This window comes from Pantoea leporis (genome assembly GCF_028048155.1).
Lineage (GTDB): Bacteria > Pseudomonadota > Gammaproteobacteria > Enterobacterales > Enterobacteriaceae > Pantoea > Pantoea leporis.
In genome coordinates this window covers 633,308-748,086 of sequence record NZ_JALMEU010000001.1, presented here as the reverse complement: position 1 = coordinate 748,086, position 114,779 = coordinate 633,308, and the positions used below count along the sequence as shown (strand labels likewise).

The following is a 114,779-nucleotide window of genomic DNA, read 5'->3' as shown; positions in this document are numbered from 1 at the left end:
GTCACATACGGCGTATGGCCATCGTTACCGTCCACCGAATCTTTAAAGCGCAGATGATTTAGTGTGTAGCCGGCGATGGTGCTAAAACGCGACGTCAGCTGATTACGCGCCTCAAGTTCAATGCCCTGCGAATGCACTTTGCCCGACGGCGTGTAAGTGCCGTCCAGCACGTTACGGTTGGCGACATCGTCCTGGGTCAAATCGTACACCGCGATTGAGTACATATCGCGCGTGCCCAGCGGCTGATATTTCACGCCCGCTTCATACTGCTCTGACGTAGTCGGTTTTAGCTGATTGCCGAAAGGATCGGTTAACGAAGCCGGCGTTATTGCCTGGCTCCAGCTGACATAAGGCGAGATGCCGTTCTCGAAGGCATATAGCAGCGCAGCGCGGCCGCTGATGTGATCGTCCTGACGACGGCTGGTGCCGTTTTCCGACACGATGCGATCGTAGCGTCCCGACAAATCCAGATGCCAGCGATCGAGCTGCAACTCATCCTGCAGATACAAACCGGTTTGATAGTAGCGGCGCGTCTGCGATGTCCAGTCGAAGTCTGGCATGATGCCCACTTCTTCGCCGTTCCACGCATTCAGCGCGCTGGCGGCACCGCTGGCTTTGGTGATGTCGTTTTTATAGCGATGGTATTCCGCGCCCAGCGTCACGCGATGCTGAACCGCGCCGGTAGCGAAATCAGCCTGCAAGCGGTTGTCGTTGGCCCACGCGCTCAGCGATGAACGCTCACCGGAGTAGTAGCGGTTCAGCAGGTCTGGATTCGTTGCGTTCCAGCCAATCTGATAAACCTGATCGAGCTCGGTATTGGAGTGGCTGTAGCTGCCGGTGGAGTACACCGACCACACATCGTTGAAGCGATGCGAGAAGTCATAGCTGTAAATCTGTTCGCGACGTTTGAACTGATCGAGCGCAGTGTCACCTTCATAGAAACTGTCACTCAATTTGCGGCCATTATGGCTGTAGAGCGTGCCTTCCGCCGGTACCGAGCCGTGATAGCCGCCGGACGGATCTTTCTGCAGGTAGGCGCGCAGCACTAAGTTGGTATCTTCACTTGGCTGCCACATCAGCTGTGGCGAAATCGCATATTTCTCTTCGCGGGTGTGATCGTATTGGGTATCGCTGTTGCGCGTAATGCCGGTTACGCGAAATGCCCACTGATCGTTGATGGCGTTGGTGTAATCAAAGGCGGCGTTATTGGTGGCGTTGGTGCCGGTCGCCAGGCGGAAGTGGCCCTCTTCAGCAAACTGCGGGCGCTTGCTCACCATATTCACCAATCCGCCCGGCACCGTTTGGCCGTAGAGCGCGGAGGAGGGACCTTTAATCACATCGATGCGGTCGAGGAACCAGTTATCCACCTGCAGGATGTTGAAGCTGCCGCCGTCACTCATCACGCGCAGGCCATCGAGGAAGGTGTTATCGACATCGCCGCCGTGGAAACCACGCAGCGCGATGGTGTCATAACGCGTGGCCGCGCCGCCAAAGTTGCTGAAGACGCCCGGCGTGTAACCTAGCGCCTGATTGAGATCCTGCGCGCCCTGATCTTCCATCTGCTGACGCGTGACTACCGAGATCGACTGCGGGGTAGTGATCAGCGGCTGATCGCTTTTGCTGGCACCGCTGCTGCGCGTGGCGAGATAGCCCTGCGTCGGTGAGGTGGCGCTCTCTTGCGGTTGCGCTGTCACGACAATCGACTCTTCAGCGAAGCTTGCCGCGGGTAAAGCCAGCGCAAGCGCGCACAGTACGCGGCCACGTTTAAGGGTAAACAACGAGGTCATGAGAGGTTCCTGTTATTTTAATGGGAATAGCTATCGATATCAGATTGAGAATTATTATCTTTTGTCGCGGATGTTTCAAGATGTGAGTTTGTTGCTAGAGGAATGTGAGGAAAATGCACAGATGACAGGCACGAGCCGTAGCGGCGCGATTTATCGCGCATTTCATTGGGTGCACCTTGCCCAGATTCTGAGCGCGCAGTAAACCGCGCCGCTACGGTAATGTGCGGTTGCCGGGCTGTTTCGCCCGGCAGGATAGAGGTGATTACTTCGCGCTACTTAAGACCGGCATATTCGGGATATCGCCAGCATTATTACAGGTTTTGTCTTTCGGGCAGTACTTATCCAGCAGCTTCAGCGTCACACCGTTGGTCCAGCCAAAGCCGTCCTGCAGCGGATATTCACCGCCGCCACCGCCGCCCAGCTGCGCGCCTTCAACCACGTATTTCTCGACCAGCTTATGTTCCTTGTCGTAGGTCGCCTGCACGTTCTGCAGGAAGCGCTGACCAATCTGTTGCGCCAACTTCGGCTGCTTGTAATGCTCCAGACCTTCCACCGCCACCCATTGCAGCGGCGCCCAACCGTTTGGTGCATCCCATTGCTGGCCGTTATTCACCGTGGTGGTCACCAGTCCGCCGGGTTTCAGCAGCTGTTTTTCAACTGCGGAAGCGGTGCGTTCAGCTTGCTTATCGCTCGCGAGCTGCATATAGAGCGGGAATAGCGTCGCAGCGGTCAGCTGTGAATGCACCTGCTTCTTCTGGAAATCGTAATCGGCGTACCAGCCTTTTTTGTCATCCCAAAGGTAGCGATTGATCGCCGCCTGACGTTTCTCAGCATCCGCCGCGAACTGTTTGGCTTTGTCATCCTGCTTATCCAGTTTGGCGGCTTTGGACAGTGTCTGTTCGAGGTGGAAAATCAGGCTGTTAAGATCAACCGGTGCCAGCTGCGTGGTACGGATGGACGCCAGATTGTGCGCATCGGTGAACCAGCGCGAACTGAAATCCCAGCCCGAAGCCGCGCCCGCACGTAAGTCGCGATAAACCTGCTGTTTATTGCGTTCCGGCGCTTTATTCGCGGTGTTGACGTCATCCAGCCAGGATTCGGTACGCGGCGCATCGCGATCGTCCCAGTAACGGTTAAGCAGCGTGCCGTCGCTGAGTTTAATCACGCGTTTGCTGGCCTGGCCGGCCGCCACTTTGTCGCTGTCCGCCATCCAGTAATCGTACTCTTTCTGCAGCTGCGGCAGATATTGGCGATAGACGTCGTCGCCTTTGTGCGTTGCCAGCAGGTCAACCATCAAGCTGAAGAACGGCGGCTGCGAGCGGCTGAGATAGTAGCTGCGGTTGCCGTTGGGAATATGGCCATATTTGTCCAGCTCGGTGGCGAAGTTATCCACCATATCCTGCACGCGATCCCAGTGCCCGCTCTCCGCCAGGCCAAGCATGGTGAAGTAGCTGTCCCAGTAATACACTTCGCGGAAGCGTCCGCCAGGCACCACGTAAGGTTTGGGCAGCGGCAGCAGCGAATCGTACTGACTGGCACTTTGCGCGGTACGCGTCAGCACCGGCCATAAACCGTTGATGTGCTCACGCAGGCTTTGCCCGGCGGGCGGCACATATTTGTCACCCTCTTTTGGCAGCGTGAAGTTGCTGTCGACAAAATGCTTGAGATCGAAGTTGCGCTGGTTTTTTTGCATCTGCCAGTCGGCCAGAATCGACGAGGGATTGGATTTCGGCACCGCATCGGCGAAGGTTTTCTGATCCGGATAAAATTTAGCCTGCTGTACCGCATTGAACAACGGTCCCAGGCGCACATCCGGTGGCTGCGGTTGGTTGCTGAGCATGCGGTTTTGATCGTCGGCGTGTGCGGCGGTGGCACCGGCCAGCAACGCGGCGCTAAGTAAAAAGGTCAGACGCGCGGGCGTGAATACGGCATTTTTTATCATCGGTTTTTCTCCTTGTCCGAAAAGGTGGTGTGCTAACGCATTGACCACCCGAACAACTTTAGTCGTAATCGCGCCGCTTAGCCTCGCACAGCGGTGGAAATGTGAAGCGCCCGGAATTAATCACGTGAGAAATTGCCTCAAGGCTAAGGTTTTTGCTTGCCCTGTACGGCTATTTGCCTGAGGCTGAAGCAAAAAAAGGAGAGTCGTATGGAGATAATCTGGTATCACCCGTCGCTGGCGCCGCAAGGCTGGCTGGAGGGTTTGCGTCAGCGTTTACCGGAGGCGCGCGTGCGTGACTGGCAGCCGGGCGATAACGCACCGGCCGATTATGCGGTGGTGCGTTCTCCGCCGGTCGAGATGCTGGCGGGGCGTCAGCTGAAAGGCGTATTTGCCATGGGCGCGGGCGTCGACGAAATCCTCAAACAGCTGCGTGACAATCCACAGATGCTGGCCGACACTGTGCCGTTATTCCGCCTGGAAGATACCGGCATGGCGCGCCAGATGCAGGAGTACGCCAACTGGTGCGTGCTGGGCTGGTTCCGCCGTTTCGCCGACTATCGTGAACTGCAGCAGCAGGCTTGCTGGCAGGAGCTGGACGGTTTCGATCGCGAAAACTTCACCATTGGCGTGCTCGGCGCGGGCGTATTAGGCCGTAGCGTGCTGGAGAGTTTGCGTCAGTGGGGCTTTCCGTTACGCAGCTGGAGCCGTTCGCCGAAGCAGATCGACGGTGTGCAAAGCTTCCATGGCCGCGAACAGCTCAATGCTTTCCTGGCGGGCACGCAGGTGCTAATCGATCTGCTGCCGACCACGCAGGAAACCACCAACCTGATTGATAGCCAGCTGCTTAACGCATTGCCGCACGGCGCCTGCTTCATCAACCTTGCGCGCGGTGCGCATGTGGTAGAAGCCGATCTGCTGGCGGCGCTCAACAGCGGTCAGCTGGCCGCCGCCGCGCTGGATGTGTTCCAGCGCGAGCCGCTGCCGCAGGATCATCCGTTGTGGTCTCATCCGCATGTCACAATCACGCCACATACTGCGGCGATTACCTTGCCAGGCGAGGCGATGGATTACATTGCGGATGCCATACTTGCTCTGGAGCAAGGTCAACAGCCGGGTGGTTTGGTCGATCGCCAGCGCGGTTATTAATTCCCATTGGGTCAGGAGATGAAGATGTATCCCGTTGATTTACATATGCACACCGTTGCCAGCACGCACGCTTATAGCACGCTGCATGATTATGTGGCGCAGGCGAAACAGAACGGCCTGAAGCTGTTCGCGATTACCGATCACGGCCCGGATATGGCCGATGCGCCGCACTATTGGCACTTCGTCAACATGCGCATTTGGCCGCGCGTGATTGATGGCGTTGGCGTGCTGCGCGGTATCGAAGCCAACATCAAAAATCAGCAGGGCGAGATCGATTGCAGCGGCCCGATGCTGGATGCGCTGGATCTGATTGTCGCGGGCTTCCACGAACCGGTTTATGCACCGCGTGATAAAGCACATCACACTGAAGCGATGATTGCGGCGATGGCGGGCGGTTTGGTGCATATCATTTCGCATCCGGGCAACCCGAAGTTCCCGATAGATATTCGCGCAATTGCCGAAGCCGCCGCGCATTACGATGTGGCGCTGGAGATCAACAACTCCTCCTTTACCCATTCGCGTCCGGGCAGCGAATCGAACTGTCGCGCCATTGCCGAAGCGGTGCGTGATGCTGGTGGACGTCTGGCGTTTGGCTCCGATTCGCATACCGCGTTTACGCTGGGCAATTTCGAACACTGCCTGCGCATCACCAGCGAAGTGGATTTTCCCGAAGATCGCGTGTTAAATGTCACGCCGCGTCGCCTGCTCGACTTTCTCGCGTTGCGCACCGGCAAAACGATTCCCGAATTTGCTGATTTTTAACTTTTTTACCTCAAGGAATTCTGTTGCATGAATGAGTTTTCCATACTCTGCCGCGTCATCGGCTCGCTGTTTAATCGCCAGCCGCAGGATCCGCTGCTGGTGCCGCTGTTCACTCTGCTGCGTGAAGGTAAACTGCAACAGCAGTGGCCGCTGGAGCAGGACGAACTGTTGACGCGCCTGCAGCAGAATAGCGATCCGCAGGCGCTGGCCGCTGACTACAATGCGCTGTTTGTCGGCAGCGAGTGCAGCGTGCCGCCGTACGCATCACAGTGGCCAAACGGTGTTGCTGAAGCAGACGTGCGTGCGTTTCTCAGCGCGCGCGGCATGCCGCTGAGCGAAGCGCCTGCCGATCACTTTGGCGTGCTGCTGCTGGCGGCATCCTGGCTGGAAGATCAGTCGGCAGAGGATGAATCTGCCGCGCAGCTGGCGCTGTTTGATGAGTATCTGCTGCCGTGGTGCGGCGCGTTCCTCGGCAAAGTGGAAGCGCATGCCACCACGGCATTTTACCGCACGCTGGCGGTGCTGAGCCGTGAGGCGATGCAGGCGATGTACGACGAACTGAACGAAGAGCAGGGCGACGAGGCGTAATCGTTACCAGCTTGCTGCGCTGCTGCCGAGCTTCACGCCTGGCGTTGCGCAGATCATTGGCGTGCCGGGCAAATACGCTGCGGCGCGCAATCTCTCTGCAATTCCCCACTGATTGATCTCTATCGCGCTCAGCGCGTCATCGTGCTGCGCGTGTATACCGTTTTGCGCATTCTGCGGCGCGGCACCGAACTGCTGCAACAGCCGCGCGGTGCGTGCCAGCGATAAGCGCGCCTGCCAGCCAATGCCGTTGGTCAAGCGCTTACGCAAACCTTCCAGCACCGCGGCGGCCATCAGATAACCGGTGGCGTGATCGAGCCCCTGCACCGGCAGCGGCGTCGGTTGATTATTGCCGCTCCAGCGCATGCCTTGTTCGGCGATGCCGCAGCCCATCTGTACCAGACTGTCGAAGCCGCGCCGGTTGCGCCATGGCCCGCTCCAGCCCCACGCATTGAGGCTGACATCCACCAGGCCCGGCGCGAGTTGGCGGCGCGTATCGGCATCCAGCCCGAGTTTTTCCAGCGCATCAGCGCGATAACCGTGTACCAGCACATCGCTGTGCTGCAACAGCTGGCGCAGCTGCTCGCGCCCGGCGCGGGATTTGATATCAAGCCGCGCACAGCGTTTGCCGCAGGTGATCTCCTCTTCCAGCGAGGGTTCGTGCCAGTCGGGCGGATCGATGCGCAGCACCTGCGCGCCGAGGCTGGCGAGAAAACGTGTCGCCACCGGTCCGGCAATGATGCGCGTGAGATCCAGTACGCGCACGCCGAGCAACGGCCGCGCGGGCGACAGTGACCAGGCGGGCGGCGAGGCGGCGTCGGTGGCCTGTTGGGCAATCAGCGCTTCCTGCTGCACGGCGCTGCCTTGCGGATGCTGCAGCCATTGCGCTTCGCTGCGCATCTGCGCGGCGCAGCCGCCGGCATCAATCACCGCCTGTTCCAGCGCGGCGGCGGGCCAGCGGGCCACCGCATCGGCCAGCGCGGCACGATCGGCATGCTGGCCGAGCACGCACTCCATCGCCGCACGATGATGAGCCGCGTTGGTGTGCAGGCGGATCCAGCCGTCAGCGCTGGCGTAATCACCAGCGAATTCATCCCACAGCGCAGCAGGCGGTCGATTGAGCGGGATCAGGCTGTGCTGAAACCAGCGCGAGGCGAGACGGACATTAACGCTGACCGGCGCGGATTGGCCGAGCAGATCGCTTAGCGCCTGGCTGGCGAGGCCGATGCTGGTGGCCGCCAATTCGCTGACGGCGAAGGCAGAGGAAAAAGTGTCGGGCTGGAGAAAAGTCGGCGAGGGAAGCGGGTCTGCGCCTCGCAATCCCTGCCACATTTGCTGCCACAGTGCGGCAGCACGTTGAGAATCCATGTTGAGTCTCCGGAAAACGCGCGAGACTCAAGCATAGCAGAGCGGATTAACGGCGGCGCAAGCGCGGAAAACGCGCATGCATCCGCAGGTTACGCAGGTTGATCACCGCAATCGCGGTGCCCAGCACCACCAGTGACGCACCGAGGATCTTGAAGCTGTTCATGCTGTCACCCAAGACGAAAACGCCCATCAACACCGCCAGCACCGGCGTCAGCAGCGAATAGGGCATGATCAGGTTGACGTTGTATTTCTTCAGCAGCGCGTACCACAGCGTATAGGCGACAATCGACGAGGCGAGCGCGCTATACAGAATGCCAAACCAGCCGCGCCAGCCGGCGTGGCTCAGCGCGTAAAACTGATGGGATTCGGTCAGCCACGAAGCAGCACCGACAATCGGCACCGCAAGGAAGGAGATCCAGCCGGTGAGCGTCAGCGGTTGTATCGGCGGCGATTTTTTCACAATCATATTGCTGATCGCCCAGCCAAACGCGCTGCACAACAGAATACACAGCACCCACCAGGCCGGAATGGTCGGGCTGCCCGACAGCACCGCCACGCCGCTCAGCGAAATGGCGATACCAAACAGCTGCACCAGCCGCAATTTCTCCTTGAGAATCACCATCGCCAGCAGCATGGCAATCGGCGTACCGAGCTGAACCACGATGGCGCCGGTGCCGGCATCGGTGTAGCGCATGCCGACAAACAGCAGCGAGAAGTGCATAAAACCGAAGGTGAATGCCAGCGTCAACAGCCACGGCAATTGTGCGCGCGTGATGCGGCAGAATGGCACCAGCACAATCGCTACCACCACAAAGCGCATCCAGGTGAGAAACAGCGGCGGAAGTTCCAGTAATCCCCACTTCACCGCCACGTTGTTGAAAGCCCAGATGGAAACCACCATCAGAACCATAAAAAAATGCCGCACTGCCACGAGGTCTTCCTTCACGCTGTACAAAGATGATCACCGGCTAATGATGGCATGAAGGCGCGCACTTCGGGCATGTCGGGCGAAATTTTTTTCGCTTAAGCATTAGCTTATGCAGGAAAAAAATAAGACATGTCGCTGATTTACTGTCAAAGTGGATGTCCGAAAGGCGACCATAACGAGGACCGTATTCGGCATGACACACACCCGCGCTTTACCTCTTGCTCTGATTCAACTCGAAGTCCCGCCGCCGCAGGTTGTGGCGCAAATTGGTGAACAACCCCGCTGGTTTATCGACGCGCTGCAACTGCAGCCCGATGACTATGTGATTGTGCGTCCGCATCTGGGCGATGATTTACCGGCCTTTGACTGCGTCAGTGGCGCGATCCTCAGCGGTTCTTGGGCGATGGTCACCGATCACGCTGACTGGAGCGAACGCACCGCCGCCTGGATTCGTGGCGCGCTGGAGGCGCAGCTGCCGCTGCTGGGCGTCTGTTACGGGCATCAACTGATGGCGTATGCGCTGGGTGGCAAAGTGGGTGATAACCCGCAGGGCTGGGAGCGTGGACTGAAACCGCTGACGCGCAATGCGCAGGGGCACAACGATCCCTGGCTGGCCGATCTACCGGGCGAGTTTCAGGCGTGGTTGTCACATCGGCAATCGGTGTTAACGCCGCCGCAGCATGCGCAGGTGCTGGCGAGCTCGGCGCAGGATGGTTGTCAGATTTTGCGTTATTCACCGCAGGCGCTGTCGGTGCAGTTCCATCCGGAATTTACCCGCGAGATTATGACCGCCTGTTTATCGGCGGGCGTCAGTGACGATGGCACGGTTCTTTCAGGCGAAGATTGGTCGCGCGAACTGTTGCGCAGCTTCTGGCTACAAACGCGGCCGCAGCCGCGCGCGCAGGCTCAGGGCGCGTAGTTGCGCGTGCAGCGATAAACCCACGCGGGTGGCATATTTTTCAGCACCCGCTGGCGTTCCCAGGTGAAGTAGCGTGACAAATTTGGCTGGGTGAACGAGGTGTATTGAAACTGCACGAATACGCCGCGTGGACCCAGCGCATCATGCACCGCACTGAGGATGTTATCGCGCGTGGCGGGCGGTAATGACAGCAGCGGCAGGCCAGAAAAAATCACATCATATTCTCCGGCGAGATATTCCGCCGAACAGGCGCGTACCTGCATGCGCGCATCAGGCAATCCACGCAGGCTTTTCACCAGTTCAGGGCTGATTTCGAACACATCAAGCTGTGCTTGCGGTGACATGCGCGCCAGCACGTGGCGCGTGAGCACGCCATCTCCGGCGCCCAGTTCGGCGATACGCAGGCTGTTATCCCAGTTCACCGCATCGCACATGGTGCGGCAGAGCGCGGCGGAAGAGGGCGTGATGCTGCCCATTTTGCGCGGGTTGCGGATAAATTGCTGAACAAAGTTCGCTTTGGCACGCATTAACGTCAGGGCTGAAGCCAACATCTGTTTCTCCTGGTTAGTATCCTGCTTCATATTGACCACATATTTCGCCCATGTTCCGCTTTTTGCGGCATAAGCGGGAAAACTCGGAATTATCTGTAGCGGCCTACGCACGCCACATTTCCCTCGGTGCGGTCACAGTTTCCCCTTTTACGATCTGACAGGCTGGCGTGGATCGCCCAATGTTAATAACAGGTTTCATAGTTGTTAATCGCCACTCTGTCCCGCAAGGAGAAACACCATGCGTTACGCTGCTCCGGGAGAACAAGGTTCTCTCATTACTCTGCAATCGCGTTATGGCAACTTTATCAACGGCGAATTTGTTGCACCGGTGAACGGTAACTACTTCGTCAACACTTCACCGATCAATGCTTCTACCATTGGCGAATTTCCCCGTTCGGACCGCGCCGATATTGATAACGCCGTGGCTGCCGCCCAGGCCGCTGCCGATGCGTGGGGCAAAACCTCGCCGCAGGCACGCTCGCTGGTGCTGCTGAAAATTGCCGATCGGCTGGAAGAGAATCTGGAATATATCGCGGTCAACGAAACCTGGGATAACGGTAAGCCGGTGCGTGAAACGCTGGCGGCGGATCTGCCGCTGGCGGTCGATCACTTCCGCTATTTCGCTGGCTGCGTGCGTGCGCAGGAAGGCACCGCCGCTGAAATCGATGAGTTCACCGCCGCCTATCACTTCCACGAACCGCTGGGCGTGGTCGGGCAAATCATTCCGTGGAACTTCCCGCTGCTGATGGCGGCATGGAAACTGGCGCCGGCGCTTGGCGCAGGTAACTGTGTGGTGTTGAAACCGGCCGAGCAAACGCCGCTGTCGATTACGCTGTTTATGGACGTGATCAAAGATCTGCTGCCGCCGGGTGTGATCAACGTGGTACACGGCTACGGTAAAGAGGCAGGCGAAGCGCTGGCATCCCATCCGGGCATCGCCAAAATCGCCTTCACCGGATCCACTGCCACTGGCGGCCATATTCTGGAGCTGGCAGCGAAAAGCCTGATCCCGTCCACCGTTGAATTGGGCGGCAAGTCACCGAACATCTTCTTTGAAGACATCATGGATGCCGAAGAGAGTTTCATTGAGAAAGCGGCAGAAGGCGTGGTGCTGGGCTTCCTTAATCAGGGTGAAGTTTGTACCTGTCCGTCGCGCGCGCTGGTGCAGGAATCGATCTTTGAGCCGTTTATGGCGGCGGTGATGAAGCGCATCAAAACCATTAAACGAGGCGATCCGCTGGATACCGAAACCATGATTGGCGCGCAGGCGTCGCAGCAGCAGTTCGACAAAATCCTCTCTTATCTGGAAATTGCGCAGCAAGAGGGCGCGCAGGTGCTGCACGGCGGCGGCGTAGAGAAAGTGGGCGAAGAGTTTGCCAGCGGCTACTACATCCAGCCGACACTGCTCAAAGGGAATAACAGCATGCGCGTGTTCCAGGAGGAGATATTTGGCCCGGTGGTTGGTGTGCTGACCTTCAAAGATGAAGCGGAAGCGCTGGCAATCGCCAATGATTCGATTTACGGACTGGGCGCGGGCGTCTGGACCCGCGACATCAATCGCGCCTATCGCATGGGCCGCGCCATCAAAGCCGGTCGCGTGTGGACTAACTGTTATCACCTCTATCCGGCGCACGCGGCGTTTGGCGGCTATAAGAAATCGGGTATTGGTCGCGAAACCCACAAAATGATGCTCGATCATTATCAGCAAACGAAAAACCTGCTGGTGAGCTACAGCACGCAACCGCTGGGTTTCTTCTGATTGAAAACGGCGGCGGGGCAATCTCGCTGCCTTTTCATCTCTTCGTCATCTTGCCGCTGCAGGATATTCACTTCGCCAGAATTTTCTGATCATAGTGGCATCTTTAAGCCAGGTCTTGTGTGTTTAAAGGAGGCGATTGGGCAGAATAGCCCACCTATTTTCAAGGAGATTTCATGAACACGTTGTATAACTACCTGGAACAGCATGATGAGATGCTGGACGGTGTGGAGCAAAATATTATTACCGTTAACCTGCCTGGGCGTCAGGCGGTGTATGTGATTGGCCAGAACGATGCTGACCTGCTGCTGGAAGTAAAAGCGCGCGAAATCGCCACGGCACAGCGCATGGAAACATTGCGTCAACTGGAGAGCCAATTCCGTTTTTAACCTTTCTGTTTTGCCTCATTCGATGATCAATTCGTCAGAAATATCGCAATAAAAAAGCCGCTATCACAAGATAACGGCTTTTTTGTGGTGCGATGCGCAGATTACTTCACGCAGGCGGCACAGTTATTGTGAATCTGCTGGAAGAAGTCGTTTCCTTTGTCATCCACCAAAATGAATGCCGGGAAGTTTTCCACTTCAATCTTCCAGATCGCTTCCATGCCGAGTTCGGCATACTCCACGCATTCCAGACTCTTAATGCTCTGCTGTGCCAGCACCGCAGCCGGGCCGCCGATGCTGCCCAGGTAGAAGCCGCCGTGTTTTTGACACGCATCGGTAACCTGTTTGCTACGGTTGCCCTTCGCCAGCATCACCATGCTGCCGCCATTGGCCTGCAGCAGATTAACGTAGGAATCCATACGACCTGCAGTGGTTGGGCCGAGTGAACCAGAGGCATAACCTTCTGGCGTCTTCGCTGGACCCGCGTAATAGACCGGATGGTCCTTGATGTACTGCGGCAGGCCTTCGCCGTTATCGATGCGCTCTTTCAACTTGGCGTGCGCAATGTCGCGCGCCACGATAATGGTGCCGTTAAGCGACAAGCGGGTTGAGACCGGATAAGCCGACAGCAGCGCCAGAATTTCGCTCATCGGCTGGTTAAGATCGACATGCACCACTTCGCCTTCACCCTGCTGACGCAGCGCTTCCGGAATATAGCGGCCTGGATTGTCTTCCAACTTCTCAATCCAGATGCCTTCACGGTTGATCTTGGCCTTGATATTTCGGTCTGCGGAACATGACACGCCCATACCCACCGGGCAGGATGCGCCGTGACGCGGCAGACGCACCACGCGGATATCATGCGCAAAATATTTACCGCCGAACTGCGCCCCGAGGCCCAGCTCCTGCGAGGCTTTCAGCAGTTCTTCTTCCAGCTGAATGTCGCGGAACGCCTGACCATGCTCGTTGCCTTCAGTCGGCAGCGAATCGTAATAGTGGGTTGAGGCCAGCTTGACGGTTTTCAGCGTGGCTTCGGCTGAAGTCCCGCCAATCACAAACGCGATATGGTACGGCGGACAGGCCGCGGTACCCAGCGACATCATTTTATCGATCAGGTAGTTCTTCAATTTGGCGGGCGTAATCAGCGCTTTGGTTTCCTGATACAGATAGGTTTTGTTGGCGGAACCGCCACCTTTAGCGATGCACAGGAATTTGTATTCGTCGCCATCAACGCTGTAGAGGTCGATCTGCGCCGGCAGGTTGGTGCCGGTATTCACCTCTTTATACATATCCAGCGCGGCATTCTGTGAATAGCGCAGGTTATCTTCAATAAAGGTGTTGTAAACGCCTTGCGACAGCGCGGCTTCATCGCCGCCACCGGTCCAGACACGCTGGCCTTTTTTGCCCATGATGATGGCGGTGCCAGTATCCTGACAGGTTGGCAGCACGCCTTTGGCGGCAATTTCGGAGTTGCGCAGGAACTGCAGGGCGACGTATTTGTCGTTCTTGCTGGCTTCATCGTCGGCAAGAATGGACGCGACCTGCGCCTGATGCGAGGCGCGCAGCATGAAGGAAGCATCGTGGAATGCCTGCTTCGCCAGCAGCGTCAGCGCTTTGGGATCGACTTTCAGGACTTCTTCGCCATCGAAGTTGGCCACCGAGACGTAATCGCGGCTCAGCAGATAGTATTCGGTATCATCTTTGGCGAGAGGAAAGGGATCCTGATAATAGAAGGGTTTGTTCGACATGTTGGCTCACTTAGCTTCGTGTGGCCCGCCAGCATGACGGGCGACAAATTAGGCAGTTTGTTATTCGATTTTCTCTCGCCAGCCCTCCGCAGGGGCTGACTGGCGAGTATCATAACATTTTCACGGTAATGCGCGGCTCCGTTTTTAACATCGAAGCAACATCATCAGAACATCATCACCATCCATGGATAGGCGACAACCATCAGAAGAACCAGGAACAGCGCGCCGAAGATGGTGCCCAGGCGCCAGTAATCTTTAGTTGGCAGATAGCCGCTACCGTAATAAATCGGGCTTGGGCCGGTGCCGTACGGGGTGATAATGCCCATCACACCCAGAGAAACACACATCATCAGGCAGAACACCGGCATGTTGATGCCCGGAATGGATGCGGCGATGGTCAGCATCGCGGGCAGCAGCGCGGTGGTGTGCGCGGTGGTACTGGCGAACAGGTAATGCAGCAGGTAGAAGGCGACCAGAAGGACGACGGCAGAAACCTGCGGGTCATAGCCTTGCAACAGCATTGCGCCTTCTTTACCCAGCCACGCGATGAAGCCAACGCGCGCTAAACCATCCGCCAGCGCGACCAGCGTGGCGAACCAGGCGAAGGTGTTCCAGGCGGCTTTATTGCTGGTGATGTCATTCCAGTTGAGTACGCCGGTCCACAGCATCAGCACGATGACTAACAGTGCGGCCATTGCGGGCTCAATCCAGGCGGTGGCGAAGATCCACATCATCAGCGCCGCAACCACGAAGCCCAGCAGCAGGATTTCGTTACGTTTCAGTTTACCGAGTTTGGCCAGCTCAGCGGTGGCCCAGCGCGGTACTTCATCGTTCACTTTCACTTCTGGCGGATAAAGCCAGTAAGCCAGCAGCGGCATGGTGAGAATCAGCAGCACGCCCAGCGGCAGGAAGGCAAGGAACCACATGCCCCATGAGATATCAAAGCCCACCACGCTTTTTACCAGCGCCAGCGCCAGCAGGTTTGGTGCCAGCGCAGAAAGGAACATTGAACTGGTGATACAAGCGGCGGTGATCGCCACCCACATCAGGTATGAACCAATCTTACGTGCGCTAGGATCGTTCGGTTTTGAACCATAGAGCGGCGGCAGGTTTGCAATAATGGGATAGATGGTACCGCCGCTGCGCGCGGTGTTGGATGGCGTAAACGGCGCCAGCAACAGGTCAGCGAAGGTAATGGCGTAACCCAGCGTCAGGCTACGACGGCCCAGATATTTCACCAGAATCAGCGCCAGGCGGCGACCGAACTGGGTTTTATCGTAGCCTGCGGCGAACATGAAGGCACCGAAGATCAGCCAGACCGTGGAGTTGCCGAAGCCACTCACCGCCCATTTGAACGACTGCGCCGCGGTTTTGAACTTGGGATCCGCCAGTTCTGCCGGGCTAAACAGCACCCACTGGCTGAACAGCGCAATCACCACCACGCCGGTTAACCCGATAACGGCACCCGGCAGCGGCTCGAAAATCAGTCCCACAATAACCCCGACAAAAATGGCGAAGAAGTGCCAGGCGTAAGGTTCCAATCCCGCAGGAGTCGGTACCAGCAGCAACAGCACAGCCACAATAATTGGCAGGCACAACATTATCAGGCGGTTCTTTTTTTTCCCTGGTGCCGCGGGAGGCGCGGTGAGGGATTCACTCTGGGTTGTTTGTGTGTTCATAGTTTTGTCTGCAAGTTATGGAGAATGCGGATATACGCCCCGAACCAAGCTGGTTTTTTTAGTTACAAAACCCTTTTAACAGATTAGTCGTGACATTTAAAACTGAGTCTTAATAAATCGCCATTTACAAAATTCGATGCGCGAATTATCTAATGGATGCGCTTATGATGCGATTAATTAAAATATCTATTTTGATCTAGATCAATAAAGTTTATTGGTGATTTTTTTGCTTTAAACCTGTGCGCCTTAATTAACGAACCATTAGGTGAAAATTAACTGTGTGAGATGAATAAAACGGCACAAATCAAGCAAAAAACAGAGAAAGGAGACGATTTATCTTTATGATAAGACTAGATTTGTTTTAAATGTAAGGAAAAAGTTGATTTTTGTCAAGTCTTGGTTAAAACTTAGCGGAGCGCAGCTTTTAGCAATAAGCCTCAAATATTATTTTCATGCGTAAAACTTATATAACTAACGAATAAGGTTATGTAAGTAAATAAAATGCTATATTTACGCCATGAAATCGGACCACTCAAATAATTATAAAATTCTCCGAACCGCCAAAGAATTGAATACCAAGTTTCTTAATTCTGGAGTTGCTCATCATGAATACGCTCACCCCGATTCTTAATCCGCTTACGTTACCGAAAGGTGCGGTGCTTAAAAACCGACTGGTTATGGCACCGATGACCACATGTACCGGTTATTACGATGGCGGTGTTACCAGTGACCTTGTCGAATATTATCGCGTGCGCGCCGGCAGCATCGGTACCGTGATTGTCGAGTGCTGCTTTATTGATAACCGTGGCCCTGCGTTTCCAGGCGCGCTCGGTATCGACAGCGACAACAAAATCCCAGGCCTTGCGAAAATCGCCCACGCCATCAAGTCGCAAGGCTCCAAAGCGATTCTGCAGATTTATCACGGCGGCCGTATGGTTGAACCGGCGCTGATCGGCGGTAAAACCCCGGTCGCGCCGAGCGCCATCGCTGCACCGCGTGACGGTGCCACTCAACCTCAGGCGCTGACTGCAGAAGAAGTGGAGGTGATGATCACCAAGTTTGGTGATGCGGTGAACCGCGCGATCAAAGCCGGCTTCGACGGCGTGGAGATTCACGGCGCCAACACCTATCTTATCCAGCAGTTCTACTCGCCAAACTCCAACCAGCGCGACGACAAATGGGGCGGCAGTCGCGATAATCGCGCGCGTTTCCCACTGGAAGTGCTGGAAATCACCCACAAAATGGCTGACCGCTTCGCTGCGGCAGACTTCATCATCGGCTATCGCTTCTCACCGGAAGAACTGGAAGTGCCGGGCATCCGCTGGGATGACACGCTCTATCTGCTGGAGAAACTGGCAGAACGCGGTCTCGATTACGTGCACTTCTCGGTTGGTCAGCTGCTGCGTCCATCGATTGTTGATACTCAGGACCCAACGCCACTGATCACCAAATATCTGGCACAGCGCTCGCCTAACCTGGCGAAAGTGCCGGTAATCGGCGTCGGCGGCGTCGTCAATAAAGAAGATGCCGAGAATGCGCTGGAGCACGGTTTCGACTTGGTGGCGGTGGGCAAAGCCTGTATCGCCTATCCGGACTGGACCGATCGCGTCATCAAGAATCAGCACATGGAGCTGTATATCGACAGCACCAAGCGCGAAGAGTTGACTATCCCGGAACCGCTGTGGCGCTTCTCGCTGGTGGATGCGATGATCCGCGACGTCAGCGATACCGGCCGTAAATACAAAGCGGGCGTTTATCAGGCGAAAGTCGAAGCCGAAGCGCTGAAGCTGAAAATCAACGTTACCCTCGACACCGACCGTATCACCGACATCTCGCTGGTGCCGGATCCGAGCCTCGACGTCGACTTCACCAGCACCTTCGAAAGTCTGCGTGAACGCATTCTGGTGGCGAACAGCCCGCACGTTGACGCCATCACTGGCGCCACCACGCAGAGTGAAGCGCTGAAAAAAGCGGTATCGCGTGCCATGACCACCTCAAGCAAAGAGTATGTGATTGAAGAGGGCGGTAACCCGAACGCACCGGTGAATTACGATGTGGTGGTAGTGGGCACCGGCGGTGCCGGTCTGGCGGCGGCGATTCAGGCGCATGACGATGGCGCACGCGTGGTGATCATCGAGAAGATGCCCACCATCGGCGGTAACACCATCAAAGCCTCGGTCGGGATGAACGCGGCGGAAACCCGTTATCAGAAGTTGAAAGGCATTGAAGACAGCAAAGAGCTGTTCTATGAAGAGACGCTGAAAGGCGGCAAATTCAAAAACAATCCGGTGCTGCTGCGCGAATTTGTTGAGCAGGCGCCCGAAGCGATTGAGTGGCTGGCCGCCAAAGACATCGAGCTGTGCGACATCACCATCACCGGCGGCATGAGCATCGATCGTACGCACCGTCCGGAAGATCGTTCGGCTGTTGGCGGCTTCCTGATCAGCGGGCTGGTGAAAAACGTTAATCTGCGCAATATCGAAGTGTTGCTGGAAACCTCAGTGGCCGAAATTTTAGTGGAAAACGGTGCGGTCACCGGCGTGAAAGTGGTGGATGAGTATAACGACAGCCGCATTATTAACGCCAAAAGCGTGATTGTGGCGACCGGCGGCTTCAGTGCCAACCGCGAAATGGTGGTGAAATATCGCCCTGAGCTGGACGGTTTCGTCACCACCAACCATAAAGGCGCCACCGGCAGCGGCATCGCCATGCTGCAACACATCGGTGCGGATACCGTGGATATGGGTGAAATCCAGATTCACCCAACGGTTGAGCAAACTACGTCGTACCTGATTTCCGAAGCAATGCGCGGCGGCGGGGCGATTCTGGTGAGCCAGGCAGGCAAGCGTTTCTACAATGAAATGGAAACCCGTGACAAAGTGTCCGCTGAGATCATCGCGCTGCCTGAGAAGAGTGCGTGGATTGTGTTTGACGAGCAGGTACGCGCCAATAACAAAGCGGCTGACGAATACATCGCTAAAGGCTTTGTCATCAGCGCGCCAACGCCACACGAGCTGGCGGTGAAACTCAACATGGATCAGGAAGCGCTGCAAACCACGCTCGGTCGTTACAACGAGTTCGTGGCGAAGCAGGATGACGAAGACTTTGGTCGTAAAACCGCGCTGCGTCACCCGCTGAATAAAGGTCCGTACTTTGCGATTCGTATCGCACCGGGCGTGCATCACACCATGGGCGGCGTGACCATCAACACCGATACCGCGGTGCTGGATGCGCAGAAAGAGGTGATTCCAGGCGCATGGGCGGCCGGTGAAGTGGTCGGCGGCATCCACGGCGCCAACCGCATCGGCGGCAACGCGGTGGCCGATATCATCATCTTCGGTATCAAAGCCGGTCACAACGCGGCTAAACTGGCGTTAGGACACTAAGCTGTAAAGATGCCCGCCTTGTGCGGGCATCGTTTTCTTTAGAGGCATGCAATGACCGCTGGCGTCTTTTCTTACTCTGCCGTTCTGATGGGTTCGCCCATTCTGCTCAAATTGTTTGATGACAATCCCACGCTTGCCCGCCACGTATTTCAACTGATTAAACAGCAGGAAAACCTGTTCACCGTTAACCGCGCTGAATCCGAAGTGATGTCGATCAACCATGCCGCAGGCCACCATCCGGTGATCGTCAGCGAAGCGGTGTTTACGTTAATTAGCGTGGCACACGCTGTGAGTTTGCTGCCGGACAGCGCCTTCAATTTCACCATTGGGCCGATTGTGAAGCGCTGGAAAATCGGTTTTCAGGGGCGTGCGGTGCCGCCTGCGCCAGAAATCGCATCCCTGCTAAAGCTGACCGATCCGCATCAGGTGGTGCTCAATCCACATGATCGCTCAGTGTTTTTGCAACAGCCAGGCATGGAGATCGATCTCGGCGCCATCGCCAAAGGCTACATCGCCGATCGCGTGCAGGCGTTTTTACGCCAGCAGGGCGTGCAGCAGGCGCTGATCAATCTGGGCGGCAATGTGCAAACGCTGGGTTCGCCGCCGCACGAGCCGCAGTGTTGGGGCATTGGCCTGAAAAAGCCGTTTGGTCGTGATGATGAGCTGTTAGGCGTGCTGCAGGTGCAGGGCAAATCGGTGGTGACGTCGGGGATTTATGAGCGCTACTTCGAACTGGATGGCCGCTGCTGGCATCATATTTTTGATCCGCAAACCGGCTATCCGCTTGATAACGAACTGCTGAGCGTGACGGTGATTTCCGATCGCTCGATTGATGGCGATATCTACACCACGCTGCTCTTTGGCATGGGCGTGGAGCAAGGGCTGGCTTATCTCGCTGACCAGCCCGACATCGACGCGGTGTTTGTCACGCGCGATCGGCAGATCATCTGCTCCTCGCCGCAGCACTTTCACTTCCAGCAGCTCGATGTCGACTGGCAGCTACGTTACTGACAATATTGCTGCAGCAGCGAATGGTATTCCGGCTGCAGGCGATAGCGGTACACCGGACGGCCGGTCGCGCCATAGTGAATGCTGGTGAACAGAATATTAATCTGCGCCAGCCAAATCAGGTATTTACGACACGACACGCGCGAGATGTTCACTTCAGCCGCCAGTTCGTCAGTCGAGAATTCATGCCCCGGATGCGCATCAATCCACTGACACAGCGTGCGCAGCGTTTGCGGCGTTAAGCCTTTTGGCAGGCGCTTATTGTCGTGCTGCGTCGCCGGGCTGCCGTGAATCAGCAGATCCACATCCGCTTGCTGATAATAATGCTGATTGTCCATCAGCGATTTCTTCTGCCGCCAGCCGGTCAGCGCCTCTTCAAAACGTGGGAACTGGAACGGTTTGATCAGGTAATCCACCACGCCGTAGTGCAGCGAGGTTTTGATATTCTCCGCATCGGCCGCCGACGAAATGATGATCACTTCCACCGCGCTCTGCGCCGTGCGCAGCTCCGGCAACAGATCGAGGCCATTCTCCTGCTGCATATAGATATCCAGCAGCACCAGATCGACCGCAGTATCGCTATTGAACAGGATCTCTTTCGCCTGCTTCAAGGTTGAGGCGGTGCCACAACAGTGAAAGCCCTGAATTTGGCCGATATACGCGCGATTAAGCTCGGCGACCATGGCGTCATCATCGACCACTAACACATTGATCATGCGGATTGGTTTCCTCCATCCCAGGGAAGTTGGACTAAAAATTGGGTAAACACGCCGGGTTCTGACTCCACACTCACGCTGCCACCGATATTTTCAGTTTGCTGCTGCAGCAGAAACAGCCCGACACCGCGGTTTTCACCTTTGGTGGAGAAGCCTTTTTCGAAAATGGTGCTGAGATGATCGGCTTCAATGCCCGGACCATCATCACTCACTTCACAGGTCAGCCAACCGTTTTGGTAGTGCAGCATCACGTGAATCTCGCCTTCTACCTGCTCGTTCATTGCATCCAGCGCGTTCTCAATCAGATTGCCGATCACCGTAATCAGCGCCGCCATCTGCTGCTCATTGCCGCTGTCGGGCAGGAAGCTGGCATCGCTGATGGTCAGGCGATGGCCGCAATCCGATGCGCGGTTGATTTTGCTCAGCAAGAAACCAGCAATCACCGGCGACTTAATCTTATCGAGCAGGAAACCGATCTCCGTCTGGTAATTATTGGCGGTTTTGAGAATGTAGCTTTCCACCTGCGTGTAGTTTTTCATGTGCAGCAGGCCGAGGATCACATGCAGCTTGTTCATAAATTCGTGCGAGCGCTCACGCAGCGCATCGACGTAGTTTACCATGCCCGTCAGACGCTGCATCAGTTGACTGATTTCCGTCTTGTCCCTGAAGGTGCAGACCGCGCCGATAATCCGTCCCTGCGTGCGCACCGGCACGGTATTGCTTAGCAACACGCGGCCATTCACATTCAACTCTTCATCACGCCGCGCCCGCCCGCTGTGCAGCACATCCCGCAGATGATCGTTAATCACCGAGGCATCGTAGATGCGGTCGCCGCTGATGGTGCCCATCGAATCGTTTAGCAGCGATCGCGCCGCCTGATTCACCAGCGTCACCTGCGCCTGATCGTCCATCGCCACCACGCCTTCTTTTAGCGAGTTGAGAATCGCCTGACGCTGTTCAAACAGAGTAGAAATTTCGTAGGGTTCGAGGCCAAACAGGATGCGTTTCAGCACGCGCACCAGCACCAGGGTGCCGATGGCGCCCGCAAAGGTGCCAATCAGGATAGTCCACAAGATGCTCCAGCGGCTTTGGTTAATCTGATCGGTAACGGCGCTGAGTGAAATGCCCACTACCACGACACCAATCTGCTTATGCTGCGCATTATATACCGGCGTATAGACGCGCATTGCCCGGCCCAGAACACCTTGATTGACGGAGACGTTTTCATGACCGCGTATCGCGGGCTCAATATCAGTGCCAATAAAGTGCTGGCCGATGAGTTCAGGATTCAGGTGCGAATAGCGGATGGTATCCATATTGGTCACCACCACAAACAGCAGGTTATTGCTCTCCTGCACGGCTTTAGCAATGGGTTGGATGCTGGTGGCATTTGGCGGCAATATCAGCGCGTGCTGAATCTCAGGAAATTTGGCCAGCGTGCGCGCCACCGCCATGGCTTTGTCCTCCAGCTGCGCGCGGGTCGCTGCGCCAATCTGGAAGAAATAGAACATATGCACGCTGAGCAGCACCAGCACAATCACTGCGCTGAGCATCAGGGTGACCAGCGTATTAAGCTTCATCGGCTGCTTGCGCGCCGCGGTTCCTTGCTGTGAAGAAGACATGATCGCTCTCGGAGGAGAAGAGGGCACATATTATGACGGATAAACAGAAGAAGGTCGCGCACCATGTAAGGCCGCCATTCGTGGCGGCCTCAACATTGGCGGTACTGAATTAACTCGATTTAACGCGATTCGCAAAGCTCTTACGCAGCTTTTGCAGTTTCGGTGGGATTACCGCCATGCAGTAGCCGTTGCGCTGACCCGCGCCTTGCCAATAATCCTGATGATAACCTTCTGCCGCATACCACTCTTTCAGCGGCTCGATGGTGGTCACTACCGGATCGCTCAGATTCTCCTGCGCGCGCGCAATCGCGGCAATCGCTTCGGCTTCCTGCTCAGCATTCGCCGGGAAAATCGCAGAGCGATATTGGGTGCCAACATCGTTGCCCTGGCGGTTCAGCGTAGTGGGATCGTGGGTGGCAAAGCTGATATCCAGCAGATCGCCGTACTTCACCTGCTCTGGATCGAAACCGATGCGAATCGCTTCTGCGTGGCCGGTCGCACCGCTGCACACCTGCTCGTAGGTTGGATTCGGGCGTGCGCCGCCGGTATATCCACTCTCGACTGACTCCACGCCAATCACATCTTTAAACACTGCTTCAGTACACCAGAAACAGCCACCTGCGATCACCGCATATTCGGTTGCCATTATATCTACTCCTGTCAGGGCGAAAGAATTAAAGTGGGGGCAAGCCCATATCAATTCAAGCAGTTAAATTAACATTTCAGGCTTAAAGTCGCCGCGCTTGTCGAGCCGCAAATTGCTCATCACGCTGAAGCGTCCTTCGCCGGTGTAGTGCAGCGTCGGCGGAAACTCCGGCGTTTCAGCTACATGCGCTTTAACGATCTCAAAGATAAAGAAGTTGTAGTTATCTACCATGGAATCGTCATACAGCTGGCACTCAAAGCTGGCAAAGCAATCGCCGATTAACGGCGCATTGACCACGCTTGCCGGTTCGGGTGTCAGATTGAAGGCATCAAACTTATCGAGACGATCGCCGTGGCTGTTACCGATCGCCACTACGCTGTCCACCAGATTGGCCGACGGCACGTTAATCACGCACTGGCCGCTCTGGCGAATCAGTTCATGGCTGTAATTGCCGCCGGCAATCATGCAGCCAACCAGCGACGGCGAGAACTCCAGAATGGTGTGCCAGCCGAGCGTCATGATGTCGCGATGATCCTCAAACTGAGAACTCAGCAGCACCACCGGACCCGGCTCCAGATACTTCCGCGCTTTGCTCACCGGAAAGTCGATTTTATGCATCGGGATTCTCCTGTTGTAGGTACAGACACATTAAGTGTAGATGCCAGCCTTTACCGAGCCGAAAAATCGCGGCATGTTATCGGCTACCTCTTACCAACAGGCCAATAATATGAACAACATCCTGTGTCAGACCCTTAACCTTCGCTATCCGATCATTCAGGCGCCGATGGCGGGCGTCTCGACGCCGGAACTGGCGGCGGCGGTGAGCACCAGCGGGGCGCTGGGTTCGATCAGCGTGGGCGCTTCAACGCCGCAACAGGCGGATAGCATGATCCGCAAAACGCTCGCCCTGACAGCCGCGCCCATCAACGTCAACGTCTTCTGCCACGCGCCGGTGCAGCGCAATCCTCAGCAAGAACAGGCGTGGATCGCTCGTTTCAAGCCGGTGTTTGCTCGCTATGAAGCGACACCGCCCGATGCGCTGTCAGAGATTTATCAAACGTTCGTGGATAACCACGCGATGCTGGAGGTCCTGCTGGACACCGCGCCCGCCGCAGTAAGTTTCCACTTTGGCTTGCCGTCCGCCGCTGTTGTGCAGCGCTTGAAACGTCGCGGCATTATCACACTGGCGAGCGCCACCAGCGTTGCTGAAGCAGGTGCCATCGAAGCCGCTGACATCGATTTTATTGTGGCGCAGGGTATTGAGGCGGGCGGGCATCGCGGGATATTCCATCCAGAAAATGACGATCAGCAGCTCAGCACCTTTACGCTGGTGCAGGCGATTCGCCGGGCGTCGCGGCTGCCGGTGATTGCCGCCGGCGGCGTGATGGATGGCGCGGGCATGGCTGTCATGCTCAAGCTGGGCGCGGCGGGTGTGCAACTGGGTACGGCGTTTATCCTGTGCCCGGAATCCGCCGCCAACGCGGCATATCGTCAGGCGCTGAAAAGCGCGCAGGCCAACAGCACCGAGATGATTGCCGCCATTTCTGGCCGATCGGCAAGATGTCTCACCAACGATTTTTGCCAGCTGGCGCGCGAGTTCGCGCAGGATGCCATTCCCCCTTATCCACTCACCTACGCGCTGGGCAAAGCGCTCGCTGCCGCAGCCGCCGCCAAAGGCGCGCATGGCTTTGGCGCGCAGTGGGCCGGACAGGGCGCCGCGCTGGCGCGGGAAATGCCGGCGGCAGAATTAATTAACACGCTGGTGGCGGAGTGGCAGGCGGCGTAACGCAGCTTTTCTGCTGCGACCATCTCTAGGGTTGAGGAGACGATGATGACAAATCCAGCCGGGATAAATCCCGGAGAACAGGTCGTTTTATACGACGGCGTATGCAAACTGTGCAACGCGTGGGTGATGTTTCTCCTGCGTCACCGCATTCCACGCCATGTACGTTTTGCGGCGGTTCAGAGTGAGCAGGGGAAAGCGCTATTACGTTTTGTCGGTCTGCCAGATGAAGATATTCGCACCATCGTCCTGATTGATGGGCAAAATCATTGGCTCCGTGCGCAGGCAATTTTCCGCATCATGCACTATATGCCGTGGCCGTGGCGCGTTTTGTCTGTCGTGAGGTTTATGCCTGACGTTATCAGCAATTATTGTTACGACCGCATCGCGCTAAATCGCTATCGGCTTTTTGGTCGCTACAACGAGCATTACCCCATTAAATCCGATTATCACGGACGATTTTTAGACCAGTAAAAATCGTCCGTTAATCCTCGAAGCGGTACGCTTGCTGCGAAATGGTTTTAGCCATCATCGATTTAATCCATTCCGTAGGTTCCCGTTTACCGCTGCGTTTGTGTGAATAGATTTTCACGGTGAACCTTGGCGCGGGAAACGGCAGCCTGAATGAGGTCACATCGGCGGCCTGTTTAATTTTACTGGCAACGAAAGACGGGATCGCCATCAGCAATTCACTTTCCGCGATAATAAAGGGCGCACTCAGCATTGACGGCGTTCTGATGGCGATGCGGCGTTTAAGGCCAATGCGCGCAAGATGGGAATCCAGTAATCCCTGCTTTTCATTCCACGGCGTAACCACCAGATGCCCGGCGGCAAGATAGTCGTCAAGATTCAGACTGCTGCGTCGCGCATTGGCAATCACCATAAATTCATCACTGAATAAATCGGTCTCGTCGAGATCGGGATGATGCATGCTATCCGGCTCGCTAAAACTCAGCGCCATATCAATTTCACCCGCCAGTAATTCAATCAGCGCCGGATTATGCGGCAAATGGCAGAGTTCAAAACTCAGGTTGGGTGCCGTATCAGTCAGCGCATGCATCAGCCGCGGAAAGACACAAAAAGCGGTGTAATCCGTTACCGCAATTCTAAAACAGTCATCACTGGTCAGCGGATCAAAAGGCTGCAGCGGGCTGAGATGCCGATTTAATCCGGTTAGCGTTTCGGCAATATAGGGCGCCAGCTGGCAGGCATAGACGCTGGGACACATTTTGTGGCCTTCGCGGTAGAACAGCGGATCTTTAAAAAACTCACGTAATCGGGACAGCGCGTGACTTAACGCGGAAGTACTCAAACTGAGCTCAATCGCCGCCAGCCTGACCGAACGATGTCTGAAAACTGCGTCGAAAACGGGGAGGAGATTCAAGTCCAGTCGACGCAGCACATGATGCATGAAATTCACCTATCATTGATTTTATTGCACTTATTTCATCGAACAATACCCATTATGCTGGGCAGCATCAATCTGATTAAATAAGAAAATAATGCATGAAGATGACTATTCGGCCAGCCAATCCTGAAGACGCGGACGCCATTTACGACATGATTGCTGAGTTGTCGGTTTATGAACATGGATTACAGCAGTCACCAACTACCGTGGAAGAGATCAGATCGACGCTATTCAATCCCGAAAGCCATAGCGAGGCGTTGATGTGCGAGATTGATGGCATAACCGCCGGGTATGCAGTGATTACCCGCAGCTACTCGGCGTGGCTGGGGCGTCGCGGACTCTATATGGAAGACTTGTACTTCTCGCCCAATTTTCGCGGCCTCGGTGCAGGCAAAGCGCTGCTGCAGTATGTCGCGCAGCACGCGGTCAATCATCAGTGCAACCGCATTGAGTGGAGTGCGTTAGATTGGGATCAGTCGGCCAGAGAGTTCTATCTCAGTATTGATGCGCTGCCGTTAAATGAGTGGGTGCGTTATCGGCTCGACGGGGCGGCATTAGAGAAATTTGCTGCCGCCACGCCGCAATAGTTCTCCGCCCAAAAAGTGCCTCGGTCCGCTTCAGTGCGTGTTTTGAAAAGGGCTGATTAGCTCCCGGCGCTGGCGCGTCTGCTGCGACATAAGGGCTATTCGCAGCGCTGAGGCTTTTACGTTGGGCCAGGAGCTTCACGCATGGATGCGTGAAGCAGTTCGGGGCCGGCCAGGACGGCCGATCCCCGAACGGTCCGTCGGCACAACGTGGAAGCCGAAGGCACCGCGCTAGCGGCGCGAGGACGGCCCGTGACGCAGCAGATGTGTCAGAGCCCGCACGATTAATGCAGCCCTTAAGCCAAACTCTTTCATAACTGACAAGTATTAGGCCAAACCGGCCGATTAATGTTATTCCCGTTAAAGCGATTGCAGGAACGTCAGCAGATCGGCGTTGAGCTGATCGGTATGCGTCACCGCAAAGCCGTGCGGTGCGTTGTCATACACTTTCAGCTGCGCGCCGGCGATCATTTCGGCGGCGACTTTCCCGGTGGTTTCGAACGGCACGACCTGGTCGTTGCTGCCGTGAATCACCAGTGTCGGCACGTCGATTTTTGCCATATCAGGACGGAAGTCGGTTTCCGAGAACGCGGTAACACAATCAATCGTCCCTTTTAGTGACGCCAGCAGCGCAATATTCAACGTCTGCGTCAGCGCGCCTTCTGAAACCGTTTGACCGGCGTTGGTGCCGTAAAACGGTGTGGCAAAATCACTGATGAACTGCGCGCGATCTTTACGTAAGCCCTGACGAATGCCTTCAAACACCGACAAATCGACGCCTGCTGGATAATCATCGGCCTTGCCGAAGATCGGTGTCACCGCGCCCAACAGCACTAAGCTATCCACGCGCGCTGTGCCGTAATTGTTGATGTAGCGCGCCACATCGCCGCCACCCATTGAGAAGCCCACCAGCGTCACGTTTTGCAGATCCAGATGGCTAATCAGGTCGTTAATATCCGATGCAAAAGTATCGTAGTTGTAGCCTTCCCACGGTTGATCGGAACGGCCAAAGCCGCGGCGATCAAAAGCGATAACGCGGTAGCCTTTCTCCGCCAGGAAATTCAACTGGCTGTCCCACATATCCCCGTCGAGCGGCCAGCCGTGACTGAATAGCACCGGCTTGCCGGTACCCCAATCTTTGAAATAGATCTGCGTACCATCCTGCGTCTTAAATGTGCTCATGTTTCGGCCTTATTAATGTCGATGAATGAAAGCGCCTTATTCAGGCGCCACGAGATAACGAACTTCCGGAGCTGCAGTGCCTTGATGGAATCCCAGCACGCGGTTCTGAATCTTTTGATCGTTCATGGTGTAGCGCTCGCGCTGACGCAGATGCTCCATCCATGAGCCAACCACAAAGGTCTCGACAAACATGTCGGGTTGCAGCATGTCCTCATACAGAGACCAGTTCAGCGCGCCGCCACGCCGTCTGACGCGACGCATATCCTGCATGCACACCGCAAAGGCATGCGCATCACTGCGGTTGATCTGATAATGATAGCTGACCATCACCGGCCCGCGATCGTGACGAATCTCCAGCTCGGGCAAGGGATCGCTGACCGTGCTGAGGTCGAGGTTCAGATCCGGATCCTGATCCAGCCGCCAGCGCAGCACCGTCAGGCTCGCCAGCAGCATGCCGACAGTGGCGACAGTCAGTGACAATGGAATGCTGAATGTCGATGCCAGCTGTCCCCAAATGGCGCTGCCTAACGTCATCGAGCCAAAAAACACCGTCAGATAGACCGCCAGCGCCCGGGCTTTCACCCATTTGGCGGCACTGCGCTGCGCGCCAAGATTGAGGGTGGAAAGCACGGCAATCCACGCAAAGCCGGTAAAGAACTCGAACGCATTCAGCAACCAGAGGTGACGAATAAACGCCAGCGCCAGCAGAGTGATGGCAAACATCAGGCTCGCCAGCACCATCAGCTGATCGGGATTAAAGCGTTTGCGCATACGCGGCAACAGCAGCGCGCCGCAAATCGCGCCGATGCCGATGCAACCCAGCATAATGCCGTAGCCGCCGGGCCCAAGGCCCAGTTCGCGTCGAGCCACCAGCGGTAACAGCGCCCAACCGGCACTGCCAAACACAAAGAAAGCGATGGTGCGCACCAGCACATTGCGCAGTACCGGCGCAGCATGCACATAGCGCACGCCGGCACGCACCGCCGGGAAGAAGTGCTCCGGCGGCAAACGCTGCACGCTGGGCTGTGCTTGCCACACATACAGCACCAGAAACACGCCGAGTACCGAAAGCGCATTCAGCAGAAACACCATCCACGGACCGGCGAACGACAGAATCAGGCCGCCGAGCGCCGGGCCGATAGCGCGACTGATGTTAATGCCGAGCGAGTTAAGCGCAATCGCCGGGCCGAGCTCCTCCTTACTGACCAAATCCGGCACGATGGCCTGGAAGGGCGGAGAACTCATGGCCGCGCCGGTACTCAGCAGGAACGCCGCAATCAGCAGCACCATCGGTGTGACCAGGTCTGCCCAGGAAAGGAATGTCAGGCTCGCGGCGGCAATAAACACCCAGATTTGCGAGAACAGCAGGTATTTACGCCGGTCAACGATATCCGCCATCACGCCAGACGGCAGTGCAAACAGAAACATCGGTAAGCTGCTGGCGGCCTGCACCAGCGCCACCGAGAGCGGATCGGCGCTCAGTGTCAGCATGGTCCAGTTAACGCCTACGTCGTTCATCCATGAACCGACATTGGATACCACGGTAGCAATCCACAGCATGCGGAACACGCGCTGGCGCAGCGGCTGCCATGGTGAAACCGACTGCGAAACGGGCGGCAGATCCGCCTCGGGGATGTCATGAATGTCATTAACCTGCGCCATGAACAACCTCCGAAACGCCGCCAAACACGCGCCAGCGACCGGGGCCGGTCAGCGCCAGCGTGGTGAAAATGATCAGCAGCAGGCAGCCGGTAAGGCGCAGGAAGAACAGCCCCGCATCAATGCGAGGCGGCTGTGAGAGTGAATGTTTCATGGTTTAGAAGGCGAAGCAGCTGCAGCCGAGCGCGCCCCAGAAGGCGTTCTCTTCCGAAACCGGCAGGTTGGCGCCGCGCGCAATCTCATGAGAATGCGTATGCACGCCGCACGGGCCGCTGCAGTGATGCGCTTGCTGCATCATGCCCACGCGTGTGGTGGCGGTTGGCGGCGCACTGCGATAGTGGCCGGGAACCTTGACCACCGGCGACCATTCCGGCAGCACCGGAATGAGGGGCGGCGCTTCCGAGCTGAAAGCGCCGGCGGCATAAACGATATTTCCGTCCACCACCGTCAGCACCGACTCAATGCCTTTGATCTCCTCTTCAGGCACGCTGAAGTAGTCTTTGCTCAGCACCACCATATCGGCCAGCTGACCGCTTTTAATCTGGCCTTTTTTACCTTGCTCGCTGGAGAACCAGGCGCTGCCCTGCGTCCACAACATCAGCGCCGTATCACGATCGAGGCGCGCGTTGACGTCGTACATCTGCATGCCGCCCACGGTGCGTCCCGAGACCAGCCAGTAAAGCGCGGTCCACGGGTTATAACTGGCCACGCGCGTCGCATCGGTTCCTAAACCCACCGGCACGCCGGTCTCCAGCATGCGCGCCACCGGCGGTGTATGGCGAGTGGCCTCAATGCCGTAACGCTCGGCAAAGTATTCGCCCTGGAACGCCATACGATGCTGTACGGCAATGCCGCCGCCCAGCTCTTTGATGCGGTCAAGGTTACGCTGCGTCACGGTTTCGGCGTGATCGAAGAACCAGTGCAGGCCGTTGAACGGAATGTCGCGGTTCACTTTTTCAAACACATCCAGCATGCGACTGATCGATTCATCGTAAGTGGCGTGCAGGCGGAACGGCCAGCGATGTTCCACCAGATGACGCACCACGCGCTCCAGCTCATCTTCCATGCCGGGCGCCAGATCCGGACGCGGTTCGAGGAAATCTTCGAAATCGGCGGCGGAGAACACCAGCATTTCACCGGCGCCGTTGTGACGGAAATAGTCGCTGCCCTGGCCCGGCGTCAGCATGTCGGTCCACTTTTCGAAGTCTTCCAGCTCGTGGCCCGGACGTTGGGTAAACAGGTTGTAGGCGATACGCAGCGTCATCTGCTTTTTCTCATGCAGCTCGGCAATGACTTCGTAATCTTCGGGATAGTTCTGGAAACCGCCGCCTGCATCAATCGCGCTGGTCAGGCCCAGACGGTTCAACTCGCGCATAAACTGGCGGGTGGAATTGACCTGCTGCTCCAGCGGCAGTTTTGGCCCTTTCGCCAGCGTGGCGTAAAGGATCATGGCGTTCGGGCGCGCAATCAGCATGCCGGTCGGGTTGCCATTGCTGTCGCGCTGGATCTCGCCGCCCGGCGGATTGGGCGTGTCTTTGGTGTAGCCGACGACCTTCAACGCGGCGCGATTGAGCAGGGCACGATCGTACAGATGCAGGATAAACACCGGCGTATCGGGCGCGGCTTCGTTGATCTCATCCAGCGTCGGCATGCGACGCTCGGCAAACTGAAACTCGGTCCAGCCGCCTACCACGCGCACCCACTGGGGTGACGGCGTGCGCAGCGCCTGTTCTCTCAGCATCCGCAACGCATCGGCGATCGAGGGCACGCCTTCCCAGCGCAGTTCGAGGTTGTAATTCAGGCCCCCGCGGATCAGGTGCAGGTGGGAATCATTCAGGCCGGGAATGGCGGTATGGCCTTTGAGGTCAATCACTTTGGTGCCTTCGCAGTGATGCTGCATCACGTCGGCCAGGCTGCCCACTTCGAGAAATTTGCCATCGCGCATCGCCACGGCCTCGGCAATTGGGTTGCCGCGATCGACAGTATGAAATCGCCCATTGGTCAAAATGATGTCTGCTTTGCCTAACGTAACCATAAAAGCTCCTGAATAAGAGGTCCTGCCAATTTCGCAGGTGAAATACTGGGTGGGATTATGTTCAGGCGGTGCGGAAAGCGTCTAGTTATACAAAAGGATAGGTATACCTTCGTATAGTTATACCTATAGATAATGGTTCGTGTGCCCAAAGGTTCTTACACTGCGCCCAGACATTCACCTCAATGGGCATACAAAAATGACAACCAGTAAATTAGAAGTACTGACACCGCATAACTGCCAGATCATCTTCATTGACCAGCAGCCGCAAATGGCGTTTGGCGTGCAGTCCATCGACCGTCAGGTGCTGAAAAATAACGTGGTCGCGTTGGCAAAAGCGGCGAAGGTCTTCAACATTCCTACCGTACTGACCACGGTGGAGACCGAGAGCTTCTCAGGCAACACCTTCCCGGAGCTGCTGGATGTGTTCCCCGGCCAGGACATTCTTGAGCGTACCTCGATGAACTCGTGGGATGACCAGAAAGTGCGTGATGCGCTGGCGGCCAACGGTAAGAAGAAAATTGTGGTTTCCGGTCTGTGGACCGAAGTGTGTAACAACACCTTCGCGCTGTGCGCCATGCTGGAAGGCGACTATGAGATCTACATGGTGGCTGACGCCTCCGGCGGCACCACCAAAGAAGCGCACGACTATGCCATGCAGCGCATGATTCAGGCGGGTGTGATCCCGGTGACCTGGCAGCAGGTGATGCTGGAGTGGCAGCGCGACTGGGCGCACAAAGAGACCTACAACGCGGTGATGGATATCGCGAAAGAGCACTCCGGTGCTTACGGCATCGGCGTTGATTACGCTTACACCATGGTGCACAAAGCGCCATCGCGTCAGAAGAGCGAGCATCGCACGCTGGCACCGGTTGCTGCGCCCGTTCGCTAAATCGTCACCCAGGCGAGCGCTTAGCGGCTCGCCTGTCTCTTTTGCAAGGAGGACCGGTGAGTCCTTTACTGATTTCTCTGGCGGCGGGCGTGTTTATCGGCCTGATTTACGCCTTGCTCAACGTGCGATCGCCGGCGCCACCCGCCGTGGCGCTGGTGGGCTTGCTGGGCATGATCGTGGGCAGTTCGCTGGGCGGAAAATTGACCCATCCGGTGGCCTTCTCCGCGCCTGTCGATAAATCGCCGCGCGCGATGGCCGCGGACAGGCCGCTACCTCCCGCCACGCTCACCGCAAAACAGGCGGGTTGAACATGCTGAAAACCTATGCGATATCGCTCTCCGTCGGTATTTTAGTCGGGATCATTTATGCCGTTATCGACGTCAATTCCCCGGCTCCGCCCGTGATTGCGCTGCTTGGCCTGTTTGGTATGCTGGTCGGCGAACAGATTATCCCGCTGTGTAAGCGCCTGATTAACCGTCAGCCGGTCACGCTGGCCTGGTTTCGTCACGAGTGTGTGCCTAAAATCAGTGGCACGCCGCCGCCCTCGCGTGACAAAACGTCCTGAGGACGCGCCGCAGGCAGTGAATAATAATGAAGGAACACAGCATGCAGCTGTCGCAGCGCATTGTCGTTGTTGATGATGAACGATCTGTTCGCAGTGGTTTGAGCAATCTGCTTCAGTCGGAAGGATACGCAACGCAGGCATTTGAGTCGGCTGAAGCGTTATTAGCGGACGAGACGGCGCTAAAAGACGCTGCGCTGTTTATTATTGATGTTGAGCTCAAAGGCATGTCGGGCTTTGAGTTGTTCCGTGCGCTGGTAGAGCGTCTCGAGAACCCACCCGGAATCATCATCTCCGGCAACGGCGATGAAAATATGCTCTGGTATGCCATCAATCTAGGCGCGATAACCTTTATGCGAAAGCCCATTGATATCGACCTGCTGTTCGAACATATCCGCCTGGCGTTTTCCTCCCAGGCGGCGCGCCAATGAGCACGCTTTTCCTGTCGTTAAATATCTCGGATGACGCGGCGCTGGTGCTGGCGGATGACATCGTTTTCACCCCGCTGGCGCAGGAAGGGCAGGTTGAATGGATCGAATGCCGACACCTGATCTCCGGTGAGCGCTTCGTGCTGGCCACGGCGGCGGCCGAAGAGGCGGTGTTTCAGGTGACGCAACTGCTGAAAAATGAGTATGCGCTGCGCACCTTATTAACGGAAAGCTGGGCGCTAAAACCGTTGCGTCACACCTTATATCAAGGGCGCTACGCCCTGATTTATCCCGCTTTCCGCTACCAAACCCTGGCGGATTATCTGCGCCTGCCAGCGGGTAAAATTCAGAAGTTCATCAGCTGCGCCGTGCTGCTGTGTAACGCGCTCAGCAAGCTGCATCAGCAAGGCTTGGTGCACGGCGACATCAAACCGGCCAATTTCTTCTTCACCGATCAAGGCGACGTGGTGCTGGGCGGCTTTGGCCTGGCGTTTATCGAAGCGGACTCACAGCAGCCGCTGCGCGCCTCGGTGACCGGCGGAACGCTGGCCTACATGTCGCCCGAGCATACCTCGCGCACCGCGCACGCGGTCAGCCAGGTCAGCGATCTCTACAGCCTGGGCATCGTGCTTTACGAATTACTCACCGGCAAGCTTCCCTATGGCAGCGCCGAAGGTGGCGCGGCTGAATGGGTGCACCATCACATTGCCTCCGAAGCGCTGCCGCCGCACCGGCTGCGCAAAGATGTACCGCTGGTGCTCTCATCCCTCATTTTACGCCTGCTAACCAAATCGCCGGAGCAGCGTTATCAAACCGTCGAAGGCGTGCTGGCCGATCTGCGCCGCTGCGAATCCAATTTGATGCCTGACGGCGTGGTTGAATCCTTCGCGCTGGGCTTACAGGATGTGCCGACCTCGACGCTGTTATCCGATGTGCTGTACAGCGACCATGCTCAGGCCAGCGAGATGCTGGCGGCGTTTGATGAGGTGTGCAGCAGCGGGAAACACTGCATGGTGGCGATTGGCGGCGCGCCCGGTGCCGGAAAATCCTCGCTGATTGCCTCGGCGCTTAAAATCCTGCGCGAAAAAAACGCGCTGCTGACGGTGACCAAAGCCGATCAGCACTCGCCCATTCTGCCCTACGCGGTATTCACCTCGGCGTTTCGATCGCTGACGCTGCATCTGCTCGGGTTGCCCGCTGAAGAGATGGCGCGCTGGAAAACACACATCACGCGTCAACTGGGGAATTATGTTGGGCTGGCCGTCAATCTGGTGCCCGAGCTGGGCATCTTGCTCAACCACAAAGCCAGCGTGCAGGCGGATGCGCGCTCGCTGGATGCGCGCAATCGCCTGAATCTGGTGGCCTGCAGCCTGGTGAAAGCCTTTACGGTGCCGGGACGGCCGCTGATCCTGCTGATTGATGATGTGCACTGGGCCGATCAGGCGACTTTGCAGCTGCTGCAGAATCTGCTGCGTTCCAGCGACGATATTCCCTTGTTGCTGGTGATTTCTCATCGCGATCGCGCCTCGTTGCCCTGTCCGACGGTGGTCGCCAGCCTGGATCGGATTCGTGCGGCGGCCACGCGCATTGTGGATGTGACGCCCGAGCCGCTGTCGGTGAAAAATATCGCCAGCTGGCTGGCCGGCATTTTTCACACGCGTAGCGCGGAAACCACCGAGCTTGCGCAGATCATCCATGAAAAAACCGCAGGAAATCCGCTCGCCACGCGTGAGTTTTACCGCCAGGCGGTGCGCGATCACCACATTACGCACGTCGCATCCCATAAATGGACCTACAATCCGCACGCGTTGAGAAACTGCCATTACACCGCGAACGTTGCCGCCAGCGTGCTGCAACAGCTGCAGTTGCTCGCGCTGCCGCTGCGCCAGCTGCTGGGCCGATTGGCCTGCATCGGCAGTAGCGGCGATCTGCCGGTGTTGGCCGGCATCCTCGATACGGCGCTTAGCGCCCTTCGCGCCACGCTGCGCCCTGCGGCTGAGGCCCGGCTGATCTCGCTGACCGATCACAGCTACACCTTTATGCATGACAGCATGCATGAGGCCGCGCTGAAGTTGCTTTCGTCGGCGGCAAAAGATGATTTTCACTTTGCCGCTGCGCGCTATTACATGCAGGCCGCGCGCCAGGATAACGCGCATGCGCTGCTGTTCAGTGCCGCGCATCACACCATCACGTTGCAAAACCGCGCACTTTTAGCGCCTGATGCCGCTGCGTTTAGTCTGCTGTTATTAAACGCTACCCGACGCGCGAAAATTATGGGCGATTACGCTTCCGCGCTGCGTTTCTTACACGCTGCCCGAGCGCTCAACGCAGCGTCAGGCGCGGAGGAGAGCGGCACGTTTTTGTTTGAGCAAGCGGAGTGTGAGTTTTTAAACGGCAACTTATCGGGCGCGCTGGCGTTGAGCTCTGAGATTCTCGCCACGCCCGGTGTGGTCACCGATAAAGCCGAAGCGGCGACGCTAATTGCTGAAATTCATATGCGTCAGTCCGACAGCCAGCTGGCGCTGGAAACCGCGCTGGCCTGGCTGGCGGTGTTTGACATTCATCTGCAGCGCTATCCGGATAAAGCCGAGTGCGATGTCGCCAGGCAACGGTTGAAAAAAGAGGTTGGCAAAAATCCCTATACGCGCTTCCGTTCCCTGGCGCGAGTGACCTGCCATAAAACCGAAGCGGTGATGAATTTGATGGCCAGCGCCAGCACCTTCGCCGCATTTATAAGCCCACGGCTGCAGTTCATCATCCTGTGCAAACTTCTGCATCTGACGATGGAGAAGGGCATCAGCGGTGCCTCAACGCTGGCGCTTGCCTGGTATGGCGTGGTGTGTGGCGATCAGTTCAACGAATACAGCCGAGGATTTGCCAGCGCGCTGCTGGCCCGCGAGCTGGTGTATAAGCACGACTTCGTTAGCTACAAAGCGCGCACGCTGATGCCGCTGGACCAGGTGAGCGTCTGGACCATGCCACTCAGTTACGCCATTGAGTGCGCTAAAGCGACTTTTGATGTGGCGGTTGATATTGGCGATCGCACGTCGGCGTGTCTGGCGCTGCGTCATCTCACCATGAATTGCCTGGCGCGCGGTGACCATCTTGATGGCGTGCATACTTCGATCATGCGCGGCATGGTCTATGTGCGCAAAGCGCAGTATCGCGATGTGGAAGTGATACTCGGCATGCAGTTGGATTACGTGATGTTCCTGCGTAAGCCAGCCGGTGAGACCTTGTCCGGCGATGATTTCCATGCGCCCGCGCTAAATGCGGTGCAACCCGAATACGCCATTGAACCGCTGTTTTTAATGCAGTTCTGGACGCGGCTGTATAAAGGCATGGCGCACTTCTTTGCCGGTGAGTATGCCGCCGCCCAGCGCCAGTTCAGCGACGCCGCACCGCTCACAGACGTGATTCCCGGCCATGTGCATATGCTGGATTTCCATCTCTACAGCGCGCTTTCACTCAGTATACCGCTGCAACCGAATGAGCTTGATGCCACGCAGCGGCAGCAACTGCAGCGCCATCTTGAAAGAATCATCACCTGGGCAACGGATAACCCCGGCACCTTCGCCGACAAAGAGGCGCTACTGCGCGCCGAACTGCTCAGGCTGGAGGATAACAGCGGCGCGGCGCTGGAGCAGTTTGAAAAAGCCATTGAGCTGTCGCGCAAAGGGCAGTTTCATCCGATCAACGGTCTGGCATGCGAACTGGCCGCGCGCTGCGCCAATGCGCGCGGCATGGCGTTCGCCGCCGAGGGCTACATCAAAGGCGCGCTTGCCGCCTGGGATCGCTGGGGCGCGGGCGCCAAGGTGCGTCAGCTTGAAATGCACTATCCGCATCTGGTGGCGCACCCGCCGCAGAGCGCGTTAAACACCGTGACCTTTGAGCAGAGTGCGGCGATCAGCGACCTGCAAAGCCTGGTCACGGCGATGCGCGCGTTGACCGAAGAGATCAATCTTGATCGGCTGATCCATATTTTGATGATGATGTTGGTGGAGCGCGCCGGCGCGCAGCACTGTATTTTGATCCGCCTTATCGACGGCAATGTGCCGGAAATTCAGGCGCGCGCCTCCTCCACGGTGGAAGGCGTCAGAGTCAAAATCGTTAATGAACTGCCGGTGGCGACCGATTTGCCGCTGTCGATTCTCTCGGCGGTGATCCGCACCGGACAGGAAATCCGTACCGGTCGGCCGGAAGTGTTTAGCCCGTTTAGTCAAGATAACTATCTGGTTGCCTCTGGCGCGGCAGTGATGTGTGTGCCGATGTTCCGCCAGGCGCAAATGGTGGGCGTGCTCTATCTGGAAAACCGGCTGATGCCGGATGTTTTCACCGCGGAGCACTCGCGCATTGTCTCGATGTTAGGTGCGCAGGCTGCGGTTTCTCTGGAAACGGCGCGGCTGTATGCCGAGCTGGTGGAGGAGAACATCCAGCGGCGGAAAATTGAAAAACAGCTGCGCGCCAGCCAGACCTCCTTGATGCTGGGTGAAAAAATCAGTAATACCGGTACCTGGCACTGGCATCTTGAGCCGGATATCCAGCTGGTATCGGACGAATATAAACGCATCATGGGGCTGCCCGCCGGGCAGGTGAGCACCTCGATGGCCGAGTTTCAGCGGCGGGTACATCCAGACGATATTCAGTGCCTGAAAGCGCTGATTGAATCCAGCGTGGCGCATGGCGTGAGCATGCAGGCTGAATTTCGTATCATCCGTGATGACGGCGAATGCCGTTATATCAAAGGCATTGGTGAGCCGGTGGAGAACTGGCCGGATGTCGCCGAATATTTCGGCACGCTGACGGATATCACCGCGCAGCGTCAGTCCGAAGATGCCGCCAGAATTGCCCAGGCCGAGCTGGCTCGCGTGGCGCGCGCCACCACGGTAGGACAGCTGACCTCATCGATCGCCCATGAAATCAATCAGCCGCTGATGTCGATTGTGGCCAATGCTGGCGCCAGCCTGCGCTGGTTGAAACGCGATCCGGCTCAGCTGGAGAAAGCCAGTGAAAGCATTGAGGAGATCATTAACGAAGGGCGGCGCGCTGGCGAAATTATTCGCGGCCTGCAGTCACTGACGCGCAATAATGTTGCGGAGTATGCATCGGCCAGGCTGCATCTGCTGGCGCGCGATATTTTAACCTTGTCGCGTCTGGAACTTGAGCGCCGCTCGGTGGCACTTGAACTGGATATTCAAGCGCCATGGGATGAGGTGTTTTGCGAGCGCGTACAGATTCAGCAGGTGCTGCTGAATCTGGTGATTAATGCCATTGAGGCGATGGCGGATAATGGCGGAGCGCGTATTTTGCGGCTCTCATCCTCCAATCCTGACGCGAATCATATTCGTATAGAGGTGGCCGACAACGGCAGCGGATTATCGGCAGAAGTTATCGGCAAGATATTCGACTCTTTCTACACCACCAAAGCGGAAGGAATGGGAATGGGCCTGACCATCAGTAACGAAATCATCAAACGTCATGGTGGTGTGCTGAGTGCGGAAAACCGCCCACAGGGTGGCAGCGTATTCAGTTTTACCATGCCATTAAATCTGGGGAAATAGTTTATCTGATCCTCCCGCGCTATTTCGCGGGAGGAAAATCGGACCGTTATCACTATAACGCGCGCCTTATTCATCTTGCAGTAAATGAAGTTTCTCAGCGGCTCTGACTAATTCTGATACTGAACGCACCGCCATTTTTTCCATTACGCGGCGTTTATGCACTTTTGCCGTAATTTCACTGATGCCCATTTCGGCGGCAATCTGCTTATTTAATAAACCGCGAATGACAAGCAGCATCAATTCCATTTCCCGTGGCGTTAAAGAGTGATAACGCCCGGTGAGTACAACTCTTTCCTGTGCGAGTGCCGCGCTTTTTTCGGCCAGCGCCATGGCAGCGGATACCACTTGTATCAGGTCATCCGGCATCACTGGCTTGGTGAGAAACTCAAAGGCGCCGGCCTTCATCGCGCGGACCGTCAGAGGAATGGTGCCAAAGCCGGTGAGGAAAATGGTGGGAATGGTGTATCCGCGTGCGGTGAGGTCGTGCGAGACATCAAAGCCGTCGAGGCCCGGCATATTCATATCGACAATTAAACAGCTCGGGGTGCGGTAATGCGGCTGATGTAAAAATTCAGCGGGGGAGGTAAAGGTCGAAATCAGATAGCCTTCTGAGCTCAGAAGATTTTGCAGCGCGTTGATGACAGCGGGGTCATCGTCAACAATATAAATCGTTCTATCCATAAAAACTCATTCAGACTCTTACAAGTTCTATTCACTACATGCGCGCTAATATACCCGCAAAATAGTGCTGTAGGAATGGCGAAAAACGGATATGTGAATGTGATTATCTACTGCGCTGTCAGGCCTAAAAAGGGTGAGGATGAAAAGCCATGCACTCACCCGCTATTCTTAAGGTAATAAATGCGTAACCTTAAGGTTCTTCAATTCGCGATACCCTCAAGGTGGTTTGTTCGCCACGCCCATACACTTTTCCACTGACGCGAACTTTATCACTGGCTGAATAGGTTTTCTCTTTGAAGGCCGGCTTCTCAGCATTAATGATAATCGTGCCGGTATCATCGCGGAATTTGTAGCTATCACCTTTCAGCTTTTCAATAATATGGCCTTCGAGCGTGACATAGCCGCCCTGACGGAAATCACGAATACGTGAAATCGGGGTTTGTGCGGTGTCTTCCGATCCTTTATAACCGGCATCCTGATTCTTCTGCGGCGGTGCTGTTTCACCTGATTGGTATCCGCCTTCCGCTGCGCTCACGCCAACGCTGAACATCATGATTACTGAAGCTAAAACAACCTGTTTCATACGCTCTCCATAGATTTTCCTGCTGACACGGTGTTAAGTCTGGCACAAATATGCGCGACTGCACGACAAACGCAGCGGTAATTGAAAAAAGCACAACTGACTTATTTATGCCAGGGTATGTAGACGCGGTTTTTATTTCTTTGGCTAAGCGCGACGTTAAATTAGCGCCGTGCTTATCTGCTCATTCGAATTAAGAGTGCTAGCCACTCAGGAAAATAAATCATGAAAGCTATCGTCTATAACGGGCCTTTTGATGTCTCGGTTAAAAATGTTCCTGATGCAAAAATTGTGCGTCCTACCGATGCGCTTATTCGTATTACCACCACCAATATTTGCGGTTCCGATTTACATATGTACGAGGGGCGCACCAGCTTTGAACAGGGGCGCATCTTTGGTCATGAAAACCTTGGCGAAGTGGTGGAGGTGGGGAGTGGCGTCGAGCGACTTAAGGTTGGCGATTACGTTTGTATGCCGTTCAACGTCGGCTGTGGTTTCTGTGAAAATTGTGAGAGAGGGTTAACCGGTTTCTGTCTGACCGCCAACCCCGGCACCGCAGGTGCGGCCTACGGCTTTGCTGAAATGGGTGAGTGGGAAGGCGGTCAGGCCGAGCTGCTGCGCGTGCCGTTTGCCGATTTTAACTGTTTACTGCTGCCACCGGATGCGGTGGAGAAAGAGGAAGATTATGTGATGCTGTCAGACATTTTCCCCACCGGCTGGCATGCAACCGAGTTGGCAGGCCTGCGACCGGGCGATAGCGTCGCCATCTACGGTGCGGGCCCGGTAGGTTTGATGGCCGCACACTCGGCGATCATCAAAGGCGCGTCGCAGGTGTTTGTGGTGGATACGCATCCCGATCGCCTGGCGTTGGCGGAGCAGATGGGCGCAACGGGCATCAATGCCGTGGGCGACGCAGCGGTGCAGCAAATCCTTGATCTGACGGATGGACGCGGCACGGATTGCGGTTGTGAATGCGTGGGTTATCAATGTTGTAATCAGCATGGACACGAAGATAACAGCGCCACCATGAACAGCCTGGTCGCCTCCACCAAAGCCACCGGCGGCATTGGCGTGGTGGGCGTGTTTATCCCGCAGGATCCCGGCGCGGCCAGCGAGTTAGCCAAAGTGGGTAAAATGCCGTTCGATTTCGGCAGCTTCTGGTTTAAAGGGCAGTCGATCCGTACCGGCCAGGCCAACGTCAAAGCCTATAACCGCCAGCTGGCGCGATTGATTGCCACCGACAAAGCGCATCCGGCGAGCATTATTTCTCATCGACTGTCGCTGGCCGAAGGACCCGAAGCGTACCGCCATTTCGACGATCGTGATGCGGGCTGGACCAAGGTGATTTTGAAACCTTAACGCATTCATAGCGCCTGTTATGCCGCATGATATTTTTGGTCGCCATTAATGGCGACCCTGTGGAGGGTGCGAAAATGATTAAAATAAAGCGCAACGGTATTTATCAGGATTAATCTTATTAATAAAACGTTAAAGCTACCATTCGGTTAAAATATCCTCGCTTTACATTCTCCTCATTAATCTCTTTAAACATCATTTCTAAACCAGACGAAATATAAATGCTTTTATGCTCTACAGTTAATAGGGTCTTAACTGGAGGAGCATGTCACATGTCGAAAGATAAAAAAGAACAGAATTTAACCCACACCGCGCCGCATAAAGGGCCAGAAACCTCTGAGCCAGGATTAGGTGATTTAGCACCGCAAGGCGGTGGACATAAACCTGCCGCTGAACCGACGCCGCCGGGCAAGCAGCCTACCGCGCCCGGCAGCCTGAAAGCGCCCGCCACGCAAAACAGCAAACTTGAGCAGCTCGATGAGTACCGCAAAAATGGCGAAAACGCCGACCTGACCACTAATCAGGGCACCCGCATCGCCAACGATCAGAACTCGCTGCGTGCCGGTTCGCGCGGGCCCACGTTGCTTGAAGACTTCATCATGCGTGAAAAAATCACGCATTTTGACCACGAACGCATTCCTGAGCGTATCGTTCATGCGCGCGGTTCGGCGGCGCACGGCTATTTCCAGCCCTACCGCTCGCTGGAAAAACTGACCAAAGCAGGTTTCCTCAGCGATGCCGAAAAAATCACACCCGTCTTCGTGCGTTTCTCCACCGTGCAGGGTGGCGCAGGATCGGCTGACACCGTGCGCGATATCCGTGGATTCGCCACCAAGTTCTATACCGATGAGGGCGTTTTTGATTTAGTCGGCAACAACACGCCAGTGTTTTTCATTCAGGATGCGCATAAATTCCCGGACTTCGTGCATGCGGTGAAACCCGAGCCGCACAACGAAATCCCGCAGGGGCAGAGCGCGCACGACACCTTCTGGGATTATGTGTCGCTGCAACCTGAAACGCTGCATAACGTCATCTGGGCGATGTCGGATCGCGGTATTCCGCGCAGCTACCGCACCATGGAAGGCTTTGGCATCCATACTTTCCGCCTGATTAACGCTGAGGGTAAAGCCACCTTTGTGCGTTTCCACTGGAAACCGGTGGCGGGCAAAGCCTCGCTGCTGTGGGATGAAGCACAGAAGCTGACCGGCCGCGATCCCGATTTCCATCGTCGCGATCTGTGGGAAGCGATTGAAGCCGGGGACTTCCCGGAATATGAGCTCGGCCTGCAGCTGATCCCGGAAGAGGACGAGTTCAAATTCGATTTCGACATTCTCGATGCCACCAAACTGATCCCTGAAGAGCTGGTGCCGGTCGAACTGGTCGGCAAAATGGTGCTCAACCGTAATCCGGACAACTTCTTTGCCGAGACCGAACAGGTGGCGTTCCATCCGGGCCACATTGTGCCGGGGCTGGACTTCACCAACGATCCGCTGTTGCAGGGCCGTTTGTTCTCCTACACCGATACGCAAATCAGCCGTTTGGGTGGGCCGAACTTCCATGAGATCCCGATCAACCGTCCGGTTTGCCCGTACCACAATTTCCAGCGTCAGGGCATGCATCGCACGGAAATCGATACCAATCCGGCCAACTACGAACCGAACTCCATCAACAACAACTGGCCACGTGAAGTGCCGCCAGCGGCAAAAGAGGGCGGATTCGAGAGCTATCAGGAGCGGGTGGAAGGCAGCAAGGTGCGCGAGCGTAGCCCATCGTTTGGCGAATATTACTCGCAGCCACGGCTGTTTTGGCTGAGCCAGACCGCGGAAGAGCAGCAGCATATCATCGGCGCTTATTCGTTTGAGCTCAGCAAGGTAGCGCGTCCTTACATCCGCGAACGCGTGGTCGATCATCTGCTGCAGATTGACGTCACGCTGGCGCAGGCTGTGGCCACCAATCTGGGGCTGAAGCTGAGTGATGAGCAGCTCAACACCGTTCCGCCGAAAGATGTCAACGGCCTGAAAAAAGATGACAGCCTGAGTCTGTATGCGCAACCGAGCGGCGACATTAAAGGCCGTCAGGTGGCGTTACTGCTGAGTGACGGTGTGAAAGCCGCCGACGTGCTGGCGATTCTGCAGGCGCTGAAAGCGCAGGGCGTGCATGCCAAAATTCTGGCAGCGCATATGGGACAAGTGCTGGCGGATGATGGATCGGTGCTGCCGGTTGATGCCACCTTTACCGGTCTTCCTTCGCTGACCTTTGATGCGGTGATTGTGCCGGATGGCAATATCGATGCGTTGCTGCTGAGCGGTGATGCGCGCTACTTCCTGCTGGAAGCCTACAAGCATCTCAAAGCCATCGGTCTGAGCGGTGATGCACGCCGGTTTAAGGCGCAGTTCAACGTGCAGGACAATGAGGTCGAAGAAGGGCTGGTGGAAGATGTGAAAGCCGAGGGCACCTTTATGGCGGACTTCCTTTCTGTCATGGCATCCCATCGCGTCTGGTCGCGCAGCAAAAAAGCGCTGACCGTCGCAGCCTAATGCGCGGGGCGGAGTTGATTGCTCCGCCCCGTGTTCCCTGCATCTTAGGCAAAAAAAAGCCCGCTCGTAGCGGGCTGGTCGAGATGCATACCGAAGTGATCGTGTAAACGCGTACTGTGTGTTGCTGCCACTTAATGTGGTGGAACCAGACTACAGTAATATTTCGCAACTGGTCATAGGAGTTATCGATGGCCCGAAAAATAACCGCATTCGTCCACTGATGCGTGGTTTACCTGCTTAACTCTGTTGGTGGGGAAGACAGAGGACAACATGCAGTTTAAAAGAAAAATGGATAAGCCGGTTTCTTCTGACGGCGGTTTACTGAAAAGCATTGTGCTCTCTGGACTGCTGCTGTTGATCACCGTAGCCAGTATGAGTATCTGGACCTTGCGTGAAGACTGGCTGGCGACCGTGCGTCAGACCCAGGAATCCGCGATGAATCTGGCGTTATCACAATCGCGTCAGGCGGAAGACACCTTCCTGCAGACCGAGCTTTCGCTACGCCAGGTACAGCGTGATCTGCAGCTACAGCTGGCAACGCGCATTCAGGGCGCTGACCTGAGTAATACCATGCGCGAATTACAGCGCCGCTTACCGCAGTTACACGGCTTGTTCTACTACGATCAAGATGGCAAGTGGATCGCCACCTCCGCCCAACGCGCACCCAACAATATCAATAATTCCGATCGTGAATACTTCACTTTTCAGCGTCATAACCGGCGCAACAGCGTGCATATCGGTCCGGTGATCAACAGCCGCAGCACCGGTGATTTGGTGATCCCCGTTTCCCTGCGTGTCAGTGATGCCAGCGGTGGCTTTAAGGGCGTGTTGCTGGCCACCATCAAGGTCGATTTTTTCCGTCGCTTCTACAGCTATTACGAGCTCGGTGCGCGCGATGTGCTGGTGTTGATGCTGGCTGACAGCACGGTGCTGTACGCGCGTCCGATGCCTGACAGTTACATCGGCAAAAATCTTTCAGCCAGCCCGTTGTTTCAGGAGATGCTGGCGAAAATGGATCGCGGCAGCGGGCAGTGGAAATCGGTGCTGGATGGCCAGGCGCGGATCTTTGGTTTTGCGCGTTCCGATCGCTATCCGATTATCGTCGCCGCCGGTTACAACAGTGACGATCTGTTCCATGTGTGGGTTAACCGTCGGGCGCAGGATATTCTGCTCAGCATTATCCTGCTGCTGACCATCTTGCTGCTCGGCGTCTTCCAGCTGCGTCAGGCGCGTAGCGTGTTGCGCTATCAGCAGGAATTGACTCAGCTGCGCGACGAACTGCACAGCGCCAACCTCGCCCTGAATCAACTCGCGCACGTTGATGGTTTAACCGGTCTGGCGAATCGAAGGGAGTTTGATCGTTTCCTGCATCAAGCGCTGGCCCACGCCGCCGCCAGCGGTAAACCGCTCACGCTGATCATGATGGATATCGATTTCTTCAAGCATTACAACGACACTTACGGCCATATTGCCGGGGATAAGTGCCTGAAAGCGATCGCTGAGGTGCTCGCTTCCGTGGCGGCGCGGCGCTCCGATATCGCCGCGCGCTATGGCGGCGAGGAGTTTGCGCTGATCCTGCCTGATACCCCATTCGATGAGGGCATGACGATTGCGCATCGGGTGGTTGAGGCGGTGCGGATCAGGCAGCTTGTGCATATTTCTTCGCCCAAAGGCCAGGTGACGATCAGTGCCGGCTGCGCCACCACTGCGACGTCTGCCACCCTCAGTGCGGTAAAACTGCTGGAGTACGCCGATCACGCCTTGTACCGGGCAAAGCGTGAAGGGCGTGATGATGTGAAAGGGATTAATATAGATGAATCGCAAGCGTAATTGGCTTATTCCACGGCGGGCAGCTGGTATTTAATATATTGACGCAGCGCCTCGTGCATCTGGCTATTCCTTTCGTCCTCTAAGCCGCGCTCTTCATATTCTTTCGCCAGTTGAATAATCACCTCATCATATTTCCCTTTGAAGGTGATGTTATTTACCGCCACCTGCTTAATCATTAACTCGCGCAAGGCAGCGACTTCAATCTGCAGCTGGTTTACCGTTGCTTCCAGCTCGTTTACGCGTTCTTCATTCGACATAGGTTCTCCGGATGTTATTAAGCTATGGCCGTATCAGGGGCTGAATATCGCATTCGCATGCGTGTAATTCAAGCGCGAAGCGCTTACTTCGCCACTGGCAGATCCGCCAGCCGGGTGGTGTAGGCCGGGGACAGCATCTCGCGCTTCATCGACCAGGGTTTCTGAATGCCTTGCCCGGCAAACCATAACGCACCGCGCTGGTGGGCATTCATCTTGTCGATCAGGGCCATTAATTGGTCACTATTGTGACGCGGCTGATATTCCGCAAACAGATCAAACTGCGCCACGCCATCGCTAAAGAAATCGCCCAGCATGACGCCGCCTTTCATATAACGCTTACCGGGCACCCAGATGCGATCTAAACAGTTGAGCGTGGCCTGAATAATATCGCGGCTGTCAGCGGTGGGCGTAATCAAGGTTTGGCTGGCCGCATTGGCATAATAAGGATGATGCGGATCGTGCGGACTGGTGCGAATAAACGTCCCGATATGACGGCAATATTGCCGCTCGCTGCGCAATTTCTCTGCGGCACGCGCCGCGTAATTGGCAATGGCTTCGCGCATATCCTGATATTCGGTAATGCGATCGCCAAACGAGCGCGAGCAGAGGATATTTTGCCGGTTGGGAATCACCTCTTCAAACGCCAGACAAGACTCGCCACATAATTCACGCACCGTACGCTCCAGCACCACGCCAAAGTGTTTACGGATCAGCGCGGTCGGGGTTTCAGCCAATTGCAGTGCGGTGGTAATGCCCATCAGGTTGAGCTTTTTCGATAAGCGCCGGCCCACGCCCCACACCTCTTCAACCTTGACCAGTTTCATCAACTCGCGCTGACGGTGGGGCAAAGAGAGATCCATCACGTTCTCGGCTTTGGTCCAGCGTTTGGCGGCCCAGTTGGCGAGCTTGGCAAGGGTTTTGGTCGGCGCAATGCCGACACCCACGCGCAAATGGGTGTCCTGATAAATACGGTCGCGAATGTCGCGGCCTAACTGTTCGAATGTCATGCAGGCGTTGATGCCGGTGACGTCAACGAAGGCTTCGTCGATGGAATACTCATCCACGCGCGTGGAGATCAGCGCCAGCGTCTCCATCACGCGGCGCGACATATCGCCATACAACGCATAGTTAGACGAGAACACCACCACTTTGTGGCGCATCAACTCTTCCCGATGTTTGAAGTAGGGCGCGCCCATCTTAATGCCCAGCGCCTTGGCTTCTCTGCTTAGCGAAATAATGCAGCCGTCGTTGTTCGACAGCACCACAATCGGCTTGCCGCGCAGATCCGGGCGAAACACCGTTTCACAGCTGGCGTAAAACGAATTCACATCCACCAGGGCAAACATCAGCGGCCTATGGTTTTAATCACGTGTTTAACGATGCCGAAGACTTCGAACTCATCGGCGTCAGGAATGGCGATCACCGCATGCGCGGTATTCATCGGTTTGAGATGCAGGTAAGGCTGTAACATCAGCTGTTTCACGGTGAACTCGCCGGAAAGCGAAGCCACCACAATGTCACCGTGTTTGGGTTTGAGCGAGCTGTCCACCACCAGCATGTCACCCTCATTGATACCGATGTCGATCATCGAGTCACCGCTGACTCTAATGAAATAGGTTGAACTGGGGTGATCGACTAAAAAGTCGTTGAGGTCGATACGTTGTTCAACGTAGTCCTGCGCCGGGGACGGAAAGCCGCAGGGCACGCGGCTGATGAACAAAGGTAAGGCGAGAATAGCGCGGATTTCCGCGGGCTGATAAAACTGCATGGCTGCGATCTCAAATCGTCACTGTATATGTATACAGTAATGTCGAATAGGCAGTTTGATCAAGCCAGAACCCGTAATGATTTGCAAAACAGTTGGCAACAAAGGAAATTTATTTTGTGCCAAAGGGCTTACCGCTGCGCTTAAATCATCATCCCCATGATCTGCAGGGTGCTCTGCTGTGAAGCGGTGATAAACGGAATGTCTTTGATGTGCTGCATACCAAAGGCTTCGTAAAACTTACGTGCACGCACGTTATCGCCTAACACTTCCAGCCACAGGTAGCCTTCACGCTTGTCGCGCGCCTCATTGATGATGCTCTCGAACATCCAGCGGCCGTAGTTTTTGCCGGTTTCTTCTGGATTGAGGTAGAGCTTGTTGAGCAACGCGCCGCTCATGCCGGAATCCGGCACTGGCGTGTTCCAGGTGACTTTGGCGAAGCCAATCGGCTTGTCGGTCTCGGCGATCAGCCAGCTCTCATTGGGCGCCGCGAGGCTGCTATTCAGCTCTGCCAGACCGTATTCCTTGTCGATAAAGGCATCCAGTTCGTCTGCGGAAACCCACATATGTTTGAAATGCGCACTGTAGGTCATGCGGCCCAGCAGGTGCAGCAGCTCTGCATCCTCTGCCGTGGCTTTGCGTATGGTGAACTCCATGCCAGATTTCCTTGCTTAATGCTTGTTATTAATCACGTCGTCGGTGCGAGCAGAGGCCACCGAAGGGCAGTTACCATAACGTGTTAGTAACAAAAACCCAAGATAACCAGAGCTGTCTGTTAACAAGGTGCCAGGCCGATGATCTATAATGAAGAGTGAGAAGCAAGCGTAAGCCCATATTCTCAGGAGGTAGAAGATGTCAGATTCGCAACCTAAAATTATCGGCGAAGCGGCCTATGCATTACTGGTGCGCCGTGAGGAAGTCAGCGTTTCCTCACTGCTGGCAGAGCTCGCGCGCATGGCGAGAAAAGAGCAAAACAGTCAACAGCAGCAGCGTATTGCCCAGGCGCAGCAATGGTTGCTCACGCACCGTCAACCGGCGGGCAGCGATAATCGCGTCCATTCAGCATTGCGCGGATTGAGTCGCCAGGAAGGCAGTGTCAGAATGCCTTCGGCCGATGCCGACGACAATTGACCATCCCAACCGGCTCACGCGTCGATGACTTTCGGCGCGGAGCGCACAGATTTGGAAATAAAAGCTTTCTAATTGTCCTAATTCACACTTCTTAGCACTTTTTGCAACAAAACCTGCCTGATATCTTGAGTAAGCTCCTTGTACAGCTTTTTGCTATCTGTACAACTTTACTTAGGTCAAATGATCTAACTTTTTCATTTATTGGGGTCAATTATGCGTCAGAACGGATACACGCCGAGTTCAGTCGAGGCCATTGCCAACTATTTCAGCAAAGCGTCGCTGCCATCGCAGCAGGAAACCTTGGGTCAGATCGTGGTTGAAATCTTACGCGAAGGCCGTAACCTCAACCGCAAATCGCTATGCACCAAGCTGCTGCGCAGACTGGAACTGGCCGCCAATGCTGAAGAAGAGCATCACTATCATCAGCTGATTGGCTTGTTATTTGAACGTGAAAGCTGAGAGCCAGTCAGACGTCAAACTTGTACAAGTATTAAAATTTTACTCTGAATACGCTCCCACACTGGTTTCGCCCCGCACCGGGGCGAAGCGGCGGTCAGAGATTCGTTATGAAAATTCGTTATGAATAGAAGTGAACACCAGAAAATAATCGATGAAATTATTGGCGAAGCGGCGCTGGCGCTGTTGCAACGTACGGGCCCGGTCAATACGCAAGCGCTGTTGAATCAGCTGATGCTGATGAAGCAGCAGAGCAATGACGAAGAGCAGCGTGCAGCGATTACTGCCGCCATCACCGATGTACGCAACAGTATTTCGGCGGGAAAAAAGCTGCGCGAAGAGCAGCCGCAAAGCGACAACGTTCTTCAGCTGTTTGGTAACAACCAACAGTCTGGTAACAATCGTAAACATTGACCGATTGGCTCGCATTTAGGCACTGTAAATTCGAGCGTAGATACAATCACGGGACTGGAATCATGTCGGAAAATCACAACCTCTACGCTGCACTGCCTGACACCGAACTGGCAGAGCATTTTCGCAATGCAGACAGTACGTTAAGAAACGAAGCTGCCGTATTGGATAGGGTTATCCGCCACGTGCTGGCCACGGAAGGGCGCGTCAGTAATAAATCGATTATTCTCTGTTTGATTATGGCGCTGGAAACCGCAGAAGGTGATGCTGAAGCTGATGTGCTGCGCAAAACACTGGAAATTGTGGTGGGTTACACGCCTGACGACGCCTGATATTCCTCTCTGTCCCCCGCGCGGGGACAATGAATTAATCCTTTCTGGCGAGAGCTAATCGGCGCTTCGCTTTGCCAATATTAATTCTGTGCAACCAGGTGCGAAACTGTTTTAACTGGACGTGTGAAGCGACATCAGTTGAAAGCGTGCAAATATACAGCTGGCTTTGGGTATGATTATTAGTGCCGGTCGCGTAAATTTCGCTTTTATTATCACGCTGTTGCAGTTCAATTCCCGTGAAGTGTAAATTCCCCCACAGCTGTAAAGTGTCCTCGAACTTTTTAAAGTCCATCATGATGCCCTTATTATTTTGACTTATTATGGAATGTTGCTGGCTCCGTGCAACATAAAGCAATTGCACGATTAAGCCAGCATCTTTGAATAGTAAATTCAGGGATAGTCGCGTTTGGGCGCGGATTTTCGCATCCACTTGCGTTTATTACCGCTTTGCTTATCCATCGCTAATGCGCTGGCGCTGGCCGGATCAAACAGCGACAAACTCTCTATTTGATGCACCATAATCACTTTACGAAACTCAAGGGCACTTTTAGGTGCGGACGAGAAATCAATGTTGTGATTGTGGTACCACAGACTGTAATTATGCTCGATCGCCAGATTGAGCGTGCGTGAATCACGATAGCCGCTCAGCATCGGGATCAACACAATGTTGGCAGTGTTTGGATATTCAAAGGTCGCCGCGTGAATCATGCCGATATAGATACGGCGCGATTTCAGTGTGACCCACGCCAGCTCGCCTTCTTCCATACATTGCAATAGCAACTGTTCAATGCCGTTGGAGCGGGAAAGGCGTTGATACAACTCCTTGCGTCCACCGGCGTTGAGCCGGGCGCTGACCGCCCAGTTGGAGCGATACATACAGAACAGGATGGCAAATGCCAGCATCAGCACCACCGGCGCCTGAATGCCTAAAAAGCTCCACGTCATGAAATCGACGTTCCAGTGCACATTCTCCGCCGAGGTCAGCGCAAACGCATTGTTCACGCCCGATGCGGCCAGCAGAATCAGCCAGATAATCGCGGTGGCCAGCACGCCTTGCAGCACAAATATGCAGCCATACAGCGCAATGAGAAAATAGACATCCCAGCCAAAGGAACGCTTAATTTTTAAACGGCTCGACATGTCGCGGCTGGTATACCAATAGCCGCAAACCATCATCACCATAAATATCGCCGTGCCCATTTAAATATCCTTTAATGTGCTGACATGATGGGCAAAATCGCGCTGCACTTCAGGACTCAACGCATTAACCGAAGCGTTACCATCTTCATCAATAATAATTCTGTCGCCTTCCTCAATCGATTCCTGAATGTCCTGGCGCGTCATGACTTGCACTAATGACTCCGGGCTACCGAACAGGGAAGTTAAAAAACCAAACATCATCAAGCCATCCTTATTATTTATGCCAGCGTCAACTATGGCACATCCCTCAACAACCTAGCCGGGTAACTGAAATGAAAGGGCGTTTTCCGGATTAATCTGCCAGGTCGCCGTTTAGGGCGACCTGTGATAATTACTGATTGGTAAGCGGCGTTTTACTGCCAGGTTCCGCGCCGGTAATCGGATTGGTATCGGGCTGTGAAGCGGTGCGTGTTGCCAGCGTATCCAGATCGCTCAGCTGTTTTGACGGCAGCGTCACGCTGGCGGAGCCATCACCGCCATCCACTGCGGGCTGCGGGTCGGCGACATAGTCGAAGTTCTCATCCGAATTCCAGCTACCGCGAATATCGTCACCCTGAGACATGTTGTAGTAGGTGTGCGCATACTTCTCGATCGGCGGCAGTTTGCCCGGTGGGAAGTTGTTGTGGATGGAGTAGAGCGCTTTTTCAAACGACAGCTGATGCGCCACTTCGCGCGTCATCAGGAAGCCTAGCGCATCTTTCACGCCCACGTCATCGGTGAGGTTGATCAGGCGTTCGTAGAGGATTTTGGCGCGCGCTTCGGCCGCGATGTTGGAGCGCAGATCCGCTGTCACTTCGCCAATGGTATCAATGTAAGCCGCTGTCCAGGGCACGCCCGCGGAGTTGGTTAATGCCGGGCCGCCGCCGTACAGAATCGATGTCAGATGGCTGTCATTGCCCGCGCCGGTAATGGAGCGATAAAGATCGCCTTGCTCTTCGCTGCCTTCCGCCAGTTCGCCTTTGGCACCTTTATTCAGCATGCCAACCAGTGAACCGATAATTTCCAGATGGCTCAACTCTTCAGTCGCGATATCCATCAGCATCTCGCGACGACCCGCATCTTCATCACTTAAACCCTGCATGAAATAGCGCATCGCAGCGGCTAATTCGCCCTGCGGACCACCAAACTGCTCGAGTAATAAATTGGCCAGACCGGGATTGGGCGCATTAACGCGCACGGTATATTGCAACTGCTTTACATGTCGAAACATAGCTCACCTCAAAAAATAAACGGAGAAAGGGAATTAATTCTGATGTTTAAAAATAAATAACGATAAGAAATGGAGGAGGGAAGGAGTGAATTTAGCCTTGTACTCATCAACTGCATGCCGCCTCATTAATACTAAGCGGGCATCCCATTGCTGCAAGCGCACCGGGTTGAATTAATTTTATTTTAATCCGCGAGATAAATATTATTTTAAAGGGTGAATGTTGGCATGAATTAAATGAGCGCGTCGTTCTGGTGCGCATAAATGCGCACTTACAAAACACGTCGGTCGCCATTAATGGCGACCTGGTTAACGCCTAATCAGAACAACTCACGATACAGCGCAGCGATCATCGTCACGCTGCACTCCCGCGGATTGCCCGGCGTACACACATCGGCGAAAGCTGCGGTGGCAAGCGCATCCACATCCTGCTCCTGCATGCCGATATCACGTAGTCTGAGCGGAATACCGATATCGTGGTTTAGGGTGATCACCGCATCAATGGCCAGCGCACGGGCATCGGCTAATGAACAGCTATAGGCACCTTCCATGCCCAGCGCATGGGCGATATCGCGGTACTTCTCGCCGGTATGCTCGGCATTGAACGCCATGATATGCGGCAGCAGAACCGCATTGGCGATGCCGTGCGGCGTGCCATAAAACGCGCCCAGCGGATGCGCCATACCGTGCACCAGACCCAAGCCAACATTCGAGAAGCCCATTCCGGCGATGTACTGACCGAGCGCCATATCCGCCACGCCCGCAGGCACGCCTTTAACCGAATCACGCAGCGAGCGGCCAATAATTTCAATCGCTTTGAGGTGGAACATGTCGGTCAGTTCCCACGCGCCGCGCGTGATGTAGCCTTCAATGGCGTGCGTCAGCGCATCGACGCCGGTCGCCGCTTTCAGGCTGGCGGGCATGCTGGCCATCATGTCGGGATCGATAATGGCAATCGCCGGGATATCGTGCGGGTCGTAGCAGACGAACTTGCGCTTCTTCTCTTCATCGGTGATGACGTAATTGATGGTCACTTCCGCTGCGGTGCCGGAAGTAGTAGGCACCGCAATGATCGGTACGGAGGGATTGCGCGTGGCGGCGCCGCCTTCCAGCATGCGCACGTCACTGAACTCGGGATTGGCAATCATCATGCCGATGGCTTTACAGGTATCCTGCGGCGAGCCGCCGCCCACCGCGATCAGATAATCGGCACCCGAACGACGAAAAGCCTCGACGCCCGCATGCACCACCTCAACGGTAGGATTGGGGATCACCTCATCATAGATGGCGAAACTGAGGTCGTGCTGCGCCAGCAGATCGGTGATGCGGGTGGCGACAGAAAACTTGATCAAATCCTTGTCGGTCACCACCAACGCTTTGTTAAAACCGCGTTTGTGAATCTCATCGACAATAGAATTAATCGCGCCCGCACCGAAATAGGCGGTCTCATTGAGGATCATTCTGTTAATCATATTAATTACCTTCACGTAGATGCCAGATTTAATATTTTTCGATTAAATTCATCAAGATAAGAAGATTTAACCGTATCCAGATTTACGTGGTAATGACGATACAGATATTGCGTTGCCTCAATAAAATCGCGGTTTCCATTGAGTCGAATAAATGGAAGGAATCATGATCCTAAACGCATCGTCTCGGCACGCTTCGCCGTGTCGTAAACATATTGCAGCATCGGTTCCAGGTCGGTGTCGGGCCCGGAGCTGATGATCTTGGCGCGCAGCCACTCAATCTCGCTGGTGATATCCGGTGGGAAAATGGTGTTGTTCTGCGCATTACGCAGCCATTTCAGCAGGAAGTTATTCTTGCCGCGCACGCCGCCAGACTTCTTCGTTTTGGCGTTGATTTTCAGGGCGACCAGAATGCAGTAATAGAAGTGAACGCGTTGGCTGTAGCTTTGCGGGATCATCTTCGCTCACCTGCCGCGACAAGTGAAAAATGTGATGTCGATCGGTTTTCCATTATCCGGATTCCTGCCTGAATGGGTCTAACAGCCGTGATCAATGCCGATCAGGGCGCTATTTCCGCGCTGTAACCGCACGGTAAACGCACCATATGATAATCCTCGCGGCGGATGCAAGTCGGCATAATCCGGGAATTGAGGCGGGAGAAGGGCGTTATCAACGCTAAAAAATAAGCGAAACGGCTGAAAAAGCGCTGAGGCGATTCTTTTGCGGCATAAGCCTTAAAACGGCCACTTATCCTATAGCCAGGCCGCGCGTATCTGGCAATATCGTGATCTGCGTCTACACTTAATTCTGACGATGTTCGCAGTCAGCCTGGCGAGTGAGTTTAAATGATGTTTGTTTGTGGAGTGTTATCTATCGAAATTCCGTGTTATCTGCAAAACCTCCTCGCACACACTTCTGCGGTAGCAACCGCCTCGATCACCCAGCCAGCCTCCGAACATCCTGTAATGACAAATTCCACAAGACAGGAGAAGAGTCGTGACCTCCGCGGTTAATCACAACAGCACCTTGCCGTCATTAAGTGGCGGACTCTACGCCTTCTTTTTTGATGTAGACGGCACGCTGGCAGCGATTCAGTCGCAGCCCGAGTCGGTCTCCATTCCCGCTCCGGTACGCCAGCTGCTGCAACACATTTCCAATCTTAGCCACGGCGCCTTAGCGCTGGTTTCCGGCCGTCCGATTGCGCAACTCGACGCCTTAGTCGCGCCACTCGAAGCCCCCGCCGCGGGCGTGCACGGTGCAGAACGCCGCGATGCGGCGGGCCGCGTGCATCGCCACAGCTTGCCGGGGGATATTGCGCAAACACTGCAAACTGAACTGCAGCAGACGCTGGATCAGTGGCCCGATACGCTATTAGAAGTGAAAGGCATGGCATTTGCGCTTCACTATCGCAATGCGCCGCAGTACGAAAACGCCATTATGCAGCTGGCCGAAGACGCCGTTGCACGCTTTCCCGAGCTGGCGCTTCAGCCAGGTAAATGCGTGGTGGAACTGAAGCCGCAAGGCATTGATAAAGGCGCTGCCGTACGTGAGTTCATGCAGGAAGCACCCTTTGCCGGACGCATTCCGGTATTTGTGGGAGACGACCTGACAGATGAAAAAGGATTCCTCGTGGTAAATGCCATGCAGGGGATCTCTGTCAAAGTCGGTGAAGGGGCCAGCCATGCACGCTATCGCCTCAACAGCGTTGAGGCCGTATGGCACTGGCTTGAACAACTATTATTACAACTAGAACATGACAATGTTGGTAAGGAGTTTAGGTTATGAGTCGTTTAGTCGTCGTATCTAACCGTATCGCGATCCCCGATGGTAGCAAGGCCAGCGCAGGCGGGCTTGCTGTCGGTATTTTAGATGCACTGCGAGATACCGGTGGATTATGGTTTGGCTGGAACGGAGAGATCAGCGAATTCTCGGGTGAAGAAGAGGATGAAGAACTTACGCAGATCGAAAAAGACGGCATCACCTATGCGTCACTGCCGCTTAATCAAAACGATTATGATCAATATTATCTCCAGTTCTCCAATACCGTGATTTGGCCGGCGTTCCACTATCGCCTCGATCTGGTGCAGTATCAGCGCGAAGCCTGGGATGGCTACTGCCGCGTCAATACTTTGCTGGCGCAGCGCCTTAAACCGCTGCTGAAGCCCGACGATATTCTGTGGATCCACGATTATCATCTGCTGCCGTTTGCCGCCGAGCTGCGCAAGCAGGGCATTAATAACCGCATCGGATTCTTTCTGCATATCCCGTTCCCGACGCCAGAGATCTTCAATGCTCTGCCGCCGCATCAGGAGCTGCTGGAGATGCTGTGCGACTACGATCTGCTGGGCTTCCAGACAGAATCTGACCGCGTAGCTTTCCTTGATAGCCTGAGCCAGCTGACGCAGCTGCAGAATAAAGGAGAGAAGAAGCATCGTGCCTTCGGTAACACCTTTATGACTGAGGTCTATCCGATTGGTATTGAGCCAGACACCATTAAAGAGATGGCGGAAGGACCGCTGCCACCGAAAATGGCGGCGATGAAACGCGATTTGGGCGATCTGCAGAATATCATTGCCTGTGAGCGCCTGGATTACTCTAAAGGATTGCCGGAGCGTTTCCTGGCCTTCGAAGCCCTGCTGGAGAATTTCCCGCAGCACCGCGGCAAAATTCGCTACTCGCAAATTGCGCCCACCTCGCGCGGCGATGTGCAGGCTTATCAGGACATCCGTCACCAGCTGGAAACGGAAGCGGGGCGCATCAACGGTAAATACGGCACGCTGGGCTGGACGCCGCTCTATTACCTCAATCAGCACTTTGATCGTCGTCTGTTAATGAAGATCTTCCGTCTCACCAACGTCGGCTTGATTACGCCGCTGCGTGACGGCATGAATCTGGTGGCGAAAGAGTATGTAGCAGCGCAGGACCCGGATAACCCTGGCGTGTTGGTGTTGTCCCGCTTTGCTGGTGCGGCCAATGAGCTGACTTCCGCGCTGATCGTCAATCCGTACGATCGTGATGACGTGGCGGCGGCGCTCGATCGCGCGTTGACCATGCCGCGTACCGAACGTATCTCGCGTTACAACGACATGATGGCGGTGTTGCGCAAACAGGATATTTCACACTGGCGTGAAAGCTTCCTGAAAGATTTAAATACTTTGCCGGTACGCAGTGATGATCACGGTACGGTAAATAAAGTCGCTACCTTTCCGAAATTAGCGTAACGCTTAATTGCACAATACATTGCGCCGCTACGGTAAATGCTAACATTGGGTGCTTTGCTCACTTATTGCACACTTCCGTAGCGGCGCGATTTATCGCACATTTTTGAATTTACGCTCCGCTGCACAGCGTTTTCACGCGCCACTGTAACTTCACGAAATCGATTTCATTTCTTTAAGCGCTAATGCGCTGACTCATCAGCAAAAAGCGCACGATTTGGTTAAAAAGCATACAACCGAAAGGCAAAAAGAGCTTTTTTTCCTCGCAACCCTAAAGATCTCAGGTGGCAGGCCGATAGTCATCGCGGAGCAAACCGAAAAATGCCTATTCATTCATTTCTCTAATGTAACGCCCTGTTACATCCCCTGCCGTGCGCTAAACACTCCCTACAATCCACTAACAGTTCCCTGGCGCTCTGCGCCCAGACTTCACGCTTCGCTAGCGTCTCGCTTTACGGCACATGGGCAATATTCCCTGTAAGTGATTAATTTAGAAGCGAATAGTTTCATGCTAATTCAGAGTATTATGCTGCATATAATCCTTTATATGGCGTGTTATAGCACCCTAATTCCTATAGGACAGATAACTGATCGCGTTGTAATGACAATCTTCCGCACAGCCTAAAATCCGCCTTACTTCAGCAAAATATTAAGGAAATAATCAGAAATCGAGCAAAAAATGGACAACAGAAAAGCGCTGCTGAAGGTTTAGAGAAAAAATTTGCCTTAAAAGTGTGACGTGGATCACACTTTATCTAAAATTTCGCGCCACTCACGTTGTATGTCGAAATCAGACAATATAGATTTGCCTTGTTTTCAGATTAGTCTTAAAAAACTGTAAGCAGACGTCACGGAAGATGGTTACAACTCAAGCAAAGAATGGCCTGGAGTTTTGATTACTACAGATCAGTGTCCTGACGAAAAGTGCAACAGTCAGGAGCACGTTGGCTCAAGCCTGATTATTTTTTGCCATCTTTAGATTTACCAACCAGCAGCCCGAACCATAGAACAATTTAATTCTGTGGCCGTATATGTGTCGCGTCTATCAGGATGGAAAAAAATGGGTACATCAGAATTACTAAAACATATATATGACATCAATCTGTCATATTTGCTCCTTGCTCAGCGTTTAATTAACCAGGAAAAAGCTTCAGCAATGTTTCGTTTAGGCATCGATGAATCGATGGCTGATGCATTGTCGCAATTAACTTTACCTGAGATGGTAAAATTAGCGGAAACCAACCAACTGGTTTGCCAGTTCCGATTTACCGATCACAACCATATTAATCGCCTGACTCAAGAGTCACGTGTGGATGACTTACAGCAAATCCACACCGGTATTTTATTATCCAGCCGTCTCCTGCGAAATGCGTCTAAAGATGACGTCTCTGCGAAGAAGAGGGCCGTTTAATGAGCGAAAAAAGTATTGTTCAGGAAGCGCGTGATATTCAGCTGGCCATGGAGCTGATTACATTGGGCGCACGACTGCAAATGCTGGAGAGTGAAACTCAGCTGAGCCGTGGTCGCCTGATTAAACTCTATAAAGAGTTGCGTGGTGCGCCACCACCGAAAGGTATGCTGCCATTCTCTACCGATTGGTTCATGACCTGGGAACAAAATATTCACTCTTCTATGTTCTGTAACGCCTGGCAGTTCCTGCTGAAAACCGGCTTGAACAGTGGCGTTGAAGCGGTAATCAAAGCTTATCGCTTGTATCTTGAGCAGTGTCCGCAATCGGACGAGGGCCCGCTGTTGGCGCTAACGCGTGCATGGACCCTGGTGCGATTCGTTGAAAGTGGCATGCTGGAACTGTCTGACTGTAAGTGCTGTGGTGGCAGCTTTATTAACCACGCTCATCAGCCCATCGGCAGCTTTGTCTGCAGCCTGTGCCAGCCGCCATCACGTGCCGTAAAAAGACGTAAACTTTCTGCAGATTCTGCCGATACCTTTCCACAACTGCTGGATGAACAGGTTAAACGCGCCGTTTAAGTTTGTTCGCATCGTGGAAAACATCCAGCAGCGGTTAATACCGCTGCTTTTTTTTTGCCTGCGATAAACGAATAACACCTGCGGCTCTCTGGCTTAACTTCCATCAACACGTTACGGACGTAAGGATTTTTTGTGCTGATAATTCTGGGTTATATCGTGGTCGTCGGCTCCGTGTTGGGCGGCTACGCGATGGTCGGCGGACATTTAGGCGCGCTTTATCAACCGGCGGAGCTGATCATTATCGGCGGTGCCGGTATTGGTGCCTTTTTAGTCGGCAATAATGGCAAATCGATTAAGAAAACATTAAAAGCGCTGCCATTGTTAATGCGCGGCTCGAAATATAACAAAGCCGTATACATGGATTTAATGGCGCTGCTTTATCGCCTGATGGCGAAATCCCGTCAGCAAGGCATGTTGTCATTAGAACGTGACATTGAAGATCCCAGCCAGAGTGAAATTTTCGCTAACTATCCGCGTATTTTGTCCGATAAACAGTTAGTCGATTTTATTACCGATTATTTGCGTTTGATGGTCAGCGGAAATATGAACGCCTTCGAAATTGAAGCGTTGATGGATGAAGAGATTGAGACCTACGAGCACGAGTGTGAAGTCCCCGCGCAAAGTATCTCGGCGGTGGGTGATGGCTTACCGGCTTTCGGTATTGTCGCGGCGGTAATGGGCGTGGTGCACGCACTGGCGTCAGCCGACCGTCCGGCGGCCGAATTGGGTGCGTTAGTGGCCCATGCGATGGTCGGTACCTTCCTCGGAATTTTACTGGCCTACGGCTTTATCTCTCCGCTGGCGTCGGTGCTGCGTCAGAAATGTGCCGAAACCACCAAGATGATGCAGTGCGTGAAGGTGACGTTGCTCTCCAGCCTCAACGGTTACGCACCGCAAATCGCGGTGGAATTTGGTCGTAAAACGCTTTACTCCGCTGAACGTCCGTCGTTCTCGGAGCTGGAAGAGCACGTGCGTAACGCCAAGAACCCGGCGAAACAAACTTCGGATGAGAATTCATGAAAGCAGGCAATCGCCCCATTGTGCTGGTTAAAAAGCGCAAACATAAAGGTCACCATGGGAGCCACGGTTCGTGGAAGATTGCCTATGCCGACTTTATGACGGCGATGATGGCGTTCTTTATGGTGATGTGGTTGCTCTCCATCTCCAGCCCCAAAGAGTTGGTCCAGATTGCGGAATACTTTAAAACGCCGCTGAAAGTGGCGTTGACCGGCGGTCAGCGCAGCAGCGACAGCGAAAGTCCGATCCCCGGCGGCGGCGATGATCCGACGCAGCAGAAAGGTGAAGTGAAGAAGATTGTCGATATGGATGCGCAGAAGAAGAAGCTGGAGGAGATCCGCCTGAATCGCCTGCGTGAAAAGCTCGACCAGCTGATTGAAGCCGACCCGCGTCTGAAAGCGCTGCGTCCGCATCTGATCATCAACATGGTCGAAGAGGGACTGCGCATTCAGATTATCGATAGCCAGAACCGCCCGATGTTTAAAACCGGCAGCGCGGACGTGGAGCCTTACATGCGCGACATCCTGCGCACTATCGCGCCGGTGCTGAATGATATTCCGAACAAAATCAGCCTCGCGGGTCACACCGATGATTTCCAGTATGCCAACGGCGATCGTGGCTACAGCAACTGGGAACTGTCGGCGGATCGTGCCAATGCCTCACGGCGCGAGCTGGTGATTGGTGGCCTCGACGGCGCCAAAATGCTGCGTGTGGTCGGTATGGCCGACACCATGAAGCTGAAAAACCGTGGTGCTAATGATGCAGTCAACCGCCGCATTAGCCTGCTGGTGTTGAATCACGACACCGAAGCGGCGATTGAAAAAGAGAATGCCGAGAGCGATGCCGTTCAGGTGAGCGACCCGGCGCAAATGATTCCCAACATTACCGCACCCGCTGTACCGGCTGCGTCGACTGCCCCAACAGGTTCCACTGCAACACCGGCTGCGCCGACTGCTGCAACGGCCCCTGCGGCAGCGGCGACGCCCACGGCGAGCGCGGTGACACCAGACCAACCCTCACAGCCGAGGTGATCCCGTGAGCATGGACATCAGCGATTTTTACCAGACGTTTTTCGATGAAGCCGATGAGCTGTTAGCGGATATGGAGCAACACCTGTTGGGACTTGATCCCCAGGAGCCCGATTCCGAGCAGTTGAATGCCATCTTCCGCGCCGCCCACTCCATCAAGGGCGGAGCCGGTACGTTTGGCTTTACGGTTTTACAGGAAACCACCCACATCCTGGAAAACATTCTGGATGGTGCGCGCCGCGGCGAGATGCAGCTCAGCACCGATATCATCAACCTGTTTTTGGAAACCAAAGATATTATGCAAGAACAGCTCGATGCCTATAAAACGGCGCAGGAGCCGAATGCAGAAAGCTTTAAATATATCTGTGAAGCGCTGCGTCAGCTGGCACTGGAAGCGAAAGGCATTGCGCCTGAAGCGCCCAAAGTCGCCGAAGTGGTTGAGATCGCAGCACCAGTTGCGGCCGCAGGTCTGCGCCTGCAACTGGTTGACCTGAAAGAGAAAGAGCCGGAGCTGATGCTGGAGGAGCTCGGCAATCTCGGTACCGTCAGCAACGTGGTGAAAGGCGCCAATTCGCTGGACGTTACCATTGATGGCGTCGGCAAAGATGACATCGTTGCGGTGCTCTGTTTTGTGCTGGATGAAGCACAGATTCACTTCCCGACAGGCGCGGCGGCCGTTGCCGACGCCCCGGTTGCTGAAGTGGCTGCTGAACCGGTGCAAACCGCCACCGTCACCGATATCACGCCAGCGGTGAAGCGCGAACCTAAACGTGCCGCCGCACCGGCTAAAGGCAGCGAATCCAGCAGCATCCGTGTTGCCGTCGAGAAAGTGGACCAGCTGATTAACCTGGTTGGCGAACTGGTGATCACCCAATCGATGCTGGCACAGCGCTCCGGTGCGCTGGATCCGGTGGCGCACGGCGACCTGCTGAACAGCATGGGTCAGCTGGAGCGTAACGCCCGCGATTTGCAGGAATCGGTGATGTCGATTCGTATGATGCCGATGGAGTACGTCTTCAGCCGCTTCCCGCGTCTGGTCCGCGATTTGGCTAGCAAGCTGGGCAAAGAAGTGGAGCTGACGCTGCTCGGCAGCTCAACCGAGCTGGATAAGAGCCTGATTGAACGCATCATCGATCCGTTAACGCACCTGGTGCGTAACAGCCTCGATCACGGTATCGAAACTCCGGAAAAACGTCTGGCTGCGAATAAAACCGCCGTTGGCAACCTGACGCTGTCGGCGGAACATCAGGGCGGCAACATCTGCATCGAAGTGATCGATGACGGTGCCGGTCTGAACCGCGAACGTATTCTGGCTAAAGCGCTGTCGTCCGGCCTGCCGGTCAGCGACAGCATGAGCGATGAAGAAGTCGGCATGCTGATCTTCGCGCCGGGCTTCTCCACCGCTGAGCAGGTCACCGATGTGTCGGGCCGTGGCGTGGGCATGGACGTGGTGAAACGGAATATTCAGGAGATGGGCGGTCACGTTGAAATCTCCTCGAAGCAGGGCAAGGGCACCACCATTCGCATCCTGCTGCCGCTGACGCTGGCGATCCTCGACGGCATGTCGGTACGCGTCGCTAATGAAGTGTTCATTCTGCCGCTCAACGCGGTAATGGAATCGCTGCAGCCAACCGCAGAAGAGCTGAAACCGCTGGCCGGTGGCGAGCGCGTGCTGGAAGTGCGTGGCGAATACCTGCCGCTGGTGGAGCTGTGGAATGTGTTTGAGGTGCAGAACGCCAAAACCGACGCCACGCAAGGCATTGTGGTGATTCTGCAAAGCGCAGGCCGTCGCTATGCGCTGCTGGTCGATCAGCTGATTGGTCAGCATCAGGTGGTAGTGAAAAACCTTGAAAGCAACTATCGCAAAGTGCCGGGCATCTCTGCCGCCACCATTTTAGGCGATGGTAGCGTGGCGCTGATTGTGGATGTCTCAGCACTGCAATCGTTGAACCGTGAAAAGCGTGTGGCCGGTGCCGCAGCGTAATAGATAACGAAAGGGTAAAAAAATGACTGACATGGCAACCGTGACCAAAATCGCTGGCGAAACCGTGGGCCAGGAATTCTTAGTTTTCACACTGGGTGACGAAGAGTACGGCATCGACATTCTGAAAGTGCAGGAGATTCGCGGTTACGATCAGGTAACCCGCATCGCCAACACGCCGGAATTCATCAAAGGCGTCACCAACCTGCGCGGCGTGATCGTGCCGATCATCGACCTGCGCGTGAAGTTCTCGCAGCCGGATGTGGTGTACAACGAGAACACCGTGGTGATCGTGCTGAATCTTGAGCATCGCGTGGTGGGCATCGTGGTCGATGGCGTTTCTGACGTGCTGTCGCTGACGCAAGAGCAGATTCGTCCTTCACCGGAGTTCGCGGTCACCATGTCCACCGAGTACCTGACCGGTCTGGGCGCGCTGGGTGAACGTATGCTGATTCTGGTCGACATCGAAAAGCTGCTGAGCAGCGAAGAGATGGCGCTGGTGGATAACCTGCGTACTGCATAGTCCCCGCAACGGGCCGCGCTGCTGCGGCCCGTTATCATTACATACATTAATTAATTCCTTACAAATCAACAATAAATCCGCAAAAAATCGCTGTAATATCCCTCAATCTTCTCCGCCCCTGGTCGATAACCGATCGGTACGATTTTTTCCTTCATTTTCAGGGCAAACTATGTTTACGAGAATCCGCGTTGTCACCAGCTTATTGCTGGTGTTGTTAGTGTTTGGCTTTTTACAGCTGGCATCCGGCTCACTGTTTTTTAAAGCGCTAAGCGATGACAAAAACAGTTTTAACGTTTCACAACTGGCGAGCAAAAACACCGCCGCCATCAACGACGCCTACATGAGCCTCAATCAGAGCCGTGTGGTGTTAACCCGCATTCAGCTGCGCATGGCAACCAGCAAACTGACCGGTACCGAAGCGGACATCGCCGGTTTGTACGGCGACAGCAAAGCCTTCCAGAAAGAGGCCGCCGATAACTACCAGCTGTTTAAAGCGACGCCGGACACGCCGGGACAGGATGCCGCGCTCAACAAACGTCTCGATCAAACCTATACCGCCTATGCCAGCGCGCTAGGCCAGTTGCAGGACGCGTTGGTCGCAAAAGATCTCGATCAGGCAGCCAAAGCGCCGGTTGCGCCAAGCCAAAACGCCTTCCTGAAAGAGTACCGCCAATGGCGTGCCGATCAGGATCGCCTGACTGCGGCGGGCGTCGAAGCCAACAGCTCAGCCTACGATCACATGATCTGGCTGTTAGGCGCGGTGCTGGCGATTGTGGTGGCGGTGATTGTGCTGTGCTGGTTTGGCATGCGCAAAATCCTCATCAAGCCGCTTAATGACAACATCCAGCATATTCAGCACATTGCGCAGGGCGATTTGACGCAGCGCATCGCGGTCGAAGGACGCAACGAAATGAGCCAGCTGGCGGAAAGCCTGCATGAGATGCAGCAGTCGCTGGTGCGCACGGTGAGTGATGTGCGTGACGGTTCGGATGCCATCTTTACCGGAGCGAGCGAAATCTCTGCGGGCAACAACGATCTCTCGGCACGTACCGAAGAGCAGGCGGCTTCACTGGAGCAGACCGCCGCCAGCATGGAACAGCTGACCGCCACCGTGAAGCAGAACGCCGAAAACGCGCGTCAGGCGTCGCAGCTGGCGTTGAGTGCTTCCGAAACCGCGCAGAAGGGCGGTGATGTGGTGCAAGGCGTGGTGCGCACCATGAGCGACATCGCCGGCAGTTCGAAGAAGATCGCCGACATCACCAGCGTTATCGATGGCATTGCCTTCCAGACCAATATTCTGGCGTTGAACGCGGCGGTAGAAGCGGCGCGCGCCGGCGAGCAAGGCCGTGGCTTTGCGGTGGTCGCGGGTGAAGTGCGTAATCTGGCCCAGCGCAGCGCGCAGGCGGCGAAAGAGATTAAAGGGCTGATTGAAGACTCTGTTAGCCGCGTGAACAGTGGATCTGAATTGGTGGGCACCGCCGGTGAGACCATGAGCGATATCGTTAATGCGGTAACGCGCGTCACCGACATCATGGGCGAAATCGCCTCGGCGTCGGATGAGCAGAGCCGTGGTATCGATCAGGTTGGCCAGGCGGTAACGGAGATGGATCGCGTGACGCAGCAGAACGCCTCGCTGGTGGAAGAGTCTGCGGCGGCGGCGGCCTCGCTGGAAGAGCAGGCCAGTCGCCTGAGCCAGTCGGTGGCGGTGTTCCGCGTACCCCGCGCGGCACACGCGCAGCCGCAGGCCAGAAGCGGCGTGCGTCATCCGCAGATCGCACCACCCACGCTCGGCACACCGCGTAAAGCGCTGACCGGCGCGGCTGGGGACAGCAACTGGGAAACGTTTTAAGTTTCGGAGTGGTCGGTCCCTCGCCCTAACCCTCTCCCACACGTGGGAGAGGGAACTGTCCGAGCCAGCATGTGGCAGCGTCTCCCTCTCCCGCCTGCGGGAGAGGGCCGGGGTGAGGGACAACCCGCACCACCCAATGCGCCTTTATCGCTCAGCCGATAAAGGCGCATTTTTTTACTGTTAATTTCTTTAGTTATAAAACACTGCAATCATGCTCAAACGCAGAGTTTTAATTCGTAAAGTAGCTTAAGCACCCTGAAAAATTCAGATTGCCGGTCGATAACTGGGGAAGCCGAAACGCATCCCTGGAGATCCCATGTTAAAACGAATCAATGTAGTGACCAGTTTAATCGCCGTATTACTGGTGTTTGGCGCTTTACAATTACTGTCGGGTGGCCTGTTCTGGTCCGCCTTACAAAAAGATAAAGAGGCGTTTGCGGTAGCGCAGATCTCCTCCAACAACGTTGGCGCGATGTCCGACGCCTGGATTGAACTGAACCAAACCCGCACCGTACTCAACCGCGCCATGTTGCGTATGCAGGGCACCATGGCCGCGCAGTCGAATGGCGGTCAGCTGAGTGCCTTAATCGCCCAGACCGAAAAACAACTCAATGTGGCTGCCGGCCACTATCAACGCTACTACGACTTGCCAGCCACGCCGGGCTTGCCAGACGCGCTGCGCGATAAGCTGGAAGCGAACTACGCCGCTTTCAACGACGGGTTGAAAGCGATGCTGGATCGCCTGAAAGCCAACGATCTGCAAGGCATGTTTGCGCAGAACATCGAAGCTAAACAGGTCGCGATGAAAGCCACTTACGAAGAGTGGCGGACGGAGCAAAGCACATTGGCGGCAGAAGGCGTGGCGCAGAATCAGCGCGCCTTCCACACCATGATGTGGCTGCTGGCGTCGGTGGCGCTGGTGGTGATTGCGGTGATCGTTGGCTGCTGGTTCGGCCTGCGTAGCGTGCTGATTCAGCCGCTGCATCAGCTGCTGGCGCATATTCGCCATATTGCTGCGGGCGATCTCACGCAAAATATCGTGGTGGAAGGGCGCAACGAAATGAGCCAGCTGGCGGGAAGCCTGCATGAAATGCAGCAGTCGCTGGTCAGCACCGTGGGCAATGTACGTGACGGTTCCGATGCGATTTTCACCGGCGCCAGCGAAATCGCCGCCGGGAATAACGATCTGTCGGCGCGTACCGAAGAGCAGGCCGCCTCGCTGGAGCAGACGGCGGCCAGCATGGAGCAGCTCACCGCGACGGTGAAACAGAATGCCGAGAATGCGCGTCAGGCGTCGCAGCTGGCACTCAGCGCGTCCGATACCGCACGCAAAGGTGGCGAGGTGGTCGATGGCGTGGTGCGTACCATGCAGGATATCGCCGGCAGCTCGAAGAAGATCGCCGACATTATCAGCGTGATCGATGGCATCGCCTTCCAGACCAATATCCTGGCGCTGAACGCGGCGGTAGAAGCGGCGCGTGCCGGTGAACAGGGCCGTGGATTTGCTGTGGTGGCCGGTGAAGTGCGTAACCTGGCGCAGCGCAGTGCGCAGGCGGCGAAAGAGATTAAAGGCTTGATCGAAGACTCGGTGAACCGCGTCAACAACGGCTCGCAGCTGGTCGGCACCGCCGGAGAAACCATGAACGATATCGTCGGCGCCGTTACGCGCGTCACCGATATTATGGGCGAAATCGCCTCGGCATCTGATGAGCAGAGCCGTGGTATCGATCAGGTGGGACAAGCGGTGACCGAGATGGACCGCGTCACCCAGCAGAACGCCTCGCTGGTGGAAGAGTCCGCCGCCGCCGCCGCATCACTGGAAGAGCAGGCGAGCCGCCTGAGCCAGTCGGTATCGGTGTTCCGCATTCCGCGCGCCGCACAGGCGCAACCGAAGGCGAGCACGGTGCGCCAGATCGCCAGCGCACCGCGCAAAGCGGCTGCCGCGCCGGTGAGTGAGGGTAACTGGGAGACGTTTTAAGTTTTGAGTCGTTTGTCCCTCACCCCGGCCCTCTCCCGTAAACGGGAGAGGGAGACGCCGCCATATGTTAGCTCGATCAATTCCCTCTCCCGCCTGCGGGAGAGGGTTAGGGTGAGGGACAGCGAGCACCCATCAACCCCCCGCTGGTCCAACCCCTGCGAACACACATAAAGATCCCCTCAGAAAAGCCGATAACAGAGGCGATCCGCCAACCAATGAGGTGTTTATGTTTAGTCGTATTCGTGTTGTATCCGGCCTGCTGTGCGTGCTGGCGCTGTTTGCCTTACTGCAGCTGTTCTCCGGTGGAGTGTTCTACTCCACGGTCAAAGCCGATAAAGAAAATTTTGCCTATAACCAGCGTCTTAGCACGCTGCAGCGGGCAATGGGCACCTCATGGGTATCGCTGGTTCAGGCGCGTAACACGCTGAACCGTGCGGGGATCCGTTACCTGCTGGACAGTCAGCAGGCTGGCTCAGGCGCAACCGTGAAAGATCTGGTGGCGCTGGCGAGTGAGGAGTTGAAGCACGCTGATGAGGGTTTTGCTGAATTTAACGCCAACCTGTCTGAAAAGGGCAAAAAGGCCGAGAACGTGCTGACGCTACAGGCCAACTACAACGCCTATCGCGGAGCATTGGGTGAGTTGATCGATTTCCTCTGTAGTGGAAATTTCAAAGGATTTGTCGATCAGCCGACGCAGGGATTCCAGGACAAGTTTGCTAAGGATTACAACGAATGGTTGAGCTACAACATTGTGCTCGCCAATCAGGGCATTGCAGCCAATGAGGCGGCTTACAACCAATCCATCATGCTGGTGGTCGGCACGCTGCTGGTGACCTTGCTGGTGATTGCGCTGGTGTGGAGCGGCATGCGTACGGTGCTGATTCGTCCGCTAAAGCACAGCATCGAGCACATTCGTCACATCGCGCGTGGCGATTTGACGCAGCAGGTGGAGATCACGGTGCGCAACGAGATGGGCGAGCTGCTCACCTCGGTGCAAGAGATGCAGCAAGAGCTGGCGCGGACGGTGCGTACCGTGCGTGACGGTTCCGATGCGATCTACACCGGTGCGAGTGAAATCGCCATGGGCAACAACGATCTCTCCTCGCGTACCGAGCAGCAAGCGGCTTCGCTGGAAGAGACCGCTGCCAGCATGGAGCAGTTAACCGCCACCGTGAAGCAGAATGCCGAAAATGCCCGTCAGGCGTCACAGCTGGCGCTCACCGCCTCGGAGACCGCGCAGCAGGGCGGCAAAGTGGTGGATGGCGTGGTGACTACCATGAAAGAGATCACCGGCAGTTCGAAGAAAATCGCTGACATTATCAGCGTGATCGATGGCATTGCCTTCCAGACCAATATCCTCGCACTGAACGCTGCGGTAGAAGCAGCACGCGCCGGTGAGCAGGGACGTGGATTTGCCGTGGTAGCGGGCGAGGTGCGCAGTCTGGCACAGCGCAGCGCGCAGGCGGCGAAAGAGATTAAAGGATTGATCGAGGATTCGGTCAGCCGTGTCAACACCGGTTCCGTGCTGGTGGAGAGCGCCGGGGAAACCATGACCAACATCGTGAATGCGGTCACGCGGGTCACCGACATCATGGGCGAAATTGCCTCGGCGTCGGACGAGCAGAGCCGTGGTATCGATCAGGTCGGTCTGGCGGTGAACGAGATGGATCGCGTGACGCAGCAGAACGCCGCGCTGGTCGAAGAGTCGGCAACGGCGGCGGCCGCGCTGGAAGATCAGGCCAGCCGACTGAAACAGTCGGTTGCGGTGTTCAATATCGGTAAAGAATTTGTCGTTCAGGCCGTTAACGTATCTACAGCGGCAAAAAATTTGCGTTCCGGCACGCCAAAAGCACTGGCACCGGCAGGCGCACGTAGCACTGACGATAACTGGGAAACCTTTTAATCCTTGTGGCCGCCGCAAGGCGGCCCATGAGAATGGCGCGACTGGCAGCACAGTAGCAACCGCAGTATCACAATTTAAACAGTTTGTTGCCGGGTGACCTGAAATGAAGAAATCGACGTTATTGGATCAAAGTGAAGCGACCACGCTGCTCTCGCAAATGGTGCAGCGGTTACCGCTCTCAGATACGCATTTTCGTCGCATTAGCCAGCTGATCTATCAGCGCGCGGGCATTGTGCTGGCCGACCACAAACGCGAGATGGTTTACAACCGTTTAGTGCGTCGTCTGCGCATGCTGAATATTGATGACTTTGGCCGCTATCTGGCGCTGCTGGAGCAAGACCAAAACAGTGCGGAGTGGCAGGCGTTTATTAACGCGCTGACCACCAATCTGACCTCTTTCTTCCGCGAGGCGCATCACTTTCCGATCCTCGCGGATCATGCGCGTAAGCGCACGGGTAACTACAGCGTGTGGAGCACCGCCGCCTCAACCGGCGAAGAGCCGTACTCCATCGCCATGACGCTGGCGGAAACGCTGGGCACCGGTCCGGGTAAATTCCAGGTCCACGCCAGCGATATCGATACCCAGGTGCTAGAGAAAGCCGTGGCCGGCGTGTATCGCCAGGAAGAGCTACGCACGCTATCGCAGTCGCAGCTGCAGCGCTTTTTCCTGCGCGGCACCGGTCCGCATGAAGGCATGGTGCGCGTGCGTTCCGACCTCGCCAACATGGTGAACTATACGCAACTGAATTTACTGGCACACGACTGGGCGTTGCCGGGTCCGTTCGACGCAATTTTCTGTCGCAACGTGATGATTTATTTCGATAAAGAGACGCAGGAACAGATTCTGCGCCGTTTCGTGCCTCTGCTGAAACCCGGCGGTCTGCTGTTTGCCGGGCATTCAGAGAACTTTAGTCAGATCAGCAAAGAGTTCTGGCTGCGTGGACAGACAGTCTATGGACTGAGCAAGGAAAGACGATGAGCAAAATCACCGTGATGTGCGTGGATGACTCTGCGCTGATGCGACAGTTGATGACAGAAATCATCAACAGCCATCCCGATATGGAGATGGTCGCGAGTGCGCCCGATCCGCTGGTGGCGCGGGATTTAATCAAACAGTACAACCCGCAGGTATTGACGCTGGATGTGGAGATGCCGCGCATGGATGGCCTCGATTTCCTCGAGAAGCTGATGCGCCTGCGTCCGATGCCGGTGGTGATGGTCTCCTCGCTGACCGGTAAAGGTTCAGAAGTGACGCTGCGCGCGCTGGAGTTGGGTGCGGTGGATTTTGTCACCAAGCCACAGCTCGGCATCCGCGAAGGCATGCTGGCGTATAGCCAGATGATTGCTGACAAGATCCGCGCCGCCGCGCGCGCCAAGCTGCATGTGCGTGCCTCCACGCCGATGCCGGTCACGCTGAAAGCCGGCCCGTTGCTGAGCAGTGAAAAGCTGATTGCCATCGGCTCGTCCACCGGCGGCACCGAGGCGATTCGCCATGTGCTGCAGCCGCTGCCGGCGACCAGCCCGGCGCTGCTGATTACCCAGCATATGCCGCCAGGTTTTACGCGCTCGTTTGCCGAGCGTCTGAACAAGCTGTGCCAGATCACCGTGAAAGAAGCGGAAGACGGCGAGCGTATTCTGCCCGGCCACGCCTATATCGCGCCGGGCGCCATGCACATGGAGCTGGGCCGCAGCGGGGCCAACTATGTGGTGAAACTGAATGACGGTCCGCCAGTGAACCGACACAAGCCATCGGTGGATGTGCTGTTCCGTTCGGTGGCGGTACACGCAGGACGAAATGCGGTGGGTGTGATTCTGACCGGGATGGGTAACGACGGCGCGGCCGGGATGCTGGAAATGCATCGCGCGGGCGCCTGGACCATCGCGCAGGATGAAGCCAGCTGCGTGGTATTTGGTATGCCGCGCGAAGCGATTGCGATGGGCGGCACCAGTGAAGTGGTCGATTTAGGCCACATCAGTCAGCACATGCTGGCGAAAATTAGCGCCGGACAGGCATTGCGAATTTAACGAGCCCGTCCTGCTGGACGAGACAACACGGGAGTAGATATGGCTGATAAAAATATGCGCTTTTTGGTGGTGGATGACTTCAATACGATGCGTCGTATCGTCCGTAACCTGCTGAAAGAGCTTGGATTCAATAACGTTGAAGAAGCAGAAGATGGCGTCGATGCGCTGACCAAACTGCGTGCCGGTGGCTTTGATTTCGTGGTTTCCGACTGGAATATGCCGAACATGGACGGTCTGGAGCTGCTGCAAACCATCCGTGCTGACGCCACGCTGAACAAACTGCCGGTGCTGATGGTGACCGCGGAAGCGAAGAAAGAGAATATCATCGCGGCCGCGCAGGCGGGCGCCAGCGGCTACGTGGTGAAGCCGTTCACGGCGGCCACGCTGGAAGAGAAGTTAGGCAAAATATTCGAAAAACTGGGTATGTAAGGAGATGTGATGAGCGACCTTCCGAAATCAACCGAAGAAGCCTCGGCACACGACATTATTACCCGCATCGGCTCACTGACGCGCATGTTGCGTGACAGTTTGCGTGAGCTGGGGTTAGACCAGGCAATTGCTGAAGCGGCGGAAGCGATTCCTGATGCGCGCGATCGTCTGGATTATGTTGTGCAAATGACGGCGCAAGCGGCAGAACGTGCGTTGAACTGCGTTGAAGCAGCGCAGCCACACCAGGACCAAATGGAAGCCGGCGCCAACCAGCTGAAAGGCCGTTGGGATGCGTGGTTTGAAAATCCGATTGAACTGACAGATGCGCGCGAGTTGGTTTCGGATACGCGCCAGTTCCTGACTGACGTTCCGGGACACACGTCGTACACCAATAAGCAGTTGCTCGAAATCATGATGGCGCAGGATTTCCAGGACCTGACCGGTCAGGTGATCAAGCGCATGATGGATGTGATCCAGGAGATCGAGCGTCAGCTATTGATGGTGCTGCTGGAGAATATGCCAGAAGCCAACGCCGCGGCGCGTAAAGAGGGCAACAGCCTGCTGAACGGTCCGCAGATCCACGCCAATGCACCCGGCGTGGTGGCGAACCAGGATCAGGTTGATGACCTGCTGGATAGCTTAGGGTTTTAAACACGTTTGCCCTCACCCTAACCCTCTCCCACAGGTGGGAGAGGGAACCGTTCGGGCCTGCATATGGCAGCGTCTCCCTCGCCCGCTTGCGGGAGAGGGCCGGGGTGAGGGACAGCGCGTACCGCACCTTACACCGCGCGCTTCTGCGTCAACGCCGACTGCGCCACCAGTACCTGCACGCCTAACGCCTCAAACGCCGCGACTTGCGCCGGCGAAATGCCGCTATCGGTAATCAGATAGTGAATATGGCTCCAGTCGCACGGCAGCGCGAACATCGACACCTTATCGATCTTGCTGGAATCCGCCACCACATACACGCTGTTAGCCGAATTGATCATCGCCATTTTCACCTTGATATCGGTCTCGCTGGGAAAGCTCAAACCGAGACGCGGTGAGATACAGGCCGTGGCAAGAAACAGCTTCTCCGCCAGCACGTTTTCGAAAAACGAGGCGGCTTTCTCACCTGAAGTCGAAAGCGTCGGGAACTTAAAAGTGCCACCGGTCAGCAAAATATTGATACCCGGCTCGCCACCCAGCTTCAGCGCGATATTCACCGCCGTGGTGATCACCGATAAACGACGAATATGGCTGATCGCCTCGGCAATGGCCGTGGTGGTGGTACCGGAATCGAAAATCACCGTGTCGCCATTTTCCACATGCTGCGCGGCAAGGCGGCCAATCGCCTGTTTTTCTTCCAGATGTGTTTGACGCTCCAGCAACATCGCGCCGGTATTCTGCTTGCCGGTCATCAGCGTGGCGCCGCCGTGATAACGCTGTACGTGCCCCTCTTGCTGCAACATGCGCAAGTCGGTGCGAATGGTGGCTTCGGTCAGGCCGAAGGTATCGGTCAGCGCTTTAACCGTGACGGTGCCGTCTTCGCGGATCATCTCCAGAATCTTCTCACGGCGCTGCTGCATATCTGCCAGCTGCTCAGTTTTGCTTTTCAATCGAAATGCTCCCTCTTTCCAATCACGGTCGGGTTTCGCCAATAAGGAAACCCGAGCTGATTTTACTCTGCGATTTGGCCATTTGCGAGGTAGCTTCCAGAAACATTCATTTTCGAATGAAAATCATCATTTGCTATGCGATTGAGTTCGCAGAAAGCCGTCAGCAGCTCGCTCCATGTCCTGAACGCGGCGAATTTTGCAAATTCAACAAAATCATAAAGATAATTTTTATTGCTGCAATTTGTATGAAATTTGATCTCCTCCACAAACCATTATTAATCGATAGCTTATATTTTTGTTCGAAAATGATATGTGTAAAAACGATAACCCGGCCAGCAACAACCAGCGCCGCCGTACACCATTATGGAGAGAGACGATGAGTGGGGAATATGACGTTAACCTGCGCTACGGCGTGAACATTGAGCAGGATTTAACCGGCAAAGTGGCGGTAGTCACCGGCGGGCTGGGCGGGATTGCGATGGCCAGTAATGCCATGCTGCTGGAGAAGGGCGCACGGCTGGCGCTGCTTTATCCGCCCTTCGAAAGTGACAAAGTGGCGGGCGTGCAGGATCAATTTGCTGCCGATCGCGTGCTGCTGGTGTGCTGCGACGTGACCGATCCGGCCTCGGTTGAAGCGGCATTTGATCGCGTCGAACAGCATTACGGTCAGATTGATATCCTGGTGAACTGCGCGGGCTACGTGATGTTGCAACCGGTGTTAGAAACCGATTTTGCCGAGTGGCAGAAGCAGATCGACGTCAATCTCACCGGTCCTTTCCTCTGCTCGCAGGAGGCCGGTAAACGCATGGTGCGCGCCGGTAACGGCGGCAAAATCATCAACATTGCGTCGCAGGCCGCCTCCATCGCTATCGACAACCACGTTGCTTACACCTCCGCCAAAGCCGGTCTGCTCGGCATGACCAAAGTGATGGCCAAAGAGTTCGCTCCCTATCGCATTAACGTCAATACCTTATCGCCCACCGTGGTGCTGACGCCGATGGGTGAAAAAGCCTGGCGCGGTGAGAAGGGCGAGCAGATGAAAAAGCTGATCCCGCTGGGACGCTTTGCCTATACCGACGAAATCGCCGCCGCGGTGCTGTTCTTCGCCAGCAACGGCAGCGACATGATCACCGGCGCAGATTTGATGATCGACGGTGGCTTTACCATCTGGTAAGCCGCGCCAACACCAGAACGGCTGACCCTGCGTGACCCACTATAACAATGAGAGAACCTCACCATGAAAAAACGTACCCTGCTGTTAACTGCTATTGCCAGTTGCCTGATCTCCCAAGCCAGTTTCGCTGCCGATAAAGGCACCATCATGATCCTGGTGAACTCGCTGGATAACCCGTATTACGCCTCCGAAGCCAAAGGTGCCAACCTCAAAGCGCAGGAGCTGGGCTATAAAACCAGCGTGCTGTCGCATGGCGAAGATGTGAAAAAGCAAAGTGAACTGATTGATGCCGCCATCGGCAAAAAGGTGCAGGGCATCGTGCTGGATAACGCCGACTCCACCGCCAGCGTCGCCGCGATTAAAAAAGCCAAAGATGCCGGCATTCCGGTGGTGCTGATCAACCGCGAAATCCCGGTGGATGACGTGGCGCTGGCGCAGATCACCCACAACAACTTCCAGGCCGGCTCCGACGTGGCAAACGTGTTTGTGGAGAAGATGGGGGAAAAGGGCAGCTACGCGGAACTCACCTGTAACCTTGCTGACAACAACTGCGTCACACGCTCCAAATCCTTCCATCAGGTGCTCGATCAATATTCCGACATGAAAAGCGTGGCGCGTCAGGATGCCAAAGGCACGCTGATTGACGGCAAACGTATCATGGACAGCATTCTGCAGGCGCATCCGGATGTGAAAGGCGTGATCTGCGGTAACGGTCCCGTGGCGCTGGGTGCGATTGCAGCCCTGAAAGCAGCAGGCCGTAACGACGTCATCGTGGTCGGCATTGACGGCAGCAATGATGAACGTGACGCGGTGGAAAAAGGGGATCTGAAAGCTACGGTGATGCTGCAGGCACAAGCCATCGCCGCACAGGGCGTGACCGACCTCGACAACTTTATTCAGAAAGGCACCAAGCCTGAGAAGCAGCGCGTGATGTTCCGCGGCATTCTCATTACGCCAGACAACGCCAAAGGCGTGCAGGACTTTAACTTCAAGTCGTAATCAATGCGGTGCGCCCGTAGATCGGGCGCCCAGGAGAATGTGATGCACAGACGACTCTGGTTACTGCTTCCTGTCGTGATCCTTAGCGGTTGCCGCATTGTGTCGCAGCAGGAGCTGGCCGACCTGAAAAATCCTCCCAATCCCAAAATGGGCAATATTGCCCAAATGTGGCAACAGAAACTGGTACCGCAAGTTCAACATGATGCGAAGCCGGTGGCTGAGTTATTGAATGCGCTGAAATCCGCCAAAGATTTTGATAGCGCTTGTAAAACTTACGGCTATCGCAGTCAGGAAGAGAACCCGTGCGTGTTCAGTGTCAACGTGAGCGGTGAAATCACGGCGGTTAACACCACGTCGCGTAACGGTCGGATGACAGTGAAAGATGTGTCCGGTGACACTGTCACGGTGCAGGTTGGCCCGATTTTTCCCGGCACGGTGTTGCGCGATGCCTACAAAGGTGCCAGCTATCAGGACTTTAACGATCAGGTGCTGTTCGGCGATTACAGTCGCGCGATCAATCAGCAAGCGGCGAACATGATGAGTGCTTTCAAGCCCAAAGTGGGTGACAAAGTGCAGCTGGCTGGCGTGTTTAGCAGCTTTGATACGCCGGAACAGGTGCCGAATGTGACACCAGCGGCGATTACACGTCAGTAAGGAGCGGATATGCAACAGCCTCAACATGACGTGATCATTGAAACCCGCAACGTGTCGCGCATCTATCCCGGCGTCACCGCGCTGGATCAGGTCAATTATCGCGTTTATCGCAACAAAGTTAACGTGCTGATTGGCGAAAACGGCGCGGGCAAATCCACCATGATGAAAATGCTGGCGGGCGTGGAGATCCCGTCATCCGGCGAGATTCTGCTGGACGGCGCAGCGGTGTCGCTGAGCTCCACGCATCAGGCGGAAAAACAGGGCATCAGCATTATTTTTCAGGAGCTGAACCTGTTTCCCAATATGAACGTGATGGACAACATCTTCATGGCCAATGAGTTTTTCCAGCGCGGCGTGATCAACGAGAAGTATCAGTATTCGCTCGCCAAAGCGTTGCTGGAACGGCTGGAGCTGGATGTCGATCCCTACGCGCCGCTGGCTGAACTCGGTATCGGCCATCAGCAGCTGGTGGAGATCGCCCGCGCGCTGTCCAAGGACACGCGCGTGCTGATCATGGATGAACCGACCAGCGCACTCAGCCAGTCAGAAGTGAAAGTGCTGTTCAACGTCATCGACCAGCTTAAACGGCGCGGCGTCACCATTATCTATATCTCACATCGGCTGGAAGAGCTGATGGAGATTGGCGATCACATCACCATCTTCCGCGACGGACGCTTCATCAGCGAACGCGAAGTCCGCGACGCCTCGATTCCGTGGATCATTGAGCAGATGGTGGGCGACAAGAAGAAACACTTCGATTACCAACCAGCGACGCAGGGTGAAACGGTACTCAGCGTCAACGGGCTGACCGCGCTGCATCAAAACGGCGGTTACAAGCTCAATGATGTCTCTTTCTCGCTGCGAAAAGGCGAAGTGATTGGCATCTACGGTTTGCTGGGCGCCGGGCGCACCGAGTTGTTCAAAGGGTTGATTGGCATGATGCACTGTCAGTCGGGCAGCGTCAGTCTGAACGGCGAAGCGCTGGAGAAGCGCAGTTTCCAGCAGCGACTGAAAAAAGGCATCGCGCTGGTGCCGGAAGATCGGCAAACCGAAGGCGTGGTACAGCTGATGTCGATCACCGCCAACATGACGCTCAGCGATCTCAGCCTGCGGGGTTTCCGCCGCTGCTGGCGCAAGCTCAATCCGCACAACGAGCAGCGCCGTGTGGATGAAATGATTGGCCATCTCGCCATCAAGGTCAGCGATCCCGAGCTGCCGATCACCTCCTTAAGCGGCGGCAATCAGCAAAAAGTGGTGCTGGGTAAAGCCCTGATGACCGGGCCGCAGGTGGTGCTGCTGGATGAGCCCACGCGCGGCATTGATGTGGGGGCAAAAACCGATGTTTATCACCTGATTGGCAACCTGGCGCAGCAGGGATTGGCGGTGATGTTCTCCTCGTCCGAACTGGATGAAGTGATGGCGCTGGCTGACCGCATTCTGGTGATGGCGGATGGTCGCATCACCGCCGATTTACCGCGCGCGGCGGCCACGCGCGAAGCCCTGATTAGCGCCTCAACGCCACGCGATTGAGCCCGCTGGAGAGTAAAACGATGAATCAAAAATACCTGATCTATATGTACCTGCTTAAGGCGCGTACCTTTATTGCCTTGCTGATCGTGGTGAGTTTCTTCAGCTTTATGGTGCCTAACTTTCTCACCACCTCCAACCTGCTGATCATGACGCAGCATGTGGCAATTACCGGCTTGCTGGCGATTGGCATGACGCTGGTGATCTTGACTGGTGGCATCGATCTTTCGGTCGGGGCGGTGGCGGGCATATGCGGCATGGTGGCGGGTGCGCTGCTCACCAACGGCGTACCGCTATGGGGCGGCAACGTACTGTTTTTCAACGTGCCCGAAGTGATTCTGGTGGTGGCGCTGTTCGGCGTGGCGCTGGGATTGATTAATGGCGCGGTGGTGACGCGACTCGGCGTAGCGCCGTTTATCTGTACGCTCGGCATGATGTACGTGGCACGCGGCGCCGCGCTGCTGTTCAACGATGGCAGCACCTACGCCAACCTTGTCGGCACGCCAGCACTGGGTAATACCGGCTTCGCCTTGCTCGGTTCGGGTTCGATATTGGGCGTGTATATCCCAATATGGATGATGCTCGGCTTCCTGCTGCTGGGGTTGTATCTGACGCGTAAAACCCCGCTGGGTCGTTACATCTATGCCACCGGTGGCAACGAATCGGCGGCGCGCCTGGCGGGTGTGCCGATTATCAAGGTCAAAGTGTTTGTCTACGCCTTTTCCGGCTTGTGCGCCGCGCTGGTCGGTTTGATTGTGGCGTCGCAGTTGCAAACCGCGCACCCGATGACCGGCAACATGTTCGAGATGGACGCCATCGGTGCCACGGTGCTGGGCGGCACGGCGCTGGCGGGTGGACGCGGTCGCGTTTCAGGCTCGATTATCGGTGCTTTTGTCATCGTGTTTCTCGCCGATGGCATGGTGATGATGGGCGTCAGCGATTTCTGGCAAATGGTGATCAAAGGCCTGGTGATTGTCACTGCGGTGGTGATCGATCAGTTCCAGCAAAAATTACAAAGTAAGGTGGTGCTGCTGCGCAGACATGAAAAAAAGCAGCAATCGGCCGCCCTGCCTGAAGCGACACATGGATAACAGGAGGCAATATGACACGCGATTTTAGTGGAAAGACGGTGGTGATTACCGGCGCCTGCCGCGGCATTGGCGCGGGCATTGCAGCGCGCTTTGCCCGCGACGGGGCGCGTTTGGTGATGGTGTCGAATTCGGAACGCGTTTTCAGTACCGCGCAGGCCATCGAACAGCAGTTTGGCAGTGAGGTTCTGGCGCTGCAGGTCGATGTTACCGATGAAACGGAGGTACAGCAGCTTTATCAGCAGGCGGCTGAGCGCTTTGGCAGCATTGATGTGTCGATTCAGAATGCGGGGGTGATTACCATCGATCGTTTCGATGCGATGCCCAAAAGTGACTTCGAGAAGATCCTTGCGGTGAACACCACGGGCGTGTGGCTGTGCTGCCGGGAAGCGGCGAAATATATGGTGAAACAGGGCAGCGGCAGCCTGATCAACACCTCGTCCGGTCAGGGACGGCAGGGTTTCATTTATACGCCGCACTATGCCGCCAGCAAGATGGGCGTGATCGGTATTACTCAAAGCCTGGCGCTGGAGTTGGCGCCGTGGCATATCACGGTGAATGCCTTCTGTCCGGGCATCATCGAGAGTGAAATGTGGGACTACAACGATCGCGTGTGGGGCGAGATCCTCAGCAGCGATAAAAAGCAGTATGGCAAAGGCGAACTGATGGCCGAATGGGTGGAAAACATCCCGCTTAAACGCGCAGGGCAGCCGGAAGATGTCGCTGGCTTGGTGGCTTTCCTCGCCTCTGACGATGCGCGCTATATCACCGGGCAGACCATCAATGTGGATGGCGGTTTGATTTTCTCCTGATAGTTCGCTTTTGGGTCGCCATTGATGGCGTCATGCTAAACACTAAGCCTCATGGTCGCACCTTCCGTAGCGGCGTGATTCATCGCGCAATGCCGATCACTAAAGCGCTGTATCAAATCTCCGCACCTTCAGTAGCGGCGCGATTTATCGCGCAATGAATTGCGCCGCTACAACATATGCTCTCGGTAATTAGGGGGTTCATATTTTAACTGACGAGCATTACGCAATGCATTGCGCCGCTACAATGTGCGCGCTCAATGATTTGAGAGGTTATCTCTTGATGGGCAAGCAGGGCACAACACATTGCGTCGCCTGCTTACCTACATTCTGATTTTTCGTTTTCTGCCTTAATCGAAACCAGACATGTCCGGCACTTGCATCAGAATATGCTAGGGTAGACTTATGCAGTTTTGTGAGCCACCTCTAATTCTGAACCGGGTCGAACCCTATTTTTAGCTATGTTATTTACTTTGTTATCACCTAAAAGCGTGCGTTATCTCTCTGGTTTTTCACTACTTGCCGCATCCGCGCCTGCGCTGGCGTTGATCTCTGACACTAAACTCGCCGATGCGCCGTTTAGCGATCCCACACGTTTCCAGAAAATGGCCGATCGGTTGCCTGCATTGGGTTACCAGGATGAAACGGAAGCGTTCAACAAAAAACTGGCGACCATTGCCAAAAGCATTGGTGAAGCCAGCCAGAACAGTACGGACGACAATGCCCTTGGCCAGCAGGCGGGGCTGTGGGCCTTTAACCATTTCCGCGATGAAGTGGGCAATCGACTGGTTGATGAAGGCCAGTCGCTGTTGTCACCGTATGGCAATGCTCAAATCGATTTCAATGTGGATATGGAGGGCAATTTTGCCGGCAGCGGTGCTTCGCTGCTGACACCCTGGGCGGATAACTATCGCTACCTGACCTTCAGTCAGGTCGGCTTTCATCAAACTGATGATGGGCTGGTCGGCAATGCTGGCCTCGGGCAACGTTGGGTGGCAGGAAAATGGCTGCTGGGCTATAACGGTTTCGTCGATCGCATGTTCAGCAGTGGCCTACAGCGCGCTTCGCTGGGGACCGAAGCATGGGGCGATTATCTGCGCTTCTCCGCCAACTACTATACGCCGCTGTCGGGCTGGCAGGATCGCAATCCCTTCCAGCAGCAGCGCATGGCGCGCGGCTATGATTTCACCACCCAAGGCTATTTGCCGCACTATCGTCAACTCGGTGCGTCAGTAAGCTGGCAGCAATATCTGGGCGATAACGTCGATCTATTTAGTTCCGGCAACCGCTACCACAATCCGTCAGCATTAACCTTTGGTGTCACCTACACACCGGTGCCGCTGGTGACCTTATCTGCCAGCCATAAAACCAGCGACAGCGGTGAGAGCCAGGATCAGCTCGGCTTGCGTCTCAACTATCGCTTTGGCGTGGCGCTCAGCCAGCAGCTGAGTCCGGATAACGTAGCGGCTGCGCACTCACTGCGCGGCAGTCGCTACGATAACGTGACGCGCAGCTATACGCCGGTGCTGGAATATCGCCAGCGTAAAACGCTGTCGGTGTTTCTCGCTACGCCGCCGTGGCAGCTGAATGGCGGAGAAAGTTTGCCGCTGAAATTGCAAATCCGCAGCACCAATCCGATCGCTAAAGTGATGTGGCAGGGCGATACCCAGGCGCTGAGCCTGACGCCGGGTGCCAATCCCAACGATCCACAGGGCTGGAGTGTGATCCTGCCCGCGTGGGATAACTCGCCGGGTGCGCATAACAGCTATCGCTTGTCGGTGGTGTTAGAAGACAGTAAACAGAATCGCGTCACCTCGAACGAGATCGTCCTGCAATTGCAGCCGCCGTTCTCACTGGATCAGGGCGATGATGATCGCTTTGATTTGATGGCGCCGTAATCGCCTCGCACCAATAAAAAAGGGCAGCTTTCGCTGCCCTTTGCGCATATTCAGCCGACACTAGCCGAACAGCCATGAGGGTATTGCCACTTAGAACTGGTAAATCAGACCCACAGCGGTGACATCATCAGAAGCGATGCCCAACGCATTATCATCTTTTAACAGGTTGATCTTGTATTCAGCGTACACAGACATGTTTTTGTTGAAGTAGTAGGTTCCACCTACAGCGACGTATTTGGTGAGATCGACATCACCAATATTTTCAATCTCTTTGCCTTTAGATGAAACATAGCCGATTGAAGGACGCAGTCCGTTAATGAACTGATACTGCGCAACGGCTTCAAAGTTAACGGCTTTGTTAGCGAAGCCACCAGTGATTGGGGTTGCGTTGAGCGTTTCGCCGTACATGGTTGCCAGGTAAATCTGGTTAGCATCGTATTTCAGGCCCGTGGTCCAGTGCTGTGCTTTCTCGCCTTCGCCACGTAAGGCCTGGTTCTGCGTATTGGTACGATCCAGGCTCGCGTAAGCGCCAACCAGGCTCAGACCGAAATCGAAATCATAAGAAGTGGAGAGCGCGAAGCCATCACCATTCGAACGGCGTACTGCAACGTTTGCATCGCTACGATCGTTTTTACCTTCGTACTGTGCAGCAACGTTCCAGCCTTTCACCAGACCGAAGAAATCTTTGTTGCGCCAGGTCAACACGCCACCTGAGCGGCTGGACAGGAACCCATCAGAGTAACCTTGATCGCCACCAAAGAAGGGCAGCATATCGGTGTAACCCAGCACGTCATAAATCAAACCGTAGTTACGACCGTAATCGATCGAGCCGAACTGACCAAACTTCAGGCCAGCAAAGCCCAGGCGGGTTCTGTTACCGCTGTTGGCATCGCTGCCTTCAGAGTTGCTCAGGCTGTACTGGTACTGCCATTGACCGTAGCCGGTCAGTTGATCGTTGATCTTGGTTTCGCCTTTAAAACCAATACGGGTATAAGACGAGGTATCACCATTTGACCCTTCGTTATCGGAGAACAGATGCGAGACGTTAATTTTGCCAGTCAGGTCCAGCTTGTTGCCATCTTTGTTATAGATTTCGGCGGCCTGAGCCGAAGAAAGTCCCAGCAGTAAAGGCATCACTGCTGCCAGTAAGGAGCGCTTCATCATTTAATTTTACCCTGTGATATTTTTTAATTTTGTCCCCATCTGCGGGGTGAAAAGAAAATGACACAAAAGGTTCAAGATCGACAGTGCAATATATGTAACTAAATATTTCTCGTTAACTTTTTGTGTGATTTTTAATCTTAAATTCCATTATGTGGAATTTTGTATTGGTTAAACTTATCCATAAGACAATATGTGTAATGATGATTTTAATATTTATCTGTATGATTTTATTGAATAACCTTAAATTTAAAGATGCGTAAATAAAATCAGTAGCTTGTTCGTGAAATAGCACAAGCCTATGCATTATTGTTCAATAGCAAATATCTGAATCCAGCTAATCATTAGCAGGGTAATTATCGGCTTCATGGCTTTGTGTCCTTTTATTTCTGTTCTGATAATAACCCTGGTCACAAAATGTTATTTAGCTTTTCGCTTAACAATGAACTGGCGAAATAATATTCAATTCAGTGAGGGAAATGTTAAAACCCGATTAATTCGCGCCATGCTAAATTTGCACCGCGCTATCACTTTCCTGCACCAATCAGGCACATTGCGCCCCAAAAAAGTGCGTTTATCGCATTAATTTGGCGAAATATTTCCTGCCCGATCACAAAAGCAATATTTCATTTTGCCGATGCATAAATCCGCTAAATAAATTACTGCTATTCAGCCTGCATCAGACTGATATTCACTTTTTATGCAATTAAAGTGAATATCACCACCTGTTAAGTTATTGATATTCCGTAGTGGTAAGACGATTATGCATTTTTGCGGCTGGCTGGCACGCTATCTGCAATATACAGTAGAGCTGCCACTTAACATTTTTAACAATTTCAAAACAAAAGGCTTCACCGGGTGTGGAGCAGGAGAAAGGGCTATGTCACTGCAGGTTTCACGTCAGAATTTCGATCAATGGATGATGCCAGTTTATGCACCCGCGGCTTTTGTTCCGGTCCGCGCGGAAGGTTCAACGCTGTGGGATCAGCAAGGCAAAGAGTATATCGATTTTGCCGGTGGCATTGCGGTTAACGCATTGGGACATGCGCATCCGGCGTTGCAGCAGGCGCTGATCGAACAGGCCGGCAAACTGTGGCATACCGGAAATGGCTATACCAATGAACCGATCCTGCGTCTCGCCAAACAGTTGATTGATGCCACTTTTGCCGATCGCGTGTTCTTCTGTAACTCCGGCGCTGAAGCGAATGAAGCGGCGCTGAAACTGGCACGTAAAACCGCACACGACCGTTTCGGTGCTGAGAAAAATGGCATCGTTGCTTTTAATAATGCTTTCCACGGTCGCACGCTGTTTACCGTGACAGCAGGCGGACAACCTGCCTATTCCCGGGATTTTGCGCCGCTGCCACCGGCGGTCGAACACGCTAATTTCAACGATCTGGCCTCGGCGGCCGCGCTGATCAATGACCAAACCTGCGCGGTGATCGTCGAGCCGATTCAGGGTGAAGGCGGCGTCCTGCCAGCCGATCCCGCTTTCCTGCGCGGACTGCGTGAACTCTGCGACAAACATCATGCGCTGCTGATTTTTGATGAAGTGCAGAGCGGCGTGGGTCGCACCGGTTCGCTGTATGCCTATATGCATTACGGCGTGACCCCGGATGTATTAACCACCGCCAAAGCGCTGGGTGGCGGCTTCCCGATTGGCGCAATGCTGACGCGTGAAGATCTGGCGCAGGTGATGGGCGTAGGCACGCACGGCACCACCTACGGCGGCAACCCGCTGGCGGGCGCAGTCGCGGGCAAAGTGATGGAACTGATTAATCAGCCGGAATTTATGGCCGGCGTGGCCGAGCGTCATCAATGGTTTGTTACGGCGTTGCAGGAACTGAACAAGCGTCTGCCGGTATTTAAAGAAGTGCGCGGGTTGGGTCTGCTGATTGGCGCTGTGCTTAACGACGATTTCGCCGGTAAAGCCAAACAGTTCAACCTCACCGCGGCCGAAGAGGGCGTAATGGTGCTGATAGCAGGTGCCAACGTGGTACGTTTTGCGCCAGCGCTGAACATCAGCGAGCGCGAAGTTAAAGAAGGTTTGGCGCGTTTCGAACGTGCCTGTGAACGCGTGCTCAAAGGAGCCACATCATGATGGTGATTCGCCCCGTCGAACGTGACGATCTCTCGCAGTTGTTGTCGCTGGCGGGTAAAACCGGGGGTGGCTTAACCTCGCTGCCCGCGGATAGCGAAACGCTCAAAGCCCGTATTGAGCGTTCGCTGCTCACCTGGCAAGGTGCCTTGCCGCCTGCTGAGCAAGGCTATGTGTTTGTGCTGGCCGACAGCGAGGATAATCGCGCCGTCGGCATTTGCGCCATCGAAGCGGCGGTGGGTTTGCAGGATCCCTGGTACAACTTCCGCGTTGGCACACAGGTGCACGCTTCGAAAGAGCTGAACGTGTATGCCAGCCTGCCGACGCTGTCGCTGAGCAACGATCACACCGGCAGCAGCGAACTCTGCACGCTGTTCCTCGATCCCGATTACCGCGATGGAAAAAATGGCCATCTGCTGTCGAAATCGCGCTTTCTGTTTATGGCCAACTTCCGCGACCGCTTTATGCAACATGTGGTGGCGGAGATGCGTGGCGTCAGTGATGACAATGGCCACTCGCCATTCTGGGACAGCGTCGGCAGCCGCTTCTTCTCGATGGAGTTCAGCAAAGCCGACTTTCTGAGCGGCACCGGGCAAAAAGCCTTTATCGCCGAGCTGATGCCCAAACATCCGCTCTACATTCACTACCTGTCTGAAGCGGCGCAAAAAGTGATTGGCGAAGTCCATCCGAAAACTGCGCCCGCGCGTGCGGTGCTGGAGGCGGAAGGTTTCCGCTATCTCAACTATGTCGACATCTTCGACGGCGGCCCGACGCTGGAGTGCGAAATCGATCGCATTCGTGCCATTCGCAAGAGTCGCCAGTTAACCGCTGAGAGCGGTGCAGCCGATGAAAGCTGGCCGCTGTGTCTGGTGGCCAACGCGGATTACCAGCATTTCCGCGTGGCGCTGCTGCCGGTGGATATGGCATCCGGCACGGTAAAACTGACTGAAAGCCAGCGCGCGGCGCTGCATTGCAACATTGGCGATCAACTGCGTGTGGTCACGCTGTGTCGCGAGGAGAAAAAAGCATGACGCATTTTATTCAAGGTCAATGGGTGACCGGCGGCGCTGACGCCCTGAGCAAACAAAATCCGGTGACCGGCGAAACGCTGTGGCAGGGCAAAGCGGCATCGGCAGCGCAAGTGGCTGCGGCCTGCGAAGCGGCGCGCGCGGCGTTCCCGCAGTGGGCGAGAAAACCGTTTGCGGAGCGTCAGGCGCTGGTGGAAGGGTTTGCCCGTCTGCTTGAAAGCCATAAAACCGCGCTGGCGGAAACCATCGCCCAGGAAACCGGCAAGCCGCGCTGGGAAACGCTGACCGAAGTGCAGGCGATGATCAACAAAATCGCCATTTCGATTAAGGCCTATCACAGCCGCACCGGCGAACAGGCCGATGGCGAGAGCTCGCTGCGCCATCGTCCGCACGGCGTGTTGGCGGTGTTTGGTCCGTATAATTTTCCCGGCCATCTGCCGAACGGCCATATCGTGCCAGCTCTGCTGGCGGGTAACTGCGTGGTGTTTAAGCCGAGCGAGCTGACGCCGCTGACGGCGGAGAAAACCGTGCAGCTGTGGCAGCAAGCCGGTTTACCAGCGGGCGTGATGGCGCTGCTGCAAGGCGGTCGTGAAACCGGCCAGGCGCTGGCCAATGCGGAACAAATTGATGGTCTGCTGTTTACCGGCAGCGCCGCCACCGGCTATCACCTGCATCGTCAGTTCGCCGGACAGCCAGAAAAAATGCTGGCGCTAGAGATGGGCGGCAACAATGCGTTGATTGTTGAAGATCCTGCGGATCTTGATGGTGCGGTACATATCGCTATTCAGTCGGCCTTTATTACCGCCGGACAGCGCTGCACCTGCGCGCGTCGTCTGCTGGTGAAGCGCGGCGCGGCGGGCGATGCCTTCCTGCAGCGTTTGGTTGAGGTCAGTGCGCGCTTGCAGCCTGGCGCGTGGAATGCCGAGCCGCAGCCGTTTATGGGCAGCGTGATTTCACCCACCGCCGCCGGACATATTTTTGCCGCCTGGCAGCAGCAGGTGGAAAAGGGCGGGAAAGTGATGCTCGGCATGCACTGGCCGGACCGCGACAGCGCCATCATCACGCCGGGCATCATTGATGTGACCGAAGTGAAAGATTTAGCGGATGAAGAAGTCTTTGGTCCGTTGCTGCAGGTGATTCGTTACGACAGCTTCGAGCAGGCGATTGCTATCGCCAATAATACCCGCTATGGCTTGTCGTGCGGTCTGATTTCGCCGCAGCGCGCGCAGTTTGATCAGCTATTGCTGGAGGCGCGCGCCGGTATCGTTAACTGGAACAAACCGCTGACCGGCGCGGCCAGCACCGCCCCCTTTGGTGGCATTGGCGCATCCGGGAATCATCGTGCCAGCGCGTGGTACGCCGCCGATTACTGTGCATGGCCAATGGCGTCGCTGGAGAGCCCAAGCCTGGCGCTGCCGGGCAGCTTAGCGCCGGGCCTCGATTTCTGCGCGCAGGGGGCGAAATAATGCAAGCATTTGAAGCGAACTTTGATGGGCTGGTCGGCCTGACACATCACTACGCGGGATTGTCGTTTGGTAACGAAGCCTCGACGCGCAATCAGTTGCAGCCCTCGAATCCGCGTCTGGCGGCGAAGCAGGGTTTGCTGAAGATGAAAGCGCTGGCGGATATGGGCTACGTGCAGGGCGTGATCCCGCCGCACGAACGTCCTAATCTGCCGCTGCTGCGCCAGCTCGGCTTTGGCGGCAGCGATGAGCAGGTGCTGGCGCAGGCGGCGAAGCACGCGCCGCAGCTGCTGTCGGCGGCCAGCTCAGCCTCGGCGATGTGGGTGGCGAATGCCGCCACGGTGTCGCCGTCGGCGGATAGCGCCGATGGTCGCGTGCATTTCACCGTCGCCAATCTGAATAACAAATTCCATCGCGCCATCGAGGCACCGGAAACTGCCGATCTGCTGCGCGCGATTTTCCGTCATCCGCAGCACTTCTGCGTGCACGATGCGCTGCCGCAGGTGGCGCAGTTCGGTGATGAGGGCGCGGCCAATCACAATCGTTTCGGGAGTGATTACGGTGATGCGGGCGTGCAGCTGTTTATTTATGGCCGTGATGGGCAACAGCAGGGCACAACGCCAGCACGTTATCCGGCGCGTCAAACGCGGGAAGCCAGCGAAGCGGTGGCACGTTTGCATCAGCTTGATGCGCAGCGCACGCTGTTTGCCCAGCAAAATCCAGCGGTGATTGATCAGGGCGTGTTCCATAACGATGTGATTGCGGTGAGCAATCAGCAGGTGCTGTTCTGCCATCAGGATGCCTTTGTGAACCAGCCGCAGTTGCTGAGTGACATCGCCGCCCGCGTTAGCGGTTTCCAGCCGATTGAAGTGCCGCGCGATAAAGTATCGGTAACCGATGCGGTCAACACCTATCTGTTTAATAGCCAGCTGTTGCAGCGCGCCGACGGCGGTATGCTGCTGGTGCTGCCAGAAGAGTCACGCCAGCATGTGGGCGTGTGGCGTTATCTCACCGAGCTGGTGGAGAGCGGCGGGCCGATCCGTGAACTGAAAGTTTTCGATCTGCGTGAAAGCATGTTTAACGGTGGCGGTCCGGCCTGTTTGCGTCTGCGCGTGGTGTTAACCGAAACCGAGCGTCAGGCGCTGAATCCGGCGGTATTGATGAACGATCGCCTGTTTGCCACGCTCAACGATTGGGTGGATCGCCACTACCGCGATCGCTTAACTCAGGCCGATTTAGCCGACCCGCAACTGCTGCGTGAAGGGCGCACCGCGCTGGATGAGCTGACGAAGCTGCTAGACTTAGGCAGTGTCTACGCGTTTCAGCGTTAACGCCGGGGTGAGAGGTTCGCCCCACGTCGTTAAAAAGGAGTGAACATGCAGGATTTTTTACAGCAGACCTTGTCTGGTGAGCCGCCACAGCAAAGAGAGGGCAGCAACGATCATCTCAGTTGGCAATGGCATAACGAGGGACTGATGTCCCTCACGCCGCATACGCCCACACAGCAGGCGCTGGTGCTCTCTGCGGGCATTCACGGCAATGAAACCGCGCCGGTTGAGATTCTCAATCTGTTGCTGACGCCACTGTTAAAAGGCGAGAAGCCGCTGGCAGTGCGCTTGCTGGTGATTTTGGGTAATCCCGCCGCGTTGCGCAGCGGCAAGCGCTACCAGCAACATGATATCAATCGCCTGTTTGGTGGACGCTGGCAGCAGGTGGCCGATGTACCCGAAGCGCAGCGCGTGCTGCAGCTGGAGCAGGAGCTGGAGAGTTTCTGGCGCGCCTGTCTCGATCATGAAGTGCGCTGGCACCTCGATCTGCATACCGCGATTCGCGGCTCGTATCATGCGCGTTTTGGCGTGATGCCGCTGAATCCCAATCCGTGGCCCGAGGCGTTTATGCACTGGCTGGCGGCGGCAGAAATGGAGGCGCTGGTGTTCCATCGTTCACCGGGCGGCACCTTCACCCATTACAGCTGCGAGCACCATAATGCGGCGAGCTGCACGCTGGAGCTGGGCAAGGCTTTGCCGTTTGGTGAGAACGATTTAAGCCAGTTTGCTGGCGTACAGCGGGCGCTGGCGGCGTTGCTGTATGGCGATGCCTTGCCGGAGGTGCGTGAGCAGCCTCGCCATTATCGCGTGGCGCAGCAACTGACCCGGCACGGCGATAAGTTTGTGTTGCACATGGGGCCGGAGACGCTGAACTTTACCGCTTTCCCGCAGGGCACGCTGCTGGCGGAGGAGGGTGACCGGCGTTACTACGTGCAGCAGGCGCGCGAGTATGTGCTGTTTCCCAATCCGAATGTCGCGCCAGGATTGCGCGCGGGGCTGATGCTGGTGGAGGAGAATGAACAGACGCAGGCGCTGGCGTTGTGATTTTCCCTCACCCTAACCCTCTCCCGCAGGCGGGAGAGGGAGCCGAACGAGCGAATATTTGGATTGAGTGACATGTGGCAGCGTTTCCCTCTTCCGGTGGGAGAGGGCCAGGGTGAGGGCATCAACGCGCCGACATTTCCCTTCCTGAAAACCGACAATACCGTTACACTCCTCCTTAATTCCTGCGTTTTTCCCTTGATTGTCATAAACTTTTTCAATTCCTCACGCATTTCTTCTCTTTCTCTCCATGATTGCCTGATCTCTGTCTTTTATGCTTTCAGGGCTTTACTCAGCCTCTGAGTAGTTGACGTTCAGCGTCGTATGCTTGTTTCCGAAGACGCGACACAAGCTGTCGTCATTAAACTGATAAGTAAGGACAATATTATGCGTAAATTAACTTCTGTGTTCCTGGCTACCGCAATGGCTTTTGGTGCTGCAAATATCGTCCATGCAGCGGCAGACAACCTGACTCCGCCGCCAGCAGGCAGCGAAAAACCGATGCATAAGCCGCCGATGCGCCACCACGGTATGGAGATGATGTTTAAAGGTCTGAACCTGACCGATGCGCAGAAAGCGCAGATCAAAACGATTCTGCGTGATGGACATAAAGAGATGAAACGCCCGTCGCTGGAAGAGCGTCGTGCCGACCATGCCATCATCGCTTCCGATACCTTTGACCGTGCGAAAGCCGAAGCGCAGGCTGAGAAGATGACGGCGAATGCCAAAGATCGTGCGCTGCAGATGATGGAAACCCAGAACAAGATCTACAACGTGCTGACACCAGAGCAGAAAAAACAGTACAACGCGAACTTTGAGAAGCGCTTAACTGAGAAAGGCCCGCACGATGGCAAAACGCCACCACCGCCGGCTGATGCTGAATAAGTTCTTTCGCTAACTGAATAGAGACCGCCGGGGTTGTCCATCGCATCTGATGCTTTGGGCAACCTCGGCGGTTTTGTTTTAAAGCTCGATCAGCGGGAACACACCAGAAAGCAGCGGACGGCAGAGAATTTTATAGCCGTCATGATCGAAGCCGTGCGAGGCGCGCTGCAGCTGGCGCGCTTCGGCCTCGCTGCTGACCGATCCCAGCCAGAACCAGTGATCGATCACATGGATTTGCGTAATGTTTGTCCCCGTTTCCACCATGCCAACCGGGCCTTGCCACGGCCAGCATTGAATGCGCATCTGCTCTAATGCCGCATGCAGGCGCTGCTGATGCTCAGCAACCGACTCGTTACCACAGCAGGCACCGGCGCAGCGTTTTAGTGCAGCGCGAAAACAGCCGCGTCCCGGACGCAACGACTCCAGCCCAAGCAAGCCGTGGCACAAGCGCTGCTCATCGGCGATGGCTTTTAGCTTCTCCAGCGCGGCAAAGCGACTGCGAAACAGGCCATAAAGATTGGGCGAGCGGGAGAAGTCGAGATCCTTTGCATACACCACCTGCGGCGCACCGTCGCCCAGCTGCAGCGAACAGAGCTGGCGGTTCTTACGCAGGCGCTTATTAAACAGCGGCTGTTGCGTTTTGATCATCTGCGCTTCCAGCAGCTGCGCGCCGACGTCGCCAGCGGTCGGGATCCAGGTGACGCGCCGCGCCTGACGCAGCATTTTGGCTTCATCCGGCGCCCGGAAATGCGCCATCACCCGACTGCGCAGGTTGACGCTTTTGCCGATATACAGCGGCAGATTTTCGCTTTCACCGTGAAAGGTATAGACGCCCGGCTGGTTGGGTAAACCTTCCAGCCACTGACGTAGATGTTCGGGATATTGATAGATGGCTGCCGCATCGAAATCGAGGCGGTGGCTGGCTGCACGTCTGACCAAAGCACACTCCAATTACTGGTTGTCCATCCAGTGTATCAAACTGTGCTTTTTCTCGCCAGTCAGCGGCGATGAGAAAGTTTCCCGCCCGGACGGCGGGAAACGCCATGCACTTACTTCTTCCAGAAGTCGTCGAACACGGTGATCGGCGGACGACGTTTGTGCTCAGTTTTCAGATACCAGCCTTCGATGGTTTTTGCTGCGGCGACATCGATGGTCTTGCCTTCCAGATAGGCATCGATTTGCTGATAAGTCACGCCGAGCGCCACTTCATCCTGCAAGCCAGGACGATCATCTTCCAAATCGGCAGTAGGATGCTTGAGATAGAGGTGTTCCGGGCAGCCCAGCGTTTTCAGCAGCTGTTTGCCCTGGCCTTTATGCAGGCGGAAGATCGGGTTGATGTCGCTACCGCCGTCACCGTACTTGGTGAAGAAACCAGTGATTGCCTCTGCCGCATGGTCAGTACCGACCACCACGCCTTTGGTCATGCCGGCGATGCTATACTGCGCTTTCATGCGCTCACGCGCTTTTTCATTGCCGCGCACGAAATCCGATACCGTAATACCCGCATCTTTCAACGCACGTTCGCTGGCCAGGATCGCTTCTTTGATGTTCACCACCAGCGTGCGATCGGGTTGGATAAATGCCAGCGCATCCTGACAATCCTGCTCATCGGCCTGCACGCCATACGGCAAACGCACGGCAATAAAGGTGTAATCGTTATCGCCGCTCTCTTCACGCAGTTCGCGAATCGCGGTTTGCGACAAAATGCCGGTCAGTGTCGAATCCTGGCCGCCGCTGATGCCGAGTACCAGCGTTTTCAAAAAGGGATGGGCTTTCAGGTAAGACTTCAGAAAATCAACGCTGACGCGGATCTCCTGCTGCGGGTCGATAACCGGTTTTACACCAAGGGCTTCAATGATTTCCTGTTGCAGTGACATGAACCTCTCCTCAAGTCAGTAGCCTGACGGCACAATGCGAATCATCTGCTAAAGCTAACGCCTCTCCCCACAAACAACAAGCCGCACGGCTGGTTGTTCAGGTTATTTGTTGGCAAATCAGACGTTTTTTGCCTTCTGCACCAGCAGATTGAACGACACGATCGCCAGCATAAAGCAGCCAAAGATGGTGCCGGTCATGCTCGCGACCGAGGTGCCGCCCAGGCCGGTAATGGGTACGCTGATGGCACCAAAGGTGAACATGCCGACGCCAATCACCGCCGAGGCGCTGCCCGCGCGCTGGCCCTGGCTCTGCATCGCCAGCGAAGAAGCGGTGGTGGCGATCACGCCATTACAGGCGATGGTGAAGAACAGCGCGACCAGCAGAACTGGCAGCGCTGCGCCGGTAAGTCCCGCCAGCAGCAAGCCGCTCGACGCAACAAACGCCAGCGTCAGGCCACCTTTCAGTACGCGATATTCTCCCCACAGCGGACAGAGGCGTGCACTGGTTTGTGATGCAATAATCAGGCCGAAGCCGTTGGCAGCGAAGCAGAAGCTAAAGGCTTGCGGCGTCAGGCCATACAGCTGTTGCAGTACAAACGGCGAGGCGCCGATATAGGCAAACATGCCGGACATCATAAAACCTTGCGTCAGGCAGAAGCCCATAAACTGCCGATGCGTGACGACCTGGCCGAGCGCTGCCCAGGCGGAAAAGATCGAGCCCTGACTGCGGCGCGCTGGTGGTAAAGTTTCGTGCAATTTCCAGCGGGCAAGGAAGATCAGCAGGACGGCAATGCAGCCGAGCACCACGAAAATGCCGCGCCAGTTAAGCACCGTCATCAAGGCGCCGCCCAGCACCGGCGCACCAATCGGCGCTAAACCATTGACCAGCATCAGCAGTGCAAAGAAACGCGTCAGCTCATGGCCGCTGTACATATCTCGGGCAATGGCACGCGACAGCACCGCGCCGCCGGCGCCTGCCAAACCTTCAAACAGACGCGCTACCAGCAGCGAGTGGATGTCTTTTGCCAGCGCACAGCCAATCGAGGCAATAAACAGCAGCACCAGCGATAACAGTAGCGGACGGAGGCGACCAAACTTGTCGCTCATTGGCCCAAACAGCAATTGACCCGCACCTAAACCCAGCAAGCCAGCGGTGAGGCTCAGCTGCGCCGTGGCGGTTTCGGTGTGCAGATCGCGCGCCAGCTCCGGTAGCGCCGGCAGATATAGATCAATACAAAGTGGCCCGAGCGCAGCGAGCAGGCCCAGCGTGATGGCATAAATCAGCCGATGAGAAGGTGCAGGTGTCATTAATCCTCTGTCTTTATTCATTGCTATAGGTATTTTTTCGCGGGTGATTATACGAACCGTAGCGCATCAACACAGCATTTTTACCAAATCCTAACGCTTCGGAATTTAGCTAAATTTATCCCATAAAGTTGATAAATCTGGATTTATGTTCCAGGCTAATTTCACACGGACAAAAAAACGAGGAACAACAACATGAATAAAGTGATGGGATGTATCGCTGCCGCTATGACGCTGGCAGCCCTGTCTGGTTGTACGACTTATGACAAAGCCGAAAGCTACGTAACCAAGCCGGTAGTGAAGGATGTTAAGAAAGGCATGACGCGCGATCAGGTTCGCCAGATTGCCGGCCCAGCGTCTACTGAAATCACCATGGTTCACGCTCGCGGCACTTGCCAGACTTACGTGATTGGCGAGCGCGACGGCAAACCGCAGACCTACTTCGTGAGCTATAACGATACCGGTCGCGTCATGAACTACGGTTTCCAGAGCTGTAAAGACTACGATACCGATCCGCAAGCGGCTCAGTAATCGCAGCAGAATAAGAAACGGCCCGTCATTGACGGGCCGTTTTTCGTTGTGGCGCTTATAAACCGTAAGGACGCGGCACTTCGATATACTCGCCGCCGATCTCGCGCTGGTAGTAGTGACCTTCCTGCACGTAATAACGCTTGCCGTTGAAATCCAGCACGCGCATACCGCCGCCCGGCGGGGCTTCAGGCGGCTGCACCACCACATAGGTGTCGCCCTGACGCTGATAGTAGTTACCGTTCAGCATGTAATAGGTCAGACCGCCCAGCAAAACGGCGGTTGCTGCTTCGGGTAGGAAACGCAGCGGGCCGGGACCGCCCCAACGTGGACCTCCACCCCAATGCGGGCCTGGGCCGGGGCCCCAACCGCCGGGATGGGCAAAACTGATGGCTGGTGTTAATAAGGTTAACGCCAGCACCGAGGCGATAACTTTTTTCATCGGTGATTCTCCTGCTGTGATTGACAGCAGAATTGGCTTTACTAAGCGAAAACTCAAGCGTAAAGCGGCTGATTTTTCCTCTGTTTACCATGCTTAACGCTTTCCTGACGCTAGCGCCATGATTGGGTTGAATTGGGGAGGAAAGCGGGGAAGGCCGTCATAAACGGCGACCTTATGGAGCATATCGCGCAGGCATAAAAAAACGGCAGACCTTGCGATCTGCCGTTGTTGCAACTCATCAATTTAGCGGTGTGCCAGTTCGGCGTGCTCGTCGCTCTCCAGCACTTTCTTGTCGGTCAATCCGAGCCAGCGGCTGGTGAGTGAACCAGCGGTCATTGAACCATTAACGTTGAGCGCGGTACGCCCCATATCGATCAGCGGTTCGATGGAGATCAGCAGCGCGACCAGCGTGACCGGCAGGCCCATTGCCGGCAGCACGATCAGCGCGGCGAAGGTGGCACCGCCGCCGACGCCAGCCACACCGGCAGAACTCAGCGTCACGATACCTACCAGCGTTGCAATCCACATTGGATCAAACGGGTTGATGCCCACGGTTGGCGCAACCATCACCGCCAGCATGGTGGGATAGAGACCGGCACAGCCGTTCTGGCCGATGGTGGCACCGAATGACGCCGAGAAGCTGGCGATCGATTCTGGCACGCCCAGGCGACGCGTTTGAGTCTCCACATTCAGTGGAATACTGGCGGCGCTGGAACGGCTGGTGAAGGCGAAGGTGATCACCGGCCATACTTTACGGAAGAAGCGCATTGGATTGATGCCGTTAACCGACAGCAGCAGCGCGTGTACGGCAAACATGATCGCCAGACCGAGATAAGAGGCCACCACAAAGCCACCCAGCTTAATGATGTCCTGCAGGTTGGAACCGGCTACTACTTTGGTCATCAGCGCCAGCACACCGTACGGCGTCAGCTTCATGATCAAACGCACCAGCTTCATGACCCAGGATTGCAGGGTATCGATCGCTACCAGCACGCGCTCGCCTTTTACCTTGTCATCTTTCAGCAGTTGCAGCGCCGCCACACCGAGGAAGGCGGCGAAAATCACTACGCTGATGATCGAGGTGGGATTGGCGCCCGCCAGATCGGCAAACGGGTTTTTCGGAATGAAGGAGAGCAGCAGCTGTGGCGTGCTGAGATCAGCCACTTTGCCCACGTAGTTGCTCTGAATCGCGCTCAGACGCGCGGTTTCCTGCGCACCTTGCACCAGACCTTCAGCGCTAAGGCCAAACAGGCCGGTCACCAGCACGCCGACCAGCGCGGAAATCGCGGTGGTAAACAGCAGTACGCCAATGGTCAGCACGCTGATTTTACCCAGCGATGAGGCATTGTGCAGACGTGCGACCGCGCTCAGAATCGAGGCGAACACCAGCGGCATCACGATCATCTGCAACAATTGCACGTAGCCGTTACCGACGATATTGAACCAGCCAATCGACGCTTTCACGGTTGGGCTGTTTTCGCCATAGATGGTTTGCAGCGCCAGACCAAAGGCCACACCGAAAACCAAACCGGTCAGCACGCGTTTGGACAGGCTCCAGCTTTGGTTGCCAATCCGATTCAGCAGAATCAGGAGTGCGATAAACGCCACGATATTAATAATGAGGGGAAAATCCATGCTCAACTCCAGAGTGTGACGCGCCATCCTGGGATGGCACGAAAAACAGTAAGTCCCCGTTAGGGAATATTTGGAATGTTATCAGTTCAGCGTGGGGCGGGCTTATACCCAAAAAGAATGCTTTATAACTTTATCGCTTGATTCGACTGCTTATTGACCTTTTTGACCATTAACCAACCGACCGACGCCATTTTGTAGCGTATTGAACAGTTGCTCCGGCCAGCCGTTGGCACCAAAAGAGGGCATGCCGGGCGGGAACCATAACGCATAACCGACCAGCGCCAGACAAAGTGCGCGCTCCAGCTGGTTACCTTTTTGACTATTCAGGATGGGCAAACGGAAGCGCCAGCGGCAGGGCCACAGCAGCGGCACGCCGGCGGGCGTGAGCATATCGGCGACAATATGGCTGAGATAGCCGAGCGTCATGCCTTGCAGCACGTCGGCGGGAAGAAACCAGTCGGCGGGCACATTGATCTGGAATAGCCACAAACTCACCGCCACCGCCAGCAAACTGTGGGTAAAACCACGATGACCAAAGATGCGGGCGATGGGATGCGATAGCCACTTTAAGCGCTGGCCTAACACGGATTTAGGGTGATCGATATCGGGCAGCAGGCAGGTTAACAGCGCAGCAGGCACTAAATGCCACCAGTCGGCGCTGGCCAATACTGGCGTCAGCTCCGCGCGCTTGGCAAAAATGGCGCTGGCAATGGCAAAAATGATATGGCCTTCGGCCGTCATGATGAAACCTGGCTGCATAAACTGTCGATGCATCCAGTATAGGGATTTATCCAGTGAATGAGAATGGTGACGCTGTAACGAAGCGTTAATATTTTTCACTTTCCCGCGTCACAATGACGCGGGAAAAGAACGGGTTAGCCTAGCGCGCTAACCATCCGCCATCGACGGCCAACGTATAACCTTGCACATAGTCGGAGGCGCCGGAGGCGAGGAACACAATTGGGCCCATCATGTCGTCCGGGATGCCCCAGCGACCTGATGGAATGCGGCCTAAAATCTCCTCGTTGCGTGACTCATCGCTGCGCAGCTGTTCCGTGTTATTGGTGGCCATGTAGCCCGGCGCAATGGCGTTAACGTTGATGCCGTGCTTCGCCCATTCGTTGGCCATCAAACGGGTTAACCCCATCACTGCGCTTTTTGATGCGGTATAAGAAGGCACACGAATGCCGCCCTGGAACGACAGCATCGAGGCGATATTAATGATCTTGCCGCCATTGCCTTGCGCGATAAACTGCCGCGCGACCTGCTGTGACAGGAAGAACAGGCTTTTGCTGTTGATGTTCATCACATCATCCCAATCCTGCTCGCTGAAGTTGAGTGCATCTTCGCGACGAATGATGCCGGCGTTATTCACCAGGATATCAATGCGACCGGCAAGCGCCACCGCCTGTTCAACAATTTGCGGCACGATGGACGGCTTGGTCAGATCGGCTTGAATTGACCAAAAACGGCGGCCTAATGCCTCAACTTTGGCCTGCGTATCATCCGGTCCGGCGCGGTTGACGCCAATAATGTCACATCCCGCCTGCGCCAGACCCAGCGCCATACCTTGTCCTAAACCGGTATTGCAGCCGGTGACCAGCGCGATTTTGCCTGCAAGATTAAATGCGTTGAGTATCATGATTCGCTCCTTGTTAGCGCAGTGCGCTGATATTGACGTGGTCCATGTCATCAAATACCTGGTTTTCGCCCACCATGCCCCAGATAAAGGTATAGCGCTGCGTTCCCACGCCCGCGTGAATCGACCAGCTCGGTGAAATCACCGCTTGCTCGTTATGGACCAATAGATGACGCGTCTCCTGCGGCTGGCCCATCATGTGGAACACGGCGCTGTCGTCGGCCATATCGAAATAGAAATAGACTTCCATGCGACGTTCGTGAGTGTGACACGGCATGGTGTTCCACAAGTTGCCGTCATCAAGGCGGGTTAATCCCATGGTTAACTGGCAGGTTGGCAACACGTCGGGCACGATGAATTTGTTAATGGTGCGGCGGTTCGAGGTGGCCGCGTCGCCGAGCGTGGCTTTCACTGCCTCGTCGAGGGTGATTTTTTTGTCTGGATAATGGGTGTGTGCCGGCGCGCTATTGTAGTAAAACTTCGCCGGGCGGCTGGCATCGCTGCTGCGGAAAATCACGCTCTGCGCGCCTTGTCCGACATACAACGCTTCCTGCTGATCAATCTCCCAGGTTTTGCCATCCACTTCAATTAGCCCCGGTCCACCGATGTTGATTACGCCGAGTTCTCGGCGTTCGAGGAAGTAACTTACGCCCAGCTGCTTACCCACTTCATGGCCGATAGTCACCGGTTTCTGCACCGGCATTACACCGCCGATAATGATGCGATCGATATGGCTGTAAGTGAGGGTGTAATTGTCGGCGTCGAAAATCTTGTCGATCAGAAACTCACGGCGTAAGCCGTCCGTGTCCAGGGTTTTGGCATGCTCGCTATGAATGCTTTGACGAATGTCCATCTCAGGCCTCTTAAGAGTCAAAGGAAGTGGTCCCGATGCGGGTCTTTGGGCATCTTAGGCAGGATGAGATATGAATTCAATAAAAATGAAACGATGTTTTATTTATTTGCGTGCGCGATCAAGTTGCATAAAAAAGCCCGCGTTAAGCGGGCTGCGATTAACCGTGCAGATGTTCGGGTTTGAGCTGGGTTAAATCATCAAGAATCACATTGGCCAGCGCCCAACGCGCATCTTCACGATGCTCGGCCGCCGGCACCACAATTGAACGCATGCGTGCGGCTTTGGTAGCGATCATGCCGTTGAAGGAATCTTCCAGCGTGACGCAGTTAAGCGGATCGATACCCAGTTTGGCTGCGGCGTCGAGATAGACCTGCGGATGCGGCTTGCTGTACGGCAGCGCTTCCGCGGACGCCAGCACATCAAAGTATTTGCGCAGGTCAAACATCTCCAGCACGCGCTCCAGCATGTGCAGCGGCGAGGCGGAGGCGAGGCCGATTTTCAAACCTTGCTGCTGACACAGTTGCAGCGCCTGCTCCACGCCAGGCAGCAGCGGACGCGTCTCTTCCACCAGCGCCAGCGCGCGGGCGATGATGCGTTGCGTCACTTCCTGTTGATCCGGGCCGCTCCACGGCAGCGCTTCAAACCACATGCGCACGGTTTGATCGATGCGCAGACCCAGCGTATCGGGCAACTCGTGGCGGCGGGTGATATCCACGCCAAGGCTGGCGAAAATATCCAGTTCCGCGCGATCCCACAGCGGTTCTGAGTCGATCAACAATCCATCCATATCAAAGATGGCGGCCAATACAGGACGACGATATGACATATAACTGCTCCCTTAGAAATTTGGCTTACCATAGCACGAGAGCCTGATAAAGCCGACTTGCGGCAGGCCACGCATTTTTCAGGAAAAATTGCAGTAGTGCAGGTAGACTTAGGCAAAACTATTTTTGGTTCAGGGAGACACCATGACTTACCAACAGGCTGGCCGCATCGCCATCCTTAAGCGAGTGGCTGGCTGGGTGATTTTTATACCCGCATTGTTATCCACGATGATTTCGCTGCTGGGCTTTATGTTTAAGCACAGTGAAAAGCAGCCGGGCATTGATGCCGTGATGCTCGATTTTGTGCATGTCATGGTTGACATGGTGAAGTTCAATACGCCGTTTCTTAATGTGTTTTGGCAGAACTCTCCGGTGCCGGAATTTAACGGTGGCGCGAATATCGGGTTTTGGCTGATCTACATCCTGATCTTTGTCGGCATAGCGCTGCAGGCTTCAGGTGCGCGCATGTGGCGTCAGTCGCGCCATATTAAAGAGGGAATTGAAGATCAGCTGATCATGGAACAGGCCAAAGGCAGTGAAGGGCGCACGCGAGCGCAACTGGAAGAGAAAATCCACATCCCGCGTCACACCATTTTCTTGCAGATTTTCCCGCTCTATATCCTGCCGATCATTATCGCTATCGCGGGCTACTTTGTGCTGAAACTGCTCGGCATGCTGTAATACGTCAGGCCGGTCTGGCCTGACGTTCGCCCAACACATCTTCATCTAACAACTGGCCGATGGCGAACTGCGCTTCGCCCGTCCAGTTGCCGCCGAAAACATTGGCGCGATTCAGCAGGTAATAGAGCTGATACACCGGCTGACGCTGCGAGAATCCGTCTTCCAGTGGCCAAACAGCCTGGTAGCCATCATAGATCTGGCGCGGCAAATCGGCGTAGTAACTCAGCATCGCTAAATCGCATTCGCGATCACCCCAATAGCAGGCGGGATCAAACAACCACGGACCCTCTGCGCTGCCGGCGCAGTTGGCGGGCCACAAATCGCCGTGTAATAAAGAAGGTTGCGGATGGTGGTTGGCTAACGTGCGCTGCACACAATCAACAATCAGTTCGGTATCGCCATAGTGCACGCCTTTTTCCGCGGCCAGTTGCAGCTGCCAGCCGATGCGCTGCTCAGCGAAGAACACTGACCAGCGGCGTAACCAGCTATTCGGCTGAGGTGAGGTGGTGATGTTGTTGTCGAAATCGAGACCAAATTGCGGTTGCTCGCTCCATTGGTGTAGATGCGCCAACTGCTGGCCGAGCTGGAAAGCGCTCTGTGCGGTAAAGGGATGAGGCGGAATATATTCCAGCAGCAGGAAGCTGGTATCACGATCATTGCCAACGCCATACACTTTCGGGACGCGAACGGTTTGCGTGCGCGCCAGCAGGTCGAGTTGATCGGCTTCCCAACTGAACAAGGTGAGCATATCGCGGGTGTTACATTTGACGAACACATCCAACTCGCCATAGCGGATGCGCCAGACGGGATGGACATCGCCACCGGGAAGTTCCTGACGGTCGGTGATTTCGGCATCACCGGCGTACTCGCTTAACAGACGACTAATGGCTGACCACATCGGGTAATCCTCTTTGTTCGCTGCGTGAGTTCGATTGTAACGCGCAAAACCTGAGCAAACCTGGCGTCGATGCCGTTTTTTGCACTGCGTCAGGATTGTTGTTTCAGAAACGCCTCTAACGTGATGACGGTGACCTCAGGTTTATGATCGAGCGCGATTTGGGCATATCCCGCGGCTTGCTCTGCTATTTCATGCTCCTCTAACGCGCTGACAATGCCGAAGCTATTGGTGCCCAACTCATGTGGATGACCTTCATCATCGCTTAAGGTGGTGCTGTATCCGCCATTGATCATGGCGCTGTTCACTGACTGCACGTCGCCGAGTCCACTTTCCTGATATTTCAACGTGACAATGTAACGTTTGACATCATGGTCACTCATTATTCACCTCATTGTTATCGAACAGATTTCAGCGTAGACCAGCGCGCTGTATAGAGCGAATTTTAGCCAATTCATTAGTTAAAATAGCAGGTAAAGCTTTGTCAAAAGAGTTCAGAAAAATCTTGTAGCCTTCAGGCTGCTATTTGAGTAATTGCCCCCTATAATGCGCAGCGAAAATGGGAAAAGTCCCATTAAAAGAGCGGTCCAGCGGCTTTCCTGGTTTTTTATGCGGATACATACTTTTTTACAAAACTTACGGTAAATTGCATTGATTGGCCGGAGAAACGCTTCAGACTCTTCGTTTTTTAAACTGTCGTACGGATTATTTTTAATGAAAGCCTTTAACAAGCTGTCCGCTGTTTTATTGCTCTCTGCTGGAGCATTTTGTCACCAGGCCTTTGCAGATAACGCCGTTTTCACCTCCATGGATGACCCTGCAACGGCGAAAAAGCCGTTTGAAGGCAGCGCTTCAGCGGGTTACCTGGCTCAAACTGGAAACACCACCAGTTCTTCGCTGAGTGCGTCTACCAATATGACGTGGTATCAAACCAATACCGCATTGAGTCTGTGGGGCAACGCCGCAAACAACTCCTCAAATGATGAGCGTTCATCTGAGACTTACAATATCGGTGGCCGTAGCCGCTATAACCTCAATAGCGCTGATTACCTGTTTGGCCAGGCAAGCTGGCTAAGCGACCGTTTCAACGGTTATGACTCACGCGATGTGCTGACCGCCGGTTACGGTCGTCAGATCCTCAGCGGCCCGGTTCACTCACTGCGTGCTGAATTCGGTCCGGGTGTGCGTTACGACGATTTCCATGATGGCGGCCATGAAACCAAAGCATTGGGTTATGGTGCAGTGAGCTATCAATGGCAGCTGACAGATACCACCAAATTTATCCAGGGTGTTTCTGTGCTGAGCAGCTTCGGTGAAGACACCACGCTGAACTCAGAAACCGCGCTGCAGGTGGCCATCAATGCCCATTTCGCGCTGAAGCTGGGCTACAACGTGACCTGGAACAATAATCCGCCAGAATCTGCGCCGGATCGTACCGATACCAAAACCACGATCCAGCTCTCATACTCAATGTAAGCGAGACGGATGTGAATCACCGCTGCCAGGCCTGTGCCTCGCAGCGGTTTTTTTTATTTCTCTTTAGCTTAGCGAATCTCTGCACGGGTTTTGATCGGCGGCGAAAGCTGCTATTATCATCGCCGCTTTACATTCCTGGCGTCATTCCGACAACGTGGGTCTGACATCACGCCGGGTTACACACTATGAAACTCATTTTTGCATGTAGGCTTTCGTGTGGCTTACCACTGCAATTAAGGATATGAAATGCCAGTAATTACTCTTCCTGATGGCAGCCAGCGCAGCTTTGACCGTCCGGTCAGCGTGATGGATATTGCGTTGGATATTGGACCGGGTTTGGCGAAAGCCTGCATCGCGGGTCGCGTGAATGGCGAATTGGTTGATGCGGTTGATCCGATCACCGAGGACGCTCAGGTCGCGATTATTACCGCTAAAGACGACGCCGGTTTAGAAATCATTCGTCACTCTTGCGCGCACCTGTTAGGGCATGCGATTAAGCAGCTGTGGCCAAACACCAAAATGGCGATCGGCCCGGTGATTGATAACGGTTTCTATTATGACGTTGACCTGGAACATACCTTAACCCAGGAAGATCTTGAGCTGCTGGAAAAGCGTATGCACCAGCTGGCTGAAACCAACTACGATGTGGTGAAGAAAAAGGTGAGCTGGCAGGAAGCACGTGACGTGTTTGCTGAGCGTGGCGAAAGCTACAAAACCACCATTCTTGACGAGAACATCAGCCACGACGATCGTCCTGGCCTGTATCAACATGAAGAATACATCGACATGTGCCGCGGTCCGCACGTGCCGAATATGCGTTTCTGCCATCACTTCAAACTGCAGAAAATCTCCGGGGCTTACTGGCGCGGCAACAGCGACAACAAAATGCTGCAGCGTATTTACGGTACGGCCTGGGCGGATAAAAAGCAGTTGGCTGCCTATCTGCAGCGTCTGGAAGAAGCGGCGAAGCGCGATCACCGTAAAATCGGTAAGCAGCTTGATCTCTACCACATGCAGGAAGAAGCACCGGGCATGGTGTTCTGGCACAATGACGGCTGGACCATCTTCCGCGAGCTGGAAGTGTTTGTGCGTACCAAGCTGAAAGAGTACGACTATCAGGAAGTGAAAGGTCCGTTCATGATGGACCGCGTGCTGTGGGAGAAAACCGGGCACTGGGAGAACTATAAAGAAGCCATGTTCACCACCTCTTCAGAGAACCGTGAATATTGCATCAAGCCGATGAACTGCCCAGGCCACGTTCAGATCTTTAATCAGGGTCTGAAATCCTACCGCGACCTGCCGCTGCGTATGGCGGAGTTTGGCAGCTGCCATCGTAACGAGCCATCAGGTGCCTTGCATGGTCTGATGCGCGTGCGCGGCTTTACCCAGGATGATGCTCACGTCTTCTGTACCGAAGATCAGGTACGTGATGAGGTGAACAGCTGTATCCGCATGGTATACGACATGTACAGCACCTTCGGTTTTGAAAAAATCGTGGTGAAGCTATCGACCCGTCCGGAAAAACGTATCGGTACCGACGAAATGTGGGATCGTGCGGAAGTGGATTTGGCAGAAGCGCTGAAAGAGAATGATATTCCATTCGAATATCAGCCGGGAGAAGGTGCCTTCTACGGCCCTAAAATTGAGTTTACCCTGTACGATTGTCTCGACCGCGCCTGGCAGTGTGGTACCGTTCAGCTAGACTTCTCCCTGCCGAAGCGTCTGGACGCGACTTTTGTCGGCGAAAACAACGACCGTCAGACACCGGTAATGATCCATCGCGCAATTCTCGGTTCAATGGAACGCTTTATCGGCATCCTGACCGAAGAATTCGCTGGATTCTTCCCGAGTTGGCTGGCGCCGGTGCAGGCTGTGGTGATGAATATCACCGACAGTCAGTCAGAATACGTCAGTGAATTGACGAAGAAATTGCAGAATGCTGGCATTCGTGTCAAAGCAGACTTGAGAAACGAGAAGATAGGCTTTAAAATCCGCGAGCACACATTACGTCGCGTCCCTTATATGCTGGTTTGCGGTGACAAAGAGGTGGAAGCAGGCAAAGTTGCCGTGCGCACCCGCCGTGGTAAAGACCTTGGGAGCATGGACGTAGATGTGTTTGTTGAGAAGCTGCAACAAGAGATTCGCAGCCGACATCTTCACCAATTAGAGGAAACAGGTTATTAAAGGCGGAAAACGAGTACAACCAACACGTCCGAACCGTATCAACGGCGAAATCCGTGCCACCGAAGTGCGCTTAACTGGCGTAGACGGCGAGCAACTTGGCATTGTCACCCTGCGTGAAGCCATTGAGAAAGCTGAAGAAGCCGGCGTAGATTTAGTTGAAATCAGCCCGAACGCCGAACCGCCGGTTTGCCGTATCATGGATTACGGCAAGTTCCTTTATGAAAAAAGCAAGTCTTCTAAGGAACAGAAGAAGAAGCAGAAAGTTATCCAGGTTAAGGAAATCAAATTCCGTCCTGGTACCGATGATGGCGACTATCAGGTCAAACTACGCAACCTGATTCGCTTTCTGGAAGAGGGTGATAAAGCCAAAATCACGCTGCGTTTCCGCGGTCGTGAGATGGCGCACCAGCAGATCGGTATGGAAGTGCTTAACCGCGTCCGTAAAGATCTGTGTGAAGACATGGATCTGGCGATTGTCGAATCCTTCCCTTCGAAGATCGAAGGTCGTCAGATGATCATGGTGCTCGCTCCTAAGAAGAAACAGTAGGCCTTCAAGTAATAAAGCCGCGCAGCGCTTGCGTTGTGCGGATTTTTGTTCGCCTGTCTGATTCATTTTATTAACAATGCGAAGTGGATATTTGTAAAAATGCCAAAGATTAAAACTGTACGTGGCGCCGCTAAGCGCTTCAAGAAGACCGCTTCTGGCGGCTTCAAGCGTAAGCACGCGAACCTGCGTCATATTCTGACTAAAAAGTCTACTAAGCGTAAACGTCACCTGCGTCCGAAAGGCATGGTGTCTAAAGGCGATCTGGGTCTGGTTATTGCCTGCCTGCCGTACGCATAAGTAAATTTTTTTAGTTTAATTCCCCGAAAGATTTCGGATTGCAGCAAGGCGGCAACTCAATGAATCCCTGAACTTACATCAGTAAGTGACTGGGATGAATGAAGACAGCCAACGCCGCTGCGGCACGAAAGATGAAGGGAAATCACAGAATATGATATAGGAGAGCTCACATGGCTCGCGTTAAACGTGGTGTAATTGCTCGCGCACGTCACAAGAAAATCTTAAAACAAGCTAAAGGCTACTATGGTGCACGTTCACGTGTATACCGCGTTGCCTTCCAGGCTGTTATCAAAGCTGGTCAGTATGCTTACCGTGACCGTCGTCAACGTAAGCGTCAGTTCCGTCAACTGTGGATCGCGCGTATCAACGCTGCGGCTCGTCAGAACGGTATCTCTTACAGCCGTTTCATCAATGGCCTGAAAAAAGCCTCTATTGAAATCGACCGTAAGATTCTGGCTGACATCGCTGTATTCGACAAAGTGACATTTACTGCACTTGTTGAAAAAGCAAAATCAGCTCTGGCGTAAGTCGGTTGAAAAAGGGAGCTTGCTCCCTTTTTTATTACCCGCAACTCACGCAAAAGATTGACATTTTGGCCGCTGCGCATTTCAATAGTGCGGTTTCTAAATATGACAAGGTAACGCAAGCATGAATGCTGCTATTTTCCGTTTCTTTTTTTACTTTAGCGCCTGAACATCAGGGGCTTTTGCGCATAAGAAAAGAAACGAAAAATCGCGCTGAAAGCCTCCCTCGTGGAGGCTTTTTTGTTTCTGGCGACACTTAATCGGATCATCTGATCCCAACGAGAACTGACCAGCCCGGCTGGAAGAAGAGGAAATCATGTCCCAACTCGCAGACCTGGTGGCTCGTGCCACGGCCGCCATCGACGAGGCGGCGGATATCGCTGCTCTGGACGCCGTGCGCGTCGAATTTCTGGGTAAGAAAGGGCATCTGACGCTGCAAATGACCACCCTGCGTGAACTGCCGGCAGAAGAGCGCCCGGCTGCGGGTGCGGTCATCAACGAGGCCAAACAGCAAGTGCAGGACCGCCTTACCGCGCGCAAAGAGACGCTGGAAAGTGCGGAGCTGAATGCGCGTCTGGCTGCGGAAACCATCGACGTGTCGCTGCCTGGCCGCCGCGTTGAGAATGGTGGCTTGCATCCGGTGACCCGCACTATTGATCGTATCGAAACCTTCTTCGGCGAACTGGGTTTCGCGGTGGTAACAGGTCCGGAAATTGAAGACGATTACCACAACTTTGATGCGCTGAACATTCCCGGCCATCACCCGGCGCGTGCCGATCACGACACTTTCTGGTTTGATGCGACGCGTCTGCTGCGCACCCAAACTTCAGGCGTGCAGATCCGTACCATGAAAAACCAGCAGCCGCCAATCCGCATCATCGCGCCAGGCCGTGTTTATCGCAACGATTACGATCAGACGCACACGCCAATGTTCCACCAGATGGAAGGTTTGATTGTCGATAAAGACATCAGCTTTACCAACCTGAAAGGCACACTGCACGATTTCCTCAACAACTTCTTCGAAGAGAATCTGCAAATTCGCTTCCGTCCTTCTTACTTCCCGTTCACCGAACCGTCCGCAGAAGTGGACGTGATGGGTAAAAACGGCAAGTGGTTGGAAGTGCTGGGTTGCGGCATGGTGCACCCGAACGTATTGCGCAATGTTGGCATCGATCCGGAAATTTATTCGGGCTTTGCGTTTGGCATGGGCATGGAGCGTCTCACCATGCTGCGCTACGGTGTGACCGATCTGCGCGCCTTCTTCGAAAATGATTTACGTTTCCTCAAACAATTTAAATAAGGGCAGGTTATCCAATGAAATTCAGTGAACTCTGGTTACGCGAATGGGTAAATCCAGCCCTGGACAGCGCTGCGCTGTCTGAGCAAATCACCATGGCCGGCCTTGAAGTGGACGGCATGGATCCGGTTGCCGGTGCGTTCCACGGTGTCGTGGTGGGTGAAGTGGTTGAGTGCGGCCAGCATCCGAACGCCGACAAACTGCGCGTCACCAAAATCAACGTCGGTGGCGATCGCCTGTTGGATATCGTCTGCGGCGCGCCAAACTGCCGTCAGGGCCTGAAAGTGGCGGTGGCGACCGTTGGCGCTGTGCTGCCGGGCGATTTCAAAATCAAAGCAGCAAAACTGCGTGGCGAGCCGTCTGAAGGCATGCTGTGCTCCTTCTCTGAGCTGGGTATTTCCGACGATCACAACGGCATCATCGAGCTGCCAGCCGATGCGCCAATTGGCACCGATATCCGCAGTTATCTGCAGCTGGACGACAACACCATTGAAATCAGCGTCACGCCAAACCGCGCCGATTGTCTGGGCATCATCGGGATTGCGCGTGATGTAGCAGTATTGAACGGTTTGCCGCTGACGGCACCCGCAATTGAGCCGGTAAAAGCCACCATCAACGATACCTTCCCGATTCGTGTTGATGCCACCGCCGCGTGCCCGCGCTACCTTGGCCGCGTGGTGAAAGGTGTCAACGTTAAAGCCGCTACGCCATTGTGGATGCGTGAGAAGCTACGTCGTTGCGGTATTCGCTCAATCGATCCGGTGGTCGATATCACCAACTTTGTACTGCTGGAGCTTGGCCAGCCGATGCATGCCTTCGATCTCGACCGCATCGACGGCGGCATCGTGGTGCGTATGGCAGAAGAGGGCGAAGTGCTGACGCTGCTGGATGGTACCGAAGCTAAACTCAGCAGCGACACGCTGGTGATTGCCGATCACCACAAAGCGCTGGCGATGGGCGGCATCTTTGGTGGCGAGCATTCCGGTGTTAACGAAGAGACGCAAAATGTGCTGTTCGAATGCGCCTACTTTGATCCGCTGGCGATCACCGGCCGTGCTCGCCGTCAGGGCCTGCATACCGACGCGTCACATCGTTACGAGCGTGGCGTCGATCCAGCGTTGCAGCACAAAGCGATTGAACGCGCGACGCAACTGTTGCTCGACATCTGTGGCGGCGAAGCGGGCCCGGTCATCGACCAAACTGACGCGAGCGCGCTGCCGCCACGCGCCACCATCACGCTGCGCCGTGAAAAGCTCGATCGTCTGATTGGCCATGTGATTGCTGACGAACAGGTTACTGACATCCTGACGCGTTTGGGTTGCGAAGTGAAAGTGAGTGCAGGTGAGTGGCAAGCCGTTGCGCCAAGCTGGCGTTTCGATATGGCGATCGAAGAAGATCTGGTCGAAGAAGTGGCGCGCGTTTACGGCTATAACAACATCCCTGATGTGCCGGTGAAAGCCAGCCTGATCATGACGCAGCATCGTGAAGCCGACCTGTCGCTGAAGCGTGCGAAAAATCTGTTGGTAGATAAAGGTTATCAGGAAGCGATTACTTACAGCTTCGTTGATCCAAAACTGCAACAGTTGCTGCATCCGGGCGAAGAGGCGCTGATCCTGCCCAGCCCAATCTCCAGCGATATGTCGGCAATGCGCCTGTCGCTGTGGACCGGTTTGCTGGGCGCGGTGGTATATAACCAAAACCGTCAGCAGGGCCGCGTACGCCTGTTTGAAAGCGGTTTACGCTTTGTTCCTGATACACAGGCCGATCTGGGTATCCGCCAGGATCTTATGCTGGCCGGCGTTTTAAGCGGTAATCGCTATGAAGAGCATTGGGATCTGGCGCGTCAGACGGTTGACTTCTATGATTTGAAAGGCGATTTAGAATCGCTGCTGGATTTGACCGGTAAACTTGATGAGATTTCCTTCCGTGCGGAAGCCAATCCGGCGCTGCATCCAGGACAAAGCGCCGCAATTTATTTACGCGGCGAACGAATCGGATTTATCGGGGTGGTTCATCCAGAGCTGGAACGTAAGCTGGATCTGAATGGTCGCACCTTAGTGTTTGAACTGCTTTGGAATAAGGTCGCAGACCGCGTCCTGCCTGATGCGCGCGAGATTTCTCGCTTCCCGGCAAACCGTCGTGATATCGCCGTTGTGGTGGCTGAAAATGTGCCTGCAGCAGATATCATTGCGGAGTGTAAGAAAGTTGGCGTAAATCAGGTAGTTGGCGTAAACTTGTTTGACGTGTACCGTGGTAAGGGCGTAAACGAAGGTGAAAAGAGCCTAGCGATTAGCCTGATTTTGCAGGATACCAGCCGGACACTCGAAGAAGAGGAGATTGCCGCGACCGTTGCCAAATGCGTTGCGGCATTAAAAGAGCGATTCCAGGCAACCTTGAGGGATTGAACCTATGGCGCTTACAAAAGCTGAAATGTCAGAGTACCTGTTTGAAAAACTCGGGTTGAGCAAACGCGATGCCAAAGAGTTGGTAGAACTTTTTTTTGAAGAGGTTCGCCGCGCGTTGGAAAACGGAGAACAGGTAAAACTGTCCGGATTTGGTAATTTTGATCTGCGTGACAAAAACCAGCGTCCGGGCCGTAACCCGAAGACGGGGGAAGATATCCCTATCACCGCGCGCCGAGTGGTGACATTCCGTCCGGGACAGAAGTTGAAAAGTCGCGTCGAGAACGCGACACCCAAGGATGCTGACTAATTTCAGTACGACAAAAAGGCCGCTTAGCGGCCTTTTTTTTGTCTTAAATCTGGCCGCTCCTCACGATTTATTCACGATGTAAGGATTTAGTAAGTATCCGGAAAATAGGGCGAAAATCGGTCCTCACCGATAGTGACGGCATCAACACTTTTGTTATAACAGCGCCATCACAGAGCAAAGGGTTTGAATAATGAAAAAGACAGCAATTTTATTAAGCGTCCTGTTAGGCATGCCGCTGCTGGCTAGCGCCAATGTTTCCGTCAACATCAACACCCCGGGCGTTTCGGTGCATATCGGCGATCAGGATAAACGCGGCTACTATTGGGATGGTTACGACTGGCGTGCGCCAACGTGGTGGAAACAGCACCATAACCAGCGCATCGGCACCAAAGGTCCGCACGGTTACTGGAACGGTAACGGCTGGCAGGCGCAGCATCCGGGCAATGGACCGCACCGCGACGACAAACGTCAGCCGCAACCGCAGCATCACGACCAGCGTGACAATCAGCAGAAGCGTGATAATCATGGTCAGCCGCTTCCTCCGCATCAGTAAGGCTTCTCCAGCGGCGCCTCCACAGCGCCGCTTTCTTTTTGCTGTAATCCCACTACAATCAAATCTCTGTTTTCTCAGCCAATCTTATCTATGACTCTGCTGGATCAGCTTGCTTCCCAGGCAAATCGCCGCAGCCAGCGCTGGCTCATCGCACTCATTGCGCTGCTATTGCTGCTCATCGGGCTTAGCCTGTGTGCCGGCGACAGCTGGATCTCCCCCACACAATGGTTTTCGGCGGAAGGCGATCTGTTCGTCTGGCAACTGCGCATGCCGCGCACGCTGGCGGTGCTGCTGGTGGGTGCAGCGCTGGCGGTGTGCGGCGTAGTGATGCAGGCGCTGTTTAACAATCCACTGGCGGAGCCCGGCTTACTTGGCGTGTCTAACGGGGCGGGGATTGGTCTGGTATTAGGCGTGATGCTCGGTAACGGTTCGCTATGGAGCTTAGCGCTGGCGGCCATGGCCGGTGCGCTGCTGATCACGCTGATGCTGCTGCACTTCGCTCACAAACAACTCTCAGTGAGCCGCTTACTGCTGACCGGCGTGGCGCTTGGCATTATCTGTAGCGCCATCATGACGTGGGCAGTGTACTTTAGCACCAGCCTCGATCTGCGTCAGCTGATGTACTGGATGATGGGCGGCTTTAGCGGCATCGACTGGCGCTATGGCTGGATGATGTTGGCGCTGCTGCCGGTAACGCTGCTGCTGATCGCCACCGCACGCACGTTGAATTTGCTGGCGCTGGGCGAAACCTCGGCACGTCAGCTCGGATTACCGCTGCTGCTGTGGCGCAACCTGCTGGTGCTGGCGATGGGCTGGCTGGTGGGCGTGAGCGTAGCGATGGCGGGTGCGATCGGTTTTATTGGTCTGGTTATCCCGCATCTATTGCGTCTCAGCGGTTTTAGCGATCATCGTTATTTGTTGCCTGCGGCGGCGTTAGCCGGTGCCGCAGTGCTGCTTGGCGCGGATATTATTGCGCGGCTGGTGTTAACCTCTGCCGAACTGCCGATTGGCGTGGTAACGGCCACGCTCGGCGCGCCGCTATTTATCATGTTATTAGTGAAGTCTTCGCGCTAGCTTTGGCTGGCAACGTGTTATCAACAACAGGAATCGACTATGAGCATTTATCAGACAGAACTGGTTACGCTGGACGGTGAAAAAACCACGCTGGCGGCCTATGAGGGCAAGGTGCTACTGGTAGTCAATGTGGCATCCAAATGTGGCCTGACGGCGCAGTATGAGCAGTTAGAATCGCTGCAGAAAGCCTGGCAGGATAAGCCGTTCAGCGTGCTTGGCTTCCCATGCAATCAGTTCCTCGAGCAAGAGCCGGGCAGTAACGAAGAGATCAAAACCTTTTGCAGCACCACTTACGGCGTCACTTTCCCGATGTTCGATAAAACCGATGTCAACGGCGAGCATCGTCACCCTCTCTATGCGCAGTTGACGGCGGCGCAGCCGGTGGCGCAACGCCCGGAAGGCAGCGGTTTCCTCGAGCGCATGGAGAGCAAAGGGCGCGCGCCGAGAGCGCCAAGCGATATCCTGTGGAACTTCGAAAAATTCCTTATTAATAAGCAAGGCAAAGTCACTGCGCGCTTCTCACCGGATATGACGCCAGACGATCCCATCATCCTGAAAAGTGTAGAGCAGGCGCTGGCCGAATAAATGCTATTGCAGTGTCAGGGAGTCAGCGTCACAGGGCGGCTGGCTCCCGTTGAACTTAGCGTTAACGCCGGTGAATTAGTGCATCTGGTGGGGCCGAACGGCGCCGGCAAAAGTACCTTGCTCAACGCGCTGTCCGGTTTGTTGCCGAGTCAGGGCAGCATTCTGCTGGATGGCGCGCCGCTGTCCACGTTAAACGGTGCAGCATTGGCCCCGCTGCGCGGCTGGCTGCCGCAACAGCAGATGGCGCCGGGACAAATGCCGGTGTGGCATTACTTACGCATGCATATCACCGCACAAACGGCGAAAACAGACTGCGTGTTACAAGACGTGCTCGCGCAGTTAGCGCTGCAGGACAAACTGACGCGCAGTCTTACGCAGCTTTCTGGTGGCGAATGGCAACGCGTGCGGTTGGCTGCCGTGGTGTTGCAGGTTCATCCGGCGATCAATCCACGCGGCAAACTCCTGCTACTGGATGAGCCGATGAGTGCACTCGACGTGGCGCAGCAACGCGCGGTCGATAAGCTGCTGGCTGAACTGTGTTGCAGCGGCCTGGCGATTGTTGCCAGCGGGCACGACCTCAACCACAGCCTGCGCCATGCCGCTCGCGTGTGGTTAATGCATCAAGGCGCGGTTGTCCGTCAGGGCAGGGCCAGCGAGGTGCTGACCGCTGCGCATTTAGCGCCGCTTTACCAAACCCCGTTTGAACAAATTGATACCGCACAAGGCCCGCTGCTGTTTATTCCCTGACAGAGGATTGCGTGCCGTGGCGCTTTGCCGCTACAGTGTCTGCCGGACAAGGAAGAAAGGGAAAGGCGGATGCGGCTGACAATTTTGATTTTGACACTATTGCTGGCGGGCTGTAGCCATCATGCACCGCCGCCGAATGGCCGTTTGTCTGACTCTATCACCGTGATTGCCCAACTCAACGATCAGCTGAGCCGCTGGCGGGGAACGCCGTATCGCTATGGCGGATTAAGCCGCGGTGGCGTGGATTGTTCCGGCTTCGTCTATCTCACCTTCCGCGATAAATTCGATATGCAGCTGCCGCGCTCGACCATTGATCAAACCGACATTGGTACGCGCATCGACAAGGGCGATCTGCTGCCTGGCGATCTGGTGTTCTTCAAAACCGGCAGTGGAGAAAACGGTTTGCACGTCGGTATTTACGATACCGACAACACCTTTATTCACGCCTCAACCAGCCAGGGTGTGATCCGCTCGTCGCTGGATAATGTTTACTGGCGTAAAGTATTTTGGCAGGCGCGTCGCATCTAAATAGCGTTGTTATCGCTTAATAAAGGCGCGAAAAAAGAAAGGGTATCTCACCCTGAATTAAATCTGAATTCTGCCGATATTTAACTATCATTTAAAATGGCACTTTACCCGCCATCGATTTAATACTAATAATAAAGCTAAATTTATTTAATTGGTATGGACATTAACCCCGGCTTATTTGGCTTAAGTATTATTTGCGGTTTAAATCAGCGTAATAAGACCTAAAACGGCACCTCTTCAAACGTTTGGTCCTATTGCCTGGTGGTATTCGTTGATATACGATGCGCCAATTGCCATTGCTTCTGGCTTGAAAAATGAAAGTCCATTTGTCTGCCGACTATCAGTCGGAAACCTGGTTTTATCCAGTTTACTCTCTGGCGGGCCAGCTGACTGCGGTCGAGCTGGTGACGCAATTTGTCCACGACAGCGCACCTATTACGCTGCCGCAGGATTTGCTGTTGCCGCAATTGGACGATGCGCAGCAATTACGTTTGCTGCAGAGCCAGCTTTCATTGCTGGAAAAGTACCGCGACTTTTTTGAGATTAATCAAATTACCGCGTTGGTACGTATTGATGATTCTATGGCCAATACACTTTTAGCCAGCGAATTTCTGTTAAGGAAATTCCGACAAATCCCTTTTATTGTT

At 55.2% G+C, this 114,779-nt stretch carries 110 protein-coding genes and 1 other annotated feature (2 of these 111 running past the window's edge); of the genes, 69 read left to right on the top strand and 41 right to left on the bottom strand.

Translation table 11 applies throughout. The features are described 5' to 3' along the window. Positions 1 to 1,787, bottom strand: the 5' portion of a protein-coding gene (locus tag MWH02_RS03485; RefSeq protein WP_271459901.1) for a TonB-dependent siderophore receptor. It extends 313 nt beyond the left edge of the window; 1,787 of the gene's 2,100 nt are visible here — the first part of the coding sequence; the start codon lies at positions 1,785 to 1,787; its stop codon lies beyond the left edge, outside the window. Between the two features lie 262 nt (positions 1,788 to 2,049). Next, positions 2,050 to 3,729, bottom strand: coding sequence for an alpha,alpha-trehalase TreA (gene treA / locus MWH02_RS03480; protein ID WP_271459900.1), 1,680 nt, complete (start codon positions 3,727 to 3,729; stop codon positions 2,050 to 2,052). 207 nt (positions 3,730 to 3,936) lie between these two features. Between treA and ghrA the strand changes: the two genes are divergently transcribed. From ghrA to MWH02_RS03465, 3 genes are read left to right on the top strand one after another with little or no spacing between them, the layout of a single operon-like run. Then, positions 3,937 to 4,875, top strand: a complete 939-nt coding sequence (gene ghrA, locus MWH02_RS03475; RefSeq protein WP_271459899.1) for a glyoxylate/hydroxypyruvate reductase GhrA — start codon at positions 3,937 to 3,939, stop codon at positions 4,873 to 4,875. A gap of 24 nt (positions 4,876 to 4,899) precedes the next feature. Beyond that, a complete protein-coding gene (locus tag MWH02_RS03470) occupies positions 4,900 to 5,637 on the top strand; it encodes a phosphatase (protein WP_271459898.1) in 738 nt (245 codons plus the stop codon). A gap of 27 nt (positions 5,638 to 5,664) precedes the next feature. Beyond that, a complete protein-coding gene (locus MWH02_RS03465; RefSeq protein WP_192234231.1) occupies positions 5,665 to 6,225 on the top strand; it encodes a TorD/DmsD family molecular chaperone in 561 nt (186 codons plus the stop codon). A 3-nt stretch (positions 6,226 to 6,228) separates the two neighbouring features. Here MWH02_RS03465 and MWH02_RS03460 read toward each other — a convergent pair whose 3' ends face one another. Both MWH02_RS03460 and MWH02_RS03455 read right to left on the bottom strand, forming a co-directional pair. Continuing rightward, a complete protein-coding gene (locus MWH02_RS03460) occupies positions 6,229 to 7,590 on the bottom strand; it encodes a CoA transferase (protein WP_271459897.1) in 1,362 nt (453 codons plus the stop codon). Between the two features lie 46 nt (positions 7,591 to 7,636). Then, the gene (locus MWH02_RS03455) at positions 7,637 to 8,521 is read right to left on the bottom strand and encodes a DMT family transporter (protein WP_217546898.1); all 885 of its coding nucleotides are present in this window, start codon (positions 8,519 to 8,521) and stop codon (positions 7,637 to 7,639) included. A 190-nt stretch (positions 8,522 to 8,711) separates the two neighbouring features. On the opposite strand from MWH02_RS03455, the gene MWH02_RS03450 reads away from it, so the two are divergent. Then, positions 8,712 to 9,437 carry a glutamine amidotransferase gene (locus MWH02_RS03450; RefSeq protein WP_271459896.1) on the top strand — a complete coding sequence of 242 codons (726 nt, stop codon included), beginning with the start codon at positions 8,712 to 8,714 and terminating at the stop codon, positions 9,435 to 9,437. On the opposite strand, the gene MWH02_RS03445 is transcribed toward MWH02_RS03450, so the two are convergent. Then, on the bottom strand, positions 9,425 to 9,988 hold the full coding sequence (locus tag MWH02_RS03445) for a class I SAM-dependent methyltransferase (RefSeq protein ID WP_110865965.1): 564 nt from the start codon (positions 9,986 to 9,988) through the stop codon (positions 9,425 to 9,427). The two genes, MWH02_RS03450 and MWH02_RS03445, sit on opposite strands and share 13 nt — an antisense overlap. Positions 9,989 to 10,226: 238 nt before the next feature. Here MWH02_RS03445 and exaC point away from each other — a divergent pair, with 238 nt between their 5' ends. Continuing rightward, positions 10,227 to 11,747: an acetaldehyde dehydrogenase ExaC gene (gene exaC / locus MWH02_RS03440; RefSeq protein WP_101760773.1), complete on the top strand. Its 1,521-nt coding sequence runs from the start codon at positions 10,227 to 10,229 to the stop codon at positions 11,745 to 11,747. A gap of 173 nt (positions 11,748 to 11,920) precedes the next feature. After that, positions 11,921 to 12,133, top strand: a complete 213-nt coding sequence (locus MWH02_RS03435; protein WP_110865967.1) for a hypothetical protein — start codon at positions 11,921 to 11,923, stop codon at positions 12,131 to 12,133. 101 nt (positions 12,134 to 12,234) lie between these two features. Here the strand turns inward: MWH02_RS03435 and fumA are convergent, their stop codons facing one another. Further along, positions 12,235 to 13,878, bottom strand: coding sequence for a class I fumarate hydratase FumA (gene fumA, locus MWH02_RS03430; RefSeq protein WP_271459895.1), 1,644 nt, complete (start codon positions 13,876 to 13,878; stop codon positions 12,235 to 12,237). A 164-nt stretch (positions 13,879 to 14,042) separates the two neighbouring features. Next, positions 14,043 to 15,557, bottom strand: coding sequence for an anion permease (locus MWH02_RS03425; protein ID WP_137385596.1), 1,515 nt, complete (start codon positions 15,555 to 15,557; stop codon positions 14,043 to 14,045). Between the two features lie 605 nt (positions 15,558 to 16,162). Here MWH02_RS03425 and MWH02_RS03420 point away from each other — a divergent pair. Next, entirely contained in the window at positions 16,163 to 18,943 is a 2,781-nt protein-coding gene (locus MWH02_RS03420; RefSeq protein WP_101760770.1) for a flavocytochrome c, read from the top strand. Between the two features lie 51 nt (positions 18,944 to 18,994). Beyond that, the gene (locus MWH02_RS03415; protein WP_271459894.1) at positions 18,995 to 19,954 is read left to right on the top strand and encodes an FAD:protein FMN transferase; all 960 of its coding nucleotides are present in this window, start codon (positions 18,995 to 18,997) and stop codon (positions 19,952 to 19,954) included. On the opposite strand, the gene dcuR is transcribed toward MWH02_RS03415, so the two are convergent. From dcuR to MWH02_RS03395, 4 genes are all read right to left on the bottom strand, one after another. Beyond that, the gene (dcuR, locus tag MWH02_RS03410; protein WP_008102769.1) at positions 19,948 to 20,667 is read right to left on the bottom strand and encodes a two-component system response regulator DcuR; all 720 of its coding nucleotides are present in this window, start codon (positions 20,665 to 20,667) and stop codon (positions 19,948 to 19,950) included. The genes MWH02_RS03415 and dcuR overlap by 7 nt on opposite strands. Continuing rightward, positions 20,664 to 22,289, bottom strand: a complete 1,626-nt coding sequence (locus tag MWH02_RS03405) for a sensor histidine kinase (RefSeq protein ID WP_271459893.1) — start codon at positions 22,287 to 22,289, stop codon at positions 20,664 to 20,666. The genes dcuR and MWH02_RS03405 overlap by 4 nt, the downstream gene beginning before the upstream one ends. Positions 22,290 to 22,398: 109 nt before the next feature. Continuing rightward, entirely contained in the window at positions 22,399 to 22,935 is a 537-nt protein-coding gene (msrA, locus tag MWH02_RS03400; RefSeq protein WP_101760767.1) for a peptide-methionine (S)-S-oxide reductase MsrA, read from the bottom strand. A 63-nt stretch (positions 22,936 to 22,998) separates the two neighbouring features. Continuing rightward, positions 22,999 to 23,553, bottom strand: a complete 555-nt coding sequence (locus MWH02_RS03395; RefSeq protein ID WP_101760766.1) for a flavin reductase family protein — start codon at positions 23,551 to 23,553, stop codon at positions 22,999 to 23,001. A 109-nt stretch (positions 23,554 to 23,662) separates the two neighbouring features. Between MWH02_RS03395 and MWH02_RS03390 the strand changes: the two genes are divergently transcribed. Together MWH02_RS03390 and MWH02_RS03385 are read left to right on the top strand one after the other, a co-directional pair. Continuing rightward, positions 23,663 to 24,721 (top strand): NAD(P)H-dependent flavin oxidoreductase, encoded by a 1,059-nt coding sequence (locus MWH02_RS03390; RefSeq protein WP_271460175.1) that lies wholly within the window; start codon positions 23,663 to 23,665, stop codon positions 24,719 to 24,721. A 45-nt stretch (positions 24,722 to 24,766) separates the two neighbouring features. Further along, complete coding sequence (locus MWH02_RS03385; RefSeq protein ID WP_110865972.1) at positions 24,767 to 25,192, top strand: thiol-disulfide oxidoreductase DCC family protein; 426 nt, start codon at positions 24,767 to 24,769, stop codon at positions 25,190 to 25,192. A gap of 10 nt (positions 25,193 to 25,202) precedes the next feature. Here MWH02_RS03385 and MWH02_RS03380 read toward each other — a convergent pair whose 3' ends face one another. Then, positions 25,203 to 26,129 (bottom strand): LysR family transcriptional regulator, encoded by a 927-nt coding sequence (locus MWH02_RS03380; RefSeq protein WP_271459892.1) that lies wholly within the window; start codon positions 26,127 to 26,129, stop codon positions 25,203 to 25,205. 95 nt (positions 26,130 to 26,224) lie between these two features. Between MWH02_RS03380 and MWH02_RS03375 the strand changes: the two genes are divergently transcribed. Further along, a complete protein-coding gene (locus MWH02_RS03375; RefSeq protein WP_137385627.1) occupies positions 26,225 to 26,713 on the top strand; it encodes a GNAT family N-acetyltransferase in 489 nt (162 codons plus the stop codon). A 357-nt stretch (positions 26,714 to 27,070) separates the two neighbouring features. Here the strand turns inward: MWH02_RS03375 and MWH02_RS03370 are convergent, their stop codons facing one another. From MWH02_RS03370 to MWH02_RS03355, 4 genes are read right to left on the bottom strand one after another with little or no spacing between them, the layout of a single operon-like run. Further along, positions 27,071 to 27,892: an alpha/beta fold hydrolase gene (locus MWH02_RS03370; RefSeq protein WP_101760762.1), complete on the bottom strand. Its 822-nt coding sequence runs from the start codon at positions 27,890 to 27,892 to the stop codon at positions 27,071 to 27,073. A 36-nt stretch (positions 27,893 to 27,928) separates the two neighbouring features. After that, positions 27,929 to 29,554, bottom strand: coding sequence for an MFS transporter (locus MWH02_RS03365; RefSeq protein WP_192234211.1), 1,626 nt, complete (start codon positions 29,552 to 29,554; stop codon positions 27,929 to 27,931). Then, positions 29,541 to 29,705, bottom strand: a complete 165-nt coding sequence (locus MWH02_RS03360; RefSeq protein WP_167391167.1) for a hypothetical protein — start codon at positions 29,703 to 29,705, stop codon at positions 29,541 to 29,543. Before MWH02_RS03360 ends, MWH02_RS03365 begins: the two co-directional genes overlap by 14 nt. Before the next feature lie 3 nt (positions 29,706 to 29,708). Further along, positions 29,709 to 31,586, bottom strand: coding sequence for an amidohydrolase (locus MWH02_RS03355; RefSeq protein WP_110865977.1), 1,878 nt, complete (start codon positions 31,584 to 31,586; stop codon positions 29,709 to 29,711). A gap of 196 nt (positions 31,587 to 31,782) precedes the next feature. On the opposite strand from MWH02_RS03355, the gene MWH02_RS03350 reads away from it, so the two are divergent. Genes MWH02_RS03350 through MWH02_RS03330 form a run of 5 tightly spaced genes read left to right on the top strand, consistent with a single transcriptional unit; the run spans position 31,783 to position 39,026 of the window. Next, positions 31,783 to 32,475: a hydrolase gene (locus MWH02_RS03350; RefSeq protein WP_101760759.1), complete on the top strand. Its 693-nt coding sequence runs from the start codon at positions 31,783 to 31,785 to the stop codon at positions 32,473 to 32,475. A 56-nt stretch (positions 32,476 to 32,531) separates the two neighbouring features. After that, complete coding sequence (locus tag MWH02_RS03345) at positions 32,532 to 32,783, top strand: DUF1427 family protein (protein WP_110865978.1); 252 nt, start codon at positions 32,532 to 32,534, stop codon at positions 32,781 to 32,783. Between the two features lie 2 nt (positions 32,784 to 32,785). Continuing rightward, positions 32,786 to 33,040 (top strand): XapX domain-containing protein, encoded by a 255-nt coding sequence (locus MWH02_RS03340; protein WP_271459891.1) that lies wholly within the window; start codon positions 32,786 to 32,788, stop codon positions 33,038 to 33,040. A 41-nt stretch (positions 33,041 to 33,081) separates the two neighbouring features. Continuing rightward, the gene (locus tag MWH02_RS03335; RefSeq protein ID WP_176970237.1) at positions 33,082 to 33,468 is read left to right on the top strand and encodes a response regulator; all 387 of its coding nucleotides are present in this window, start codon (positions 33,082 to 33,084) and stop codon (positions 33,466 to 33,468) included. Beyond that, positions 33,465 to 39,026, top strand: a complete 5,562-nt coding sequence (locus MWH02_RS03330) for a trifunctional serine/threonine-protein kinase/ATP-binding protein/sensor histidine kinase (protein ID WP_271459890.1) — start codon at positions 33,465 to 33,467, stop codon at positions 39,024 to 39,026. The genes MWH02_RS03335 and MWH02_RS03330 overlap by 4 nt, the downstream gene beginning before the upstream one ends. Before the next feature lie 66 nt (positions 39,027 to 39,092). Here MWH02_RS03330 and MWH02_RS03325 read toward each other — a convergent pair whose 3' ends face one another. Both MWH02_RS03325 and MWH02_RS03320 read right to left on the bottom strand, forming a co-directional pair. Beyond that, positions 39,093 to 39,707 (bottom strand): response regulator transcription factor, encoded by a 615-nt coding sequence (locus MWH02_RS03325; protein ID WP_192413569.1) that lies wholly within the window; start codon positions 39,705 to 39,707, stop codon positions 39,093 to 39,095. A gap of 190 nt (positions 39,708 to 39,897) precedes the next feature. Next, a complete protein-coding gene (locus MWH02_RS03320) occupies positions 39,898 to 40,290 on the bottom strand; it encodes a YgiW/YdeI family stress tolerance OB fold protein (RefSeq protein WP_101760753.1) in 393 nt (130 codons plus the stop codon). Positions 40,291 to 40,512: 222 nt separating this feature from the next. Between MWH02_RS03320 and MWH02_RS03315 the strand changes: the two genes are divergently transcribed. The 3 genes from MWH02_RS03315 (at position 40,513) to MWH02_RS03305 (ending at position 46,010) form a co-directional block, all read left to right on the top strand. After that, positions 40,513 to 41,646, top strand: a complete 1,134-nt coding sequence (locus MWH02_RS03315; RefSeq protein WP_101760752.1) for a glutathione-independent formaldehyde dehydrogenase — start codon at positions 40,513 to 40,515, stop codon at positions 41,644 to 41,646. 269 nt (positions 41,647 to 41,915) lie between these two features. Then, a complete protein-coding gene (katE, locus tag MWH02_RS03310; RefSeq protein WP_101760751.1) occupies positions 41,916 to 44,180 on the top strand; it encodes a catalase HPII in 2,265 nt (754 codons plus the stop codon). A gap of 270 nt (positions 44,181 to 44,450) precedes the next feature. Beyond that, the gene (locus MWH02_RS03305) at positions 44,451 to 46,010 is read left to right on the top strand and encodes a sensor domain-containing diguanylate cyclase (RefSeq protein WP_271459889.1); all 1,560 of its coding nucleotides are present in this window, start codon (positions 44,451 to 44,453) and stop codon (positions 46,008 to 46,010) included. A 5-nt stretch (positions 46,011 to 46,015) separates the two neighbouring features. On the opposite strand, the gene MWH02_RS03300 is transcribed toward MWH02_RS03305, so the two are convergent. The 4 genes from MWH02_RS03300 to MWH02_RS03285 form a co-directional block, all read right to left on the bottom strand. Continuing rightward, on the bottom strand, positions 46,016 to 46,267 hold the full coding sequence (locus MWH02_RS03300) for a hypothetical protein (RefSeq protein ID WP_101760749.1): 252 nt from the start codon (positions 46,265 to 46,267) through the stop codon (positions 46,016 to 46,018). Between the two features lie 83 nt (positions 46,268 to 46,350). Then, positions 46,351 to 47,613, bottom strand: coding sequence for a translesion error-prone DNA polymerase V subunit UmuC (umuC, locus tag MWH02_RS03295; protein WP_110865986.1), 1,263 nt, complete (start codon positions 47,611 to 47,613; stop codon positions 46,351 to 46,353). Beyond that, entirely contained in the window at positions 47,613 to 48,035 is a 423-nt protein-coding gene (gene umuD / locus MWH02_RS03290; protein WP_101760747.1) for a translesion error-prone DNA polymerase V autoproteolytic subunit, read from the bottom strand. The genes umuC and umuD overlap by 1 nt, the downstream gene beginning before the upstream one ends. A 140-nt stretch (positions 48,036 to 48,175) precedes the next feature. Continuing rightward, on the bottom strand, positions 48,176 to 48,688 hold the full coding sequence (locus MWH02_RS03285; RefSeq protein WP_101760746.1) for a GNAT family N-acetyltransferase: 513 nt from the start codon (positions 48,686 to 48,688) through the stop codon (positions 48,176 to 48,178). 196 nt (positions 48,689 to 48,884) lie between these two features. Here MWH02_RS03285 and MWH02_RS03280 point away from each other — a divergent pair, with 196 nt between their 5' ends. From MWH02_RS03280 to MWH02_RS03265, 4 genes are all read left to right on the top strand, one after another. After that, complete coding sequence (locus MWH02_RS03280; protein WP_101760745.1) at positions 48,885 to 49,163, top strand: hypothetical protein; 279 nt, start codon at positions 48,885 to 48,887, stop codon at positions 49,161 to 49,163. 213 nt (positions 49,164 to 49,376) lie between these two features. Next, entirely contained in the window at positions 49,377 to 49,622 is a 246-nt protein-coding gene (ycgZ, locus tag MWH02_RS03275) for a regulatory protein YcgZ (protein ID WP_007891089.1), read from the top strand. Between the two features lie 120 nt (positions 49,623 to 49,742). After that, on the top strand, positions 49,743 to 50,033 hold the full coding sequence (locus MWH02_RS03270) for a hypothetical protein (protein WP_101760744.1): 291 nt from the start codon (positions 49,743 to 49,745) through the stop codon (positions 50,031 to 50,033). Positions 50,034 to 50,095: 62 nt separating this feature from the next. Then, on the top strand, positions 50,096 to 50,362 hold the full coding sequence (locus tag MWH02_RS03265; RefSeq protein WP_101760743.1) for a biofilm development regulator YmgB/AriR family protein: 267 nt from the start codon (positions 50,096 to 50,098) through the stop codon (positions 50,360 to 50,362). A gap of 34 nt (positions 50,363 to 50,396) precedes the next feature. On the opposite strand, the gene MWH02_RS03260 is transcribed toward MWH02_RS03265, so the two are convergent. The 6 genes from MWH02_RS03260 to MWH02_RS03235 form a co-directional block, all read right to left on the bottom strand. After that, entirely contained in the window at positions 50,397 to 50,657 is a 261-nt protein-coding gene (locus MWH02_RS03260; protein WP_101761031.1) for a hypothetical protein, read from the bottom strand. A 95-nt stretch (positions 50,658 to 50,752) separates the two neighbouring features. Continuing rightward, positions 50,753 to 51,562, bottom strand: a complete 810-nt coding sequence (locus MWH02_RS03255; RefSeq protein WP_101760742.1) for a hypothetical protein — start codon at positions 51,560 to 51,562, stop codon at positions 50,753 to 50,755. Further along, a complete protein-coding gene (locus tag MWH02_RS03250; RefSeq protein WP_101761030.1) occupies positions 51,563 to 51,760 on the bottom strand; it encodes a hypothetical protein in 198 nt (65 codons plus the stop codon). Positions 51,761 to 51,893: 133 nt separating this feature from the next. Next, the gene (locus tag MWH02_RS03245; RefSeq protein ID WP_101760741.1) at positions 51,894 to 52,772 is read right to left on the bottom strand and encodes a manganese catalase family protein; all 879 of its coding nucleotides are present in this window, start codon (positions 52,770 to 52,772) and stop codon (positions 51,894 to 51,896) included. Positions 52,773 to 53,089: 317 nt separating this feature from the next. Then, positions 53,090 to 54,241: a lactaldehyde reductase gene (fucO, locus tag MWH02_RS03240; protein WP_110865988.1), complete on the bottom strand. Its 1,152-nt coding sequence runs from the start codon at positions 54,239 to 54,241 to the stop codon at positions 53,090 to 53,092. 161 nt (positions 54,242 to 54,402) lie between these two features. Then, the gene (locus MWH02_RS03235) at positions 54,403 to 54,696 is read right to left on the bottom strand and encodes a hypothetical protein (RefSeq protein WP_218168224.1); all 294 of its coding nucleotides are present in this window, start codon (positions 54,694 to 54,696) and stop codon (positions 54,403 to 54,405) included. A 538-nt stretch (positions 54,697 to 55,234) separates the two neighbouring features. On the opposite strand from MWH02_RS03235, the gene otsB reads away from it, so the two are divergent. The 15 genes from otsB (at position 55,235) to cheZ (ending at position 72,829) form a co-directional block, all read left to right on the top strand. Further along, a complete protein-coding gene (gene otsB, locus MWH02_RS03230; protein ID WP_101760738.1) occupies positions 55,235 to 56,023 on the top strand; it encodes a trehalose-phosphatase in 789 nt (262 codons plus the stop codon). Then, positions 56,020 to 57,459, top strand: coding sequence for an alpha,alpha-trehalose-phosphate synthase (gene otsA, locus MWH02_RS03225; RefSeq protein WP_101760737.1), 1,440 nt, complete (start codon positions 56,020 to 56,022; stop codon positions 57,457 to 57,459). Before otsB ends, otsA begins: the two co-directional genes overlap by 4 nt. 1,057 nt (positions 57,460 to 58,516) lie before the next feature. Further along, positions 58,517 to 58,867: a flagellar transcriptional regulator FlhD gene (flhD, locus tag MWH02_RS03220; protein WP_008102850.1), complete on the top strand. Its 351-nt coding sequence runs from the start codon at positions 58,517 to 58,519 to the stop codon at positions 58,865 to 58,867. Then, complete coding sequence (flhC, locus tag MWH02_RS03215) at positions 58,867 to 59,445, top strand: flagellar transcriptional regulator FlhC (protein WP_101760736.1); 579 nt, start codon at positions 58,867 to 58,869, stop codon at positions 59,443 to 59,445. Before flhD ends, flhC begins: the two co-directional genes overlap by 1 nt. Before the next feature lie 132 nt (positions 59,446 to 59,577). Beyond that, the gene (gene motA, locus MWH02_RS03210; RefSeq protein ID WP_007891047.1) at positions 59,578 to 60,465 is read left to right on the top strand and encodes a flagellar motor stator protein MotA; all 888 of its coding nucleotides are present in this window, start codon (positions 59,578 to 59,580) and stop codon (positions 60,463 to 60,465) included. Further along, positions 60,462 to 61,493: a flagellar motor protein MotB gene (gene motB / locus MWH02_RS03205; protein ID WP_101760735.1), complete on the top strand. Its 1,032-nt coding sequence runs from the start codon at positions 60,462 to 60,464 to the stop codon at positions 61,491 to 61,493. Before motA ends, motB begins: the two co-directional genes overlap by 4 nt. 10 nt (positions 61,494 to 61,503) lie before the next feature. Beyond that, complete coding sequence (gene cheA / locus MWH02_RS03200) at positions 61,504 to 63,474, top strand: chemotaxis protein CheA (RefSeq protein WP_192233597.1); 1,971 nt, start codon at positions 61,504 to 61,506, stop codon at positions 63,472 to 63,474. 22 nt (positions 63,475 to 63,496) lie between these two features. Further along, positions 63,497 to 63,994 (top strand): chemotaxis protein CheW, encoded by a 498-nt coding sequence (gene cheW, locus MWH02_RS03195; protein WP_008102858.1) that lies wholly within the window; start codon positions 63,497 to 63,499, stop codon positions 63,992 to 63,994. A gap of 169 nt (positions 63,995 to 64,163) precedes the next feature. Beyond that, on the top strand, positions 64,164 to 65,843 hold the full coding sequence (locus MWH02_RS03190) for a methyl-accepting chemotaxis protein (protein WP_217546855.1): 1,680 nt from the start codon (positions 64,164 to 64,166) through the stop codon (positions 65,841 to 65,843). 316 nt (positions 65,844 to 66,159) lie between these two features. Next, the gene (locus tag MWH02_RS03185) at positions 66,160 to 67,821 is read left to right on the top strand and encodes a methyl-accepting chemotaxis protein (RefSeq protein ID WP_192233601.1); all 1,662 of its coding nucleotides are present in this window, start codon (positions 66,160 to 66,162) and stop codon (positions 67,819 to 67,821) included. Between the two features lie 226 nt (positions 67,822 to 68,047). Then, positions 68,048 to 69,724, top strand: a complete 1,677-nt coding sequence (locus MWH02_RS03180; RefSeq protein ID WP_271459888.1) for a methyl-accepting chemotaxis protein — start codon at positions 68,048 to 68,050, stop codon at positions 69,722 to 69,724. A gap of 103 nt (positions 69,725 to 69,827) precedes the next feature. Next, positions 69,828 to 70,703, top strand: coding sequence for a protein-glutamate O-methyltransferase CheR (cheR, locus tag MWH02_RS03175; protein ID WP_101764604.1), 876 nt, complete (start codon positions 69,828 to 69,830; stop codon positions 70,701 to 70,703). After that, positions 70,700 to 71,749 (top strand): protein-glutamate methylesterase/protein-glutamine glutaminase, encoded by a 1,050-nt coding sequence (locus MWH02_RS03170; protein WP_008102868.1) that lies wholly within the window; start codon positions 70,700 to 70,702, stop codon positions 71,747 to 71,749. Before cheR ends, MWH02_RS03170 begins: the two co-directional genes overlap by 4 nt. A gap of 39 nt (positions 71,750 to 71,788) precedes the next feature. Next, a complete protein-coding gene (gene cheY, locus MWH02_RS03165) occupies positions 71,789 to 72,178 on the top strand; it encodes a chemotaxis response regulator CheY (protein WP_008102871.1) in 390 nt (129 codons plus the stop codon). 9 nt (positions 72,179 to 72,187) lie between these two features. Further along, entirely contained in the window at positions 72,188 to 72,829 is a 642-nt protein-coding gene (cheZ, locus tag MWH02_RS03160) for a protein phosphatase CheZ (protein ID WP_101764603.1), read from the top strand. A gap of 128 nt (positions 72,830 to 72,957) precedes the next feature. Here cheZ and MWH02_RS03155 read toward each other — a convergent pair whose 3' ends face one another. After that, the gene (locus tag MWH02_RS03155) at positions 72,958 to 73,776 is read right to left on the bottom strand and encodes a DeoR/GlpR family DNA-binding transcription regulator (RefSeq protein WP_110865995.1); all 819 of its coding nucleotides are present in this window, start codon (positions 73,774 to 73,776) and stop codon (positions 72,958 to 72,960) included. Positions 73,777 to 74,152: 376 nt separating this feature from the next. On the opposite strand from MWH02_RS03155, the gene MWH02_RS03150 reads away from it, so the two are divergent. From MWH02_RS03150 to MWH02_RS03115, 8 genes are all read left to right on the top strand, one after another. Continuing rightward, a complete protein-coding gene (locus MWH02_RS03150; protein ID WP_192413554.1) occupies positions 74,153 to 74,950 on the top strand; it encodes a GolD/DthD family dehydrogenase in 798 nt (265 codons plus the stop codon). A gap of 63 nt (positions 74,951 to 75,013) precedes the next feature. Then, positions 75,014 to 75,949 (top strand): D-ribose ABC transporter substrate-binding protein, encoded by a 936-nt coding sequence (locus tag MWH02_RS03145; RefSeq protein WP_101764600.1) that lies wholly within the window; start codon positions 75,014 to 75,016, stop codon positions 75,947 to 75,949. A 42-nt stretch (positions 75,950 to 75,991) separates the two neighbouring features. After that, on the top strand, positions 75,992 to 76,603 hold the full coding sequence (locus tag MWH02_RS03140; RefSeq protein ID WP_271459887.1) for a DUF2291 family protein: 612 nt from the start codon (positions 75,992 to 75,994) through the stop codon (positions 76,601 to 76,603). Between the two features lie 9 nt (positions 76,604 to 76,612). Continuing rightward, positions 76,613 to 78,133, top strand: coding sequence for a sugar ABC transporter ATP-binding protein (locus MWH02_RS03135; protein ID WP_271459886.1), 1,521 nt, complete (start codon positions 76,613 to 76,615; stop codon positions 78,131 to 78,133). A 20-nt stretch (positions 78,134 to 78,153) separates the two neighbouring features. Beyond that, positions 78,154 to 79,221, top strand: a complete 1,068-nt coding sequence (locus tag MWH02_RS03130; RefSeq protein ID WP_101764597.1) for an ABC transporter permease — start codon at positions 78,154 to 78,156, stop codon at positions 79,219 to 79,221. 11 nt (positions 79,222 to 79,232) lie between these two features. Continuing rightward, positions 79,233 to 80,030: a glucose 1-dehydrogenase gene (locus tag MWH02_RS03125; RefSeq protein ID WP_101764596.1), complete on the top strand. Its 798-nt coding sequence runs from the start codon at positions 79,233 to 79,235 to the stop codon at positions 80,028 to 80,030. Between the two features lie 32 nt (positions 80,031 to 80,062). Next, the gene (locus MWH02_RS03120) at positions 80,063 to 80,188 is read left to right on the top strand and encodes a hypothetical protein (protein WP_271459885.1); all 126 of its coding nucleotides are present in this window, start codon (positions 80,063 to 80,065) and stop codon (positions 80,186 to 80,188) included. 300 nt (positions 80,189 to 80,488) lie between these two features. After that, complete coding sequence (locus MWH02_RS03115; protein WP_271459884.1) at positions 80,489 to 81,925, top strand: YchO/YchP family invasin; 1,437 nt, start codon at positions 80,489 to 80,491, stop codon at positions 81,923 to 81,925. A gap of 90 nt (positions 81,926 to 82,015) precedes the next feature. Here MWH02_RS03115 and MWH02_RS03110 read toward each other — a convergent pair whose 3' ends face one another. After that, positions 82,016 to 83,089 carry a porin gene (locus tag MWH02_RS03110; protein WP_271459883.1) on the bottom strand — a complete coding sequence of 358 codons (1,074 nt, stop codon included), beginning with the start codon at positions 83,087 to 83,089 and terminating at the stop codon, positions 82,016 to 82,018. Between the two features lie 877 nt (positions 83,090 to 83,966). On the opposite strand from MWH02_RS03110, the gene MWH02_RS03105 reads away from it, so the two are divergent. From MWH02_RS03105 to spy, 6 genes are all read left to right on the top strand, one after another. Beyond that, entirely contained in the window at positions 83,967 to 85,187 is a 1,221-nt protein-coding gene (locus tag MWH02_RS03105) for an aspartate aminotransferase family protein (protein ID WP_110866001.1), read from the top strand. Further along, positions 85,184 to 86,215: an arginine N-succinyltransferase gene (astA, locus tag MWH02_RS03100; protein ID WP_222233567.1), complete on the top strand. Its 1,032-nt coding sequence runs from the start codon at positions 85,184 to 85,186 to the stop codon at positions 86,213 to 86,215. The genes MWH02_RS03105 and astA overlap by 4 nt, the downstream gene beginning before the upstream one ends. Further along, positions 86,212 to 87,678 carry a succinylglutamate-semialdehyde dehydrogenase gene (gene astD / locus MWH02_RS03095; RefSeq protein WP_271459882.1) on the top strand — a complete coding sequence of 489 codons (1,467 nt, stop codon included), beginning with the start codon at positions 86,212 to 86,214 and terminating at the stop codon, positions 87,676 to 87,678. The genes astA and astD overlap by 4 nt, the downstream gene beginning before the upstream one ends. Then, positions 87,678 to 89,006 (top strand): N-succinylarginine dihydrolase, encoded by a 1,329-nt coding sequence (gene astB / locus MWH02_RS03090; RefSeq protein WP_271459881.1) that lies wholly within the window; start codon positions 87,678 to 87,680, stop codon positions 89,004 to 89,006. The genes astD and astB overlap by 1 nt, the downstream gene beginning before the upstream one ends. Before the next feature lie 45 nt (positions 89,007 to 89,051). Continuing rightward, positions 89,052 to 90,047, top strand: coding sequence for a succinylglutamate desuccinylase (astE, locus tag MWH02_RS03085; RefSeq protein WP_101764588.1), 996 nt, complete (start codon positions 89,052 to 89,054; stop codon positions 90,045 to 90,047). Positions 90,048 to 90,431: 384 nt separating this feature from the next. Continuing rightward, positions 90,432 to 90,929 carry an ATP-independent periplasmic protein-refolding chaperone Spy gene (gene spy, locus MWH02_RS03080; RefSeq protein WP_137385657.1) on the top strand — a complete coding sequence of 166 codons (498 nt, stop codon included), beginning with the start codon at positions 90,432 to 90,434 and terminating at the stop codon, positions 90,927 to 90,929. 78 nt (positions 90,930 to 91,007) lie between these two features. Here the strand turns inward: spy and cho are convergent, their stop codons facing one another. From cho to MWH02_RS03065, 3 genes are all read right to left on the bottom strand, one after another. Continuing rightward, positions 91,008 to 91,868, bottom strand: a complete 861-nt coding sequence (gene cho / locus MWH02_RS03075) for an excinuclease Cho (RefSeq protein WP_101764586.1) — start codon at positions 91,866 to 91,868, stop codon at positions 91,008 to 91,010. 110 nt (positions 91,869 to 91,978) lie between these two features. Continuing rightward, the gene (gene nadE, locus MWH02_RS03070; RefSeq protein ID WP_271459880.1) at positions 91,979 to 92,806 is read right to left on the bottom strand and encodes an NAD(+) synthase; all 828 of its coding nucleotides are present in this window, start codon (positions 92,804 to 92,806) and stop codon (positions 91,979 to 91,981) included. A 117-nt stretch (positions 92,807 to 92,923) separates the two neighbouring features. Then, a complete protein-coding gene (locus tag MWH02_RS03065) occupies positions 92,924 to 94,114 on the bottom strand; it encodes a multidrug effflux MFS transporter (protein ID WP_271459879.1) in 1,191 nt (396 codons plus the stop codon). A gap of 192 nt (positions 94,115 to 94,306) precedes the next feature. On the opposite strand from MWH02_RS03065, the gene osmE reads away from it, so the two are divergent. Continuing rightward, a complete protein-coding gene (gene osmE, locus MWH02_RS03060) occupies positions 94,307 to 94,642 on the top strand; it encodes an osmotically-inducible lipoprotein OsmE (RefSeq protein WP_007892614.1) in 336 nt (111 codons plus the stop codon). A gap of 55 nt (positions 94,643 to 94,697) precedes the next feature. On the opposite strand, the gene MWH02_RS03055 is transcribed toward osmE, so the two are convergent. The 6 genes from MWH02_RS03055 to hxpB form a co-directional block, all read right to left on the bottom strand. Beyond that, positions 94,698 to 95,081: a DUF6515 family protein gene (locus MWH02_RS03055; RefSeq protein WP_271459878.1), complete on the bottom strand. Its 384-nt coding sequence runs from the start codon at positions 95,079 to 95,081 to the stop codon at positions 94,698 to 94,700. A gap of 243 nt (positions 95,082 to 95,324) precedes the next feature. Beyond that, complete coding sequence (locus MWH02_RS03050) at positions 95,325 to 96,716, bottom strand: L-cystine transporter (RefSeq protein WP_008102914.1); 1,392 nt, start codon at positions 96,714 to 96,716, stop codon at positions 95,325 to 95,327. A gap of 150 nt (positions 96,717 to 96,866) precedes the next feature. Then, positions 96,867 to 97,457, bottom strand: coding sequence for a metal-dependent hydrolase (locus tag MWH02_RS03045; protein WP_222233561.1), 591 nt, complete (start codon positions 97,455 to 97,457; stop codon positions 96,867 to 96,869). Positions 97,458 to 97,596: 139 nt separating this feature from the next. Beyond that, positions 97,597 to 98,358 (bottom strand): 2-dehydro-3-deoxy-D-gluconate 5-dehydrogenase KduD, encoded by a 762-nt coding sequence (kduD, locus tag MWH02_RS03040; RefSeq protein WP_271459877.1) that lies wholly within the window; start codon positions 98,356 to 98,358, stop codon positions 97,597 to 97,599. 13 nt (positions 98,359 to 98,371) lie between these two features. Beyond that, entirely contained in the window at positions 98,372 to 99,208 is an 837-nt protein-coding gene (gene kduI / locus MWH02_RS03035) for a 5-dehydro-4-deoxy-D-glucuronate isomerase (protein WP_271459876.1), read from the bottom strand. Positions 99,209 to 99,365: 157 nt separating this feature from the next. After that, the gene (gene hxpB / locus MWH02_RS03030) at positions 99,366 to 100,034 is read right to left on the bottom strand and encodes a hexitol phosphatase HxpB (RefSeq protein ID WP_101764580.1); all 669 of its coding nucleotides are present in this window, start codon (positions 100,032 to 100,034) and stop codon (positions 99,366 to 99,368) included. A gap of 142 nt (positions 100,035 to 100,176) precedes the next feature. Here hxpB and MWH02_RS03025 point away from each other — a divergent pair, with 142 nt between their 5' ends. Next, entirely contained in the window at positions 100,177 to 100,713 is a 537-nt protein-coding gene (locus tag MWH02_RS03025; RefSeq protein ID WP_101764579.1) for a YniB family protein, read from the top strand. Positions 100,714 to 100,717: 4 nt separating this feature from the next. Here MWH02_RS03025 and MWH02_RS03020 read toward each other — a convergent pair whose 3' ends face one another. Both MWH02_RS03020 and ghoS read right to left on the bottom strand, forming a co-directional pair. Then, entirely contained in the window at positions 100,718 to 101,611 is an 894-nt protein-coding gene (locus MWH02_RS03020; protein WP_271459875.1) for a fructosamine kinase family protein, read from the bottom strand. A gap of 89 nt (positions 101,612 to 101,700) precedes the next feature. Next, on the bottom strand, positions 101,701 to 101,991 hold the full coding sequence (gene ghoS, locus MWH02_RS03015; protein WP_101764577.1) for a type V toxin-antitoxin system endoribonuclease antitoxin GhoS: 291 nt from the start codon (positions 101,989 to 101,991) through the stop codon (positions 101,701 to 101,703). Positions 101,992 to 102,322: 331 nt separating this feature from the next. Here ghoS and MWH02_RS03010 point away from each other — a divergent pair, with 331 nt between their 5' ends. The 15 genes from MWH02_RS03010 to MWH02_RS02940 all read left to right on the top strand — a co-directional run. Further along, a complete protein-coding gene (locus tag MWH02_RS03010; RefSeq protein ID WP_101764576.1) occupies positions 102,323 to 103,084 on the top strand; it encodes a DUF481 domain-containing protein in 762 nt (253 codons plus the stop codon). A gap of 246 nt (positions 103,085 to 103,330) precedes the next feature. Continuing rightward, positions 103,331 to 105,268: a threonine--tRNA ligase gene (gene thrS, locus MWH02_RS03005; RefSeq protein WP_101764575.1), complete on the top strand. Its 1,938-nt coding sequence runs from the start codon at positions 103,331 to 103,333 to the stop codon at positions 105,266 to 105,268. Beyond that, positions 105,264 to 105,815: a translation initiation factor IF-3 gene (infC, locus tag MWH02_RS03000; RefSeq protein WP_036621995.1), complete on the top strand. Its 552-nt coding sequence runs from the start codon at positions 105,264 to 105,266 to the stop codon at positions 105,813 to 105,815. The genes thrS and infC overlap by 5 nt, the downstream gene beginning before the upstream one ends. 99 nt (positions 105,816 to 105,914) lie before the next feature. Continuing rightward, on the top strand, positions 105,915 to 106,112 hold the full coding sequence (gene rpmI, locus MWH02_RS02995; protein WP_004157374.1) for a 50S ribosomal protein L35: 198 nt from the start codon (positions 105,915 to 105,917) through the stop codon (positions 106,110 to 106,112). Between the two features lie 170 nt (positions 106,113 to 106,282). Beyond that, complete coding sequence (gene rplT, locus MWH02_RS02990) at positions 106,283 to 106,639, top strand: 50S ribosomal protein L20 (protein ID WP_007892678.1); 357 nt, start codon at positions 106,283 to 106,285, stop codon at positions 106,637 to 106,639. 116 nt (positions 106,640 to 106,755) lie between these two features. Beyond that, positions 106,756 to 106,881, top strand: a sequence feature (Phe leader region). Continuing rightward, complete coding sequence (gene pheM / locus MWH02_RS02985; RefSeq protein ID WP_106120997.1) at positions 106,761 to 106,805, top strand: pheST operon leader peptide PheM; 45 nt, start codon at positions 106,761 to 106,763, stop codon at positions 106,803 to 106,805. Its footprint overlaps the feature before it by 45 nt. A gap of 71 nt (positions 106,882 to 106,952) precedes the next feature. Next, positions 106,953 to 107,936 carry a phenylalanine--tRNA ligase subunit alpha gene (pheS, locus tag MWH02_RS02980; RefSeq protein WP_101764574.1) on the top strand — a complete coding sequence of 328 codons (984 nt, stop codon included), beginning with the start codon at positions 106,953 to 106,955 and terminating at the stop codon, positions 107,934 to 107,936. A gap of 14 nt (positions 107,937 to 107,950) precedes the next feature. Continuing rightward, on the top strand, positions 107,951 to 110,338 hold the full coding sequence (gene pheT, locus MWH02_RS02975) for a phenylalanine--tRNA ligase subunit beta (protein ID WP_271459874.1): 2,388 nt from the start codon (positions 107,951 to 107,953) through the stop codon (positions 110,336 to 110,338). A 4-nt stretch (positions 110,339 to 110,342) separates the two neighbouring features. Next, entirely contained in the window at positions 110,343 to 110,645 is a 303-nt protein-coding gene (gene ihfA, locus MWH02_RS02970; RefSeq protein WP_007892687.1) for an integration host factor subunit alpha, read from the top strand. A gap of 190 nt (positions 110,646 to 110,835) precedes the next feature. Beyond that, a complete protein-coding gene (locus MWH02_RS02965; RefSeq protein WP_271459873.1) occupies positions 110,836 to 111,198 on the top strand; it encodes a DUF2502 domain-containing protein in 363 nt (120 codons plus the stop codon). Positions 111,199 to 111,288: 90 nt separating this feature from the next. Further along, complete coding sequence (btuC, locus tag MWH02_RS02960; protein WP_101764571.1) at positions 111,289 to 112,272, top strand: vitamin B12 ABC transporter permease BtuC; 984 nt, start codon at positions 111,289 to 111,291, stop codon at positions 112,270 to 112,272. A gap of 39 nt (positions 112,273 to 112,311) precedes the next feature. Then, positions 112,312 to 112,857 (top strand): glutathione peroxidase, encoded by a 546-nt coding sequence (locus tag MWH02_RS02955; protein ID WP_271459872.1) that lies wholly within the window; start codon positions 112,312 to 112,314, stop codon positions 112,855 to 112,857. Then, entirely contained in the window at positions 112,858 to 113,604 is a 747-nt protein-coding gene (gene btuD / locus MWH02_RS02950; RefSeq protein ID WP_271459871.1) for a vitamin B12 ABC transporter ATP-binding protein BtuD, read from the top strand. A 69-nt stretch (positions 113,605 to 113,673) separates the two neighbouring features. Next, the gene (locus MWH02_RS02945; RefSeq protein WP_110866019.1) at positions 113,674 to 114,132 is read left to right on the top strand and encodes an NlpC/P60 family protein; all 459 of its coding nucleotides are present in this window, start codon (positions 113,674 to 113,676) and stop codon (positions 114,130 to 114,132) included. A gap of 314 nt (positions 114,133 to 114,446) precedes the next feature. Then, on the top strand, positions 114,447 to 114,779 hold the beginning of the coding sequence (locus MWH02_RS02940; protein ID WP_271459870.1) for an EAL domain-containing protein. It continues 411 nt past the right edge of the window; only the first 333 of its 744 coding nucleotides appear in the window; the start codon lies at positions 114,447 to 114,449; its stop codon lies beyond the right edge, outside the window.

Excerpts from the sequence above, each read along its gene's own strand:
- msrA (WP_101760767.1), bottom strand. The coding sequence starts at position 22,935 with ATGGCAACCGAATATGCGGTGATCGCAGGTGGCTGTTTCTGGTGTACT.
- exaC (WP_101760773.1), top strand. The coding sequence starts at position 10,227 with ATGCGTTACGCTGCTCCGGGAGAACAAGGTTCTCTCATTACTCTGCAA.
- MWH02_RS03375 (WP_137385627.1), top strand. The coding sequence starts at position 26,225 with ATGAAGATGACTATTCGGCCAGCCAATCCTGAAGACGCGGACGCCATT.
- MWH02_RS03465 (WP_192234231.1), top strand. The coding sequence starts at position 5,665 with ATGAATGAGTTTTCCATACTCTGCCGCGTCATCGGCTCGCTGTTTAAT.
- MWH02_RS03135 (WP_271459886.1), top strand. The coding sequence starts at position 76,613 with ATGCAACAGCCTCAACATGACGTGATCATTGAAACCCGCAACGTGTCG.
- MWH02_RS03285 (WP_101760746.1), bottom strand. The coding sequence starts at position 48,688 with ATGGAGTTCACCATACGCAAAGCCACGGCAGAGGATGCAGAGCTGCTG.
- treA (WP_271459900.1), bottom strand. The coding sequence starts at position 3,729 with ATGATAAAAAATGCCGTATTCACGCCCGCGCGTCTGACCTTTTTACTT.
- MWH02_RS03270 (WP_101760744.1), top strand. The coding sequence starts at position 49,743 with ATGAATAGAAGTGAACACCAGAAAATAATCGATGAAATTATTGGCGAA.
- MWH02_RS03255 (WP_101760742.1), bottom strand. The coding sequence starts at position 51,562 with ATGGGCACGGCGATATTTATGGTGATGATGGTTTGCGGCTATTGGTAT.
- MWH02_RS02955 (WP_271459872.1), top strand. The coding sequence starts at position 112,312 with ATGAGCATTTATCAGACAGAACTGGTTACGCTGGACGGTGAAAAAACC.
- kduI (WP_271459876.1), bottom strand. The coding sequence starts at position 99,208 with ATGGACATTCGTCAAAGCATTCATAGCGAGCATGCCAAAACCCTGGAC.
- pheS (WP_101764574.1), top strand. The coding sequence starts at position 106,953 with ATGTCCCAACTCGCAGACCTGGTGGCTCGTGCCACGGCCGCCATCGAC.
- MWH02_RS03460 (WP_271459897.1), bottom strand. The coding sequence starts at position 7,590 with ATGGATTCTCAACGTGCTGCCGCACTGTGGCAGCAAATGTGGCAGGGA.
- MWH02_RS03130 (WP_101764597.1), top strand. The coding sequence starts at position 78,154 with ATGAATCAAAAATACCTGATCTATATGTACCTGCTTAAGGCGCGTACC.
- MWH02_RS03450 (WP_271459896.1), top strand. The coding sequence starts at position 8,712 with ATGACACACACCCGCGCTTTACCTCTTGCTCTGATTCAACTCGAAGTC.
- ghoS (WP_101764577.1), bottom strand. The coding sequence starts at position 101,991 with ATGAGTGACCATGATGTCAAACGTTACATTGTCACGTTGAAATATCAG.
- osmE (WP_007892614.1), top strand. The coding sequence starts at position 94,307 with ATGAATAAAGTGATGGGATGTATCGCTGCCGCTATGACGCTGGCAGCC.
- btuD (WP_271459871.1), top strand. The coding sequence starts at position 112,858 with ATGCTATTGCAGTGTCAGGGAGTCAGCGTCACAGGGCGGCTGGCTCCC.
- umuD (WP_101760747.1), bottom strand. The coding sequence starts at position 48,035 with ATGCAGTTTTATCAGCCCGCGGAAATCCGCGCTATTCTCGCCTTACCT.
- ycgZ (WP_007891089.1), top strand. The coding sequence starts at position 49,377 with ATGCGTCAGAACGGATACACGCCGAGTTCAGTCGAGGCCATTGCCAAC.
- astA (WP_222233567.1), top strand. The coding sequence starts at position 85,184 with ATGATGGTGATTCGCCCCGTCGAACGTGACGATCTCTCGCAGTTGTTG.
- cheA (WP_192233597.1), top strand. The coding sequence starts at position 61,504 with ATGGACATCAGCGATTTTTACCAGACGTTTTTCGATGAAGCCGATGAG.
- fumA (WP_271459895.1), bottom strand. The coding sequence starts at position 13,878 with ATGTCGAACAAACCCTTCTATTATCAGGATCCCTTTCCTCTCGCCAAA.
- MWH02_RS02945 (WP_110866019.1), top strand. The coding sequence starts at position 113,674 with ATGCGGCTGACAATTTTGATTTTGACACTATTGCTGGCGGGCTGTAGC.
- MWH02_RS03420 (WP_101760770.1), top strand. The coding sequence starts at position 16,163 with ATGAATACGCTCACCCCGATTCTTAATCCGCTTACGTTACCGAAAGGT.
- MWH02_RS03180 (WP_271459888.1), top strand. The coding sequence starts at position 68,048 with ATGTTTAGTCGTATTCGTGTTGTATCCGGCCTGCTGTGCGTGCTGGCG.
- MWH02_RS03010 (WP_101764576.1), top strand. The coding sequence starts at position 102,323 with ATGAAAGCCTTTAACAAGCTGTCCGCTGTTTTATTGCTCTCTGCTGGA.
- MWH02_RS03405 (WP_271459893.1), bottom strand. The coding sequence starts at position 22,289 with ATGTCTTCTTCACAGCAAGGAACCGCGGCGCGCAAGCAGCCGATGAAG.
- MWH02_RS03120 (WP_271459885.1), top strand. The coding sequence starts at position 80,063 with ATGCTAAACACTAAGCCTCATGGTCGCACCTTCCGTAGCGGCGTGATT.
- katE (WP_101760751.1), top strand. The coding sequence starts at position 41,916 with ATGTCGAAAGATAAAAAAGAACAGAATTTAACCCACACCGCGCCGCAT.
- MWH02_RS03280 (WP_101760745.1), top strand. The coding sequence starts at position 48,885 with ATGTCAGATTCGCAACCTAAAATTATCGGCGAAGCGGCCTATGCATTA.
- MWH02_RS03425 (WP_137385596.1), bottom strand. The coding sequence starts at position 15,557 with ATGAACACACAAACAACCCAGAGTGAATCCCTCACCGCGCCTCCCGCG.
- MWH02_RS03445 (WP_110865965.1), bottom strand. The coding sequence starts at position 9,988 with ATGTTGGCTTCAGCCCTGACGTTAATGCGTGCCAAAGCGAACTTTGTT.
- MWH02_RS03330 (WP_271459890.1), top strand. The coding sequence starts at position 33,465 with ATGAGCACGCTTTTCCTGTCGTTAAATATCTCGGATGACGCGGCGCTG.
- MWH02_RS03470 (WP_271459898.1), top strand. The coding sequence starts at position 4,900 with ATGTATCCCGTTGATTTACATATGCACACCGTTGCCAGCACGCACGCT.
- hxpB (WP_101764580.1), bottom strand. The coding sequence starts at position 100,034 with ATGTCATATCGTCGTCCTGTATTGGCCGCCATCTTTGATATGGATGGA.
- MWH02_RS03300 (WP_101760749.1), bottom strand. The coding sequence starts at position 46,267 with ATGTCGAATGAAGAACGCGTAAACGAGCTGGAAGCAACGGTAAACCAG.
- pheT (WP_271459874.1), top strand. The coding sequence starts at position 107,951 with ATGAAATTCAGTGAACTCTGGTTACGCGAATGGGTAAATCCAGCCCTG.
- fucO (WP_110865988.1), bottom strand. The coding sequence starts at position 54,241 with ATGATTAACAGAATGATCCTCAATGAGACCGCCTATTTCGGTGCGGGC.
- kduD (WP_271459877.1), bottom strand. The coding sequence starts at position 98,358 with ATGATACTCAACGCATTTAATCTTGCAGGCAAAATCGCGCTGGTCACC.
- MWH02_RS03235 (WP_218168224.1), bottom strand. The coding sequence starts at position 54,696 with ATGATCCCGCAAAGCTACAGCCAACGCGTTCACTTCTATTACTGCATT.
- astE (WP_101764588.1), top strand. The coding sequence starts at position 89,052 with ATGCAGGATTTTTTACAGCAGACCTTGTCTGGTGAGCCGCCACAGCAA.
- cheZ (WP_101764603.1), top strand. The coding sequence starts at position 72,188 with ATGAGCGACCTTCCGAAATCAACCGAAGAAGCCTCGGCACACGACATT.
- MWH02_RS03170 (WP_008102868.1), top strand. The coding sequence starts at position 70,700 with ATGAGCAAAATCACCGTGATGTGCGTGGATGACTCTGCGCTGATGCGA.
- cheW (WP_008102858.1), top strand. The coding sequence starts at position 63,497 with ATGACTGACATGGCAACCGTGACCAAAATCGCTGGCGAAACCGTGGGC.
- ihfA (WP_007892687.1), top strand. The coding sequence starts at position 110,343 with ATGGCGCTTACAAAAGCTGAAATGTCAGAGTACCTGTTTGAAAAACTC.
- astD (WP_271459882.1), top strand. The coding sequence starts at position 86,212 with ATGACGCATTTTATTCAAGGTCAATGGGTGACCGGCGGCGCTGACGCC.
- motB (WP_101760735.1), top strand. The coding sequence starts at position 60,462 with ATGAAAGCAGGCAATCGCCCCATTGTGCTGGTTAAAAAGCGCAAACAT.
- MWH02_RS03025 (WP_101764579.1), top strand. The coding sequence starts at position 100,177 with ATGACTTACCAACAGGCTGGCCGCATCGCCATCCTTAAGCGAGTGGCT.
- MWH02_RS03335 (WP_176970237.1), top strand. The coding sequence starts at position 33,082 with ATGCAGCTGTCGCAGCGCATTGTCGTTGTTGATGATGAACGATCTGTT.
- MWH02_RS03360 (WP_167391167.1), bottom strand. The coding sequence starts at position 29,705 with ATGAAACATTCACTCTCACAGCCGCCTCGCATTGATGCGGGGCTGTTC.
- umuC (WP_110865986.1), bottom strand. The coding sequence starts at position 47,613 with ATGTTTGCCCTGGTGGATGTGAATTCGTTTTACGCCAGCTGTGAAACG.
- nadE (WP_271459880.1), bottom strand. The coding sequence starts at position 92,806 with ATGTCACTGCAACAGGAAATCATTGAAGCCCTTGGTGTAAAACCGGTT.
- cheY (WP_008102871.1), top strand. The coding sequence starts at position 71,789 with ATGGCTGATAAAAATATGCGCTTTTTGGTGGTGGATGACTTCAATACG.
- MWH02_RS03125 (WP_101764596.1), top strand. The coding sequence starts at position 79,233 with ATGACACGCGATTTTAGTGGAAAGACGGTGGTGATTACCGGCGCCTGC.
- dcuR (WP_008102769.1), bottom strand. The coding sequence starts at position 20,667 with ATGATCAATGTGTTAGTGGTCGATGATGACGCCATGGTCGCCGAGCTT.
- MWH02_RS03415 (WP_271459894.1), top strand. The coding sequence starts at position 18,995 with ATGACCGCTGGCGTCTTTTCTTACTCTGCCGTTCTGATGGGTTCGCCC.
- MWH02_RS03250 (WP_101761030.1), bottom strand. The coding sequence starts at position 51,760 with ATGTTTGGTTTTTTAACTTCCCTGTTCGGTAGCCCGGAGTCATTAGTG.
- MWH02_RS03395 (WP_101760766.1), bottom strand. The coding sequence starts at position 23,553 with ATGCATAAAATCGACTTTCCGGTGAGCAAAGCGCGGAAGTATCTGGAG.
- flhD (WP_008102850.1), top strand. The coding sequence starts at position 58,517 with ATGGGTACATCAGAATTACTAAAACATATATATGACATCAATCTGTCA.
- MWH02_RS03105 (WP_110866001.1), top strand. The coding sequence starts at position 83,967 with ATGTCACTGCAGGTTTCACGTCAGAATTTCGATCAATGGATGATGCCA.
- flhC (WP_101760736.1), top strand. The coding sequence starts at position 58,867 with ATGAGCGAAAAAAGTATTGTTCAGGAAGCGCGTGATATTCAGCTGGCC.
- MWH02_RS03150 (WP_192413554.1), top strand. The coding sequence starts at position 74,153 with ATGAGTGGGGAATATGACGTTAACCTGCGCTACGGCGTGAACATTGAG.
- MWH02_RS03380 (WP_271459892.1), bottom strand. The coding sequence starts at position 26,129 with ATGCATCATGTGCTGCGTCGACTGGACTTGAATCTCCTCCCCGTTTTC.
- MWH02_RS03110 (WP_271459883.1), bottom strand. The coding sequence starts at position 83,089 with ATGATGAAGCGCTCCTTACTGGCAGCAGTGATGCCTTTACTGCTGGGA.
- cheR (WP_101764604.1), top strand. The coding sequence starts at position 69,828 with ATGAAGAAATCGACGTTATTGGATCAAAGTGAAGCGACCACGCTGCTC.
- rpmI (WP_004157374.1), top strand. The coding sequence starts at position 105,915 with ATGCCAAAGATTAAAACTGTACGTGGCGCCGCTAAGCGCTTCAAGAAG.
- MWH02_RS03140 (WP_271459887.1), top strand. The coding sequence starts at position 75,992 with ATGCACAGACGACTCTGGTTACTGCTTCCTGTCGTGATCCTTAGCGGT.
- MWH02_RS03365 (WP_192234211.1), bottom strand. The coding sequence starts at position 29,554 with ATGGCGCAGGTTAATGACATTCATGACATCCCCGAGGCGGATCTGCCG.
- MWH02_RS03055 (WP_271459878.1), bottom strand. The coding sequence starts at position 95,081 with ATGAAAAAAGTTATCGCCTCGGTGCTGGCGTTAACCTTATTAACACCA.
- MWH02_RS03050 (WP_008102914.1), bottom strand. The coding sequence starts at position 96,716 with ATGGATTTTCCCCTCATTATTAATATCGTGGCGTTTATCGCACTCCTG.
- MWH02_RS03370 (WP_101760762.1), bottom strand. The coding sequence starts at position 27,892 with ATGAGCACATTTAAGACGCAGGATGGTACGCAGATCTATTTCAAAGAT.
- MWH02_RS03065 (WP_271459879.1), bottom strand. The coding sequence starts at position 94,114 with ATGACACCTGCACCTTCTCATCGGCTGATTTATGCCATCACGCTGGGC.
- MWH02_RS03315 (WP_101760752.1), top strand. The coding sequence starts at position 40,513 with ATGAAAGCTATCGTCTATAACGGGCCTTTTGATGTCTCGGTTAAAAAT.
- astB (WP_271459881.1), top strand. The coding sequence starts at position 87,678 with ATGCAAGCATTTGAAGCGAACTTTGATGGGCTGGTCGGCCTGACACAT.
- MWH02_RS03245 (WP_101760741.1), bottom strand. The coding sequence starts at position 52,772 with ATGTTTCGACATGTAAAGCAGTTGCAATATACCGTGCGCGTTAATGCG.
- MWH02_RS03115 (WP_271459884.1), top strand. The coding sequence starts at position 80,489 with ATGTTATTTACTTTGTTATCACCTAAAAGCGTGCGTTATCTCTCTGGT.
- MWH02_RS02965 (WP_271459873.1), top strand. The coding sequence starts at position 110,836 with ATGAAAAAGACAGCAATTTTATTAAGCGTCCTGTTAGGCATGCCGCTG.
- MWH02_RS03340 (WP_271459891.1), top strand. The coding sequence starts at position 32,786 with ATGCTGAAAACCTATGCGATATCGCTCTCCGTCGGTATTTTAGTCGGG.
- spy (WP_137385657.1), top strand. The coding sequence starts at position 90,432 with ATGCGTAAATTAACTTCTGTGTTCCTGGCTACCGCAATGGCTTTTGGT.
- MWH02_RS03390 (WP_271460175.1), top strand. The coding sequence starts at position 23,663 with ATGAACAACATCCTGTGTCAGACCCTTAACCTTCGCTATCCGATCATT.
- MWH02_RS03305 (WP_271459889.1), top strand. The coding sequence starts at position 44,451 with ATGCAGTTTAAAAGAAAAATGGATAAGCCGGTTTCTTCTGACGGCGGT.
- MWH02_RS03145 (WP_101764600.1), top strand. The coding sequence starts at position 75,014 with ATGAAAAAACGTACCCTGCTGTTAACTGCTATTGCCAGTTGCCTGATC.
- ghrA (WP_271459899.1), top strand. The coding sequence starts at position 3,937 with ATGGAGATAATCTGGTATCACCCGTCGCTGGCGCCGCAAGGCTGGCTG.
- MWH02_RS03385 (WP_110865972.1), top strand. The coding sequence starts at position 24,767 with ATGACAAATCCAGCCGGGATAAATCCCGGAGAACAGGTCGTTTTATAC.
- MWH02_RS03045 (WP_222233561.1), bottom strand. The coding sequence starts at position 97,457 with ATGACGGCCGAAGGCCATATCATTTTTGCCATTGCCAGCGCCATTTTT.
- MWH02_RS03350 (WP_101760759.1), top strand. The coding sequence starts at position 31,783 with ATGACAACCAGTAAATTAGAAGTACTGACACCGCATAACTGCCAGATC.
- MWH02_RS03265 (WP_101760743.1), top strand. The coding sequence starts at position 50,096 with ATGTCGGAAAATCACAACCTCTACGCTGCACTGCCTGACACCGAACTG.
- otsA (WP_101760737.1), top strand. The coding sequence starts at position 56,020 with ATGAGTCGTTTAGTCGTCGTATCTAACCGTATCGCGATCCCCGATGGT.
- MWH02_RS03190 (WP_217546855.1), top strand. The coding sequence starts at position 64,164 with ATGTTTACGAGAATCCGCGTTGTCACCAGCTTATTGCTGGTGTTGTTA.
- btuC (WP_101764571.1), top strand. The coding sequence starts at position 111,289 with ATGACTCTGCTGGATCAGCTTGCTTCCCAGGCAAATCGCCGCAGCCAG.
- MWH02_RS03325 (WP_192413569.1), bottom strand. The coding sequence starts at position 39,707 with ATGGATAGAACGATTTATATTGTTGACGATGACCCCGCTGTCATCAAC.
- MWH02_RS03435 (WP_110865967.1), top strand. The coding sequence starts at position 11,921 with ATGAACACGTTGTATAACTACCTGGAACAGCATGATGAGATGCTGGAC.
- MWH02_RS03260 (WP_101761031.1), bottom strand. The coding sequence starts at position 50,657 with ATGATGGACTTTAAAAAGTTCGAGGACACTTTACAGCTGTGGGGGAAT.
- MWH02_RS03355 (WP_110865977.1), bottom strand. The coding sequence starts at position 31,586 with ATGGTTACGTTAGGCAAAGCAGACATCATTTTGACCAATGGGCGATTT.
- MWH02_RS03320 (WP_101760753.1), bottom strand. The coding sequence starts at position 40,290 with ATGAAACAGGTTGTTTTAGCTTCAGTAATCATGATGTTCAGCGTTGGC.
- MWH02_RS03185 (WP_192233601.1), top strand. The coding sequence starts at position 66,160 with ATGTTAAAACGAATCAATGTAGTGACCAGTTTAATCGCCGTATTACTG.
- MWH02_RS03020 (WP_271459875.1), bottom strand. The coding sequence starts at position 101,611 with ATGTGGTCAGCCATTAGTCGTCTGTTAAGCGAGTACGCCGGTGATGCC.
- rplT (WP_007892678.1), top strand. The coding sequence starts at position 106,283 with ATGGCTCGCGTTAAACGTGGTGTAATTGCTCGCGCACGTCACAAGAAA.
- thrS (WP_101764575.1), top strand. The coding sequence starts at position 103,331 with ATGCCAGTAATTACTCTTCCTGATGGCAGCCAGCGCAGCTTTGACCGT.